The organism is Citrobacter sp. S-77 (genome assembly GCF_963864895.1).
Taxonomy (GTDB): Bacteria; Pseudomonadota; Gammaproteobacteria; order Enterobacterales; family Enterobacteriaceae; genus Citrobacter; species Citrobacter murliniae.
The window spans coordinates 4,953,460-5,068,802 of sequence record NZ_CAWLWU010000002.1; the positions used below are offsets into that span (position 1 = coordinate 4,953,460).

Genomic DNA, 115,343 nt, shown 5'->3' on the forward strand with positions numbered 1-115,343 from the left:
ATGCGTTGTGAAAAGTGCCGGATTCGGCGTAAACGCCTCATCCGGATTACGTTCATTGCTTTAGCCACCGTAAAATAAATGCCGCTATCTGTGGTATATCGTTTATATCTAACAATGGAACATCCACCATGAGTGGAACATCGCTTGCAACCGCGACAACATGTTCATCAATCGTTAATTCTTCCTTGTTGCGACCACAACCTTCACGAAAAAGCATGATCTTCGCGACAGCTTCATGCTTAAAACCCTCGACAAGCACCATATCTAACGTTGAAGCATCCATTCTGCTCACCAGATATGTTAAGTCCAACTTGGGCTCTTCTGGCGTTTCCGTCATCAATGCCCAGCGCTGCTGGCTGGCGACCAGTGTTTGAGCTGCTCCAGCTTTACGCAGTTCATAGCTATCTTTGCCGGGTTTATCGACGTCCATATCGTGGTGTGTATGCTTGATCAATCCAGGGCGAATACCTCTGGCGCACAGTTCCGGTATCAGCTTTTTGAGCAGTGTGGTTTTTCCTGTACCACTCCATGCCGCAATGCCGAGTAATGGGATCATGATTTTGTCTGCCATCTCGCGAGTTCTTCTGGTGTATTCACATTTACGAATGCGTCTCTGTGATCGCTGAAATCGACGGCATGCCCGCCAGCCAGACGCATAAAGACCATTACGCGTCGTTCACCAGACTGAAGGTAGTCCTGTAACAACGGCACTATTTTTCTATTCATCAGCGCAATTGTCGGGTGATCCCGTTCTCCATCGTGCACCCATACGACTGGCGCAGAGCTACGTTGCTCTTTTAAACGTGCGGCCAGGCTGTGGGGAATATATGGCATATCGCAAGGACAGAATAGAAACCAGTCACCAGCTTCCTGCTGAAAAACTGACAGCATTCCGGCCAGCGGGCCAGGAAAATCGGCCAATAAATCGGGGATAACTTTCAAGCCGCTTTGTTGATAAACATCCTGATGGCGATTGGCGTTAACCACGACGGTCTTAACCTGCAAGGCGAGGGTATCCGCCACGTGTCTCCATAACGGCTTACCGTGAAGTTCAAGAAGGCCTTTATCTGTTCCACCCATTCGTCTGGCCTTACCGCCAGCCAGAACAACCCCTGTTATTGCACTATCCAGAATCACTGATATCGCCTCTTTTAATGTGGGATTGACCCTGCTAACGTATTCGTATTAAGACTAAGGAGCACAACCATGAAATGTAAACGTCTGAATGAAGTTATTGAACTCCTCCAGCCGGCCTGGCAGAAAGAACCCGATCTTAACCTGATGCAATTTTTGCAGAAACTGGCAAAAGAGTCAGGTTTTGACGGAGAACTGGCGGATTTAACTGATGATATTCTGATCTACCACCTGAAAATGCGCGACTCTGCGAAAGACGCAGTGATTCCAGGTATTCAAAAAGATTATGAAGAAGATTTTAAAACTGCACTCCTGCGAGCACGTGGCGTAATTAAAGAGTAAAACCTTGTAATCGCCGCCACCGAAAGCGCTGCGAAATGATATCCTGAATCATTCGTAGTATTTTCCGGATGATGGGATGAACGACAACGCTTTTACTTTCCAGACGCTACACCCGGATACCATCATGGATGCACTGTTTGAGCAGGGGATCCGGGTGGATTCCGGGCTGACCCCGCTTAACAGCTATGAAAATCGTGTCTATCAATTCCAGGATGAAGACCGTCGACGTTTTGTCGTAAAGTTTTACCGTCCTGAACGCTGGTCTGTTGATCAAATACTGGAAGAACACCAGTTTGCCCTTGAACTGGTGCGCGATGATGTACCCGTTGCGGCGCCAATTGTGTTTGATGGCCAGACGTTATTGGGTCATCAGGGATTTCACTATGCGATATTCCCCAGTGTGGGTGGCCGCCAGTTTGAAGCCGACAACATCGATCAGATGGAGGCGGTGGGCCGCTATCTGGGACGCCTGCATCAAACTGGACGTAAACGTTCTTTTGCCTTTCGACCGACAATTGGTCTTGAAGAGTATCTGACTGAGCCGCGTAAACTTTTCGAGCATGCGCGGATCATTCCTGCAGGGCAAAAGGCAGCTTTCCTTAAGGCAACGGATGCGCTCATCACGGTGGTTACCGAGCGCTGGCATACCCGTTTTGAAACGCTACGATTGCACGGTGACTGCCATGCCGGGAACATTCTGTGGCGTGATGGCCCGATGTTCGTCGATTTAGATGATGCTCGTAATGGTCCGGCAATGCAGGATCTATGGATGCTCCTTAATGGCGATAAAGCAGAACAACGTATGCAGCTTGAAACCATTATTGAGGCTTATGAAGAGTTTAGTGAGTTTGACATCGCTGAAATCGGACTCATTGAACCTTTACGCGCCATGCGTTTAGTTTATTATCTTGCCTGGCTGATTCGACGTTGGGCTGACCCTGCGTTCCCTAAAAACTTTCCATGGTTAACCGGGGAAGATTACTGGCAACGTCAGACCGCGACCTTTATTGAGCAGGCTAAAATTCTGCAAGACCCCCCCTTACAATTAACGCCAATGTATTAATCGGAGAGACCTGAACATGAAAAAAATATGGCTGGCGCTGGCTGGTATGATCTTAGCTTTTAGCGCATCGGCAGCGCAGTTCCAGGATGGCAAGCAGTACATCACACTGGAAAAGCCTATTGTGGGTGAGCCTCAGGTGTTGGAGTTTTTCTCCTTCTACTGCCCGCATTGCTACCAGTTTGAAGAAGTGCTTCACGTCTCTGATAACGTGAAGAAAAAACTGCCGGAAGGCACCAAAATGACCAAATATCACGTTGAGTTTTTGGGGCCTCTTGGCAAAGACCTGACTCAGGCGTGGGCTGTTGCTTTGGCACTGGGCGTTGAAGATAAAGTTACTGTACCGTTGTTTGAAGGGGTACAGAAAACGCAGACCGTCCAGTCTGTTGCTGATATTCGTAAAGTGTTTGTCGATGCGGGTATTAAAGGTGAAGACTATGATGCTGCATGGAATAGCTTCGTGGTGAAATCACTCGTCGCACAGCAGGAAAAAGCGGCGGCTGATCTGCAACTGCAGGGCGTCCCGGCGATGTTTGTTAATGGTAAGTATCAGGTAAATCCGCAGGGTATGGATACCAGCAGCATGGATATCTTTGTACAGCAGTATGCTGATACCGTGAAATATCTGGTTGGTCAGAAGTAAAAGAAAAAGCCGGTCACTGACCGGCTTTTTTATGTGAGGCTTTAATCGCATCAAGTTGCATGTCTTTCTCACTCCACAGCGTATTCAGCCACAGCTGGAACCGACGTTTAAATCCTTTATCGTTAACGTAATCACCGTGCAGTTCTTCTTTAATTGTCTCCAGATTCACTCTCACGACAATGCGTGTCAGCTTGCCACTCAGCATATCGTAGAAAGGACGATGACTGTTTTCTGGATAACACAGCGTAATGTTGAGCAATTTATCGAACTGAGACCCTAGTACATTTAGCGCCATCGCAATGCCCGCGGCCTTGGGGGGCAATAGATTTTGATATGGCGAGCGGGTTTGCAGGTGTTTCTCTTTCGTGAAGCGCGAACCTTCAACAAAATTCACAATGGTTGTCGGATGGAGGCGAAACTTCTCACAAGAGCGACGCGTTGTTGCCACATCTTTACCGCGTCGTTCCGGATGACGGAGCAAATAGCCGCGCGAATAGCGTTTCATAAACGGCATATCCAGCGCCCAGCATGCCAGTCCAATAAAGGGGACCCAGGCGAGTTGCTGCTTAAGGAAATATTTATTCATGGGGATGTGTTTACGGAACAAAACGCAAAGCACAACGATATCAGCCCAGCTGTAGTGATTGCAGATGAGCAGATACCAGTTTTTCTTGCTAAGACCTTCCAGTCCTTCAACGTCCCACTTCAGTCGCGGATTAAGGTGTAACAGTAACGCCAGACCTTCACACCAGCAGTACATCATGAAATTACAGAAGACGGATACCTTGCGCCAGACGATGGGAAAGGGCAAAAGGAGTTTTACAACCCCGGCAAGGATGATCGGCACAGAACAAAAAATCGTGACCAATATGGTCAATACGATACTCAGCAACAGCGTTATCGCAGCGAGTATTCTCGTCATAATTAAATTATTCAAAAGGTTAGCCATAGATAGTGCGCGAAAGAGGCGCAAGGGGCTGATTTTATCAGAAAACGAACCAAATGACGGGTCTTCGCTGAATAGAAAAAAAGGTAATATCTATCCACATCCAGATATAAGTCTAAAATAAGCTATAAAATTCTGCTGCTCAATATAACGCGATGAAAAATATATAAAATTATTATGCTTTATAAATTATCTTGCTGTATTTAAAGGGCTGAAAATTATTTACTCACAAAGTTATCCACAGCTCACTTTGCGAACAGTCCAGAAGATCTGCAAAAGTTTTTCCACAAATGCGGTGAAAAACTCATGTTTTCATCCTGTCTGTGGCATCCTTTACCCATAATCTGATAAACAGGCACGGACATTATGGTTCAGATCCCAGAAAACCCACTTATCCTCGTAGATGGCTCATCTTACCTGTATCGCGCATACCATGCGTTTCCGCCGCTGACCAACAGCTCGGGAGAGCCTACGGGCGCTATGTACGGTGTCCTCAACATGCTGCGTAGCTTGATTCTGCAATACCAGCCGACGCATGCTGCAGTGGTCTTCGACGCTAAGGGTAAAACCTTCCGTGATGAGTTATTCGAGCATTACAAATCACATCGTCCGCCAATGCCGGACGATCTGCGTGCGCAGATAGAACCTTTACATGCGATGGTCAAAGCGATGGGGCTGCCGTTACTGGCGGTTTCCGGTGTGGAAGCGGACGATGTCATCGGTACGCTGGCGCGAGAAGCAGAGAAAATAGGGCGCCCGGTGCTGATCAGTACCGGTGATAAAGACATGGCTCAACTGGTGACACCAAATATCACGCTTATCAATACTATGACCAATACTATCCTCGGTCCGGATGAGGTAGTGAATAAGTATGGCGTGCCACCTGAGCTGATCATCGATTTCCTGGCGCTGATGGGCGACTCCTCCGATAACATTCCAGGTGTTCCGGGAGTGGGTGAAAAAACAGCTCAGGCATTGCTTCAGGGACTGGGAGGGCTGGATACCCTCTATGCTGAATCAGACAAAATCGCGGGGCTAACCTTCCGTGGTGCAAAAACCATGGCTGGCAAACTCGAGCAGAATAAAGAAGTGGCATACCTTTCTTATAAGTTGGCCACGATTAAAACGGATGTTGAACTTGAATTAACCTGTGAGCAGTTGGAAGTGCGCCAGCCTGCAGCTGACGAACTGCTTGGCCTGTTTAAGCAATATGAGTTCAAACGCTGGGTTGCTGACGTTGAAGCCGGCAAATGGCTGCAGGCGAAAGGAACAAAGCCAGCGGCAAAACCACAGGAAACAATAGCTATCGATGAAACGCCTGAGGAGCCGGCAACAGTTCTCTCATTCGATAACTATGTCACTATTCTGGACGAAGCGACGCTGGAAGAGTGGATTACGAAGCTAAAAAAAGCACCGGTCTTTGCCTTTGATACTGAAACTGACAGCCTGGATAACATCTCTGCGAACCTGGTTGGTCTCTCTTTTGCCATTGAGCCAGGCATAGCTGCATATGTTCCTGTTGCCCATGATTACCTGGATGCTCCCGATCAGATCTCTCGCGACCGTGCGTTGACGCTGCTGAAGCCGCTGCTGGAAGATGAAAAGGCGCATAAGGTTGGGCAAAATCTGAAGTACGATCGTGGCATACTGGCAAACTACGGAATTGAGCTGCGCGGCATCGTCTTTGATACCATGCTCGAATCCTACATTCTCAACAGTGTTGCCGGACGACACGACATGGACAGCCTGTCCGATCGTTGGCTGAAACATAAAACGATCACTTTTGAAGAGATCGCCGGGAAGGGTAAAAACCAACTGACCTTTAACCAGATTGCACTGGAAGAAGCCGGACGTTATGCCGCGGAAGATGCTGATGTTACGTTACAGCTGCACTTGAAAATGTGGCCAGAACTGCAAAAGCATCAAGGGCCGCTAAATGTGTTCGAGAAGATCGATATGCCGCTGGTACCAGTACTGTCCCGCGTAGAACGCAATGGTGTGAAAATTGATCCGGCGGTACTGCACAAACATTCAGAAGAGCTAACACTGCGTTTGACGGAGCTGGAGAAAAAAGCGCATGAGATAGCTGGAGAGGCATTTAACCTCTCTTCTACCAAGCAACTGCAAACCATTCTGTTTGAAAAGCAGGGTATCAAACCGCTGAAGAAAACACCGGGTGGTGCGCCGTCAACGTCGGAAGAAGTGCTGGAAGAGTTAGCGCTGGATTACCCATTGCCGAAGGTGATTCTGGAATATCGTGGGTTGGCAAAATTGAAGTCTACCTATACGGATAAACTTCCTTTGATGATCAATCCTAAAACCGGACGCGTACATACCTCGTACCATCAGGCAGTCACGGCTACTGGTCGCTTATCTTCTACCGACCCTAACCTGCAAAATATTCCGGTTCGTAATGAGGAAGGTCGTCGTATTCGCCAGGCGTTTATTGCACCAGAAGACTACGTTATTGTCTCTGCGGACTACTCGCAGATTGAACTGCGTATTATGGCGCATCTCTCGCGTGACAAAGGCCTGCTCACTGCGTTTGCTGAAGGGAAGGACATTCACCGCGCAACGGCTGCTGAAGTCTTTGGCTTGCCGCTCGATTCTGTGACCAACGAGCAGCGTCGCAGTGCGAAAGCTATCAACTTTGGTCTGATCTATGGGATGAGCGCTTTTGGTCTTGCGCGCCAGTTGAATATTCCGCGTAAAGAAGCGCAGAAATACATGGATCTCTACTTCGAACGTTACCCTGGCGTAATGGAATACATGGAACGCACGCGCGCACAGGCAAAAGAGCAAGGGTATGTTGAAACCCTGGAAGGGCGTCGCCTCTATCTGCCGGATATTAAATCCAGTAATGGTGCTCGCCGCGCCGGTGCTGAACGCGCAGCGATTAATGCCCCGATGCAGGGTACTGCTGCAGATATTATCAAGCGAGCCATGATAGATGTGGACGGATGGCTACAAGCCGAGCAGCCGCGCGTACGCATGATCATGCAGGTACACGATGAACTGGTATTTGAAGTGCATAAAGATGACCTGGAAAGCGTATCGAAAAAGATCCATCAACTGATGGAAAATGGGACGCGGATTGATGTGCCGTTACTGGTGGAAGTGGGTAGTGGTGAAAACTGGGATCAAGCGCACTAAGGGTTCAATGAATAACGCGCTCTTTTCGTAACTAAGCAACATAAGATAGAGTTTTTTGTGATATTCATTAGAATTCCCTATGTCGGGATTGAAAAAAAATTACAAAAAGTACTTTCTGAGCTGCTCAAAAAAGAGTAAAGTTATTCGCGTAGGGTACAGAGGTAAGATGTTCTATCTTTCAGACCTTTTACTTCACGTAATCGGATTTGGCTGAATATTTTAGCCGCCCCAGTCAGTAATGACTGGGGCGTTTTTTATTGTGCTCGTCATACTTCAAGCTGTATATGCGTTGGCTTTCTTGCTCACTCCAGTCCCTCACCGGAGGCGCCTTCAGCTGTTCAAAGTCGTTTCCGACGAATTTTTCCTGGTATCGCCGCCTTTACGCAACTCGAATTATTTAAAGCAATAATAAAGATCTGTAGGCCGGATAAGGCGTGTAACGTCACTATCCGGCATATCAGTGGATTATTCCCCGTCCTGCATCTCTTCAATCGGCGCCAGTTCGCTAAACCAGACATCCAGCTTCTGACGCAGTTTGTCCACGCCCAGCTTCTTCAGCGATGAGAATGCTTCGACCTGTACATCGCCATTAAATGCCAGCACCGCTTCACGTACCATATTCAATTGGGCTTTCCGTGCACCGCTGGCCAGTTTGTCCGCTTTGGTCAGTAATACCAGAACCTGAACGTTGCTCTCTACTGCCCACAGAATCATCTGCTGATCGAGATCTTTTAGTGGATGGCGAATGTCCATCAGGACAACCAAACCTTGCAGGCTCTGACGTTTTTCCAGGTATTCAGCAAGCGCGCGTTGCCATTTGCGCTTCATCTCTTCCGGAACTTCTGCATAACCGTATCCCGGCAAGTCAACCAGACGCTTGCCGTCAACAACTTCAAAAAGGTTGATGAGCTGTGTACGGCCAGGTGTTTTAGAGGTACGCGCCAGACCCTTTTGATTTGTCAGGGTATTTAGCGCGCTGGATTTGCCTGCGTTGGAACGGCCAGCAAAAGCCACTTCGATTCCCGTATCGGAAGGTAAATGGCGAATATCAGGCGCACTCATCACAAAGTGCGTCTGTTGATAATTCAAATTAGTCAAAGCGGTCGTCTCCATCAATCAAGGCTTTGCAGCGATTATACCTGAACACCAGCAAAAGGCTGGCTTTTCGACAAGTGTGTTGTGTAAGTAAAAACCGCGCGCTTTGTGAGACATTGCCGATCGAATCTATGCGATATGACAGAGCAAATAATGATATAACTCAAATAAATCAGATAATTAACCATTATTTATACTCTGAAAAGCTGAAATTACTACCCAGGTTACTTGTACGGTTAAGCCAAAAGGGTAAAGTAGCGTCCATAGCGAGGAAGCTTACAGGATATACGACTCAGGATGAGGGTCAGGAGCGCCAGGAGGCGAAGACACAGGATTGTCAGGAAGACAAACGTCCGGAGACGTTAGTAAAAGGAAATGGAAACAACACGGAATGTTTCAGGCTAAGGGAAAAACAGGGTGTGTTGATAGCCAACATGGATTGTAAAGCCTGTTAAGGGTGAGAGTCAGGAAAAAAGGCGACAGATTACTCTGTCGCCTTTTTTCTTTATTTCTGCTAGATTCCGGCGCAATTATATACTGAATAAAAACAGCCAAAGACGAATCATGATGAAACCAACTTCTACACCACGCGGTAAAGGTCCTGCAAAAGCGCGCCGTAAAACACGCGAAGAGATTAACCAGGAAGCCCGTGACCGTAAACGCCAGAAAAAACACCGTGGTCATGCGGCAGGTAGCCGTGCGACCGGTAGTGACGGCGTATCAGGTGGCGGAAACCAAAGTAAGCACAAAGATCCTCGTATTGGCAGTAAAACCCCCATTGCATTGGGTGTGACCGAAAAGGTCACCAAACAGCACAAACCGAAGAGTGAGAAACCTATGCTTTCACCACAGGCTGAGTTGGATTTACTGGAAACGGATGAGCGCCTGGATGCGCTGCTGGAACGTCTTGAAGCGGGAGAAACCCTGAGTGATGAAGATCAGGCATGGGTTGATGCCAAACTGGATCGCATTGATGAGCTGATGCAAAAGCTGGGCCTCTCCTATGACGACGAAGAGGAAGATGAAGAGGATGAAAAGCAGGAAGATATGATGCGCCTGCTGAAGGGTGGTAACTAACGGTTTTGTACCGTGGGCCTTCCTGTCCTGCTTATAACCCTTCCGGTTATATGTTATCTGGTGTGGTTATTCGTTAAACTACAGCGATTGTCGCGGCGCCAAAAGTGGCTGCGCAGCCGGCTTATCACCCACAATGGGACTAAGCCGGTACGCCGTACTCGCCAGAAACGCCATCGGAAGGAGTGAGCATGTCTGAACAGCTAATAGACTGGGATCTGGCCCTGATCCAGAAATATAACTATTCCGGGCCACGATATACCTCGTACCCGACCGCGCTGGAGTTTTCTGAAGACTACGGTGCAGAGGCGTTTTCGCAGGCCGTTGCGCGCTACCCTGAACGTCCACTCTCTTTATACGTCCATATCCCGTTTTGCCACAAACTGTGCTACTTCTGTGGCTGCAACAAAATTGTGACTCGTCAGCAGCATAAAGCCGATCAATATCTGGATGTGCTGGAACAAGAAATTATTCATCGTGCACCGTTGTTTGCCGGACGACATGTTAGCCAGCTGCACTGGGGCGGTGGCACCCCCACTTATTTGAATAAAGCACAGATCAGTCGTTTGATGACGTTGTTACGTGACAACTTCCACTTTAACGCTGATGCCGAAATCTCGATCGAAGTGGATCCACGTGAAATCGAGCTGGATGTCCTTGATCATTTACGTGCAGAAGGGTTTAACCGCCTGAGCATGGGGGTGCAGGACTTCAACAAAGAAGTTCAGCGTCTGGTGAACCGCGAACAGGACGAGGAGTTCATTTTTGCGCTGCTTAATCATGCGCGTGATATTGGCTTTACCTCGACGAATATCGACCTTATTTACGGGCTGCCAAAACAGACGCCGGAGAGCTTTGCTTTCACTCTGAAGCGTGTGGCAGAGCTGAATCCCGACCGCCTGAGCGTCTTTAACTATGCGCACCTGCCGACGCTTTTTGCCGCCCAGCGCAAGATCAAAGATGTTGATCTGCCCAGCGCGCAACAGAAGCTGGATATTCTGCAGGAAACCATCTCCTCACTGACCGAAACTGGCTATCAGTTCATTGGGATGGATCACTTTGCCCGCCCGGATGATGAGCTGGCAGTTGCGCAGCGTGAAGGCGTTCTGCATCGTAATTTCCAGGGCTACACCACCCAGGGTGATACTGACCTGCTGGGGATGGGTGTTTCTGCCATCAGTATGATTGGCGACTGTTACGCACAGAACCAGAAAGAGCTGAAGCTTTACTATCAGCAGGTAGATGAGCGCGGTGATGCTTTGTGGCGTGGGATCGCGTTAACCCGTGATGACTGCATTCGCCGTGACGTTATTAAGGCGCTTATCTGTAACTTCCGCCTCGATTACGCCGCCGTGGAGCAGCAATGGGGGCTGAACTTTATTGAATATTTTGCCGAAGACCTGAAACTGCTGGCACCGCTGGCGGAAGATGGGCTGGTGGACGTCAATGAGAAGGGGATTCAGGTTACGCCGAAAGGCCGCCTGCTGATCCGTAATATCTGCATGTGCTTTGATGCTTATTTGCGTCAGAAAGCACGGATACAGCAGTTCTCGCGGGTGATTTAGTGATGTTGCCCGGTGGCGCTACCGCTTACCGGGCCTACAAGTCGTGACAACCTGTAAGCTGGATAAGCGTTAGCGCCACCCGGCACGCATTCAGCTAAACAGTCCAACCAGCGCCGCACACAGCACTGCGGCAACCGCAGTTTGTGGCGTATGGCTTTCTACTGAACCGCTCGACAGAAGATTAATGATTGATTCCAGCATGATGACTTCTCCCCGTTTGCCGGGCACGATCATACTTAACTCATCGGAACAGTAAAGTACAAAATAGCAGCAATTTGCGCTCAATTATCAATCTTTACACAGTGACAAATTGTCACTCCATTCCGAGCTCTTTTAATTTACGCGTCAAGGTGTTACGCCCCCATCCTAACAAGCGTGCCGCTTCCTGTTTGTGCCCTTGGGTATGGCGTAGCGCAGTGGTTAACAGCGTACGTTCCATTTCAGGTTGCGCCTCAGACAGTAAGTTTTGATGACCGGAACGTAATGCCCTGTCAGCCCACTGTGCCAGTAAGGTTGCCCAGCTGTCCGGTTGCAAGTGCGAAGGGGCATCTGGAACTGTGGCCTCAAACAGTTCAGCCGGTAAGTCCTGAATTAGCACTTCCTGCCCGGCGGCCATTACGGTTAACCAGCGGCAGGTGTTCTCAAGCTGGCGCACGTTCCCCGGCCAGGCAAGACGTGTGAGCGCTGCTTCGGTTTCGGGGTGTAATTGCTTGGCTTCGACGCCCAGTTCGCGGGCGGCGTCCTGTAGAAAATGACGAGCCAGGCGGGGGATATCTTCCCGACGTTCACGCAGCGGCGGCAAATGGACGCGAATAACGTTCAGACGATGGAATAAGTCCTCACGGAACTTGCCTTCCTGCACACGCAGTTCGAGATTCTGATGTGTCGCCGCGATGATACGTACATCCACCTTCACTGGCGCATAGCCGCCAACGCGGTAAAATTGTCCGTCGGCTAATACACGCAATAACCGCGTTTGTACATCCAGCGGCATATCACCAATTTCGTCGAGGAAAAGTGTGCCACCGTCGGCCTGTTCGAAGCGCCCCTGACGAATGGTATTCGCACCGGTAAACGCCCCTTTTTCATGGCCAAACAGCTCCGATTCGATCAAATCCTTCGGGATAGCCGCCATATTAAGTGCGATAAAAGGCGCTTTGACGCGAGGACTGTGACGGTGCAGGGCGTGGGCGACCAGCTCTTTACCTGTCCCGGATTCACCGTTGATTAATACGCTTATTGAAGAACGGGAAAGCCGCCCAATAATGCGAAATACATCCTGCATCGCGGGGGCTTCACCGATGATATCGGTCGTCGGGCCGTTGATCTGAATATTCCGCGGTTGCTGCTGTTCCTGATAATGGCTGATAGCGCGCTCGACCAGTGCAACAGCCTCGTCGATATCAAAAGGCTTAGGCAGATAATCGAAAGCCCCTTGCTGATAGGCGCTGACGGCGGCATCCAGATCGGAATGTGCCGTCATTATGATGACCGGAAGCATTGGATGGCGCTGTTTGATCTGTTTTAACAGCGTCAGGCCGTCCATACCCGGCATTCGGATATCCGATAACAGCACGTCCGGCGTTTTGCTGGCCAGCGCATCCAGCACTTCTTTACCACTTTCAAATGTCGTGCAGCTAAGTCCTGCCCCTGCGAGCGCACGTTCAAGCACCCAACGGATGGAACTATCGTCATCAACTACCCAGACTATTCCTCGTTGCATAAACGTCACCTTTATTTCCTGATAGGCAGGTAAACCGAGAACTCGGTATGACCCGGCCAACTGGTAAATTCAATTTTGCCGGAATGTTGATCAATCAAATTACGGGCGATGGATAATCCAAGTCCGGTACCACCCTCGCGACCGCTGACCATTGGGTAGAACAGCGTATCCTGCAAGTGAGGGGGAATACCCGGACCGTTATCCTCAACATCAATACGTGCAGCCAGGCGATAACGCATACCGTGTAGCGTGAGCTGGAAAGCGGTGCGGGTTCGCAGAATAATCTCGCCACCTTCTGGCCCTAACGCCTGTAGCGCATTGCGCACGATATTCAACAGAACTTGCTCTATCTGATCTGGATCGTGCAGCAGCTCTGGAAGACTTGGGTCGTAATCACGAATCAGCGTGACGTTTTCCGGTAGTTCCATTGAGACCAGTGCTACCACGCGTTCAGCCACTTTGTGAATACTTTCCGTAACGTGCATACCTGGCTGTTGTGGACCCAGCAAACGGTCAACCAGATTACGCAGGCGATCGGCCTGCTCAATAATGACTTTTGTATATTCTGTCAGCGCCGGGTCCGGGAGTGCTTTACTGAGAAGTTGCGCAGCGCCACGTAGCCCGCCCAGTGGGTTTTTAATTTCGTGCGCCAGTCCGCGTACCAGATCGCGGGCCGCAATTTGTTGAGCATGCTGGAGCTGCTCCTGACTCAGACGGCGCTGGTTATCCATTGGGGCCATCTCCAGCAGGATAAGGCCGTCAGGAAGCCGCTGAGCGGTCACTGAGAGGATATGTGAGTGGCTGTCTATTACCAGCGTCACTTCGTTGTCCGTAAAGCCCTGGCCAGCTTCCAGGCTCTCTCGCATCAGTCCGATGTTCAAAGAGAAATAGCTCAGCAGATCAGGAAGCGGTGTACCAAACAGTTTACGAGAACTTTGGGCGAGCAGCTGCTGTGCCGCGGGGTTGGCGTAATGTACCGCCAGCTCATCATCGACAAGTAAAATGCTGTTGATTAACGAATTGAGGATCTGCCCAGCATCGGGCAGCGTGCCGGTTGCCATTCAGCAGTCTCCTGAAAAAGGTTGCACCAATTTAGTGCATTATAGCTTTTTACTTAGAAAAAGCGCGAAGGATCAGGTTGTTGGTGGAGAAAAAAGCCCATCGTGTGATGGGCTAAAAGTTCCACGGCAACTAAAAAACTCCTGGCGCCTTCCACGTCGCTGCTGCGTTAGCTACCTTCGCTCACCCCACTCACATAGCTATCTATGCTCCTGGGGATTTGCTCAGTTGCCGCTTTGCCGCAACGTGAAATTCGTCGGATTATTAAGATACGGTTAAACGCTGTAGTACAGCTCGAACTCTACCGGGTGCGGCGTCATGCGTACGCGGTCATCTTCTTCGCGACGCAGTGCAATGTACGCGTCAATCGCTTCATTGGTGAATACGCCACCTGCAGTCAGGAACTCGCGGTCAAGATCCAGTTCTTTCAGTGCTTCTTCCAGAGAGCCAGCAACCTGTGGGATCTCTTTCGCTTCTTCTGGCGGCAGGTCATACAGGTTTTTATCCATGGCTTCGCCAGGATGGATTTTGTTCTTGATACCGTCAAGGCCAGCCATCAGCAGCGCGGCGAAGCACAGGTACGGGTTAGCCGCTGGGTCCGGGAAACGCACTTCGATACGACGTGCTTTCGGAGAGGCGACTACCGGAATACGGATAGATGCAGAACGGTTACGGGCAGAGTAAGCCAGCATTACCGGTGCTTCGTAACCCGGGACCAGACGCTTGTAGGAGTTGGTGGTCGGGTTTGCCAGGGCGTTAATTGCTTTCGCGTGTTTGATAACACCACCGATGTAGAACAGCGCCTGCTCAGACAGACCAGCATATTTGTCGCCAGAGAACAGGTTTACGCCGTTCTTGGACAGGGACATGTGGCAGTGCATACCGGAACCGTTATCGCCAAACATTGGTTTTGGCATAAAGGTCGCTGTTTTACCGAAACGGTGTGCAACGTTGTGAACCACATATTTGTAGATCTGAATTTCGTCCGCTTTTTTGGTCATGGTGTTAAAGCGGGTAGCAATTTCGTTCTGACCCGCAGTCGCCACTTCGTGGTGATGCGCTTCAACAACCAGGCCCATTTCTTCCATGATCAGACACATGGTAGAACGGATGTCCTGGGAGGAATCAACCGGAGGAACCGGGAAATAACCGCCTTTCACGCCAGGACGGTGACCTTTGTTACCACCTTCATATTTGGTGGAGGAGTTCCAGGCACCTTCGATGTCATCGATAGCGACGTGGGAACCGGAGATGGATGCGCCGAAACGGATGTCATCAAACAGGAAGAATTCTGGCTCTGGCCCGAACAGAACGGTGTCTGCGATGCCGGTAGCGCGCAGGTATTCTTCAGCACGTTTAGCAATAGAACGCGGGTCGCGGTCATAACCTTGCAGCGTACCTGGTTCCAGGATATCGCAACGGATGATCAGAGTAGACTCTTCAAAGAACGGGTCAATGAGAGCAGTAGAAGCATCTGGCATCAGAACCATGTCTGATTCGTTAATGCCTTTCCAGCCACCGATTGAGGAGCCGTCAAACATTTTGCCTTCTTCAAAGAATTCGGCATTTACCTGATGAGCAGGAATAGTGACGTGCTGTTCTTTACCTTTAGTATCGGTGAAGCGTAAATCAACAAACTTCACTTCGTGTTCATTCAGCATCGTCAAAACGTGTTCAGCGGACATACTTACTCTCCCGGATTGGTCATTGTCGTCGTGGTAACGAAGTCTACAATTCTGCAAAAAATTGGCCGTGTCGCCGTAAAAAATATAAAGCGAAATCTGTGCCAACTTTTAAATTGCCCCTAAAAGGCGTTATCATGCGCACCATCGTGCAAAGGGGCTGCACCATGAATGTTGTATTGCACCATTATAGTGCTTTAATGTGAACATTAAGCACCATATTGGTGCAATGGACATCAAAATACCCCTTTTAACGCTCCGTGAATGTGATCACAAAGAAACTCTGCAATACTTGTTTGCGGAGGATGTTTGTGATCCTGTTTTGTACTGCGATTAATCCGTGTACAATAACGCGCTATTTCTAAAATGCCTGAGGCAAAGTTGTGATCGAAAATTTGCGTAACATCGCCATCATCGCGCACGTAGACCATGGTAAAACCACCCTGGTAGACAAGCTGCTCCAACAATCCGGTACGTTCGATGCACGTGCTGAAACCCAAGAGCGCGTGATGGACTCCAACGATTTGGAGAAAGAGCGTGGGATTACCATCCTCGCTAAAAACACCGCTATCAAATGGAATGACTACCGTATCAACATCGTTGATACCCCTGGGCACGCCGACTTCGGTGGTGAAGTTGAACGTGTAATGTCCATGGTAGACTCCGTACTGCTGGTCGTTGATGCAATGGATGGTCCGATGCCGCAGACGCGCTTCGTGACCAAAAAAGCCTTTGCCCATGGCCTGAAACCAATCGTTGTTATCAACAAAGTTGACCGTCCGGGCGCGCGTCCTGACTGGGTTGTTGATCAGGTATTTGACCTGTTCGTTAACCTTGATGCTACCGACGAACAGCTGGACTTCCCTATCGTTTACGCTTCTGCGCTGAACGGTATCGCGGGTCTGGATCACGAAGATATGGCTGAAGATATGACTCCGCTGTATCAGACCATCATCGATCGTGTACCAGCACCGAACGTTGACCTTGATGGCCCGCTGCAGATGCAGATCTCTCAGCTTGATTACAACAACTATGTTGGTGTTATCGGCATCGGTCGTATCAAACGCGGTAAAGTTAAACCGAACCAGCAGATCACTATCATTGATAGCGAAGGCAAAACTCGTAACGGTAAAGTCGGTAAGGTCCTGACCCATCTGGGTCTGGAACGTATTGAGAGTGACATTGCTGAAGCGGGCGATATCATCGCGATCACCGGTCTGGGCGAGCTGAACATCTCTGACACTATTTGCGACCCGCAAAATGTCGAAGCGCTGCCGGCACTGTCTGTTGATGAGCCGACCGTAACCATGTTCTTCTGCGTAAACACCTCTCCGTTCTGTGGCAAAGAAGGTAAATATGTTACCTCTCGTCAGATCCTTGACCGCCTGAACAAAGAGCTGGTGCACAACGTGGCACTGCGTGTTGAAGAAACCGAAGATGCGGATGCATTCCGTGTATCCGGTCGTGGTGAGCTGCACCTGTCAGTTCTGATCGAGAACATGCGTCGTGAAGGTTTCGAAATGGCGGTTTCCCGTCCGAAAGTTATCTTCCGCGAAATCGACGGCCGTAAACAAGAGCCGTTCGAAAACGTCACGCTGGACGTCGAAGAGCAGCACCAGGGTTCTGTGATGCAGGCTCTGGGTGAGCGTAAAGGCGACCTGAAAAACATGAATCCAGATGGTAAGGGCCGCGTACGTCTTGACTACGTGATCCCAAGCCGTGGTCTGATCGGTTTCCGTTCAGAATTCATGACCATGACTTCCGGTACCGGCTTGCTGTACTCCACCTTCAGCCATTACGACGATGTTCGTGCGGGTGATGTTGGCCAGCGTCAGAACGGCGTACTGATCTCCAACGGTCAGGGTAAAGCAGTTGCGTTCGCACTGTTCAGCCTGCAGGATCGCGGTAAGCTGTTCCTGGGTCACGGTGCTGAAGTTTACGAAGGCCAGATCATCGGTATTCACAGCCGCTCTAACGACCTGACTGTAAACTGCCTGACCGGTAAGAAACTGACCAACATGCGTGCGTCTGGTACTGACGAAGCAACGGTTCTGGTTCCGCCGGTTAAGATGACTCTGGAGCAGGCTCTGGAATTCATCGATGACGACGAGCTGGTAGAAGTTACTCCAACTTCCATCCGTATTCGTAAACGTCACCTGACCGAAAACGATCGTCGCCGTGCAATGCGTGGCGCGAAAGAAGAGTAATTAACGCTCTTTTCGTGACAAGACCCCGCCTACTGGTGGGGTTTTTTTTTGCTTGTTATTCCTGGAATCAGATGAGAGTTACGCTTAATCCCTGCCTGCCGTCTTAACCACTTCCACTTCAGATTCCTGCCATAAGAGAGCTTTGTCACAATTATTTCTAAAGCTCGATGCGTGTGTTTGCTTTCTTTTTCGACGTCAGCGTATGATAAAACCATCTGGTTTAAACCAAATGGATTAAACAATGACGAGTAATCAGTCGACCGTTGAAAATGCGAAAGAGAAGTTAGATCGTTGGTTAAAAGATGGGATCACCACACCGGGCGGAAAACTCCCTTCAGAAAGAGAACTGGGAGAGCTGTTGGGTATCAAGCGTATGACGTTACGTCAGGCGTTATTAAACCTCGAGTCTGAATCCAAAATCTTTCGTAAAGACCGCAAAGGATGGTATGTCACACAGGCTCGTTTTAACTACAGCCCGGAATTATCGGCAAGCTTTCAGCGCGCAGCGCTTGAGCAGGGCAGAGAGCCTTCCTGGGGATTTATCGAGAAAAGCCGGGTATCTCACTATCCTGAAGCTACCGCTCCGCTGGTAGCTGCTACGCCGTCTGATGAACTGTATCGGATAACGGGTTGGGGAGCACTGGAAGGGCATAAGGTTTTCTATCACGAAACGTATATTAATCCGAAGGTTGCTCCGGGTTTTATTGAACAGCTTGAAAGTCAGTCATTTTCTTCAGTGTGGGAAAACGAATATAAAAAAGAAACGGTAATCAAAAAACTGGTTTTTAAACCTGTCAGAATGGCCGGTGATATTAGTAAATTTATTGGCGGCTCTGCTGGAATGCCTGCCATTCTTATTGAAAAACATCGGGCCGACAGCGATGGCAACATCGTGCAAATAGATATTGAGTATTGGCGATTTGAAGCAGTTGATCTCTTCATTAACTTGTAGGTACGTTTATGGTCACTAAAGATAATGCACATAAAATCCTGGCTCGTGTAGATAACCTTCCCCTATATCTACACGCGTATGCTTATCATTTAAATATGCGTCTTGAGCGAATATTACCGAATGATTTATTAGATATTGCTAATGAAAATAATCTGCGCGGCGTGAAAATTCACGTTCTTGATGGTGAGCGTTATTCTCTGGAAAATATGAATGACAATGAGCTGTCAGCATTCGGTGATAAAGCGCGTAAGTTGCAGCTGGATATTCATATTGAAACCAGCTCCTCTGATAAAAAGTCCATTGACCAGGCCGTCTCTATTGCTTTAAAAACAGGTGCCTCTTCCGTAAGGTTTTATCCACGCTACGAAGGTAATCTTCAGGATGTTCTTGCAACAATAACTCAAGATATCAAATATTTGCGTGAAAGATATCAGGATAGCGGACTGACATTTACGTTAGAACAGCATGAAGACTTGAAGAGCCATGAATTAGTGTCATTAATTCAGAACAGCGATATGGAGTCACTCTCTTTACTCTTTGATTTCGCAAATATGATCAATGCGAATGAACATCCGTTAACAGCGCTAGATACGATGTCACCGCACATTACTCAGGTGCATATTAAAGATGCGTTAATCATTAATGAAAAAGCGGGGCTGGGCCACAAAGCCTGTACATCGGGCCAGGGAGATATGCCATTTAAGGCGCTACTGACCAAACTGATCTGTTTAGGTGATGATAAGCCACAGGTAATGGCTTACGGACTGGAAGAGGAAGTTGATTATTATGCTCCAGCGTTTCGTTTTGAAAATGAAGGTGATAATCCATGGATCCCATGGCGCCAAATGAGTGAAACACCGTTGCCTACAGCTGATCTTCTGGAAGAACGTCTAATTAAAGAAAAAAACGATGCTATTCAACAATTAAAATTTGTGCGTAGCGTGCTACAACAAATAAAAAATGAGGCACATGATATTCTAACTAATTAAAAAATCTTCGTTTCTTTTTAGGTTGCTTAAACCATTCCAGGGGAATGGTCATATTGTTATTTTCAAAACAAATGATTTAAATAATCATTTAGGGGATGCTATGCTCACAAAAAAGAAATGGGCACTTTTTAGCCTGTTAACGCTGTGCGGCGGTACAATCTACAAATTACCTTCACTGAAAGATGCGTTCTATATTCCGATGCAAGAATACTTCCATTTGACCAATGGTCAAATTGGTAATGCAATGTCAGTGAACTCATTTGTGACTACCGTGGGTTTTTTCTTATCTATTTATTTTGCAGATAAATTGCCACGTAAATACACCATGTCTTTTTCTCTTATTGCCACAGGATTGCTGGGGGTCTATTTGACCTCTATGCCTGGCTATTGGGGGATCCTCTTTGTCTGGGCGCTGTTTGGCGTCACCTGTGACATGATGAACTGGCCAGTGCTATTAAAATCTGTTAGCCGTCTGGGGAATAGTGAACAACAGGGTCGATTGTTTGGTTTCTTCGAAACGGGCCGCGGTATTGTTGATACGGTTGTCGCATTTTCCGCGCTGGCCGTCTTTACCTGGTTCGGTAGCGGATTGCTGGGATTCAAAGCCGGTATCTGGTTCTACTCTGCCATCGTGATTATCGTGGGGATCATTATCTTCTTTGTGCTGAATGATAAAGAAGATGCGCCTGTGGCAAAAGTGCAGGATGCAGAAGATGCGCCGAAAAATCCCAGCATGACATCGGTATTGAAGGATAAAACCATTTGGCTAATCGCCTTCAACGTCTTCTTTGTGTATGCCGTCTATTGTGGATTAACATTCTTCATCCCGTTCCTGAAAAACATCTATATGCTGCCGGTCGCGCTGGTGGGGGCTTATGGGATTATTAACCAGTACTGTCTGAAAATGGTCGGTGGCCCGATTGGCGGGATGATCTCGGATAAGATCCTGAAATCACCCAGTAAATACTTATGCTATACGTTCATGATCAGCACGGTAGCTCTGGTGTTGCTGATGATTCTGCCGCATGAAAGTATGCCGGTTTATTTAGGCATGGTGTGTACACTGGGCTTCGGTGCGATCGTCTTTACGCAGCGCGCTGTTTTCTTTGCCCCGATTGGTGAAGCCAAAATTGCCGAGAACCAGACGGGCGCTGCAATGGCGCTGGGCAGCTTTATCGGTTACGCCCCGGCGATGTTCTGCTTCAGTCTGTACGGATATATTTTGGATTTAAACCCGGGTCTTATCGGCTACAAAATCGTGTTTGGCATTATGGCGTGCTTTGCCTTCTGCGGTGCGATTGTCTCCGTGATGCTGGTTAAACGGATTAGCCAACGCAAGAAAATGCTGGAAACTGCAGAGGCGTAACAGGCTTCGATATCGAAGAATACGAAAAAGCCGCTGATAATCAGCGGCTTTTTTATCAAACGGATCAGGAGGTCACCTGATCAGCAACAACCAGTTCAATATTCTCTATATCAAGCAATTGCCTGAAGGAGTTTGGCGGTGGAGCATCGGTAAAAAATGCCCGAATTTTACGCATATTACCAATAGAAACAGCAGCCGAGGCGGTAAACTTAGTATGATCGGCAACCAACAGCGTATTACGTGCATGTTTGATCATAGTTTTAGCTACAAGCGCTTCGTTAACATCAAATTCCAGTAGCGTGCCGTCTTCTTCAATGGCACCAATGCTGGTAATCAAATAATCGGCTCTGAATCCTTCAATGAAGTTCACTGCGCCAGGGCCAACAATACCGCCATTATGAGCACGTAATGTTCCGCCAGGTACCATTACCTCAAGATCTTGATTCTTATACAGGATCTGCGCAACACGAAGGCTATTAGTAATGATGCGTAAGTCCCGGCGATTTAACAAAGCCCGCGCGACGGCCTCTACCGTTGTTCCGATGGTAATAAAAACCGTACAACGCTCAGGAAGATAGTCAGCAACCGCCTCCGCGATCGCTTCTTTTTCCTGAGTAAGAGACAACTCCCGCTGTTCAAAGGCGGTATTCATGACGCTGGATACTCGTCCGGCTCCACCATGATGTCGGGTGATCAGGCCCTGTTCGCTCAACTTACGAATATCCCGGCGCACAGTTTGCGTGGAAACATCCAGCAACTGCGCCAGCTCTTCGATATTCATATAGCCGCGTTCTGTAATGTAATGAACAAGCTGATCGTGTCGCGGATTACCGGTGACTTCAATGATGCTCATGAATACTCCTGGACTTCTTCCCCGTAATTGCTGGTTATTTTACGCATAAAGTGACAAAAATGATTCGGTTTGCGCACGATTAGGAATTCCGGCTCGTCCGCCAGCCTGAGTACATTTCATCGCGGCCACCGCACTTGCGAAGCTGATCGCTTGTTCGGTGGGCATTTTCTCTGCAAGAGCAACCGCCATTGCACCGTGGAAAACATCGCCTGCTCCGGTTGTATCTACCACATTGACTGAAAATGCAGCCTGTTGATACATATGTTCATTTTCAATCCATTGCGACCCCTCGCCACCAAGCGTAACGTACACTTTACCATCAGTTCGCCCGGCAGCCAGTTTTAGAGCATGTTGTGTATTATCCTGCCCAGTCATTCGCTTAAGTCCTGGAGCCGAAAAAACCGCGTGGTCGGCAAGTGCCACCAATGGGGTTATATCTTGCGGTGTCATATCTGCATCCAGTAGCGTCTGTACACCAGCTGCACGTGCCAGTGCGAAGGATTTTAATGTCCCTTCATGCCAACGCACATCTGCAAGAACGATGTCATAGCGAGTAAAATCAATCGATTCTAGCCACTTTGCATCTGTATCGAGATCCGGGCTTGGATAGTTCACGATGATGCGTTCGCCGTGTTGATCAACCAATATTGCGGATTGAGATGAACGGGAATTTGGGTACTGACGACAGAATTGTGTATTAACCCCCCAGCCCTGAAGTTCGTTAAGCAAGGTATTCCCACAACTGTCATCACCCACCCGACCGATAAAATCGACGTCAACGCCGAGCCGGGCAATAGCGACGGCCGCTGTTGCTGCCGGGCCGCCACCTGTCTCCAGATATTGATTTGACTGATATTTCCCACCGCCGTCAGGCAGCGTGTTTAACGAGTAAATACGGTCCTGAACGGTAATTCCAACACATGCGATTCTGGTCATATTTGTTTAGTCCTGTGTGATCCTGTCTTCTTTTGTTCATTTTAATGACATAAATGATCAAATTAGTGACGCATGTCTTGTTTTTCGTCATAAATTACAAATATGCTCAAAAACAGACGGAAATGAGTTTTTGTTTGTAATTATTTTGTCAACCTAAGACAGGAGACCGTTCATGATTACCGTTGCATTTTTGGGATTGGGTCAGATGGGCAGCCCAATGGCTAACAATCTGTTGCAAAAGGGACATGCCTTACGCGTGTTCGACGTAAACCAACAGGCCGTTAATGAGTTAGTACAAAAAGGTGCAATTGCTGCCCAAACTCCCGCCGAAGCTGCTAAAGGTGCCGAATTCATTATCACTATGCTGCCAAATGGCGACATCGTTCGGCAAGTGCTACTGGGCAAAGATGGGGTGAGTGAAGGTCTGTCTCATGATGCGCTGGTTATTGATATGTCCACCATTCATCCATTGCAGACTGATGCGTTGATTACTGAAATGCAAGAGAAAGGCATCAGCATGATGGATGCTCCGGTAGGCAGAACGTCCGTTAACGCTATCGACGGTACGCTGCTGATCCTCGCGGGCGGTACACCTGAACAGGTTGAACGCGCGCGTCCAGTTTTGATGTGCATGGGAAATGAGTTGGTAGAAGCCGGGGGGCCTGGTATGGGGATCCGCGTAAAGCTTATCAACAATTACATGAGTATCGCGCTAAATGCCTTGTCAGCGGAAGCAGCAGTGCTTTGCGAATCATTGGGTCTGAGTCTGGATGTAGCAATCAAGGTCATGAGCGGTACGGCCGCAGGTAAGGGGCACTTTACGACAACCTGGCCTGGCAAAGTGCTGAAAGGGGATCTTTCCCCGGCATTTATGGTGGACCTGGCGTTGAAAGATCTACGTATTGCTGTCGATGTCGCCAGCCAGACCGGTGCACCACTCAATATGGGGATTGCTGCTGAAACGTATTACACCAGCGCCAGTGAGAATGGTAGAGGCCGTCAGGACTGGAGCGCTCTGTTATCTCAGGTTCGTCAGCAGGCTGGTCGACCAGATCCACTTTAAATTTTAAACATTCACAGGAGTTACTATGTCTTCCCACAATACCTCATACACGCTGAAAGATATTTCTCGCCCTGGTGGAGGATTTGCCATGCTGGCTGTCGATCAGCGTGAAGCTATGCGCCTGATGTTTGCTGCTTCAGGGCATCCTAAACCAGTTGCTGACAGCGTATTAACTGATTTTAAAGTCGCTGCGACCCAAATTCTGTCTCCTTATGCCTCTGCGGTTCTGGCCGATAAACAATTTTGCCTCGAGCAGATTGTCTCACAGGGCGCAGTAGCGGATTCATGCGGCCTGATTGTGGCGGCTGACCATTTTGTCCCGGGCAATGGTATCCCGGTAGATAGTGTAGAAATCGACAGGGCAATTGACCCTCATAAAGCCCGTGAGATGGGGGCAAAAGCGATGAAGCTGTTGGTGCTATGGCGCGAAGATGAACCAGCGGAAGCACGTCTGGCCATGGTGGAGGAGTTTGTTCAACGATGCCGTAGTGCCGGGCTGGTTAGCATCATTGAGCCGGTCGTCCGTCCCCCACGTCGCGGTTGGGTATTTGACAAGGAAAGTGCCATTGTTGCTGCTGCGGCGGAGCTTGGCTGCACTGATGCCGACCTCTATAAAGCGGAAATGCCATTAGGCGGCAAAGGTGATGAACAGACCCTGCTTGCTGCATGTCAAAAGTTACATGATCAAATGAAAATGCCATGGGTCATTCTCTCCTCGGGCGTTGATGCGGATATCTTTGGCCGCGCAGTTCGCATCGCCATGAAGGGTGGTGCTTCGGGATTCCTGGCAGGGCGTGCTGTATGGGCGTCGGTTGTTGGCGCTCAGGATCCGCAAACTATGCTGCGTGATGTGTCCGTTCCACGTTTACAACGTCTGGCAGAAATTGTGGATGAAGGTATTTCTCAGCGTTAATCACCGATTTTTAACGAATCTGGAGCAGAACCATGGATAAGATTACCCAAGTTCTATTTTCTGATATTGGGACAGTGACGACTCAATATGTTGAGCTGCCGCACCAGGAACTTAAACCGATGGAAGTCCGCATTGCCCCTGTTTTCTACGGAATTTGCGGCTCTGATCTGCATGTACTGAAAGGGGGGCATCCCTTTGCCAAACCCCCGGTTGTGCCAGGACATGAAATAGCGGCACGTGTAACAGAGGTTGGCTGTGAGGTGACGAATGTTAAACCGGGCGACCATGTTGTTGTCGACCCGATTATGGCCTGTATGGAGTGTCGAGCCTGTAAAGCCGGCCGCTTTAATTTGTGTGAACCTCCGCAGGTAGCTGGTTTCCGCGCGCCGGGCTTCGCCCGATCGCAACATATTGTTCCGTCGCGAAACTGTCATGTTGCCCCTGCTTCCCTGCCACTTAAGACGCTTGCTTTTGCTGAACCGGCAGCCTGCGCGCGTCACTGTGTGAGTCGTATGCCGACAGCTTCTCTGGAAAGTGTATTAGTGATTGGTGCCGGAACCATTGGTTTATCCATTGTGCAGGCGCTGCGCATCATGGGGGCAGGAAAAATCACCGTCATCGAACCTGATCCTAACAAACGAGCGCTGTCGTTAAAGCTGGGGGCGGCAGAAGTTTGCGCTCCGGGGGAACTGGATCCGCAGGCTCGTTTTACGGGTGCAATCGATGTTGTTGCTGCGCAAGCCACGCTGAATGATGCCTTTACCCATGTCTATGCCGGGGGAACCGTGGTGTGTATGGGCGTACCAAGCGGTCCACGCGAAATCCCTCTCCCGATGATGCAGCGTTTCGAACGTGATCTACTGAATTCTGGCATGTATATCCCGGAAGACTTTGATGCGGTAATCGAGTGGCTTGCGGATGGGCGGTTTGATACCAGCGAACTGGTGACCGATCTATTCCCGATTGAAGATGCGGCGAAGGCGTTTGAACGTGCGCAGCAAAATGACTCGATAAAAGTCATGCTGCAATTTGCTGAGGCTTGATGGCATAACCCTCTGTCTGGCGCTACTTAATGGTAGCGCCACCCTACAACAATGAAAAAGGATACTGCGATGAGTCACATCACCAGTCCTGCACCTTATTCGATCGGTCGTCCCCAGGACGTGATTGATATTGTTAATAAACATTCAGCAGTAAACACCAGTGTCGGCATCATTTTTATCGCTCTGGGCGGTATTCTTATTGATGCTTATCAGGCGGCGATGGTGGGGTTTGGTAACAAATATATCGCACTGCAATTTGGTATTTCACCGGGCCTTGCGGCAACGGTCAACGCATCTGTTTTAGTTGCAGCCCTGATTGGTGGGTTGTTGGCGAACCGTGTGATTAACCGCTTTGGTCAAAAGCGTGCATTTATCATCGGGATGGGGTTGTGCACGATTGGTGCAGCAGCTGTCGCGATAGCCCCCAATATATGGTGGGTGCTAGTGTGCCGTGTGATTATGGGATTTGGCCTGGGCATTGATTTCCCTCTGGCAACAAACGCAGTTGCGGAACTACGAGGTTCAACCTCCAGGAAGACTGGTTCGTCAGTTAACCTCTGGCAAATGGCCTGGTATGTCTCAACTACAGTTGTCTATCTTGTGCTGCTCCCGCTGCTGCTGTCGGGTATTGCTGAAGAGCAATTGTGGCGCTATGGGATTTTCATTGGCGCTATTTTTGCCGTCATTATCATGATCCTGCGTTACTTCTTTATTGGTGAGTCTGCAATGTGGGCTGCGCGAGTCGGACGTTATGATGAAGCCTGCGGTATTCTGGCAAAACGTTATGGTGTCCATGCTCGCGTTGCTGCCACGTCAAAAAACAATGATATTTCCTCCGAAAAAACAGAAAGTAAGTTTCACGGTGGATATGGCATCTTATTTAATTCACGTTACCGCAAACGTACCATCCTCGGTTGCGTCGTGGCGACAATGCAGGCTTGGCAATATAACGCTGTGGGTGTTTATTTACCGTTGACTCTGGCGGGAATACTGAGTGGAGGATTAACCGGCGCGCTTAGCGGTTCCGCAGTTGTGAATGCGTTATGTGGAATTACCGGGGGATTGATCGGCTCACTTATTCTCCAGCGGCTGGGGACACGTCTTCAGTCAATGTATGGATTCGCTGTCGTGACGGTAGCGTTGCTGGCATTAGGAACGCTGGCAACCACAAATCCATGGCTTTCTTTAGGGTTGTTGGGCGCAATTATTTTCTTCCACTCTGCTGGCCCTGGTGGTCTGGGAATGACCATCGCCACGCTTTCTTATCCGCCAACCATTCGTCCGACCGGTGTAGGATTCGCGCGTGCCATTATGCGTACGGGGGCGATAGCTGGGTTGATCTTCTGGCCTATGTTGTGGGGGGCATTAAAGACAGAAGCATTCTATTGGCTGGCAATTGTTCCTTTCCTCGGCTTTCTGACATGTGTATTGATTAAGTGGGAACCACTTGGTGCAAATGTTGATGCTGAAGATGCTGAGGTGCTGGCTGAGCTGGAGAAATAACAAGCAAGCGCGTCGCATGTGTAGGCGCGCTTTCTCATAAAAATCCTCCGTCTTTAAGTGATTCTGTTGAGCAGATTTCTCGCCGACCCGGAGAGGAAAATTATGGCTGAAAAAGAACATACACCAGGGAAAGAACTATCCGGCAAAGCCATGAGGCGTGTTGTCATGGGGAGTTTTGCTGGAGCGTTGATGGAATGGTACGACTTTTTTATTTTCGGAACGGCGGCAGGACTGGTCTTTGCTCCCCTGTTTTTCCCTGATAGTGATCCTTTTATTGGTTTGATTGCCGCTTTCGCAACCTTTGGCGTGGGCTTTTTATCCCGTCCACTAGGTGGCATTGTTTTTGGTCATTTCGGCGATAAAGTTGGCCGCAAAATAACGCTGATTTGGACATTAGCAATTGTCGGCTCCTCAACGTTTTTAATCGGTTTTATACCAACATACCAGGATATTGGTATCTGGGCGCCGATTATATTGATGATTTTGCGTCTGGTTCAGGGGTTTGGTTTGGGAGGCGAGTATGGTGGAGCGGCGTTGATGACCATTGAATCTGCTCCCGAGGCGAAGCGTGGATTTTTAGGTTCGCTCCCGCAAACGGCGGCCTCAGTCGGAATTATGCTGGCAACGGGCGTATTCGCACTGTGTAACCATTTCCTGACCCAGGAGGAATTTCTTTCCTGGGGATGGCGTATCCCATTTTGGTTATCCTCCATCATGTTAATTGTGGGGATGTTCATACGACTTCATACCGAAGAGACTCTGGATTTTAGACAGCAAAAAAATGCTGTAACGCAGGCCAAATCGACTCCTCCGCTGATTGAACTCTTCCGTAAACACCCGCGCAATATTCTGCTGGCGCTTGGTGCCAGGTTGGCAGAGAGTGTTTCATCGAACATCATCAACGCGTTTGGGATTGTCTATATTTCCAGTCAACTGGCGTTATCAAGGGATATCCCACTCAACGGTATGCTGATCGCTTCAGCGATTGGTATTGTGAGTTGTCCGTTAATTGGCTGGATCTCTGATCGTGTCGGGCAACGGAAAATGTACCTGCTCGGGGCGGGCTTTTGTATTCTGTTTGCGTTCCCCTTCTTCTTGCTGCTGGACACAAAGAACACTCTTATCATCTGGGGCTGCATGATCCTTGGTTATAACCTGGGGCCTACGATGATGTTTGCGGTACAGCCCACGCTGTTTACCCGCATGTTCGGTACCCGGGTTCGTTATACGGGGCTGTCATTTGCCTATCAGTTTTCTGCCATTCTGGGCGGGTTAAGCCCGTTGATTGCCTCCAGTTTGCTGGCTCTGGGTGGCGGTAAGCCGTGGTATGTAGCACTGTTTCTGTTTGTTATCTCAATACTTTCATTTATTTGCGTCTGGCTTATTGAGCCACATTCGGACAACAAAAATGACGCTAACAATAATTAACTTCTTACCTAAATATCAGAGAAAAATTAAATGAATACTGAACTGAGTACCGAACATCAACAAGCATTACAGCGTGCGTTTGATGCCCCCTGGCCAGGGCCTATCGGCCAACCGGTTTTGCTGGAAAATGGCCATCTCCGTCTTCAGGTCTTTCCGCGTGATGGTGCCAGAATTACCTCGCTACAGGCATTTGGCTTTGAAGTCTTGAGGCAATGGGAACCGCAGCGCAGGGCGTTTCAATATGGCTGCTTTCCCATGGTCCCTTGGGCGGGGCGCCTCGGGTATGCAACGCTGAAAGTGGGTGAGAAGCAGTATGATTTACCGGCTAATAAGCCCCCCCATGCTTTGCACGGTATGGCTTGTTATTCATCATGGGAAATTATTGAACATAAGAAAGATAAATTGACGCTGCGTATGCCGTTGGGTGCGCCTTGGCCTTGGCAGGGTGAGGTCTTGCAAACGCTAGCCCTAGAAGACAACGCGCTAATTCTGCGATTAGAAATTCGTTCTATGTCAGAAACCTTTCCGGCATCAGCAGGTTGGCACCCCTGGTTTGTTAAACACCTGGATGCGCAGCATGAAGATGAGGAATTGCGGGTGAGCTTTAATGCCGACTGGCAGGAAGAAGCTGGAAGTAATGAACTACCGACAGGCAACAAGGTCTCTCCGCAGCTTGGTCCATGGGATGACTGCTTTGGTTTTAATGCCGATCTTCATGTCAGATTACAATGGCCAGGAAAGCTGAGCATGGTGATGACATCGGCTGCACAAAGTCTGGTTGTCTTTGATAAACAGCCCGATGCAACCTGTGTCAACCCGCTCACTCAGGCACCGAATGCAATAAATGTGACGCCACAATTTGTCAGCGTCGATCTTCCACTGGTGATTGAGTCTCGCTGGCAATTTAGTCATGAAGACTAAGGTAATTACCGAATAATCCCGACAGGGACTCATAGTCAAACTTCTCCTTTCCCGCTACAGTTATTCATCCACGGCGAGTAAGGAGAAGGGCATGCTCTATATCTTTGATTTGGGTAATGTGATTGTCGATATCGACTTCAATCGCGTGTTAGGTACATGGAGCGATCTGAGTCGTGTACCGCTGGCTTCGTTGAAGCAAAGTTTTACCATGGGAGATGCTTTTCACCAGCATGAACGGGGTGAAATAACGGATGAGGCCTTTGCCGAGGCTCTGTGCCATGACATGGCGCTTCCGTTGAGTTATGAGCAGTTCTCTCATGGCTGGCAGGCTGTTTTCGTCGCATTACGATCTGAAGTGATCGACATTATGCATAAACTGCGTGAGCAAGGGCATCGCGTGGTCGTGCTCTCGAATACCAACCGCTTGCACACGACGTTTTGGCCGGATGAGTATCCTGAAGTTCGTCAGGCTGCTGACCATATTTATCTTTCCCAGGAACTCGGCATGCGTAAACCGGAAGCGCGGATTTACCAGCATGTCCTGCAGTCTGAAGGTTTTTCCGCTGCGGATGCGGTCTTTTTTGATGACAACGCCGATAATATTGAAGGGGCTAACCGGCTAGGGATCACCAGTATCCAGGTCGTCGATAAAACGACCATTCCTGACTATTTCGCGAAGTTGTTATGCTAAAAAATGTACACCAAAAAGCCCGGCATCATACGCGTCCTGTATGGGCCTGGCTTAAGCTATTATGGCATCGCATTGATGAGGACAATATGACGACGCTGGCAGGAAATCTTGCCTACGTTTCATTGCTCTCATTAGTGCCGCTTATCGCCGTTGTTTTTGCTCTTTTCGCCGCATTTCCGATGTTTTCTGACGTCAGCATTCAGCTACGGCATTTTATTTTTGCTAATTTTATCCCGGCGACAGGTGATGTCATTCAGCGTTATATCGAACAGTTTGTCGCAAACTCAAACAAAATGACGGCGGTTGGCGCGTGTGGGCTGATTGTGACGGCGCTATTGCTGATGTATGCCATAGACAGCGCGTTGAATACCATCTGGCGTAGCAAGCGTACACGGCCTAAAGTGTATTCTTTTGCTGTCTACTGGATGATTTTAACGTTGGGTCCGCTGTTGGCAGGGGCCAGCCTGGCAATCAGCTCGTATCTGTTGTCACTTCGCTGGGCCAGCGATCTCAACTCAGTCATTGATGATGTACTGCGCATTTTTCCGTTGGTGCTCTCCTGGCTCTCATTCTGGCTGCTTTACAGCATCGTACCCACGACGCGCGTACCCAATCGCGATGCGGTGATCGGGGCATTTGTCGCCGCCGTTTTGTTCGAAGCCGGGAAAAAAGGATTTGCGCTCTACATCACTATGTTCCCGTCTTATCAGCTTATTTACGGTGTCCTGGCGGTGATCCCCATTTTATTTGTCTGGGTGTACTGGACGTGGTGTATCGTCTTGCTAGGCGCGGAAATAACTGTCACTCTCGGGGAATACCGCAAACTTAAACAAGCCGCAGAACAAGAAGAAGCAGAGCAACCATGATTGCATTAATTCAGCGCGTAACCCGTGCCAGCGTCACCGTGGAGGGCGAGGTGACGGGTGAAATCGGCCCAGGACTTTTGGTCTTATTAGGTGTCGAAAAGGATGATGATGAACAGAAAGCGAACCGCCTGTGTGAACGCGTGCTCGGATATCGAATTTTTAGTGATTCCGAAGGTAAGATGAATCTGAACGTGCAGCAGGCCGGTGGCAGTGTGCTGGTGGTATCACAGTTTACGCTGGCAGCAGATACCGAACGCGGTATGCGCCCCGGATTTTCAAAGGGTGCGGCACCCGATCGGGCAGAGGCGCTGTACGAGTACTTCGTTGAGCGCTGCCGTCAGCAGGAAATGAACACGCAGACCGGACGATTCGCTGCTGATATGCAGGTTTCACTGGTTAATGATGGCCCCGTGACGTTCTGGTTACAGGTATGAACCAGCTTCCGGCGTGGTCGCGGGTAACAAGAGAGAATACAACTATGTATCACCTTCGAGTACCGCAAACAGAAGAAGAACTGGAGCGTTACTACCAGTTCCGCTGGGAGATGCTGCGTAAACCGCTGCACCAGCCAAAAGGCTCAGAACGGGATGCCTGGGATGCCATGGCTCATCACCAGATGGTGGTGGATGAAGAGGGTAATCTAGTTGCTGTAGGCCGTCTGTACATCAATGCGGATAACGAAGCCTCTATACGCTTTATGGCGGTTGATCCGTCAGTACAGGAGAAGGGACTGGGAACGCTAATGGCGATGACCCTCGAGTCTGTGGCGCGTCAGGAAGGCGTTAAGCGCGTAACCTGCAGCGCCCGTGAAGACGCAGTCGAATTTTTCGCCAAGCTGGGATTTGTGAGTCAGGGAGAAATTACCACGCCGCAGACCACGCCAGTGCGCCACTTTTTGATGATTAAACCCATCGCTACGCTGGATGATATTCTCCATCGTGGTGACTGGTGTGGGCAGTTACAGCAAGCCTGGTACGAGCATATTCCGTTGAGTGAGAAGATGGGTGTGCGTATTCAGCAGTATACCGGGCAAAAATTTATTACGACGATGCCCGAGACCGGCAATCAGAATCCTCACCATACCTTGTTCGCGGGAAGCCTGTTTTCACTGGCGACATTAACCGGTTGGGGACTCATCTGGTTGATGTTACGCGAGCGCCATCTGGGCGGGACAATTATCCTCGCCGACGCACATATCCGATACAGCAGGCCTATCACCGGGAAACCCACTGCCATCGCTGATCTGGGCTCACTGAGTGGAGACCTCGACCGTCTGGCGAGAGGCCGCAAGGCGCGAGTTCAGATGCAGGTAGAGCTGTTTGGCGATGATACGGCGGGCGTGGTATTTGAAGGCACGTACATCGTGTTGCCTGCGAAACCCTTCGGACCGCTGGAAGAGGGCGGCAACGAGGAAGAGTAATCAGAAAGGGATTCCTTTTTATTCGATGAACGCGTCTGCCGGAAGATTACAGGGTGCTGCGAGCGCCTTGTGATGCTCGGCTTCGCTGCACCTTTGGCTTCACAAAGAAATAGTTTTTACTACATCATTGAAGGTATCCCACTCTCCAGGCCACGTCACGTATAGCATTGCGTGCCGCATGGCTAATACCTGCAAGCTGAAAAAAACCGTGGATGACACCGAAATAACGCTGGCAGGTGCATTCCACATCTTGCTCCAGGAACCGTTGATACAAGGCTTCACCTTCATCGCGTAGTGGGTCAAATTCAGCAGTAATGATGTGTGTGGGTGGTAATCCGTTGAAATCATCCCTCCACAATGGGCTGGCCTCAGGGTGGAGAGGATCGGTATGCGACAAATACATCTCATAGCCAGACAGCAGCGTGTCGCGAGTAATGATGTAATCCTGCCCATTACGGGTGTAACTCTCAAACCTGGCGGTTGCATCCAGCATTGGGTAAATCAGAATAAGCTTGGCGGGTTGCCAGATATTTTTGGCTTTCAGGCGTAGTGCGGTGACCAGCGCCAGATGCCCGCCCGCGCTATCGCCAGTAAGCGTGATGTTATTGCGGTCTACACCCAGTTTCTCGGCATACTTCCAGATGATATTAGACCCTCTTTCGGCATCATCATGTGCTGCCGGGAAAGGGTGTTCTGGCGCAAGGCGGTACTTCACCGCAATCACCCGGCAGCCGCTGTACCAGGCAAGTTGCCTCAGTTGGTTATCATGTGTCGTAAATCCACCGCTGACAAAGCAACCACCATGATAATAGATGACGCAGGGCAGTAAACCCGAGACGCCGGGCGGCGAAACGACGCGAAATGTCATGGCATCGAGTTCAATATCTTCAACCTGTACGTGGGTTTCTGTTTCCCCGGCGAGCACGGTACTGGCGATGTACCCTGCTCTCCGGTCATCAATACTCTGTGTGCGTGAAGAAGGGCGACCCGCTGCAATAAACTCTTCAACCAGCTGTGCAATTCCATTTTCCAGTGCCATTTTTTTGTCTTTAACCTGTGTGAATATACAGTGTTATAGCCTGGATATTAGCAAAAGAAAATGGAGAATTTTGTCTGGACAGTGATTCTGGAAAGCGGCTCGCAAAAGTAAATTAACCACTCGCAGAGCTCTTCTCTTTAGAATTTACCGGGTATAAATTGCTCGTGTTTTAATCTTGAGTGATATACTGGAGATATATATGAGCGTGATGATTGGACTTGGTATGGGCCGAATTTTACTCGATTTATCAGATGAAGTGATTAAACGACTGGACGATCTCAAAGTGCAGCGCAATCTTCCCCGCGCGGAACTGTTGCGAGAGGCGGTTGAGCAATATCTGGAAAGACAGGAGCAGGCAGAAACCACGATTTCCAGCGCACTTGGCTTATGGCAGGGCTGTGAAGAAGACGGTGTGGAATACCAGCGCAAACTGCGTGAGGAGTGGTAATGGCTAATGGATCGGCACTTTTTGACACCAATATTTTAATCGACTTATTCAGCGGGCGGCGCGAAGCAAAACAAGCGTTAGATGCATGGCCGCCGCAGAATGCGATTAGCCTTATTACCTGGATGGAAGTGATGGTTGGTGCCAAAAAGTACAATCAGGAGCACCGCACGCGCGTTGCGATGAGCGCATTTAATGTTATCGGTGTATCGCAGGAAATTGCCGAGCGAAGTGTTGCTTTGCGCCAGGAGTATGGGATGAAACTTCCGGATGCCATTATTCTGGCGACAGCGCAGGTTCATCGCCTTGAACTGGTCACGCGTAACACCAGGGACTTTGCCGGAATACCGGGCGTGACGACGCCATACGAATGGTAACTTGGGCGACTTACGCCGCCCGGTACAACAGAGAATTTACTCTCCCTCTCCCGGAAACAGGAACGGGTTGATGGAACTGCGGGCAAAACCCTCTTGTTCCATGTGCGCGTCCAGCATCAGTGAGGCGAGGTCGTCGGCAACAGCTTCTACTTTAGGGTCTTTTTCCTGATATAAAATCTTCAGGTAAGTTCCGCAGTCGCCACAGCTTTCAGCTTTAATAGCTGACTGCTCGTTATCCAGTGACCAGTAGTTCAAATCACGGCTTTGCTCGCAGTTGCTGCACTTCACGCGCACGACGTGCCACTCGGTTTCACACAAGTTGCAGTGCAGATAGCGCAGCCCCTGAGTGGTACCAATTTGCACCATACTGGAAACTGGCATCGAACCGCACACTGGGCAGAACTGGCGTTGCTCACCGTATTCTGCACGCGCTTTTCCGGGGATCAGGCTTGCCATTTGTGCCCAGTAGAGTGACAGAGCGGCCCAGATGAACGGCGCTTTATCGCTGCTGACAGACGCAAAATCAGAAGCAAACAGCGCACTGGCCATCAGTTCCAGCTCTTGCTCTGAGGCTTTTTCCAGATTCTCGATCACCGCTAAAGCAGGACCGCTCATTTCCGGTTTCAGCTCAGCAATTAACGATTGCAGCAGCTTTTGCCAGTGCTTATCGCGTGGAAGGACGTGGATATCCAGCGGCGGCTTGCCCTGATCGTTTGCTTCTTTGATGCGTGCGGTCAGGTCTATCTGCAGCGGATGGTCGTACAGCACCACTTCCTGTGCATGGGCGATCAGCGCGGCAAAGCGCAGGTAATCACCCAGCGGGTTGTTTTCAGCCAGCTCGCGCAGACGTTCAGCACGGCGGTTATACAAATTTTTGAGCCTGGGGAATAATAACGGCGGAATCATATCCGCCGTGCGTTTATCGCTCTTCTCCAGCTCATCTTGCGGGATTATGCGAATACTCATTCAGATGACTTTTCCTGTTTCTGGCGGACTTCACGGTACCAGCGTGGGTGATGTTTCTTCGCCCATGAACTGGTGACCCATCCTTCCACCATCGCGGTAATGGTGCCTTTCACCCAAAGGGCGGCGTAAATGTGCACCATGATAACCACAATTAACGCTACTGCGGCAAATGAATGCAGCATTAACGCGAATCGGATCACCGGGATTGAGAAAGCAGGCGCAAAATATGGACGCCAGATGACCACTCCACTCACCAGCAACAGGACCAGGAAGATAATCGCCGCCCAGAATACGCATTTCTGGCCGAAGTTATAACGTCCCGTGTCACCTACTTCCTCGTTGACGACGATCTTACGAATATTCTTCGCCCAAAAGATATCATCCCGATTGATTAGATTGTGGTGCCAGTAACGGAAAAACATGATGATAAACGAGGCAAACATGATCACACCGACAAACGGGTGCAGAATTCGCGCCAGTTGTGGAGTGCCCATAATTTGCATCAGCCAGTTAAAAGACGGGAAGAGAAAGCCCATCCCGCTCACTGCCGCCAGGATGAAACAGAAGGCGGTGATCCAGTGGTTGATGCGTTCCGGCGCCGTGTAGCGCACGATGGTGTCACGTCGTTTCATTTGCGCACCTCGTCTTTTTCTTCATGCAGATTGTCTTCTTCCTCTTCCGCACGGTTCGGACCGACACCGACGTAATGGAAGATACTGGCCGCAAATGTCGCTGCAAAGCCGACGGCTGCGAGGGGTTTCCAGATGCCTTTCCAGAACTTCACGGTGGCGCTGATTTCCGGGTTCTCCGGCAGGCCGTGATACAGATTCGGCTTGTCGGCGTGGTGCAATACATACATTACGTGCGTACCGCCAACACCCGCTGGATCGTACAGACCCGCATTGTCGTAACCACGAGTTTTCAGCTCCGCCACGCGCTCGCCTGCCAGCGTTTTCATCGACTCTTTGGTACCGAAATGAATCGCGCCGGTTGGGCAGGTTTTCACGCAGGCCGGTTCTTGCCCGACCACGACACGGTCAACGCACAGCGTACATTTATAGACGCGGTTATCGTCCGGGTTGAGTCGTGGCACGTCGAACGGGCAGCCCGCGATGCAGTAACCGCAGCCAATACACTGCTCGGACTGGAAGTCGACGATACCGTTGGCATACTGAATGATTGCGCCTTCAGCCGGACATGCCTTCAGGCAGCCCGGATCGGCGCAGTGCATACAGCCATCCTTACGGATAAGCCATTCGAGTTTGTCGTCTTGTTCCACTTCCGAGAAACGCATCACCGTCCAGGATTTGGCGGTTAAATCAGCCGGGTTGTCATATACCCCAACGTTGTTACCCACTTCATCACGGATATCGTTCCATTCCGAACACGCCACCTGACATGCTTTACAGCCGATGCAGGTGGTGACGTCGATAAGCTTTGCCACCTCTTCCTGATGGTCCCGCGCCTGAGGCGCGGGCGTGAAACCGTTAGTGGCGGAACGACGAATGATGTCTTGCGATTGATAAGCCATAGGTCGTCTCCGTTACACCTTTTCCACGTTCACGAGGAAGGACTTAAATTCCGGTGTCTGCGTGTTCGCATCACCGACGAATGGCGTTAACGTATTAGCGATAAAGCCTTTTTTCGCCACGCCTTCGTAGCCCCAGTGAATAGGAATACCGATAGTGTCGATATCCTGACCGTTTGCCTTCAGCGTGCGAATGCGTTTTGTCACCACTGCTTTGGCTTTAATGTAGCCGCGGTTAGAGGAGACTTTGACAGTATCGCCGTGGGATATACCGAGCTTATTCGCCAGCTTCTCACCAATTTCTACAAACTGTTCTGGCTGGGCGATGGCGTTCAGCAGCGCATGTTTGGTCCAGTAGTGGAAGTGCTCGGTCAGGCGATACGTTGTCCCGACGTACGGGAACTTATCTGCTTTCCCCAGTGCTTCTTCGTCGCCTTTAAAGATACGGGCGGCAGGGTTAGAGATAACGTTCGGGTGCAGCGGGTTAGTCCCCAGTGGGGTTTCAAACGGCTCGTAGTGTTCCGGGAATGGGCCTTCTGCCATTTTATCGATAGCAAACAGACGTCCCATACCTTCGGGCTGCATGATAAACGGTCCGACATTGCTGCCAGGTGCGGCGGCGCTGTAGTCCGGAATATCCATCCCGCTCCATTTCGCCCCATCCCATTTCAGGATCTGGCGCTTCGGATCCCACGGGTTACCCTGTGGGTCAGCGGAGGCACGGTTATACAGAATGCGCCGGTTGAGCGGCCATGCCCATGCCCAGCCCAGCGTATTGCCAAGGCCCGACGGGTCGGCGTTATCGCGACGCGCCATCTGGTTGCCTTCCGGCGTCCAGCTTCCGGCGAAAATCCAGCAACCGCTGGAGGTCGTACCGTCATCGCGCAACTGGGCAAACGAGCTAAGCTGTTGTCCTTTCTTGACGATAACCGCGCCGGTAGCCGGATCGGTGATGTCGGCCAACGCTTTACCGTTACTCTCCATCGCCACTTCTTCCGAAGCCGGTTCATGTGGTGTGGAGTAGTTCCAGGTCATACTCAGCACCTGTTCCGGGTTTGCGCCGCCCTGTTCGGCGTACATTTTACGCAGACGCAGGAAGATACCGGCGAGGATTTCACCGTCAGTGGCGGCAATCCCTGGGGCATCCGCACCTTTCCAGTGCCATTGCAGCCAGCGACCAGAGTTAACGATAGAACCGTTTTCTTCCGCGAAGCAGGTGGACGGCAGGCGGAAAACTTCAGTCTGGATTTTCGAGGGATCAACATCGTTTGACTCACCGTGGTTTTGCCAGAAGGTGGACGTTTCGGTGTTGAGCGGATCGATAGTTACCAGGAACTTCAGTTTCGACAGTGAAGCCACGACCTTGTTTTTGTTAGGGAATGAGGCAACCGGGTTGAAGCCCTGGCAGATGTAGCCATTCACTTTGCCCTGGTTCATCATCTCGAAGTACTGCAGAACGTCATACCCTTTGTCCCACTTCGGCAGCCAATCGAAGCCCCAGCTGTTTTCCGCTGTCGCTTTATCGCCAAAGAAGGCCTTCATCATCGAAACGAAGAATTTCGGGTAGTTGCCCCAGTAGTTTACCTGACCTTCCAGCAACGGTTTTGGTGTGTTAGCAGCAAGGTAGGTTTGCAGATCAGTTTGTTTTTCGCTTGGCAGCGTCATATAGCCTGGCAGGCTTTGTGACAGCAAACCTAAGTCAGTCAGCCCCTGGATGTTGGAGTGACCACGCAGGGCGTTAACACCGCCGCCAGCCATACCCATATTGCCAAGCAGCAACTGGATCATCGCCATGGTACGAATGTTCTGCGCACCAACGGAGTGTTGTGTCCAGCCCAGCGCGTACAGGAACGAGGCGGTTTTATCTTTCACGCTGGTTTCAGCGATATATTCGCAGACTTTCAGGAAGTCGGCTTTCGGCGTACCGCAGATGTTTTCTACGACGTCCGGCGTGTAGCGGGAAACGTGCGTTTTCAGCAGGTTCCAGACACAGCGCGGATGTTGCAGGGTGACATCGCGTTTGGCGAAGCCTTTTTCATCCAGCTCGTAGTTCCAACTGGTTTTATCATACTTGCGTTTATCCGCGTCATAGCCGGTGAACAGGCCATCTTCGAAGCCATAATCTTCACGCACAATCAGGCTGGCGTTGGTATAGGCCTCGGTGTATTCGCGGTTAAATTTTTCGTTATTCAGCAGGTACAGCAAAACGCCTGACAGGAATGCAATGTCAGTACCAGAACGAATTGGGGCATAAAAATCAGCCACCGCAGCAGTTCGCGTAAAGCGCGGATCAATCACAATCAGCTTCGCGCCGTTATGAATTTTGGCTTCCATCGCCCAGCGGAATCCGACCGGGTGAGCTTCAGCGGCGTTACCGCCCATCACCACGATAAGGTTGGCATTTTTGATGTCGACCCAGTGGTTGGTCATCGCACCGCGACCAAATGTTGGAGCAAGACTTGCTACCGTTGGTCCGTGTCAGACACGCGCCTGGTTGTCGACCGCGAGCATACCGAGCGCGCGAGAGAATTTTTGCGTTAAGTAGCCGGTTTCATTACTGGAAGCGGAAGCACACAGCATCCCGGTAGAAAGCCAGCGGTTAACGGTAACGCCTTCGGCGTTCTGCGCAACGTAGTTTGCGTCGCGGTCTTCTTTCATCAGTTTAGCGATGCGGTCAAATGCCTCATCCCAACTGATTTGTTGCCATTTATCGGAGCCAGGCGCGCGGTATTCCGGGAATTTGAGGCGGCTTTCGGAATGGATAAAATCCACCAGACCGGCCCCTTTAGGGCAAAGCGCACCACGGTTGACCGGATGGTCCGGATCACCCTCGATATGGAAGATGGATGCTTTGGCGTTTTTTGCTCCGTCACCGAGACTGTACATTAACAGTCCACAGCCAACGGAACAGTAAGTGCAGGTGTTACGGGTTTCGCGGGTGCGCAGCAATTTATATTGCCGTGTTTCCGCTAGCGCTACGCCGGGTGCAAAGCCCAGTGCCGCTGCCGTGGTGCCTGCCATACCGCCAGCGCAGATCTTAAAGAACTGCCTTCTGCTGACCTGCATGGTTCGCTCCTTGTTTCGACATTGTCACGTTCCCTTCGTTTTTTGTAACGCGAACGCGAGGGAAGTGGTTGTTATTTTTCTTTGCGGACGGGACCGCAAAGGTCCAGAATTGGGTGAATTTCCCTCCGTCCAGGAGGGGTTTGTAAAGAATACCACAATGTTGGTATGTGTGTTCCAATATGGTTAAAAGAAAGTGAATAAGATTATTCAAGAAAACAACCAAAATGTGACGACTGTTACGGGATCACGTCAGTTGACCCTCTGGAAACGTGAGGATTTGCAACATCCTCAGCCGGATGAGGTGGCTGAAGAAGTGCCTGTTGCGCTGGTTTACAACGGGATTTCACACGTGGTGATGATGGCATCACCGAAAGATCTTGAGCATTTCGCGCTGGGCTTTTCGCTTTCTGAAGGCATTATTGAGAGCCCGCAGGATATCTTCGGGATGGAAGTGGTTCCTTCCTGTAACGGACTTGAGGTGCAGGTTGAACTCTCCAGCCGCCGTTTTATGGGGTTGAAGGAGCGTCGTCGCGCACTGGCAGGTCGCACTGGCTGCGGCGTTTGCGGCGTGGAACAACTCAATGACATTGGTAAGCCGGTCCAGCCTCTGCCGTTTACGCAGACATTTGATCTGGCGGACCTCGATCGCGCATTAACGCATCTGAATGATTTCCAGCCCGTAGGTCAACGTACTGGCTGCACGCATGCGGCGGCCTGGGTACAGCCGTCGGGGATTCTGGCGGGCGGGCATGAAGATGTTGGCCGCCATGTTGCACTGGATAAATTACTGGGGCGGCGCGCAATCGAAGGGGAAAGTTGGCAGCAGGGGGCGGTATTAGTTTCCAGTCGTGCCAGCTATGAGATGGTGCAGAAGTCAGCGATGTGTGGTGTTGAGATCCTGTTCGCTGTTTCTGCGGCTACGACGCTCGCCGTTGAAGTTGCCGAACGTTGTAACCTGACGCTGGTGGGTTTTTGCAAACCGGGTAGGGCGACAATTTATACGCACCCACAGCGTCTGATTGCTGAATAATATAAATTCAAAAAAATTGAACAAGACTGGCAAATCCTTCCGCTTTTAGTTGTGTGATGTGAAGGCTATTATTTATCACATCAAGGCACGGTGCCTTATTCAAACAACTAAGTTAAAGGGTTCATATCATGAAAAGCATCAAAACTTTTGTCGCAGTTATCGCTCTCGCTACTTCATTCGGTTCTTTCGCTGCTCAATCAGTTACTGCAACCGGTTCTACACTGGACAGCGCTGAAGCAAAAATCGCTGCACAGGCTGAACGTGCAGGTGCCAGCGATTATAAAATTACTCAGGCATACACCGGTAACCGCGTGCATATGACCGCTGAACTGCTGAAATAATATTGCAGACCATTGTTGAAAGAGCGCCTCAGGGCGCTTTTTTCATTTCTGTGGTTACTCTTTTAGTAGCGAGATAAATGCTTCATAGCCAGTTAATTCGATAATGTCTTCGGCTGGATGGCGGTACAGCACGCTGGCCAGATAACTGAAGATTTTTAATTCATGCCGTGCGTCGGCGGCGGCACATGCGATAAGGACATGGCTGACCGGTTCGTTGTTAACCTGCACCGAATGGGTGAGAGTAATAAAAAAACCGCGAAAGCGGCGTTCCTGCTCACTCCAGCAATGGGGGATCGCCAGCCGGTTGACAATCAGATTTTCACCTTCGCTCTCACGAGCGCAGATATGCCGCGCTTCATCATCAGTCATATGTTCTTGCGTCACGAGCTGTGCGCAAATTTTCACAATAATGCTCCGCCAGCTTTCGTCCGGTGTATTCGGATAATGAAAGCTACCCGCAGCTGAAAAAAAACGCTCCGGCTGCTGGCGAATAAAGGCCGTGGCAAGAAAGTTTTTGATCTGCTCTGTTCCTGCCGAGGTAATGATGCTTTTAATAGTGATGACATTTTTTACTGAATCATCAAGTAAATAATGGCTGTTATTGATGATCAGTAACGGTTTTACTTCCTGGAAAATTGCATTCAGTTCGCCAGGCGTACGCGCAATGATTACCCGGCAATTTAATACATCCCGTTCAATGGCTTGCTGGTTAATCGTGGCAATCGCATTTTGGTCAGATAACAACATAATGGGCTGACGCTCATTTTGATGCCGTTCCAGTGCGCAGGCAAAATACAGCCCGGTCAGATCACTATCAAAAAGTGGAGTATTTAACTGCTCACGCAACAGGGCAATAAAACGCAAACTCATATCGAAGGCGGCTGGCCAGACTGCTTTTAGATTGTTCATGCTGCTCTGGCGATGTTCAGGTATCCAGACAGGTGCTGCAACACATCTCAGTAAGTGTCCGGTGATGTTATCAACCAACTGGCTATCGATAATGTTGAGTGAGGTGGTGCCCGGTAACTTTTGTAGCACTGAAATTATAGCGCCGGGGGTTATCGCCGCGGCTTGCTGTTGCTGCATTTCCAGCAACCCACTCAGCGTTCTGAATGCGTTATCTCCCAGGTAGATCCCACTCTGTTCCACGGTATTTTTCAGTGACGTATGCCGACATTCGGGCCAGCAGGCGGTGAGCTGATTGCGCAAGGCATAGACCGCCAGTACCAGGCTGGCGAGGTATTCACCTGATATCAGGGGGAGTTCATCGAGGCCTTCACATGCAACGTTGAGCCGTTCAATATTGTCATGTGTGAGGCCTGGTAGCGGGATCAGGAACATGTCTTTTTTGAACAAGTTCGCCAGCAGAATAATACGTTTTTCTTCCGGCTCATCAATGAAGTGCCCCACGCCCGGACGGCTGGAAATGCTAAATGTGCGCTCATAGCGTTGCTTCAGGCGCGGTAATCTGTCGGCCACCCAGGTCTCGGGTAAGTTTAACGCAGACGCCAGCTGCAGGCGGGTCGTGAAGGTGTTCAGTAATAGAAACGCCAGCAACCGGTCATCATTATCATGTCGTTGCAGAAGCTGGAAGTAGCTACGTCTGTCAACAATATCCAACTGATATCCCGCGCTGCCACCTGGCTGGATACGCGCTTTGCCGCTCAGAGTAAAATTAAGGTAATCAATATCACGCAGGATGGTTCTGCCCGAAACGCCAGTTTGTCGTGCCAGCTCGCTAAGCGGGCTGGCCTGCTGTTCCAGAATGTCCACGATCTTTAACTGGCGGTCGTTCAACATATACATTTCCTCTTTCAGGCTGCTTCTGCGTTGGCCGTATTCATTCACCCCGGTTACGTACTACCTGTACGCTCCTGTGGATTCATTCATTTGCCGCTTTGATGTAACCCGAACGAGTTCGTGTATCGATATCCTGGCGAAAGTGGGTAAACTCTTCGACCTTCTCTGCAGTCAGTGAACACAACAGTTCTCGCACCAGCGTAAACAGGGCGTCATAGTCTGTTGCAGAAATCATGCCGCTGTTGGCGTGCAGATAGCGGGTGGGCAGGCACAATGCCGCGACGGGGCGACCGCCGCCCATCACGTTGTAACGACCGCCGTCCGTTGCGCCGGTTTTCATGGTGCAAAATTGCAACGGGGCACCACTGCTTTCCGCGCTCTCTTTTAACGCGGCGACCAACTTCTGGTTAGGGAAATAGCGTTTATCAAACAGCATCAGGCCTGGCCCATCACCCAGTTTCAGCGGGTATTTGATGCTGTCGATTCCCGGCACGTCGCCCGCGACGGCGGTATCGAGCACGATCACCACGTCAGGTTTAATGTGCTCGGCTGAGGTTTGCGCTCCGCGCAGCCCAACTTCTTCCTCCACGCTGCCGACGCCGTACAGGGTAATTTCAGGGTTATCCACCGTCTGCAACAGCTCCGCCATCAGAGCGCAACCGACGCGATTATCCAGCGCTTTACCCACTATTTTATCTTCACCCCAACGAGCGAAATTCGCCTCCGGGCTGATGAAATCACCGACGGCGATGCCCCGTTTTTCCACCTGCTCACGACTTTTCGCACCAATATCAATGAACATTTCGTCAAAGTTCAGTGGTTGTTGTTTCTGCTTTTCCGTTAAAGCATGGGGTGCTACGGAGCCAATGAGGCCAGGAATTTTACATCCTTCGCGGGTGCGAATGGTTACCCGATGGTTGAGCATCGACTGGTTCCACCAGCCACCAATAGTGGTAAAACGCAGAAAACCGCTAGCGTCGATATGCGTCACCATAAAACCGACTTCATCCATATGGCCGACGATTGCAACTTTCGGTCCCCGATGTCCTTTGCGGGCGACAAAACTACCCAGACCGTCAAAGGTAATTTCATCCACGCAGGACTCTAGCGAATTGATGAGGATGGTGCGCACTTCCTGCTCATCGCCGCTGACGGCACTGGCCTCGCATAACTGCTGAAGTAATTCATTGTTCATGTGCAAGCTCCTGCTGCGCGGCCTTAGCTTTCCGTTTGAGCCACAGTCCTTTAAGGATGATGATTAACGCAATGTTCAGTGCCAGGCCGATTGCCAGCACCAGATAAAACGACCCAACCGGCGACATCAGGCCGATCAGCGGATCAAAGATACCTAATCCCGGCGCCAGCCGTTTGATTCCGAAGGCGATTACCAGCATGCCAGTAATACCGCCAGAGAGCGTATTGGCAGTGATCATCGGTAACGGTGCGGCCAGCGCGTAAGGGATTGCGGGTTCAGTCGCAACCGTTGCGCCTACCACAATCGCACTACTGGCGGCGGCCTTCTCCTGTTGAGTAAACAGTTTAGGCGCCAGATATGTAGCGATACCCGCTGCGACGGGGGGCATCAGTGCCACTACACCGACGATGGCGTACCAGTCGTAGATCTGTTTTTCCAGGAGTGAGAAGCAGAAGAACCATGCAGTTTTGTTGATTGGTCCGCCCATGTCGAATGCCAGCATCGCTCCGACAAGAAAGGCTGCACCCATTTTCATTGATGGGGGAATAGTGTTCAGGAAGTGCAGTAATCCGCTCATGATGTCGGACATCACCGGGCCAATGACATACCAGGTCAATACCCCAAACACCAGCAGAGTCACGAATGGGATCAACATTGAGCCGAGCAGCGGCTGGAGCGCTTTGCCGAGGCGTACTTTGCGAAACCACAGCACGAAATAGCCGACCGCCAGTCCCAGCACCACCGCGCCGAGAAAACCCGCACCAGACTGGGTGCCCAGCAATCCTTTATCGTTCGCCAGATAGCAAACCAGAAATGCCGGAGCGAAAGCGGGTTTATCAGCAATCGACCATGCGATGTATGCGCCCATAATCGGGATCATAAAGGTGAAGCCGAGATAGCCGATAGACTCGACTACCCAGGTAAACGACGGCGCACCTTTCGACATATCGGTATACGGTAAACCGAGCTGCACCAGCATATTGGCGAGCGCAACCAGAATACCGCCGCCAATAACAAACGGCAGCGCGGCGGAAACTCCCGCCATCAGATGACTCATCACACTGCCTTGCTGAACATCCTGTTTACCTAATTTCATGCCGCTATCTGTTGTAAACAGCTGCGAATGTGAAGGAAGTTGCGTGAATATCTGATCGATATTTTTCAGCGCCTGGGAAATAGCGATCTCATACACTTTCTTCCCGGAGAACCGAACCCGATCTTCGGCGCTTAATCCGCGTCCCGTTGCCAGAATCACGTAGTCCGCAGCGGCTATTTCTTCGCTGGTCAGGCGGTTTTCGACGCCGCTTGAGCCTTGAGTTTCGACTTTAATCGTATGGCCAAGTGACTGCGCTTTCTGTTCCAGCGCTTCTGCCACCATGTAGGTGTGGGCGATTCCCGCAGGACAGTTGGTGATCGCCACTAAACGTAAGGATGACTCCATAGCCGCTTCCTTATGAAGTTAAGGTCTGATTTAGCAAGGCAAGAACCTGTTCAGCGTTGCCCTGTTTCAGTTGGTTGATAAAATCCTGATGGATAATTTTTCGGCACAGGGTGCCGATGATTTGGACCTGAGAGTCTTCGCCGGTTTGCGGTACACCGAGGCATATCCAGCAGTTGACGTCCTCACTGTCGCTGGCTTTCCAGTCCACGCTTTCGGATTTACGCGCAAACAGAACGAAGGGCTGCTTCACGCAGGTGCTTTTGCCGTGGGGAACAGCGATACCCGATCCAAATCCGGTGGAATGCAATTTTTCTCGTAGCAGCAGCGTTTGCAGGAACAGGGGGCGATCGGTGATATAGCCGTTCTTAAATGCCATATTTGCGAACTGCTTTAGAATGGAATAAACGCTATTGCCCTGAATATTCAGATCAAGACAGTTTGCGGTGAGGGCTGCCATGGTAAGACTCCATTAAAACCTGTTTGATTTGATTTTAACGGTGGGACGGTGAAGAGATGAGCGGCAATATGTCGGGGAAATGTGACAATACACCGCTGAGTCGGGTACTGTTTTTGCGGGGTGCTACACATAATCATATGGAAAATTAACCTGATGAATTTGTCGTCATCAGGTTAAAGGGGGAATCAATTTATTCCTGCCATTCTCAACAGTGCTGTCACGACCGCCGCGGCAATAATCACCACAATTAGTGGCATCTTACGCCAGGCGAGAAATACGGCGAAGCCAACACCCAGCAGGCGCGCCATACCGGCAAAATGTTCGCCTTCATAAAAGGTGGTTGCCAGTGCGACGGAGAACAGTAATACCGTTGCAGCATCTGAAAGCAGCGCCTGGGAACGCTCGGAGAACGCCAGGCGGCTACCCAGTTTTGCTCCCCCTAAACGCATTAGATACGTTCCCAGAGACAGGATAGCGATACCGACGATAAACAGCGTCATGTTGCCCATTATTTTTTCCTCGTCAGTAGGCCAAACAGTGAGAGCAACACCGGCAGTCCCACCGGGGCAAAAGGTACGGCGGCGAGCGACAGCGCAGCACCGCTACAGGCGCGGACCAGTGTGGTACGGTTTTTAAATGCCGGAACAACTAAGGCCAGCAGAATGGCGGGAAATACGGCGTCCAGACCGATGGTTTCTGGTGCTGGCAATAGCTTGCCAACCATCGCCCCAAGCAGCGTGCCCAATGGCCAGATAATGGCGACGCCCAAACCGCACAGCCAGTAGGCCGCTTTACGCTGCTCCGGTGTTTTTTGCGACAGGCCAAACACCACGCTTTCATCGTTCATGATATGGCAGCCGAGGAAACTGGCGGCACGTGTTCCCACCAGATCGCGCACCGTAACGCCAAACGGGACGTGACGGGCGTTAACCAGCAGCCCGGCTGCCGCTGCGGCCAGCGGGTTACCCCCGCTGGCGACAATGCCGATAAACATAAATTCGGATGCGCCAGCCAGCACAGTAATGGAGAGTACAAACGGTACCCAAAGTGGAAATCCGTAAGCCATTGCCAGTGAGCCGTAAGACATCCCTACCACACCGACCGCCAGACACACTAAAAGTATCGCTTTTATCGTGTCGCCTTTAAGACTGGAAAAATAATGTTTCATACTGTTTTGGCTATATCGAACGAATTTCCATTATAATGAACGTAACAGATTTGCTTTACAAGTCGAACGATTCGTTCGATATAAAAAACATGGAGTCATGTATGACCCAACCCATCAGTATGATTGCGAAAAGCCTGGTGCGCGAACGTCAGCGTACCGGTCTGTCACTGGCAGAGATTGCTCGACGCGCGGGGATTGCAAAATCCACGCTTTCGCAACTGGAAGCGGGCAATGGAAATCCTAGCCTGGAAACGCTGTGGTCGCTGTGTGTGGCGCTGGATATTCCCTTCGCACGGCTGCTGGAGCCTTTGGAGCAAAAAACCCAGGTGATACGTCGCGGCGAAGGGACAAAAGTGGTAGCTGAGCAGGCTCATTATCAGGCGATTTTACTGGCAGCCTGTCCACCGGGTGCAAGAAGGGATATCTATTTGCTGCTGACACAACCGGGAGCAGATCGTATTTCTCACCCGCATCCGCCGGGATCGGTCGAGCACATTATTGTGACGCAGGGCAAGGCGCTGGTGGGACTGACCGAAGCCCCCGAGGAGTTGGCAGAAGGGGACTACATTTGTTACCCCGCTGATCAGGAACATATCTTTAAAGCGCTGGAGCCTGACACGCAGGCAATTCTGGTGGCAGAGCAGAACTGATCTCAAAATGACGTTGTGCCGGATGATGGTGCTTGCACCCTTATCCGGCCTGTGGACTGTATTCGCCGTAGGCCGGTCAAGCGCAAGCACCATCCGATGTACACATCACTCCAGGTAAAACACTTCTTTTAGCTCTGCACTTACCGGGCTGTTGTCCGGATTGGCAGGCATTACGTCACGCATATGCTTCCACCAGCGCTGACAAACGTCGGTACTGGCTACCGCATTCCAGCGCTCTTCGGACTCAATCTCAACGGTGGCGAACAGTAAATTGCGTTCCTGGTCGAGATAAATGGCATAGTGATGTGCGCCGTGGGCTTTCAGTACGGCTTCCAGTTCCGGCCAGATGGGATTATGACGACGCTGATACTCTTCATGTGCATCAGCATTCACCTGCATCACAAAGGCTTTGCGGATCATAACGCCTCCAGATACAGCTCGCGGACTTCGTCGCGGCTGGCGGTGCGCGGATTACATGGTGCACACGGATCGGCCAGTGCTTTGTCCAGCCAGCCTTCGATATCCTCTTTGGTGACGCCAAGCGAACTAAACCCAGCAGGAATACCGACACGTTTGCTTAACGCGCGGATAGCGTTGATGGCTTCCATGCTTGCGGTCTCATCGCTCATCCCTCGGGTATCGACACCCATTGCCTGCGCTACGCGAGCAAAGCGAGCCACGGCGTTCGGGCGGTTAAAGTTTTCGATAACGGGCAGCAGGATGGCGTTGCAAACGCCGTGCGGCAGGTTATGCGTTGCGCCCGGCTGATGTGCCAGCGCATGCACCAGCCCGAGGCCGGCGCTGTTGAACGCCATGCCCGCCAGGTACTGGCCAAACGCCATTTGTTCACGCGCTTCGAGGTTATGACCATCGTCAACCGCTTTTGGCAGCCACAGGTTGATCAGGCGAATGGCTTCCAGCGCGTTGGCGTCGGTCAGTGGATGCGCGCCGATGGAAACATAGGCTTCAATCGCATGAGTCAGGGCGTCCATACCGGTGGCCGCGGTGACAGAGGCCGGAATTTCCAGCATGACGCTGGCGTCATCCACGGCGATATCAGGAATAATGTTCGGATCGATAATGACCTCTTTGACCTTGCGCGCGGAATCGATGATCACCGCATTACTGGTCATTTCTGCCGCTGTGCCTGCGGTGGTGTTAATTGCGACCAGCGGTACGCCCGCATTTTTCACTTTGCCCACCCCGGAATACGCGGTAGACGGACCAGGGTTTGCGGTCAGAATTTTCACCGCTTTGGCGGTATCGATTGGGCTGCCGCCGCCGAAAGCGATAATGTAATCACACTGTGCGTCCTGATACGCCGCAAAGCCTTTCTGCACCAGTTCTTCTGTTGGGTTAGGGAACACCTCGTCGAACAAGTGATACGACATTTTATGCGTATCAAGCGCGGCAAACAGGCTATCCAGCAGGCCCAGCTTGACCAGTTGACCATCGGTAACGATCAGCGCTTTACCCCATTGCTTGTTAGCGACCAGATTAACCATGTCGCCAATTGCCCCTGCGCCGTGAAGACTGATTTTAGGAAGTGCCAACATAAAGCTCATGAATATTCTCCTTAAAAGTAATGTCCTGTAGGCCGGATAAAGCGAACTGCCATCCGGCATTGTGTTATTACCTGATGACGACGCTGGCGCGCCTTATCAGGCCTACGGTGGGAGGTATCAGTACAGCTCTAATGCGCTGGCAAGCGGGGTGACGCCGAAACGTTTGCCGAGAGCAATCAGCTCTTCACGCGTGATGGTTTGCTTCATACCGCCCATCGAATAAATTTTGACTAAAACTTCAGCAGATTTCTCTGCGGTATCTATCAAACCGAACGCTTCGTCGAGTGTAGGGCCGCTGCCGAACACGCCGTGGAACGGCCACAGTACCAGTGAGTGCTTTTGCATTTCCTGCGCGGTGGCCTGCCCGATTTCATCGGTGCCAGGCACCATCCACGGCAGAATGCCGACGCCATCCGGGAACACTACCAGGCACTCGGTGCTGCCTTCCCACAGTTTGCGGGTGATCAGCGCGGTGGTGTTTTCCAGCACGTAGGTCAGGGCAATCAGGTTGGTCGCGTGGCAGTGCATGATCACCCGATCTTTACCGTGGGTGGCTTTAATGCGCTCACAGTGGGAAAGAAAGTGAGCTGGCAGTTCGGAAGTTGGAACGGCTTCGTGGGTCAGCCCCCAAAGAATGTGATAGCCCGCACCGTCGCTGTCGATTTTCACTACGCCCAAATTTGCTGCCGGATCGAGCTGGACGTTGCGGAAGAATTTGCCGGAGCCGGTGACGATAAAAGGCGTGTTCGCCAGCAGCGGCATCGGCTGACTCAGCGCGATATAACGTGGTTCTTTGTGGAAATCGGCGGTAAAGGGCGCAATATCCGCTTCATCCAGGCGCAGCGTCAGGTTGCCTCCGTTGCGCTCATCCCAGCCTTTCAGCCAGGCATCAGAAGTGGCTTTGATCATTCCCTGAACGAACCAGGATGTGGTTATGTTCTGCATGTTTGGTGTTCCTGTCTGTTTTGTTGCCCGATGGCGGATTACGCCTTATCGGGCCTACGATGTATGTCGTTTCCGTAGGCCGGATCAGCGCAGCGCCATCCGGCAATCAGGGTTATTTACGTTTACTCAGAATCTCTTTTTCATAGGCGCGGACACTGTCCAGCCACTGGCTGCCTGCCGGAGCGTCATGACGCTGGCAATACATCTCCCAGACCGCCTGCCACGGCAGAGATTTCTGCTCTTCCAGCAGGGCCAGACGTGCGGTGTAGTCACCACTGGCTTCGAGCTGACGAAGCTGTTCAGTCGGCTCTAACAGCGCACGCAACAGGGCTTTTTTCATATTGCGGGTGCCAATAACCCAAGCTGCGATGCGGTTGATTGAGGCATCGAAGAAGTCGAGACCAATGTGTACACGGTTGAACAGGTTGTGGCGGACGATCTCGCTGGCAATCGCCTGGGTTTCATCATCCAGCAACACCACGTGGTCGCTGTCCCAACGTACCGGACGGCTGACGTGCAGCAGCAGGCGAGGTACGTACAGCATGGCAGCGGAGATCTTGTCGGAAATGACTTCAGTCGGGTGGAAGTGACCCGCATCCAGGCACAGCGCAGTCTGGCGGCTGGTGGCATAGCCCATGTAGAACTCGTTGGAGCCGACGGTGTAGCTTTCTGCGCCGATGCCAAACAGTTTGCTCTCCACGGCATCGATGTGATGCGCCGGATCGAGTTTTTCGCTGATGACATCATCCAGCGCTTCCAGCAGGCGCTGACGCGGAGCCAAACGGTCGACGGTAATGTCTTTCATGCCATCCGGGATCCAGATGTTCATCACCGATGGTGTTCCCAATTGCTCGCCGAAATAGGCCGAAATGCGGCGGCTGGCTTTGCAGTGGTCAATCCAGAACTGACGGATGCTGTCGTCAGCATGTGCCAGCGTGAAGCCGTCGGCACTCAGCGGGTGAGAGAAACAGGATGGGTTGAAGTCCAGGCCTAACTGGTTTGCTTTCGCCCATTCAACCCAGTTTTTAAAGTGTTCGGGTTTGATTTGGTCACGGGCAACTGGCGTATCGGATTCCAGATAGATAGCATGCAGGTTCAGACGTTTTGGACCAGGGATCAGGCTCAGCGCCTGCTCCAGATCGGCGCGTAGTTCGACGGCATTACGCGCTTTGCCCGGATAGTTGCCGGTAGCCTGAATACCGCCCGTGAGCGAACCTTCCGGGTTTTCGAATCCAGCGACATCATCGCCCTGCCAGCAGTGCATAGAGACTGGCAGGCGATCGAGCTGGCGTAATGCCTCTTCGACATCGATACCTACCGCTGCAAAACGTAGTTTTGCCAGTTCCCAGGCTTGTTCAAGTTGAGTGGTCATGCGCAAAGCTCCTTTGTCTGTCGTATTGATTGAAACTGCGCCTGGTAGCGGGCAATTTCACTTTCAGGATTTGGAATGAAGGTCGTCAGGTCATAGTTGGCTATCACTAGCTGGCGGAAATCATCGACGTTGTTCAGCTCGTCCAGCGTCATCAGTTGAACGCCAATATTGCCGAGGGTAGAGGCTTCAATTGGCCCGGACATGACTCGGATACCGCAAGCATCAGCGCAAAGTTGGTTGAGTAACGCGTTCTGGCAGCCGCCACCGACAATATGTAATTGGCTGAATGCCTCACCCCGAAGGTCCGCCAGTTCCTGCAGGACGTCGGCGTACAGCAATGCCAGGCTGTCGAAAATGCAGCGAGCCAGTTCAGCGTCTTGCGTGGGAACGGCCTGGCCTGCTTCGCGGCATGCCGCCTGAATTTCCGCGCACATATCGTCAGGATTGATAAAGCGGTCGTCGTTAGGGTTTATCAGGGAACGGCAGGCCGGTAAGGCTTGCGTTTGGGCGATAAGCGCCGTCAGGTCGGTGATGTTCCGTTCTTTTAACACGCGCTGGAGCAGCCACAGCCCCATGATATTTTTCAGCACGCGGTAGCGTCCTTCCGCGCCGCCTTCGTTAGTGATATTGGCTGCCAGCGCCGTATCGTTGGTATACGGTGTTCTGCTCTCAAACCCCATCAGTGACCAGGTGCCTGAAGAGAGATACGCACTGTTTTGATCGGCCAGCGGTGACGCGATCACCGCACTGGCAGTGTCGTGGCTGGCGACGGCAACCACAGGGATTTGATTTTTCTGCGGGCAAATCCAGTTGCCGATAACGTTCCCCGGATGTGTGGGACGACCGAACCAGGATTTTGCTGCACCGGTCCAGGCCAGCAGAGTGTCATCCCAGTCGTCGGTGTTGATATTGACTAACTGGGTGGTTGTGGCGTTGGTGTATTCCCAATTCAGTTCACCGGTCAGGCGATAGCTGAAGTAATCGGGGATCAGCAAGGCATGGGCCACCTGGGAGACCCGTTCTGGCTGTTGTTCTGTCAGGGCACGGAGCTGATACAAGGTGTTGAAGGGGAGAAACTGAATACCGCTACGGCGATAGATCTCGCTTTTGCCAAGCTGCGCCATGGCATGTGCCATAACGCCCGTTGTGCGGCTGTCGCGATAAGAGACGGGGAGTCCGACACGCTGACCGTTTTTGCCGATCAGAACGTAATCCACGCCCCAGGTATCAATTCCGATGCTGTCTATCCGAATGCCTTCATCGCAGACTTTCTTCAGACCAAGGCGAATGTCGTTTTCCAGGCTGTCGATGTCCCAGGTGTCGAAACCGTCTGTTTTTTGCAGACAGTTAACGAAGCGATGGATTTCACGCAGCGTCAGGGTGCGGTGTTCACTGTCGTAACGCGCCAGCATTACGCGTCCACTGGATGCGCCGAGATCGACAGCGACACAATGGCGAAGAGTCATAGCGAGGTCCTTCTGAGTTTTATTACGCTCAGTCTAAGAACTCCCGGAAAGGTGTACCTTCTTGTTAGTGACAGCCTCAATAAGCGGCTGGCAGCCTGGCAAAGGTGAACGTGATGGTGTTCACAATTCCTGGTAATGGAGGTGATTTTGCCTGGTGTGACCCCTTCCGCAATTCCCGTTTTTTCCCACTATTTCTTGAAGAATTAACTCTGTTTACGCGCTTTGGCGTCAAAAATTTAAGGTGAGGGTGGTAACCCTTAATTACTATTCAGCCATGTTCATTTGATCGGGAAGGATGTCATCATGACCGTACTGCATTGCGTGGATTTTTTTCCGACAGGTAAAGCAACCCTCACGATTGAACCGCGGCTTCCTCAGTCAGCATTCCCTGAGCATCACCATGATTTTCATGAAATTGTGGTGGTTGAGCATGGGACAGGTATCCATGTGTTCAACGGACAGCCCTACACCATCAGCGGCGGAACAGTCTGTTTTGTCCGCGATCATGACAGACACTTATATGAACATACTGACAACCTGTGTCTGACAAATATTCTGTATCGTTCCCCGGATGCGTTTCAGTTTCTGGCCGGACTGAATCAGCTTTTGCCCCAGGAACTGAACGGTCAGTATCCGTCCCACTGGCGGGTAAATCAGGGCGTGTTGCAACAGGTTCGTTTGCTGGTGGGGCAGATGGAAAAACTCGGTGATGAGATGGACACGCCGTCGGCGGCAAATCGCGAGATCCTGTTTATGCAACTGCTGGTGTTGTTACGCAAAAGTAGCCTGATGGAAGTGGCTACAGATAATGATGCGCGGCTTAATCAGCTGATGGCGTGGCTGGAAGATCACTTTGCCGATGAGGTGTGCTGGGAAGCGGTAGCCGAAAAGTTTTCGCTCTCTTTACGCACTATGCACCGCCAGCTTAAACAGCAAACCGGATTGACGCCACAGCGCTATCTTAATCGTCTGCGGCTCATTAAGGCCCGGCATTTATTACGCCACAGCGATGATAGTGTTACGGACATCGCTTATCGCTGTGGTTTTGGCGACAGTAACCACTTTTCGACGCTGTTTCGCCGGGAGTTCGACTGGTCGCCACGCGATATTCGCCAGGGACGTGACCGCACTGCGGGAAGCAGCCTCCAGTAACGCGAATGCTATCAACGTTTTTTGCCGCCAGTTCTCAGATAATCACGTTCCTTAACGCCGGATGACAGTTTCGTCTTATCCGGCTTACAAGGGCGCAGTGTCGGCCTGATAAGCGTATCGCCATCAGGCAACAAAGCATCGAGGTGGTACGGTGACTGAGCGGTTAATTCTTCTAAAGTCAGACTTTTTTGCCAATGCCCGGCAGGCGGTCGCCGTTGCCGATCGCTATCCGCAAAACGTCTTTGCTGAGCACACCCATGAGTTTTGCGAACTGGTTATGGTCTGGCGAGGCAATGGCCTGCATGTTCTCAACGATCGCCCGTACCGCATCACCCGTGGCGATCTTTTTTATATTCGTGCTGAAGATAAACACTCCTACACCTCAGTTAACGACCTCGTTTTGCAGAATATTATCTACTGCCCGGAACGGCTGACGTTGAATCTGGGCTGGGAAAGCGCGATCCCAGGATTTAATGACTCGGCGGGACAGCCGCACTGGCGACTGGGCAGCGCCGGGATGACCCAAGCCCGGCAGGTCATTAGCCAGCTTGAGCATGAGAGCCATCAACGCGACCCGCAGGCTTTTGACCTGGCAGAGCTGTTATTTGGACAACTGGTGATGATCCTGAAACGGCATCGTTATGCCACGGACACGCTTCCGGCAACATCAAGCGAAACGCTGCTGGATAAACTGATCACCGCTCTGGCCGGGAGCCATGAACACGCCTTTGAACTGGACAAATTTTGCGACCGTGAGCAGTGCAGCGAACGTGTTTTGCGCCAGCAGTTTCGTAACCAGACAGGAATGACCATCAACCAGTACCTCCGGCAAGTGCGAATTTGCCATGCTCAGTATCTGCTTCAGCATAGTCGGTTGATGATCAGTGAAATTTCTATGCGCTGTGGCTTTGAGGATAGTAACTATTTTTCGGTGGTGTTCACACGGGAAACCGGGATGACGCCCAGCCAGTGGCGTCATCTCGGTAATCAAAACGATTAGCTTGCCATTCCCATACCGACAATATTGGCCGCGACGATAATCACCACGCAGCCGAGGCTTAGCACGCTGACCGGATGTCGGCCCGCATTGCTCCACTCTTTCATAATCAGGCCTACAATACCGCCGCACAGGACGTAGAAACTCATGTGCAGCATCCAGCTCATGTAGTCATACTGCGCCGGAATTTTGGCATGGCCCCAGGCGTAAAAGAAGAACTGGAGATACCACATCAGCCCGGCGAGCGCCGAAAACAGGATATTGCTGATAATCAGCGGTTTTGCTAACGAGAAGTCGGCTTTTATCGACAAGTTTTTCATTTTTGCCAGACGAATGAAGCAGTAGCCGAGGTTGATTACCGCACCGCCGCCCATGATCACCACGTAGCTTGGCAGGGCAACATACAGCGGATCGATCCCGAGTGCGGCAGCGGCTTCGTGCATCGGTTTTGCCGCATCCATTGCAAAGGACATCCCGGCGGAGAAAAAGCCGCACATCACCGCCAGTATCAGACCTTTTTTCAGGTTGAACTCTTCCGCTTTGATGCCCATCTTGCGCTCTTTTAGCTGCCCGGCGCGGGTGACAATCGCTACGCCGATCAGGGCGACCAGCACACCGAACAGGGTCATACGGCCACCGGGTGTGCCGACGAGCACATCAAATTTACCGGCAATGATAGGCGTCATTAAGGTGCCGACAATCAGCGTAATACCGATGGCGATCCCGATTCCCATCGACATGCCGAGGTAGCGCATGGTCAGACCATAGTTAATGTTACCGATCCCCCACATCGCGCCAAATAAAAATATCGGCAGCAGTGTGGAAGCGCTGAAAGAACGGTAATAGGCCCAGAAGTCCGGTAGCAGGATCGAACTGACGAGCCAGGGAAGGATTAGCCATGAAACAAAACCGCCTATGGACCACATGGTTTCCCAGGTCCAGTGTTGTACCTTTTTAAAAGGGGCGTAGAAACAAGCGGCACTTGCGGCACCAATAAGATGCCAGAATATCCCCATCGTAATTGCGTTACCCATTCTGTTTCCTTTTAAATTATCGATCTGGCTGGATAAAAATCTCCCGTTTTGATGATCGAAAGTCTAAAGAGTGAGCAATGAATTAACCTTCAGCATGCTGCCGCAGGATTGGCAATGCTGGCAAAATTCAGGGGATGATAGGGATGTTGATCACAAATTGATCTTCCGCCCCTCTTTTTTGAGAAGGGCGGAAATGTCGCGGGTTAGCAGATTTTTACTGCCTGAATGCCCAGCAGCCAGGCGAGTTTATCCAGCACGTCGCCATGATGACCAAGGCCAATGCTGCAATGGTGGGCTGGACCGCCCAGGCACCACTGCGTTGTGAATTCGCGAGCCGATAAAGGGAAACGATAGCGGCTGTTGGTGTTGCCGATATCCAGTACTTCGCCCGCCACAGCTTCACCTTCGGCATACTGCAAACGCACGCCGTTTTCGGCATCTTCAACAACCGAAAGAAAGGTTACCGGGCCGGGTTTTACGGTCATCTGGATAGATACACCTTTACCGGGTTTACCATGATAAACCGGCAGCGGTACCAGGTTAACCGGGCCGTCCGCCATCAGCGGATGTGCCGGGCCGTCATGCCCCCACAGTACAACATTGTCATTAAATTCAATTCCATAGGGTTCAGAGAACGAACCTCCGGCTCCCAGGAGCTGCTGGATTTTCATTGCCAGCACGTTTTTGATTTCATATTCTCCTGCCACGGGAATACCGCGGTGGGTGAGCAGCGTGTTACCGAGGATGATTGAGGTGATGATATTTTCGTAAGCATTACCGCTTCGACCTTCGTAGTAATAGGCCAGTGCGCCAAGGGTATTCCGGGCAATAAGTTTATCCATGGCGCAGGCCGTGGTGAGCGCGCGGTCAAGTTCAGCGGGTTCACAGGCTGCTTCCACCTGTAGCACGCGGTTCGTCTCTTGCCGTTTAGCGCAGAGGTCCGTCTCGCTGACCTGCTCGCGATATTCCGCCAGCTCACACATTTCCAGCGGCTTAAAACGTACGCCCAATCTGGCGGATAAATTCGTCATATTGCTGTAAACGTCCACCATACCGTCATAATAGTGTCCGAGTACGCCGACCTGACAGTTTGACAGCATCTGGCGTACGTTCAGGGCCTGTAGCCACTGCGCAGTTTGTTGCCAGACGTACTCATCGCCCTGTAATGCACCCACAATCAGTTGAAAGCGGATATTCGCGCGGTTAAACACGTTTGCCAGTTCGGGCGCGCTACAGGCCTGGCAGTGCGCCAGCCATTCTCCGGTACGCCCGCCCCGATCCGGGATTTGACGGATCGTCGAATAGGGCAGGCCAGGCTCTGGCTGTAAGGCCAGAATAATGACCGGCTTGTTGATGCTTTGCACCAAAGGCAGTACCGTTGCGCTGAGGGCATAGGTGCTGATGTACAGGCAGACAGCATCGACAGGCTGCTGCTGCAACCGCCTGATAAGGGCGTCGGCTTTGTCGACGTTATCGATCAGGCCGCCATTAATTACGGTGGCTTGTTGCGCCGTCAGACGCTCGTCAATTGTTTGCAGATAGCCCTGAAGTCGTGACTCCAGGCCAGTAAACTGGGGCCAGTATGTGTCGAGGCCGATACCGAAAAGGGCGATGTTGACAGACATAGCAATATTTCCTCGTGAGATAATCCAGAGACTATCTCTTGCTTTGTCTCCCGTGTCCTTTATGTCGTTGCCTGTTTTCTCTGCGTGTTGGCAAAATTCGCCTGATTATTCCGCTAATGCTCACATTTTCATCTCATAATAGCCATGTAAAAAGTACGGCATTGATAATCATTTTCAATATCATTTAATTAACTATAATGACTCAACTGCTTACGCGGCGTTAACACTGGCCGCCCGACAATACTGGAGATGATTATGAGTTATACACTGCCATCCCTGCCGTACGCTTATGATGCCCTTGAACCGCACTTTGATAAGCAGACGATGGAAATTCACCATACCAAACACCACCAGGCCTATGTAAACAACGCTAACGCTGCGCTGGAAAGCCTGCCTGAATTCGCCAACCTGTCTGCTGAAGAGCTGATCACCAAACTGGATCAACTGCCTGCGGATAAGAAAACCGTACTGCGTAACAACGCTGGCGGTCACGCTAACCACAGCCTGTTCTGGAAAGGCCTGAAAACCGGTACCACGCTGCAGGGCGATCTGAAAGCCGCTATTGAGCGCGACTTTGGCTCTGTTGATAACTTCAAAGCTGAATTTGAAAAAGCGGCAGCAACCCGTTTCGGTTCTGGCTGGGCGTGGCTGGTTCTGAAAGGTGACAAGCTGGCTGTTGTTTCCACTGCTAACCAGGATTCCCCGCTGATGGGCGAAGCTATCTCTGGTGCTTCTGGCTTCCCGATCGTGGGTCTGGACGTATGGGAACACGCTTACTACCTGAAATTCCAGAACCGTCGCCCGGACTACATCAAAGAGTTCTGGAACGTGGTGAACTGGGACGAAGCTGCAGCGCGTTTTGCGGCGAAAAAATAAGTTTGATGATGCCTGAAACCTGATAGCGTTACGATTATCAGGCCGGAATCTGATGACCTGATACAGCCCTTACAAGTCATGCTTGTGGGGGCTTTTTTGTGATCAAAATCAACATGGGAACATTGAATCATTTAAATTGAAACAATGTTTTATTGTGCGATTAGGATCACTTTTATCTGTCCTCTGAGTGTCTATCTTCTTTCCATCAAGACGGGCGCATCTCATAAGCAAGATGCAATCGCCCATAAAAATGCCCCATTTTTATGTCTACAGGTGATGGAAATGCATATCAAACGTACGATAGAGAAAATCCCAGGCGGTATGATGCTGGTGCCGCTATTTCTGGGCGCGTTATGTCACACCTTTTCACCCGGCGCCGGAAAATACTTCGGCTCATTCACCAACGGTATGATCACTGGCACAGTGCCGATTCTGGCTGTCTGGTTCTTTTGCATGGGGGCGTCGATTAAGCTAAGCGCCACCGGAACCGTACTGCGTAAATCTGGCACGTTAGTAATAACCAAGATTCTGGTGGCATGGGTAGTGGCGGCGATCGCTTCGCGCATTCTTCCAGAACATGGAGTGGAGGTGGGGTTCTTTGCCGGGTTGTCCACGCTGGCGCTGGTGGCTGCAATGGATATGACCAACGGCGGGCTGTATGCCTCGATCATGCAGCAATACGGCACCAAGGAAGAGGCTGGGGCGTTTGTCCTGATGTCACTGGAGTCCGGCCCGCTCATGACCATGGTCATTCTGGGAACTGCGGGGATTGCTTCGTTTGAACCGCATGTGTTTGTCGGTGCGGTGTTGCCGTTCCTGATTGGTTTTGCACTGGGAAATCTGGACCCTGAGCTTCGCGAGTTCTTCAGTAAAGCGGTGCAAACGCTGATACCTTTCTTTGCCTTCGCATTGGGTAACACCATTGATTTGAGCGTGATTGCTCAGACCGGCGTGCTGGGTATACTGCTGGGCGTAGCGGTGATTATCGTCACCGGTATCCCATTGATTATCGCCGATAAACTGATTGGCGGCGGGGATGGTACGGCGGGGATTGCGGCTTCCAGCTCTGCAGGTGCGGCAGTTGCCACGCCGGTGCTGATTGCCGAAATGGTTCCAGCGTTTAAACCAATGGCTCCGGCAGCGACTTCTCTGGTGGCAACCTCGGTGATTGTGACATCAATTCTTGTGCCGATTATCACTTCTATCTGGTCGAAAAGAGCTAAAGCCAGAGCGGCGGAAATTGATATTCGCGGCACGGTGAAGTAAATATTTTTTACCGGATAGCGCTGCGCTTATCCAGCCAATGTAGGCCCGGTAAGCGTTCGCGCTACCGGGCATCAGGTGCAAAACTAAAGGACAAAGACCTCGTCAATTGTCCGACACTCACTCTCGTTCAGTTCCCCACCTGCATTACGTGAAACCCCTGAGCAATAACCATACTTACGTGACACTACAGTTTTAATGGTGGTGACAAAATCCTCGCCAATCGCGTAGATGGACATATACGTGCCAATCTTATCCTGAATGTCGCGTAGCGCCGCCAGGTCGCCCTGCTTAAATGCCTCGCGCGCGCTGACAAACAGTTCCGGCATGACGTTGTTCAACCCTGAGATAATCCCTGCGCCACCTGCCAGCAGGTTAGGAATGTAGTATTCGTCGTAGCCGGAGAGCACAGCAAAATCTTCCCGCACGGCGCGGGTTGTCTGAATCATGCTGCGGGTATGCGACTGGCAGTCCACGGTGTCTTTAATACCGGCGAAGTTCGGGAACTCAGCGGCGAGTGTGGCAACCAGTTCAGGCGTTAAATCACAGCCGGTACGTGCCGGGAAGTTATAGGCAAACCATTTTCCACTGAGCTTCTGTCCTAGCTGGCGGAAGTAGCTCAGCAACTGTTTCGATGTTTGTCCGTAGTAGTAAGGTGGCAGGATCATGACGGCATCATATCCTGAGTGAAACGCTTCTTGCGCCATCAGCAGAACATCATTTTGGCATGTGGATGAGACATTTGCGACCATCTTCAGCGAGCTCATGGCCCGGGCCTCACGGATCAGCAACAGTCTCTCTTCCAGCGTAAAGGAGGCAAATTCCCCAATGCTGCCCATCAGTAAAATAACGTCGATCTTTGCCTCGGTAAGGCGTTTGAGATGCTGACTCAGACCGTTGAGATCGATCTTGCCATCATTGTCCATCGGCGTAATGGACGGACACCAGACGCCAGCAAATTGCGATTGACCAGTCACGTTGTTGACTCCTTAATTGAAATGATGTTTCAAAACCAGTTTACATTGATAGCATGTGTACCTAATTTTCATGTGAACCGTGCTCTCATTTTGAGCGACTGGGGTAAAATAAATATGGTGTAATGGGGGAAATTTATCGGGAGAGGGAACAGATGCGATATCCGGTTGATGTTTTTACAGGCAAGATTCGGGACTACATAGGAAGCCGTCCCAGCGCGATTGCGAAAGTTCAGGTCGATGGCGAGCTGATATTGACTGAACTGGGTCTGGCAGGCGATGAGCAGGCGGAAACGAAAATTCACGGTGGACCGGACCGCGCGCTGTGCCACTATCCGCGTGAACACTATCTGCACTGGAGACAAGAATTCCCCGAACAGTCAGAGTTATTTATTGCCCCCGCCTTTGGTGAGAACCTCTCAACTGAAGGAATGACGGAAGAGAATGTTTATATCGGTGATATCTTCCATTGGGGAGAGGCACTGATTCAGGTCACGCAGCCGCGCTCGCCGTGTTTTAAGCTTAACTACCATTTTGGCATCAGTGATATGGCCAGCCAGATGCAAAACGCAGGCAAAACCGGCTGGCTGTACAGCGTTATCGCGCCAGGGATGGTGTCGGCGGATGCCCCCTTGATTCTGGCTTCACGTGTCAGCGACGTCAGCGTGCAGGAGGCAATTGCTATTGCCTGGCATATGCCGTTCGATGATGAGCAGTACCACCGTTTGCTGTCGGCTGCGGGGTTATCGAAAAGCTGGACCAGAACGATGCAGAAACGCCGTTTAAGCGGCAAAATCGAAGACAATTCGCGGAGATTGTGGGGGAAATAATTCCCCCCAGCAGAAACGTAGACCGGGTAAGGCGAAGTCGCCGCCCGGCACAACAGGTTTAATTACGAGCGTTTATACAGCGGCAGCCAGAGAACCAGACGCAGACCACCCAGCGGGCTGTCTTCTGCCTTCACCCAGCCACGGTGTTGCTGAATGGCGGTTTCAACGATCGCCAGACCCAGACCGGTACCGCCGGATTCGCGGTCACGCGCTTCATCGGTACGATAGAACGGACGGAAAATCTGTTCTCTGTCTTCGGGACTCACCCCCGGGCCATCATCGTCTACGGTGATGGTAATCCCGTCTTTATCCACCGCGAAGCCCACTTCAATCTTGGTGTGCGAGTAACGCAGGGCGTTGCGAACAATGTTCTCCAGCGCACTTTCCAGCGCATTCGGGTTACCGTACAGCGGCCACGGCCCTGGCGGGAAGTTTACCGTTAACGATTTACCCATCTGCTCAGCTTCAAAGGCGGCGTTGTCCAGCACTTCGCCCCACAACTGGTTTGCTTTCACGGTTTCACTGACCAGTGCGTTTTTCTGTTGATTACGCGACATGACCAGTAAATCGTTGATCATGCTGTCCAGTCGGTGTGCTTCCGTTTCAATACGTTCCAGCTCTTTGCTCTCACCGCTACGACGGCGTAGCAGTGCGGTACCCAGTTGCAGGCGCGTCAGCGGCGTTCTCAACTCGTGGGAGATGTCCGACAACAGCCGTTGTTGGCTGGTCATCATCCGTTCCAGAGCGGTCACCATCTGGTTAAAACTGGCGCCTGCTGCAAGAAATTCCTGCGGACCTGCTTCCAGTTCCGGATGCTGACGCAGGTTACCCTGTGCCACTTCATCCGCCGCATTTTTCAGCTTACGTGCCGGTTTCGCCAGGCTCCAGGCAAGCCAGAGCAACAGCGGGGAACTGACCAGCATGGTGACGATCAGCAGTAACAGCGGTCGGTCAAACAGCAGGTTGATAAAGTCTGATTGTGAACTGCTGGCAGGTCGAATGAGATACAGTTGGTAGTTATCTTCGCCATCTCTGACAGAGAAAGGCCCGACCATCTCAACGCGACCGTACTTTTTCTTTTGTGGGTGGTCGGCGTTATCCGCCTGACCAATAAAGTTACGAATGATCTGCATTTCGTTGCGTTCTGCACCGATCACGCGTCCTTCCGTCGTAACAAGCAATAAACGTTGTCCCGGCGGTGCCCACTTGTCTATTGCACGGAACAGGCGACGCCACCACATCAAATCATTGGGTGGATCGTTCGCGAGTTCAGCTTCAACGTGTTGCTCGATCATCAACCCCTGGCGCTGTTCGCTGTCCAGTAGCTCGGTCATCTGGCGTGAGTCGAGCTTGGGTAACATCAGTACCAACATCAACACCAGTGCCAGCGTCAACCAGAAGATGGCAAAGATGCGTGCGGTTAAGCTCCCTATCATGAAGCGGAGACCATCAGGTAGCCGCGACCGCGCAGGGTTTTAAACCACGGGTGTCCGTCTTTACGCTCTGGCAGCTTACGACGCAGGTTAGAGATATGCATATCGATAGCACGGTCGAACGGTGTCAGACGTTTGCCCAGCACTTCCTGGCTTAAATGTTCACGAGAAACCACCTGACCGAGATGCTGTGCCAGCAAATAGAGCAGGGTGAATTCGGTGCCAGTTAACTCCAGGGTTTGTCCATCGAAGCTGGCTTCCTGGCGGCCTGGGTTGAGGCTTAACGCATCCACTTCCAGCGTCGGCGAACCGTTGTCGCTGTTCTGCTGCTGTTCGCTCCAGTGTGAGCGGCGCAGAATAGCGCGGATGCGCGCGACCAGTTCACGGTCGTTAAACGGTTTCGGTAAATAGTCGTCCGCGCCCAGCTCAAGGCCGAGTACGCGATCCAATTCGCTGCCGCGTGCGGTCAGCATGATTACGGGTGTCTGGTGTGTCTGGCGAAGCGCTTTCAACGTATCAATGCCGTTTTTCTTCGGCATCATGACATCGAGCAAAAGTAAATCGATGCTGTCATCCAGAAGCTCAAGTGCCTGCTCCCCGTCATGGGCAACCAGCACATCGAAACCTTCCATTTCGAGCAACTCCTTTAACAGGGATGTCAGCTCTCGGTCATCATCAACTAACAGGATTTTATTCATTGTTTACGTACCTCCGAGGCAGAAATTACGTCATCAGGCGGCGCTAATCTATGACTTTACGTTGTTTTACACCCCCTGACGCATGTTTGCAGCCCGAATCGTAAACTGTCTCTCGTTGAATCGCGACAGAAAAGATTTTGGGAGCAAGTGATGGGCAAAGTTACCGCTGCCGTCATGGCCTCAACGCTGGCACTCAGCACTTTAAGCCATGCAGCTGAAGTCGTCACAGGCGATCACTGGCACCTGGGAGAAAGCGGCTCGCAACGTAATGCGCAGAGCCACATGTTCGACGGTATCAGTTTAACCGAACATCAACGCCAACAGATGCGAGATTTAATGCAGCAGGCAAGACATGAGCAGCCTCCTGTTAATGTTAGCGAAATGGAGACAATGCATCGCCTTGTCACCGCAGAGAAATTTGATGAAAGCGCTGTGCGCGCTCAGGCAGAAAAAATGGCACAAGAGCAGGTTGCCCGCCAGGTTGAAATAGCCAAGGTTCGCAACCAGATGTATCGCCTGTTAACGCCCGAGCAGCAAGCGGTTTTAAATGAGAAACATGAACAACGAATGGAGCAACTGCGCGACATGGCGCAATGGCAAAAAAGCTCATCGTTGAATTTATTGAGTAGTAGCAACTCACGTTCCCAGTAGTAACCCTGTTTTCCTTGCCATAGACACCATCCCTGTCTTCCCCCACATGATGTGGGGGTTTTTTTTGCCCAAAATTTGACACTCTGTTATTGCCTGACTGTTTTACTTCATCCGTTATACTAGCGGCATATCCTGGCAGGAGTGTTTATGAATCAAACCTATGGGCGGCTGGTGAGCCGGGCGGCAATCGCCGCGACAGTGATGGCATCGCTGTTACTTTTGATCAAAATTTTTGCGTGGTGGTACACCGGATCGGTGAGTATTCTGGCTGCTCTGGTGGATTCTCTGGTAGATATCGCCGCGTCGTTGACCAATCTTTTGGTGGTGCGTTATTCATTGCAACCGGCTGATGATGAGCACACTTTCGGACATGGGAAGGCAGAATCGCTGGCGGCGCTGGCACAAAGTATGTTTATTTCAGGCTCGGCGCTGTTTTTGTTTTTGACCGGTATTCAGCATCTGGTCCAGCCGACGCCGATGAAAGATCCGGGCGTAGGGGTGATCGTCACCGTCATTGCGTTAATTTGTACTATCATACTGGTCACGTTTCAGCGCTGGGTTGTGAAACGTACGCAAAGTCAGGCTGTCCGGGCAGATATGCTTCATTATCAGTCTGATGTTATGATGAACGGAGCGATCCTCGTTGCGCTTGGCCTTGCCTGGTATGGCTGGCATCGTGCGGATGCCTTGTTTGCCCTCGGAATTGGCATCTATATTTTATATAGCGCATTACGTATGGGGTATGAGGCGGTGCAATCCTTACTGGATCGCGCTTTACCCGATGGGGAACGTCAGGAAATTATTGATATTGTGACGTCATGGCCGGGAGTCAGCGGCGCTCACGATCTTCGCACGCGGCAGTCAGGGCCGACCCGCTTTATTCAGATTCATTTGGAAATGGAAGATAATCTGCCGCTCGTTCAGGCGCATTTAGTGGCTGAACAGGTTGAGCAGGCAATTTTGCGGCGTTTCCCGGGATCGGATGTGATTATTCACCAGGATCCCTGTTCCGTCGTACCCAGGGAAGGCAAGATGTTTAATTCGTTGTAAAAAGTGTGCCAGGCCAGCATTTTGTGTATAAATTACCACCATTTGGCCTGACCTGAATCAATTCAGCAGGAAGTGATTGTTATACTATCTGCATATTCGTTGGATCGTTTCGATATGCGGAATCGACTTCCGGCAGCAGATTTCATTTTGCATTCCAAAGTTCAGAGGTAGTCATGATTAAGAAAATCGGTGTGTTGACAAGCGGCGGTGATGCGCCGGGCATGAACGCAGCAATCCGTGGTGTTGTACGTGCAGCGTTGTCGGAAGGACTGGAAGTCATGGGGATCCATGATGGCTACCTGGGTTTGTATGAAGACCGTATGGTCCAGCTTGACCGCTACAGCGTATCCGACATGATTAACCGTGGCGGTACTTTCCTCGGTTCTGCTCGCTTCCCTGAATTCCGCGACGAAAATGTGCGTGCAGTGGCTATCGAAAACCTGAAGAAACGTGGCATTGATGCACTGGTTGTTATTGGTGGTGACGGTTCTTACCTGGGTGCAAAACGCCTTACTGAAATGGGTTTCCCGTGCATCGGTCTGCCGGGCACGATCGACAACGATATTAAAGGCACTGACTACACTATCGGCTACTTCACTGCACTGGGTACCGTGGTAGAAGCGATTGACCGCCTGCGTGATACCTCTTCTTCTCACCAGCGTATTTCCATCGTTGAAGTGATGGGCCGTTACTGTGGCGATCTGACCCTGGCGGCAGCAATCGCGGGTGGCTGTGAGTTTGTTGTGGTACCGGAAGTGGAATTCAGCCGTGACGATCTGGTCGCTGAAATCAAAGCTGGGATCGCGAAAGGTAAAAAACACGCCATCGTCGCCATTACTGAGCACATGTGTGACGTTGACGAACTGGCGCATTACATCGAGAAAGAAACAGGCCGTGAAACGCGTTCAACCGTACTGGGCCACATCCAGCGTGGTGGTTCTCCGGTGCCTTACGACCGTATCCTGGCTTCCCGTATGGGCGCGTATGCCATTGAACTGCTGCTGGAAGGTCATGGCGGTCGTTGCGTCGGCATTCAGAACGAACAACTGGTTCACCACGACATCATTGACGCAATTGAAAACATGAAGCGTCCGTTCAAAGGTGACTGGCTGGACTGCGCGAAAAAACTGTACTGATTGTTTTTTCCGCGCCTGATGGCGCTACGCTTATCAGGTCTACAGGTTGCAGAGACTTGTAGGCCGGATAGGGCGTTAGTCGCCATCCGGTACATCCTCTCGCTTTTATTCCCCCAAGTTATAGCAAATCTTTTTTTATTCTTTAATGTTTGGATCGCTTTCTGGCACGCTTTGCTCATCACAACACAACATAAGAGAGCTGGGCGATGAACAAATGGAGCGTGGGGTTAACATTATTGCTGGCATCGACCAGCGTTCTGGCAAAGGATATTCAGTTACTTAACGTATCGTACGATCCAACGCGTGAACTGTACGAACAGTACAACAAAGCATTCAGCGCGCACTGGAAACAAGAAACGGGTGATAATGTCGTGATCCGCCAGTCACACGGTGGCTCCGGCAAACAGGCAACCTCCGTTATTAACGGTATTGAAGCCGATGTGGTAACCCTGGCGCTGGCCTATGATGTTGATGCCATCGCTGAACGTGGTCGTATCGATAAAAACTGGATTAAGCGTTTGCCGGATAACTCTGCGCCTTACACCTCCACCATCGTCTTCCTGGTCCGCAAAGGAAATCCAAAGCAAATTCATGACTGGAACGATCTGGTTAAACCGGGCGTGTCGGTTATTACGCCAAACCCGAAAAGTTCAGGCGGCGCCCGCTGGAACTATCTGGCCGCGTGGGGCTACGCGCTGCACCACAACAACAACGATCAGGCCAAAGCACAGGACTTCGTCAAGGCTCTGTTTAAAAACGTTGAAGTACTGGATTCCGGCGCACGTGGTTCAACCAATACTTTTGTCGAGCGCGGGATCGGTGATGTGCTGATTGCCTGGGAAAATGAGGCGCTGCTGGCGACGAATGAACTGGGTAAAGATAAGTTCGAAATTGTCACTCCGAGCGAATCTATCCTGGCGGAACCGACCGTTTCTGTTGTCGACAAAGTGGTCGAAAAGAAAGATACCAAAGCAGTGGCAGAAGCTTATCTGAAGTATCTCTATTCCCCGCAGGGTCAGGAAATTGCAGCGAAAAACTACTATCGTCCACGCGATCCTGAAATTGCGAAGAAATACGAAAATGCGTTTCCGAAGCTGAAGCTGTTCACCATCGACGAGGAGTTTGGCGGCTGGACAAAGGCGCAGAAAGAACACTTCTCTAACGGCGGCACGTTCGATCAGATTAGTAAACGGTAAGTGCGGATGTCGTTTTCAGGCCCGGTGGCATAATGCGACCGGGCTTTTTTATTTGTCATCATTTTGCGTTACTCTTCCACTTCAATAAGATACAGGGAACGCGCAATGAAAAAAGCAGGCTATTTTTTACTGGTGGTGATCGTTATCGCTGCGACGGCGGGCATTGGCTACTGGAAGTTTACCGCTAATCCGGACGCGTTACGCCAGATTGTGCTTGAGCAATGTCTGCCGAACCAGTTACAACACCAAAATCCTGCACCATGCGCTGAAGTTAAGCCGGATGCCGGATACGTGGTGTTCAAGGACCGTAACGGCCCTCTGCAATATCTGTTGATGCCTGGCTACCGTATTAACGGGATGGAAAGCCCGCTGTTGCTGAAATCGGGCACGCCAAACTTTTTCTGGCTCGCCTGGCAGGCGCGTAGCTTTATGAGTCAGAAATATGGTCAGGAAATTCCCGACAAGGCAGTATCACTGGCGATCAACTCAGTCACTGGTCGCACGCAAAACCACTTTCATATTCATATCTCTTGTCTGCGTCCTGATGTCAGAACGCAACTGGATGACAATCTGGCGAAGATCGGTACTCGCTGGCTGCCTTTACCCGGAGGGCTACGCGGACACCAGTATCTGGCGCGCCGCGTGACGGAAAGCGAGCTGGTACAACGTAGCCCGTTTATGATGCTGGCGGAAGAAGTTCCTGATGCGCGTGAGCACATGGGCAGCTATGCGCTGGCGATGGCACGCCAGAGCGATGACTCCTTTGTCCTGCTGGCGACGCAGCGCGATCTGCTGTCATTGAATCTCGCCTCCGCCGAGGAAATTCAGGATCATCAATGTGATATTCTGAAGTAACCCCACCTAATCTGGCGTTTACTCTCTTTGCCTGTCCCCGTATTCTTGTTGAAAAAAACAACAGGAGACAGGCATGTCGATCTGGCTTACGCACCCTCTGTTTATTCCTTCTCTGGTGGTTGGCATCACCATTCTGCTCTGGGCAACGTCGCTGTTACCGGAGTTTATAACCGCTCTGCTGTTCTTTTCTGTGGCGATGGTGGCCAAAATTGCTCCACCGGATGTGATCTTTGGTGGCTTTGCATCGTCAGCGTTCTGGCTGGTCTTTAGCGGTTTCGTACTGGGTATCGCGATTCGTAAAACGGGACTGGCGGATCGGGCTGCGCGTGCGTTGTCGTCCCGGCTGACCGACTCCTGGCCGTTAATGGTTGCGAGCGTGGTGCTGCTTAGCTATGCGCTGGCGTTTGTAATGCCATCCAATATGGGGCGCATTGCGTTGTTGATGCCGATTGTTGCGGCGATGGCGAAACGTGCCGGAATTGCCGATGGTACCCGCGCCTGGTACGGCCTGGCGTTAGCCGTTGGTTTTGGCACCTTCCAGCTTTCCGCCACGATTCTACCCGCGAACGTACCTAACCTGGTAATGAGTGGTGCAGCGGAAGGCTCTTACGGTATCCATCTGAATTACCTTCCCTATTTGCTGTTACATACGCCTGTGCTGGGTTGGCTGAAAGGCGCGGTACTTATTGTGCTTATTTGCTGGCTGTTCCCCGGCAAGCCTCATGCACCGCGTGATCTGACGCCACCTGAACCGATGAGTGGTGATGAGAAACGTCTGGCCTGGATGTTGACGGTTGTGCTGATTATGTGGGTGAGTGAAAGCTGGCACGGCATTGGTCCAGCCTGGACCGGCCTGACGGCAGCGGTCATTACGCTGTTGCCCCGTGTTGGTTTTATTAATGGGGAGGAGTTTTCCAGTGGCGTAAATATCCGCACCTGTATATATGTGGCAGGTATCCTGGGGCTGGCGATCACTGTGACGCAGACCGGCATTGGTAGTGCGGTGGGCGAGGCACTGTTACAGGTGATGCCGTTGGATGCGAATAAACCGTTTACCAGCTTCCTGGCGTTGACCGGTATCACCACCGCGCTCAATTTTATTATGACGGCTAATGGCGTTCCGGCACTGTATACCACGTTGGCCCAGAGCTTTTCCGATGCGACCGGGTTCCCGCTGTTGTCGGTGATTATGATTCAGGTTCTGGGTTATTCCACCCCGTTGTTGCCGTATCAGGCATCACCGATTGTGGTGGCGATGGCGTTAGGGAAAGTGCCCGCAAGAGCAGGGATGTTGCTGTGTATTACGCTGGCGGTGGCGACGTATCTGGTACTGTTGCCGCTGGATTACGTGTGGTTTAGCGTATTAGGGAAATTATAGTTTCATCGTGGTGTTAATTTTTTGTTTTGTGAGATGATGAATTGTTTTATTTGTGCTGATACCGGTTAATACCGGAGCGCGTACTTGCGCACTGGAAACTCAAGGATTGATTCATGGACAGATTGACCCCCATCCGCTGTTGGCCTGCCATCATCTCGATCGTTATTACGCTGACAATCTGGTTTATTATTCCTTGCCCCCCTGACGTAACTCCTGAGGCGTGGTATCTGTTGGCGCTGTTTATCGGCACGATCGCGGCGATTATTGGCAAGGCCATGCCCATCGGCGCTATCGCAATTGTGGCGATTATGCTGGTGGCTATGACAGGCGTTACCAACCCTGGTAAACCCTCAGCGGCGTTGAACGACGCGCTAAGCGGTTTCTCGAACCAACTGATCTGGCTGATTGGGTTATCCATCATGCTGTCGCAAAGTCTGTTGAAAACGGGGCTGGGTGCGCGTATCGGCTATGGGTTTATTGCCTTGTTCGGCAAAAGAACACTGGGTATCGCCTGGGCATTAACGCTGGCGGAAACGATGATCGCGCCCGTAACGCCGAGCAATACCGCGCGCGGCGGCGGCATTATCCATCCGGTGATGCGGGCGATTGCAGAAAGTCTCGGGTCTCAACCCGGCGACAAGGAAAATGGTTCAACGGGGCGATATCTTGCACTGGTGAACTACAACATTAACCCGATCAGTTCAGCAATGTTTATCACAGCGACTGCACCTAACCCCTTAATTGTTAGCTTTTTGACTAAAGGGTCAGATGGGGTGCTGAATATGACCTGGGGGATGTGGGCTATCGCGGCGCTCCTTCCTGCTGTCGTCTCATTGATCGTGATGCCCATCGTTATCTGGTGGCTCTATCCACCGGCCATTACGCGTACGCCGAATGCGCCGCAGTTTGCCCGGGAAAAGCTGGGCGCGCTTGGCCCGCTATCGCTGGCAGAAAAAATCACCCTCGCAGTTTTCGTTTTGTTGCTTTGCCTGTGGGCGGGTGTTCCTGCGATGCTGATGGGCAACGGCTGGGCTGTTAACCCCACCAGTGCGGCGTTAATTGGCCTATCCATTCTGCTCGTGACGGGGGTATTAAACTGGGACGATATTCTTAAATGCCGCGGTGCATGGGATACGATAGTCTGGTTTGCCGCTCTGGTGATGATGGCGGACTTCCTGAGCAAACTGGGTCTGGTGGGTTGGCTGGCGACGAGCGTGGGCAGTGCAATTGATCATCTCGGTGTCCACTGGAGTATCGCGACACTGCTGCTGATCCTGCTTTACGTCTATTCACACTACTTTTTCGCCAGTACCACCGCGCATATTACGGCCATGTTCGCGGCGTTCTTCGCTGCGGGATTAGGTCTCGGCGCTCCCCCGGCACTGCTTGGACTGATGCTGGGTTTCTCTTCCTCACTGATGATGTCGCTCACGCATTATGGTACGGGTACTGCACCCATCATCTTTGGTTCGGGCTATGTCACGTTGGCGGAGTGGTGGAAAACGGGGCTAGTGATGAGCGTGGTCAACCTGACTATCTGGGGAGTGACCGGAGCCTTTTGGTGGCACTGGCTGGGATACTGGTAAAACGGAATCGCCGGATGTGACGGGAGGAGCATGCCTCCCGTCGCAACGACTTAAGCCTGTTTAGCGGCTTCAGCTGCTTTAACGATCACCGCGAAGGCGTCAGCTTTCAGCGAAGCACCGCCAACCAGCGCACCGTCGATGTCCGGCTGGGCAAACAGTTCTGCTGCGTTAGCTGCGTTTACGGAACCGCCGTACTGGATGATGACTTGTTCAGCGATTTTCGCGTCAGCTTTAGCAATGTGGTCACGGATGAATTTGTGAACAGCCTGAGCCTGTGCCGGAGTTGCAGATTTGCCAGTACCGATAGCCCATACAGGTTCGTAAGCGATAACCACGCCTTCGAATGCCGCAGCACCCTGAGTTTTCAGAACGGCGTCGATCTGACGTGCGCAAACTTCTTCAGTTTTGCCTGCTTCGTTTTCTGCTTCGGTTTCACCAATGCACAGAACCGGGGTCAGACCCTGTTCTTTCAGCACAGCGAATTTTTTAGCGATCAGCTCGTCAGACTCTTTGTGATAAGTACGACGCTCGGAGTGGCCGATAATGATGTACTGCGCGCCGATGTCTTTCAGCATTTCAGCTGAAGTTTCACCAGTGAATGCGCCAGACAGGTTCAGGTCAACGTTCTGCGCGCCTAGGATGATGTGGCTACCGGCAGCAGCGTGTTTTGCCAGGTCGATATACATTTCCGGTGGAGCGATTGCTACTGCACAGCCAGCTACGCCAGCCAGTTCTTTACGCAGGTTAGCAACCAGTTCGTTTACTATATGGCGGCTGCCGTTCAGTTTCCAGTTACCCATCACTAAAGGATGTCGCATTTCATTTCTCCACGCTTTATCAGCGAATTAAGGAATATGGCCGCCCGTCAGGGCAGCATGGTCTGTGAAACAGTATAGAGATTCATCCCTGGAAAGGCTTTGCTTTTTGTCATTTATTCGACTCCTCCAGACTCTCAGATAATGCCAGCTTAATCGGTTCAACAGCGAAGGTCAGCCCCTTTTCGCCGTTATCTGCAACAACATAGCGAATTGCACCCTCAGTTTCTGCGTAGTAATGCTTACCTTTGCCTGCGGTGAGCAATTTTTGCAGCTTTTTCTGGCTTTGTTCTTTGGTCAGTAAAGGGGCTACGGTGCGGATGATGGCGCTCATGTATTCCAGCGCTTTCGCTTTGGCGGCCTTTTGTTCCGGCCCCTGAATCGGCAGCCAGGTTACCTGCATGCTTTTGATTTTCAGCGTACCGCGCTCAAGAGCAGATGACGCATACAGGTTTTCATTGATCTTACTGGCGGCGCGGGTGAGGTTTGCCTTATCACGGCTGCTGTCGATGGCACGGAACTCATTCAATGCAAGTTTTGGATTCTGCGTATTAAAGTTTTCACGAAATTGGCTGATCGACAGATCAAACGTCGGCGCGCCCGCCAGCAGGTAGGGGGCTGTGGTTGCTGTCGAGTGCTCTTCCGCCAGTGCCGTAGTGTTTACGGACAGGGCTGAAAACAATAATAAAAACAGAGTAAATCCTTGCTTCATCAATCGTACCTTTCGTTATGACTGTCCACGATTAAAACGATAACTGTCGGGCTTGTCAAAAGGGTAAACTGTTCTGAAGGCCAATTTTAAAGGAACCTACATGACCATACAGCAGTGGTTATTCTCATTTAAAGGGCGTATCGGACGCCGTGATTTTTGGATTTGGGTCGGCCTCTGGATTGTCGGTATGCTGGTTCTGTTCTCACTGGCGAGTAAAAAATTACTCGATATCCAGACGGCTGCGTTTTGCCTGGTCTGTCTGCTCTGGCCGACGGCGGCAGTGACGGTAAAACGCCTGCATGACCGGGGGCGCTCTGGATTGTGGGCGCTATTGATGATTCTGGCGTGGATGCTGCTGGCCGGAAACTGGGCGATATTGCCAGGCATCTGGCAGTGGGTGGTAGGTCGCTTTATTCCTACGCTGATTCTGGTCGGTATGATTATCGATCTGGGCGCGTTTGTTGGCACTCAGGGTGAAAACAAATTTGGCGTAGATACGCTGGATGTGAAGTATAAAGGGTAAAGCGTAGGCCGGATGAGGCGTTGCCGCCATCCGGCAGATCGCCCGCTGGCGCTACGCTTATCGGACCTACAAAATCAATAAACCCACGGCAATGTCTTACCAGTAGTGCTCGGCAGTCATATGGCCCGGTCGACGACGCAGATGTTTGGTCATCTGCCGGGTCTCTTTCAGTAACTGCTGGGTATCGCGTACCATCTGTGGATTTCCACAAAGCATCACATGGCTGGTGGTGGTATCCATTGCCAGCCCAACTGCTTTTTCCAGCTCGCCGTTTTCAATCAGCGCGGGAACCCGTCCAGTAAGCGAGCCTGTAGCCGTTTCACGGCTGACGACCGTCTGGATACGTAATTTACCTTCGTAGCGGTTTTCCAGCCTCTGCATCAGCGGCAGGTAGCTTAAATCGGCGGCATAACGGGCAGCATGGACCAGCACCAGATTTTTAAAGCGATCAAGATCTTTACCCAACTGCAGAATCGACAAATATGGGCCGATAGCGGTGCCGGTTGCCAGCATCCAGAGCGTGTCACAATCGGGAACTTCATCCAGCACGAAAAATCCTGCGGCTTCGCTTACGACCTGCACTTCATCGCCAGGTTTCAGCGCAGCCAGACGTGGACTGAGTTTACCGTCGGGAACGGTCACCAGATAAAACTCTAAATCAGGATTATCAGGCGCGTTCACATAGGAATAGGCGCGCTGGACGCGCTCACCGTCGATCTCAAGGCCAAGCTTAGTAAACTGACCAGCAGTGAAAGGATGAACTGGAGCTCGCACGGTCAAACTAAACAGGGCATCGGTCCAGTTATGTACCTTCGTGACTTTACCTGTTACCCAATCTGCCATGGTTTTCTCCTGTCTGATTTGCTTGCCTTATCTTCGTTCGCTGAACAAAAAAATTCCAGTCCCGGAGGACTGGAAAGCTCAATCAAACAAATCTGTTACAGGATGTGCGCCTGCACATCAGGATCTTTGCGATCCAGGTAGTGAATGGATTGAATGCGGCGGATCGTGCGCGATTTCCCGCGGATCAGCAGTGTTTCAGTGGTTGCGATATTGCCTTTACGGCTAATCCCTTCCAGCAGGTCGCCTTTGGTGATCCCGGTCGCTGAGAAAATCACATTGTCGCTGCGCGCCATTTCGTCCAGACGCAGCGCTTTGCCTGCTTCAATGCCCATTGCCTGGCAACGAGCCAGTTCCTGTTCGCCAATGCGACGATTCTCTTCGCTGTCGCCCTTGACGTCGTGACGTGCCAGCAGGCGGCCCTGCATGTCGCCATCCAGTGCGCGGATTACGGCAGCGGAAACTACGCCTTCCGGTGCGCCGCCGATACCGTACAGTACGTCGACTTCGCTGTCTGGCATGCAGGTCAGAATTGAGGCGGCGACATCGCCGTCAGGAATGGCAAACACGCGTACGCCCAGCTTCGCCATCTCAGCGATAACTTCATCATGACGAGGCTTTGCAAGGATGGTGACGGTCAGCTCACCAAGTGGTTTACCGAGTGCGGCAGCAATGTTACGCAGGTTAGCTTCCAGCGGCAGATTCAGGTCGATTGATCCTTTCGCACCAGGGCCGACAATTAGCTTTTCCATATACATATCCGGCGCGTTCAGGAAGCAGCCTTTATCACCGACAGCCAGTACTGCCAGGGCATTCGCCTGGCCCATTGCTGTCATGCGCGTGCCTTCGATTGGATCGACAGCTATGTCCACGGCATCGCCGAGACCGGTCCCAACCTTCTCACCGATAAACAACATTGGTGCTTCATCGATTTCGCCCTCACCAATAACAATAGTGCCGTCGATGTTGACCTGGTTGAGCATAATACGCATGGCGTTCACCGCCGCGCCGTCAGCGATGTTTTTATCGCCGCGACCCAGCCATTTATAGCCAGCCAGTGCGGCTGCTTCGGTCACGCGTGAAAATTCAATGGCAAGTTCTCGTCTCATTGCAAACTCGTAGCAGAAAGGAATGGCGCGAAGTGTAGCACAGGGTAAGGGGCTGGATTATTGATGTGTGTGCGTGTGCAGGGTTGAGAAGGTTTTGCCGGATAAGGCGTTAACCCCATCCGGCATTTCAGCATTACTCTTCGTGGTCTTCCCACGCAAGGGCGCGTTTGACCGCTTTTTTCCAGCCGCTGTAACGGAAGTTACGCTCTGTGGTTTCAATACCAGGGCGGAATTCACGTTCAATAACAGCTTTTTCCTGCAACTCATCCAGATTCTGCCAGAAACCTACGGCCAGGCCTGCCAGGTATGCGGCACCCAGTGCGGTAACTTCGCGGACTTCCGGGCGCTCAACGCGAGTGCCGAGAATGTCTGACTGGAACTGCATCAGGAAGTTGTTGGCAACCGCACCGCCATCAACACGCAGTGCGTGCAGACGAATACCGGAGTCGGCCTGCATCGCTTCCAGAACATCACGGGTCTGGTAAGCGATAGACTCGAGCGTTGCGCGGATGATGTGGTTAGAGTTTACGCCACGGGTCAGACCGAAAATCGCGCCACGGGCATACGGGTCCCAGTACGGTGCACCCAGACCAGTGAATGCCGGAACAACGTACACGCCGTTGGTGTCTTTCACTTTGGTGGCAAAATATTCGGAGTCGAAAGCATCGCTGATGAGTTTCATTTCATCACGCAGCCACTGGATGGATGCGCCAGCCATAAACACCGCACCTTCCAGCGCGTAGTTCACTTCTCCGGTTGGGCCACAGGCGATGGTGGTCAGCAGTCCGTTTTCGGACTTAACCGCTTTCTCACCGGTGTTCATCAGCATGAAGCAGCCGGTGCCGTAGGTGTTTTTCGCCATCCCTTCCTTCACGCACAGTTGGCCGAACAGCGCAGCCTGCTGGTCGCCTGCGATACCGGAGATTGGAATACGTGTGCCACCTTTACCACCGATGTTGGTCTGACCGTAGACTTCGGAGGAACGACGAACTTCCGGCAGCATTGCGCGCGGGATGTCCAACGCATCCAGCATCTTGTCGTCCCAGTCCAGGGAGTGGATGTTGAACAGCATGGTACGTGAGGCGTTGGTGTAATCCGTTACGTGTACACGTCCCTGAGTCATTTTCCAGATAAGCCAGGTATCCACTGTACCGAACAGCAGTTCACCGCGACGAGCGCGCTCACGAGAACCTTCTACGTGGTCAAGGATCCACTTTACTTTGGTGCCGGAGAAATACGGGTCAATTACCAGGCCGGTGTTGTTACGGATGTAATCTTCCATCCCGTCGCGCTTGAGTTTCTCGCAAATATCAGCGGTACGACGACACTGCCACACAATGGCGTTATAGATAGGTTTACCGGTCTCACGCTCCCAGACGATAGTGGTTTCACGCTGGTTAGTAATACCAATCGCTGCAATTTCATCGGAACTGATATCGGCTTTCGCCAGCACTTCTACCAGCGTGGAGCTTTGGGTCGCCCAAATTTCCATTGGGTCGTGTTCTACCCAACCTGCTTTCGGGTAGATTTGCTCGAATTCGCGTTGTGAAACGCTAACGATATTTGCATCGTGGTCCATCACGACCGCGCGGGAGCTGGTGGTGCCCTGGTCGAGCGCAACGATATATTTTTTCTCAGTCATAATTTTTTGTCCCGTAGTCACATTACTGCGAAGCTTTTTGTTGAGTGTTGGCCGCAATGTCTTTCTCTTCAATCGCGCAGACATCGCACGGTAAATGGCGACCAATCAGTTTGCGATATGCCCATGCGCCCAAAATCGCGCCGGTAATCGGGCCAAACACCGGTACCAGGAAGTAAGGAATATCGCGACCACCTGTAAAGGCAATCTCACCCCATCCTGCGAGCCCGGCGAATAGTTTCGGCCCAAAGTCACGAGCCGGGTTCATCGCAAAACCGGTCAGTGGACCCATGGAGGCACCAATAACGGCAATCAATAAGCCGATCAGCAGGGGTGCCAGCGGACCACGAGGTACACCGTTACCATCGTCGGTCAGTGCCAGAATCAGCCCCATTAGAATAGCGGTAATGACCATTTCAACCGCGAAGGCCTGCACAAAATTGATATGCGGGTTCGGGTAGGTGGAGAAAGTACCAGCCAGACCCAGGCTCTCGGTACTGCCGCGCACGATATGGTTAGTTTGTTCGAAATCGATGAAAAGATTGTAATAAAGCCCGTAAACCAATGCCGCTGCGCAAAAGGCGCCGGCAATTTGCGAAATAATAAAAGGTACTACTTTGCGTTTGTCAAAACACGCAAACAACCAGAGTGCGATTGTGACTGCTGGGTTCAGGTGTGCACCAGAAACGCCTGCCGTCAGATAGATAGCCATCGCTACCCCCAGACCCCAGATGATACTGATTTCCCACTGACCAAAAGTAGCGCCAGCCACTTTAAGTGCAGCAACACAGCCCACACCGAAGAAAATCAACAACCCGGTACCGAGGAATTCAGCAATGCACTGGCCTTTTAAGGTTGATGTTTGACTCATAATCGGATCCTGAAGAGAGTTTAATGTTTATTGTGTTCGAGAAGGTCACTGACATCCCCGGAGCCGGTAGGCACACTGTTAATTTATCGTTAACGAGCAAAAACGAGAAATATCGAAATTGAAATGTGTGTACTGCATCAACAAAATGAGCGTTATCGCGCCATAACGAGGTATTTGTTATACAAAAAGAGTGTGAGCTGAATCATTTCATTAACCAATATGTTAACACTTTTGAGTTATGCGCTGTCTGTCACCAGGACAAAGATTAAAAGTGTTGCAAACCGCAATCTGCGCGGGATGCTGCTGGACAGGGATGGCGCGGCTTCATACAATCGGAGCTAAGTAGAGTGCGCTCGTTTTTATTAAGGCGTCGCCGGTTATCGGGACGAGGATTTTTATCCATCAACGCCTTGCAATTCAGGAGAGGTATGACGATGTCATTAGAAGTGTTTGAGAAACTGGAAGCAAAAGTACAGCAGGCGATTGATACCATCACGCTGTTGCAGATGGAAATCGAAGAGCTGAAAGAAAAGAATAACTCACTGTCGCAGGAAGTTCAGTCTGCACAGCAGCAGCGTGAAGAGCTGGAGCGTGAGAATAACAGTCTGAAAGAACAGCAGAATGGCTGGCAGGATCGTCTGCATGCTCTGCTCGGCCGTATGGAAGAAGTCTAATTACGCTTTATCTTTCGCGCCGTAGCAGCGTTGGCTGCGCTTAGTTACCCCCAGTCTCGTAGTTTACTACGCTCCTGGGGATACCTTCGTTTGCCGCCTTGCTACAACACGAAATCTCTCGCGTAATCGCCCCTACGTGTAGGCTGGATAAGGCGCAAGCTGCTTCCGGTACTCAGCGATAACGCATAAAAAAGGCACCTTGCGGTGCCTTTTTTGATCACTCGATATCGAGCGGGTCTTCGGAAAGGATTATCCCGGTATTGTCGGCGTACAGATGGTCGCCGGAGAAGAACGTCACGCCACCAAAGTTGACGCGCACATCGCTTTCCCCGGTTCCTTCACCTGCGGCACCCACCGGAATAGCGGCAATCGCCTGAATGCCGATGTCCAGTTCTTCCAGATCGTCCACCTGGCGGACTGAGCCGTAGATGACCAGACCTTCCCACTCATTCTGTACAGCCAGACGAGCCAGTTCGGCATCGACCAGCGCACGACGGACAGAACCGCCGCCATCGACCAGCAGAATTCGACCACGGCCATTTTGTTCGAGCAGATCGTACAGCAACCCGTTGTCCTCGAAACATTTTACCGTGATGATTTGTCCGCCAAACGACGACCGTCCCCCAAAGTTAGAGAACAGCGGTTCCACGACGTTGACATCTTCCTGATAGATGTCACAAAGCTCGGATGTATCGTATTTCATAGGCTTAACGTTCAGTTGCTGCGAGAATTTTTAGTATATCGCGCTATGTGTACTGTTGGCAAAATCATCAATTGTTAATTGATATTTGTCAGTTAAAGGGACCACTGACTTAAGAAAATCCCAACAACAAACAGTAAGTTAGTTAATAGCGCAGCTTTCACGGTGCGTTCCAGCATTGGGCGCATCGCTGTAGGATCCATCTCATGCATCACATATCTTGCCTGTTTGATCAGCAACGGAGCGGCCAGAATAAACAGCCATCCCCACAAACTTTGCAGCGAGAACAGGTTAAACAGTGCCAGGCAAACCAGCGTACCCATCAGCAGGCAGGCATGGTAACGACGGGCATTGACGGCGCCTAAACGTACAACAAGCGTGTTTTTGCCATTTTCTCTGTCGCTGTTGATATCGCGCAGGTTATTGATATTGAGCACGGCGGTTGCCAGCAGACCGCAGGCCGTTGCCGGCAAAATCAACGCGGGAATAAGCGTATGCGCCTGCAGATACCAGCTCCCCATAACGCTGAGCCAGCCGAAGAAGACCAGCACGGAAATATCGCCCAGGCCAATATAGCCGTAAGGACGATTACCTACGGTATAAGTGATAGCTGCGATAATCGACAGGCCGCCGAGTATCAAAAAGCCGACAAAATCAGTCAGCGTGTGGCAGGCCACTGCTACCAGCGCCAGACCGGACAAGCAGATTAAGACCACGGTGATAATCAACGCGCGCTTCATTTCCTGCTGCGTGATGACCCCTTTTTGCATTCCACGTAACGGCCCTATGCGGTCGGGCTTGTCGCTGCCTTTGACAGCATCGCCATAGTCGTTCGCAAGGTTGGACAGAATTTGCAGCAGTCCTGCCGTGATTAATGCCAGCAGAGCAACCAGCGGATCGAAATACCCTTGCCACCATGCTAATGCCGTACCGACGATGATCGCCGCGAAGGCGAGCGGTAAGGTCTTAGGTCGTAAACTTTCCAGCCAGGCTTGTGAGCGGCTAATTTGTTGTTGTTCAGTCATATTTAGCGCCAATAAAAATGGGGCTTTATCAGCCCCATCAACAGTGATGAAAATGCATTGAACGCGATTATAGGATAAAACGGCTCAGATCTTCATCTGCGACCAGCGCATCCAGATGTTTGCTCACATATTCGGCATCAATTGTGATGCTTTGGCCGTTCAAATCGCTCGCATCATAGGAAATATCTTCCATCAGACGCTCGAGAACGGTATGCAGACGACGTGCACCGATGTTTTCGGTGGTTTCGTTGACCTGCCAGGCCGCTTCGGCAATACGTTTAATACCTGATTCAGTGAAGTCGATATTCACGCCTTCGGTCGCCATCAGCGCTTTGTACTGCACGGTGATAGAGGCATTCGGTTCAGTCAGAATACGCTCGAAATCGCTGGTGGTCAGCGCCTGTAGCTCGACGCGGATTGGCAGACGACCCTGCAGTTCTGGGATCAGGTCAGACGGTTTCGCCACCTGGAACGCGCCGGAGGCGATAAACAGTATGTGATCGGTTTTCACCATGCCGTGCTTGGTGGAGACGGTGCAGCCTTCAACCAGCGGCAGCAGGTCGCGCTGTACGCCTTCACGGGACACATCCGGACCAGAAGATTCACCGCGCTTACAGATTTTGTCGATTTCGTCGATAAACACGATCCCGTGTTGTTCAACGGCGTCGATAGCTTCCTGTTTCAGCTCTTCCGGGTTGACCAGTTTCGCCGCTTCTTCTTCAATCAGCAGCTTCATCGCATCTTTAATTTTCAGCTTACGCGGTTTTTGTTTCTGGCCGCCTAAGTTCTGGAACATGGACTGCAACTGGCTGGTCATCTCTTCCATTCCCGGAGGCGCCATGATTTCTACGCCCATCGGTGCAGCAGCGAGATCAATCTCAATCTCTTTATCGTCCAGTTGGCCTTCACGCAGTTTTTTACGGAACGCCTGACGTGCAGCGGAAGGTTCCTGCGGCTGTTCTGACTGTCCCCAGTTATTTTTGGCTGGAGGAATCAGCACATCGAGAATACGTTCTTCCGCCATTTCTTCTGCACGGAAGCGGTTTTTCTCGATAGCCTGAACGCGAACCATTTTAATGGCTGCGTCGGTTAAATCGCGGATGATGGAGTCAACTTCTTTACCAACATAGCCGACTTCGGTGAATTTCGTTGCTTCAACTTTGATGAACGGCGCGTTGGCCAGTTTTGCCAGACGGCGGGCAATTTCGGTTTTACCGACACCGGTTGGACCAATCATCAGAATGTTTTTTGGCGTGACTTCATGGCGCAGCTCTTCGTCGAGCTGCATACGGCGCCAGCGGTTACGCAGGGCAATCGCCACGGAACGCTTGGCGTTATCCTGGCCGATAATGTGTTTGTTCAGTTCGCTGACAATTTCGCGTGGGGTCATTTCAGACATGGGGGATCCTTACGCTTTGGAGTTCAATTCTTCGATGGTATGGAAGTGGTTGGTATAAATGCAGATATCCCCTGCAATATCCAACGCTTTCTCAGCAATCTCGCGTGCGCCAAGCTCGGTGTTTTCCAGCAGAGCGCGTGCTGCAGCCTGGGCGTAGGGACCGCCGGAGCCGATGGCAATCAGATCGTTTTCTGGCTGGATGACATCGCCATTACCCGTGATGATGAGCGATGCAGTTTCATCTGCAACGGCCAACAATGCTTCGAGTTTGCGCAGCATACGATCGGTTCGCCAGTCTTTCGCCAGTTCAACGGCAGCTTTCACCAGATGACCCTGATGCATTTCCAGTTTGCGTTCAAACAATTCAAACAGCGTGAATGCATCCGCAGTGCCGCCCGCAAAGCCCGCAATGACTTTGTCGTTGTACAGACGGCGGACTTTTTTCACGTTGCCTTTCATTACGGTGTTACCCAGTGTGGCCTGACCATCACCGGCGATTACCACATGGCCGTTACGGCGTACGCTTACTATTGTTGTCACGAGCAGACCCCTTGGTTACAAATGCAGAATACAGGCCCCGCACAGTGTACGGGGCGTAATGCAAGTATAGATGGGGGGGATTTTGGGGGTTTCAACCCCCGGTAGCGAGTCGAATGCAGTTTGTGTGGCCAGCCACTTTCAGACGACTGATAGTGTTGTCGGCATTTTCTTTGCCTTTGAGCGGGCCAATGACCACGCGATTCCAGCCGTTGTTGGTGGTTATGCGGGAATTGAAGCCCTCAAAGGCCAACTGTGCACGCACAGTTTCTGCCTGCTCAGCCCCTTTAAATGATCCACACTGAACCATCCAGCGACGTTCATCTTTTTTCTCTGCCGTCTGTTTTGGCGCTTCTGTTTCATGCGTAATCGGCGCGGCTGGTTGCGTTTTCGGCTGAGCAGCTGTGGTATGCGCTGGCGTCTGCAACAGATCCTGGTACGGCTGTTGGGCCGCCGGTTTTGGCTGCGTTTGACGCGGCTGTTGTACCGGCGCAGCTTGTACCGTACGCGTTTGTTGCTGTTGCTGGTAAGGTTGTTCCGTTACCCGCGTACGCGGCTGCTGAGCCTGTTGCTGTGCGTTGGTCCACTGCTGTTGCTGCACCTGACGCTGGCGCTGCAGTGTTTGCTGGCGTTGTTCAGGCGTTTGTTCGTTCCACGGTACCTCATTGAGCTGCGTGGGCTGCTGACGCATATCAGCCTGCATTTGCGCCAGGAGCTGACGCTGCTCATTGGTAAGCTGATCGGCGTTAAGCACTTCACCGCCAGCAGAAGGTTCGGTTGGCGCACGCACGCCCGGCTGGCGGCTTTCCAGCTCTTTGATGTATCGCCAGCGTTCTTCCGGTTTCGGTGGGATCCCATTACCGGTGACTTTCTGGCTTTGCAGCGTTTCGGACTCTTCTTTCTTGTGATGCGTAATGAAGTACAGACCACCGATAAAGGTCACAAGTACGGCTGCCGCAATAGCGACCATCGCGGGGGATACCGCTGACGTATTGCGTTGCTTTTTCCGTGAAGTGCTCTTTTTGCGCCGCGAAGGTGCCGGTTGGCCGCGACGTACATAATCTCGTTGTGCCACTATCGTTTCGCTGTATTTATTCGTTCGTCAGCCCGCCATGTTACTTAAGCGGCGGGCCTTTGACCAGACAGGGGAGTCCGAAAGCACTTTACTTTAAGTCAATGCCCGCGTAGAGCCCCGAATAATAAGCTCACAGTCCAGTAAACGTGAGCCACTACTGACGTTATGCCCTTGTAATTGATCGAGCAGTAACAGCATAGCTTCACGTCCGATATCGAAACGCGGCTGTGCAACGGTTGTCAGGGGTGGATCACAAAATTCTGTGAGTGAAATGTTATCAAAGCCAATAATGGATAAATCGTCAGGTACTTTTAAGCCCTGACGTTTGGCATATGAGAGTGCGCCCAGCGCCATGACATCGCTGTGACAGAAAACAGCGGTAGGCGGCTGTGGTAGCTCAAGCAGCTGTTTCAGTGCGTTTGCACCTGCTTCATAGGTAAAATTACCGCGCGCGATAAAATGTGGATCGACCGTAATCCCGCTGCGGCGCAACGCCTGAACGTAACCTTGCAGGCGGTAGTGACACAGTGGCATATCCTCTGGCCCGGCGATACAGCCAATACGCTGATGACCCAGTTCAAGCAGATAGTTCATCGCATTAAACGCAGCGGTGAGGTTATCAATATGAACGGTGGGGAGCTCCAGCTCTGGCGCGAATTCGTTGGACATCACCATCGGTGGCAAATTGCGTTGCTCTTCCACGCTGGCATCAAACGGCAGACGTGAGCTAAGCAGTACCATGCCATCGATCTGCTTGGTGATAATGAGGTTAAGAAAAGTCTTTTCCTCCTGGTTCTGGTGCGCGCAATCACCGATCAGCACCAGGTAACCCTGCTCTGCGGCGGTGACCTCAATGCCCCGGATAATTTCACTAAAGAACGGGTCGCAAATATCCGGAACAATCACCAGAATGGTACGTGATTCATTGCGCTTAACGTTGCGCCCCATCGATTGGGGGAGATATCCCACTTCCAGCGCGGCCTGCTCAACCCGGCTACGGGTGGACTGAGAGACTTTGTCCGGGTTCATTAATGCACGGGAGACGGTTGCCGTGGAGACTTTCGCCTTCAGGGCAACATCTTTCATCGTAGCGGCAGCGACCTGCTTATTCGGTTTCACTCTTTCTCCTCGCCAGAGAGCTGCTGGCGCAGACCTGTCCCTGGGTAACCTTCATTTGAAATATTTTTATCAGATAGTGAATAGAAGCAGTTACAGAATTTTCATAAAAAGTGTGATGGATATTTAATTTTACGATCCGCCTCGCATCATGAGGGGGCTATCCCTCAATGGGATCGACATCCAACACCCATTTGACCTTGCGTGCATCAGGCAGCGTATTGATTAACGCCAGTGTCCCGCTAACGATATGTTGCAGTCGAATGCGTGACGGATGTTGCAACAAAATTTGCCAGCGATAACGGCCGCCACGCTTGGGTGCCAGTGCAGGAACCGGGCCGAGCACCCAGAGTTTGTCGTCGGCCAGCGGACTGGCCTGAATCAGATTGCGCAGTTGCTGCAGGAACATCGGTGCATGCTGATTGTTATGGTCTTCTGCCCGTACGATCACATGGCTGGTCCACGGTGGAAGCTGCAGCGTTTGGCGTTCGGCCAGTGCCTGTTCGGCAAAGGCGTCATAACCTTTATACAGCAAGGTTTGCAGCAGTGGATGTTCAGGGTGGTGCGTTTGCAGCACCACTTCACCCTGTTTACCGGCACGGCCTGCACGCCCGGATACCTGTGTGTAAAGCTGGGCGAAGCGCTCTGCTGAACGAAAATCTGCCGAGAATAGCGCCCCGTCCACATCCAGTAATGCCACCAGTGTGACGTCCGGGAAGTGGTGACCTTTTGCCAGCATTTGTGTGCCGATAAGAATTCGTGCGCCGCCGCGATGCACTTCTGCCAGATGCTGCTCCAGCGCCCCTTTACGGCTGGTGGTATCGCGGTCAATACGCGAAATCGGTACACCTGGGAAGAAGGGGGCTAAAGCCTGTTCAAGCTGTTCGGTGCCGAGTCCGACCGGTACCATATGCGTAGAACCGCAGGAAGGACACTGACGCGGTATGGGACGCTGACTGTCACAGTGGTGGCAGCGCAAATGATGCTGCGCCTGATGCAGCGTGTAGTAGTGATCGCAGCGCGGGCATTCGGCAATCCAGCCGCAGTCGTGGCATAGCAGTGCAGGGGCAAATCCCCGGCGATTAAGAAAGAGAATTACCTGATTATCCGCCTGCAGATGCTGACGCATGCGGGTGATAAGCGCAGGAGCCAGTCCGGCCTGTACCTGCTGACCTTTTAGATCCAGTACGTGCTGAATGGCAGGACGCGCATTTCCGGCGCGGCGCGTCAGGCGCAGCATACGGTATTTTTTTTGCCGCACGTTGCACAGCGTTTCCAGCGCCGGAGTGGCCGACCCGAGAATAATAGGGATCTGCTCGCTGTGGGCGCGGTAAACCGCCAGATCGCGGGCGTGATAGCGCCAGCCTTCCTGCTGTTTATAGGAGCTGTCATGCTCTTCGTCGATGACAATTACGCCGAGATTTTTAAACGGTGTAAACAGTGATGAACGCGTACCGATGACAATCGCCGCTTCACCATTTTTCGCTTTCAGCCAGGCAGAAAGACGTTCGCTGTCATTCAGACCGGAGTGCAATACTTCTACCGGAGCATTGAAGCGTTCGCGAAAGCGGGCAATGGTTTGTGGTGTCAGACCAATCTCCGGCACCATCACCAGCGCCTGTTTGCCCTGGGCGAGGATATTTTCCAGTACGCTCAGATAGACTTCTGTTTTGCCAGAACCCGTCACGCCTGCTAGTAGCCAGGCGCTAAAATAGTCTGATTCGCTGTGAATCGCTCCAACGGCAGTGGCCTGTTCGGTATTTAGCCGTAACCGCTCACCGGAAACGGCGTAGTGCGTGCGCCAGTCACTGAAACCTGGCGTTTCGCTCGCCAGGTCGCAGAGACCTTTTTTACGCAGTGCTTGTAATGCGGCGTCATTAAATTCGAGTTCAGCCACCTGGTCACGCCAGATTTTTCCCTGGCGTAGCGCTGCCAGCGCCTGCTGTTGTTTGGGGGAGCGCTTCAGGCTGTTTAAATCAATAACTTGACCTTCTTCGGTGGCAAACCAGTACCACATTGGCGCGTTAGTGGCAGGTCTGCCCTGGCGTAGCAGAATAGGCAAAGCATGAAACAGCACGTCGCCAATAGGGTGGTGGTAATAATCAGCAGCCCACAGCAGTAAACGCCAGACGGAGGAGGAATAGACCGGTTCGCTGTCCAGTACCTCAATCACGGCTTTTAATTCATTCAGCGGCAGTTCGCTTTGCTCGCTTACCGACAGGACAATGCCGACACGCTCCTGCTGCTTGCCAAAGGGCACACGTACGCGACACCCGGCTTTGGCGTTCATGCCTTCCGGCAAGAGGTAGTCAAAGGTGCGGGGTAGCGGGACGGGTAAGGCAACGTGCGCAACGGGCATTTAATCATCCTGACTTGAATTCTGGCGGGTTAGTATACACATTAGTGAGAAGCGGAATGCGGATCAGTTTGCATGAGCAGGTTAATTTCTGTATGATTCGCCGCCTTTGATACAAATTTGTATCACTGACCTATACTATTAACATCGCGTGGTGTCTGGCGTTAGGGCTGGAAGAGCGACGCGGCCTTAAACCGAGGTTTCCCCATGAAAAAAGATATTCACCCGAAATACGAAGAAATTACTGCAAACTGCTCTTGCGGTAACGTCATGAAAATCCGCTCTACCGTCGGTCACGATCTGAACCTGGACGTGTGCGGTCAGTGCCACCCGTTCTATACTGGCAAGCAGCGTGATGTTGCTACCGGTGGCCGTGTTGATCGCTTCAACAAGCGTTTCAGCATCCCGGGCAGCAAATAAGTTTTTCTGCTGTCAAAAAAAAGCGCCTTACGGCGCTTTTTTTGTACCCGGCGTTTAGTATTCCCACGTTTCCGGGTCGATCCCCAGTTCACGCATAATTACCTTCGCCTCTTCAGGAATTTCATCACTGCGTTCTTTACGCAGATCATCATCGTTGGGTAACGGTTGCCCGGTAAAGGCATGCAGAAACGCTTCACACAGCAGTTCGCTGTTGGTGGCGTGGCGCAGGTTGTTCACCTGACGACGCGTGCGTTCATCGGTAAGGATTTTTAACACCTTCAGAGGAATGGAAACCGTAATTTTTTTGACTTGCTCACTCTTCTTACCGTGCTCAGCGTATGGGCTGATATATTCGCCGCTCCATTCAGCCATGAGATACCTAATCCTCTTTGTCATTTATATTGAGGCCGGAAACTGAGCCCGAGCCATAATTTCATTGCGCGTAGTTTATCGTAGTGGCGAGGCCCTGACACGAAGTTAGCCATCGCAGATGTGCGCTAATGCATATAATTTTAACGGCTATTTCCAGTTTGCTCAATCTATACGCAAAGAAGTTTAGATGTCCAGATGTATTGACGGCTATTGTAACAATGATTACTCTGGTGCCTGACTTTTCACCGGCTCAGCCAGGAACTCCTCAATATGACGCGTAAACAGGCCACCATCGCAGTGCGTAGCGGATTAAATGACGACGAGCAGTACGGTTGCGTTGTCCCGCCGATTCACCTTTCCAGTACCTATAACTTCACCGGTTTTAATGAGCCGCGAGCCCATGACTATTCACGTCGCGGCAACCCGACGCGTGATGTCGTCCAGCGCGCGCTGGCTGAGCTGGAAGGAGGGGCTGGTGCAGTGCTGACCAATACTGGCATGTCGGCGATCCATCTGGTGACTACGGTGTTCCTGAAGCCTGGTGATTTACTGGTGGCGCCACACGACTGTTACGGCGGCAGCTATCGTCTGTTTGACAGTCTGGCGAAGCGCGGTTGTTATCGCGTCCTGTTTGTCGATCAGGGTAATGAGCAGGCGCTCAAGGCGGCACTGGCGGAAAAACCGCAGTTAGTGCTGGTGGAAAGCCCGAGTAATCCCCTGTTACGCGTGGTCGATATTGCGAAAATCTGCCAGCTGGCGCGTGAAGCTGGCGCGGTGAGTGTTGTGGATAACACTTTTTTAAGCCCTGCACTGCAAAATCCACTGGCATTGGGCGCCGATCTGGTGTTGCATTCATGCACGAAATATTTAAACGGTCACTCTGATGTGGTGGCTGGCGTAGTGATTGCGAAAGATCCTGAAACGGTCACTGAGCTGGCATGGTGGGCGAATAATATTGGCGTAACCGGCGGCGCATTTGATAGCTATCTGCTGTTGCGTGGCCTGCGTACTTTGTCACCGCGTATGGAGGTGGCACAACGTAATGCTCAGGCGATTGTGGACTATTTGCAAACCCAGCCGCTGGTGAAAAAACTGTATCACCCGTCACTGCCGGATAATCAGGGGCATGAGATTGCCGCGCGCCAACAAAAAGGTTTTGGCGCGATGTTGAGTTTTGAACTGGATGGTGATGAGCAAACGCTGCGTCGCTTCCTGGGCGGGTTGTCGTTGTTTACGCTGGCGGAATCATTAGGGGGAGTTGAAAGTCTGATCTCCCACGCCGCAACCATGACACATGCGGGTATGGCACCAGAAGCGCGTGCTGCTGCCGGAATTTCTGAAACGCTGCTGCGTATCTCCACCGGTATTGAAGATGGCGAAGATTTAATTGCCGACCTGGAAAATGGCTTCCGGGCTGCAAACAAGGGGTAAACATGAGTGTGATTGCGCAGGCAGGGGCGAAGGGTCGTCAACTGCACAAATTTGGTGGTAGTAGTCTGGCAGACGTGAAATGTTATTTGCGTGTCGCAGGTATTATGGCGGAGTACTCGCAGCCTGACGATATGATGGTTGTTTCAGCTGCAGGCAGCACCACTAACCAGTTGATTAGCTGGCTGAAGTTAAGCCAGACCGATCGTCTTTCTGCGCATCAGGTTCAGCAGGCGTTACGCCGCTATCAGAGCGAACTTATTAGCGGCTTATTGCCGCCAGACGTGGCCGATGGGTTGATCGGCGCGTTTATCAACGATCTGGAGCGCCTGGCCGGTTTGCTCGACAGTGGCGTGAACGATGCGGTCTACGCCGAAGTCGTAGGGCATGGCGAAGTGTGGTCGGCACGCCTGATGTCTGCCGTGCTTAATCAGCAGGGGCTGGAGTCGACCTGGCTGGATGCGCGTGAGTTTTTGCGTGCTGAGCGCGGCGCTCAACCGCAGGTGGATGAAGGTCTCTCTTACCCATTATTACAACAACTGCTGGCTCAGCATCCGGGCAAGCGCCTGGTAGTGACCGGTTTTATCAGTCGTAGCAATGCGGGCGAAACGGTATTGCTGGGGCGTAACGGCTCTGACTACTCTGCGACGCAAGTCGGTGCGCTGGCGGGTGTTTCCCGGGTGACCATCTGGAGCGATGTCGCCGGGGTATACAGTGCGGACCCACGAAAAGTGAAGGATGCCTGTCTGTTGCCATTGCTGCGTCTGGACGAAGCCAGCGAACTGGCTCGTCTGGCCGCTCCGGTTCTGCATGCCCGGACTTTACAGCCGGTTTCTGGCAGCGATATCGACCTTCAGTTGCGCTGCAGCTATACGCCGGATCAGGGATCTACGCGCATTGAACGCGTGCTGGCTTCCGGTACCGGAGCGCGTATTGTGACCAGCCATGACGATGTCTGCCTGATTGAATTCCTGGTTCCAGGCGGTCAGGACTTTAAGCTGGCGTATAAAGAGATCGATCAGATTTTAAAACGCACACAGGTGCGTCCGCTGGCGGTTGGCGTGCATCCCGATCGCCAACTCCTGCAATTTTGCTACACCTCAGAAGTCGCTGACGGCGCACTGAAAATTCTTGATGAGGCCGGTTTACCTGGCGAGCTGCGTTTACGTCAGGGGCTGGCGCTGGTGGCGATGGTTGGGGCTGGCGTGACACGCAATCCGCTGCACTGCCACCGTTTCTGGCAGCAACTGAAAGGTCAGCCGGTAGAGTTTACTTGGCAGTCGGAAGAGGGCATCAGTCTGGTTGCCGTACTGCGTACCGGTCCGACTGAAAGCCTGATTCAGGGACTGCACCAGTCTATCTTCCGCGCAGAAAAACGTATTGGTCTGGTGTTGTTCGGGAAGGGGAATATTGGTTCTCGCTGGCTGGAACTGTTCGCCCGTGAACAAAGCACGCTTTCTGCACGTACCGGTTTTGAGTTTGTGCTGGCAGGCGTGGTGGATAGCCGCCGTAGCCTGCTGAACTATGAAGGGCTGGATGCCAGCCGCGCATTAGCCTTCTTCGATGACGAAGCAGTGGAACAGGATGAAGAGTCGCTGTTCCTGTGGATGCGCGCCCACCCGTATGATGATTTAGTTGTGCTGGACGTGACCGCCAGCGAACAGCTGGCGGATCAGTATCTGGATTTCGCCAGCCACGGTTTTCACGTTATCAGCGCCAATAAACTGGCAGGCGCGAGCACCAGTAACAAGTATCGCCAAATCCACGATGCCTTCGAAAAAACGGGCCGCCATTGGTTGTATAACGCCACCGTTGGCGCCGGGTTGCCGATCAACCATACCGTGCGCGATCTGATTGATAGCGGTGATACCATTCTGTCGATCAGTGGGATCTTCTCCGGTACGCTGTCGTGGCTGTTCCTGCAATTTGACGGATCTGTCCCGTTTACCGATCTGGTGGATCAGGCGTGGCAGCAGGGGTTGACTGAACCGGACCCGCGAGTGGACCTTTCGGGCAAAGATGTGATGCGCAAGCTGGTGATTCTGGCGCGCGAAGCCGGTTACGATATCGAACCGGATCAGGTTCGTGTGGAGTCCCTGGTACCAGCGCACTGTGAAGAAGGCTCAATTGATCATTTCTTTGAAAATGGCGATGAGCTGAACGAGCAGATGGTACAGCGTCTGGAAGCCGCCCGTGAAATGGGGCTGGTGCTACGCTACGTGGCGCGTTTTGATGCTAACGGCAAAGCACGCGTCGGTGTTGAAGCGGTGCGACCAGAACATCCGCTGGCGGCGCTACTGCCGTGCGATAACGTGTTCGCCATTGAAAGTCGCTGGTATCGCGATAACCCGCTGGTGATTCGCGGACCGGGGGCGGGTCGAGATGTGACTGCTGGCGCTATTCAGTCGGATATCAATCGCCTGGCGCAACTGCTGTAGTTTTGTTGCCGGATGACGCTGAGTTTATCCGGCCAGTGTGATTGTTAGGCCGGATAAAGATGTTAACGCATCTTATCCGGCGGGCAGCTTCGCTATTCGTGAGCTGAAAAGACCTCTTTTGCAGCGAAAAGGCCATTCAGCGCGGCTGGAAAACCTGCATATACAGCCATCTGCATTATCACCTCAATGATCTCTTCCTGCGTTAATCCAACATGCAGAGCAGCGGCAATGTGTACTTTCAACTGTGGCGTCGCGTTGCCAAGAGCGGTTAATGCGGCGACGGTCGCAATTTCCCGACTGCGTAAATCGAGTCCCGGTCGGGAATAGATATCACCGAAAGGAAATTCGAGCAGATAGCGGGCGAAATCTGGCGCAATATCTTTCAGGCTTTCCAGCACTGCGTCGCCGCTTTTGCCATCCACCTGTTGCAGCATTTTTTGTCCGGTAATATAGCGTTCTGAAAACATGGTTTATCCCTCGTTTGTCTGGTGTATGACGTGAGGATAGGTTGTGGGCGTTTCTATAGATAATACCGTTTTCGTGATACCTTTTCGGTATGACAACCCAACCGCTTAATTCTCTGGATATCCGCCTGCTACGCTATTTCGTCGTGGTAGCGGAAGAGAACAACATGAGCCGTGCGGCACAGCGCCTGTTTATGTCGCAGCCTCCGCTCAGTCGCCATATTCGCCAGCTTGAAGTTCGCCTGGGGGTGACGCTTTTTACCCGTCATAGCCGTGGACTCTCGCTGACGGAAGATGGGTTGCGTGTACTGGAGATGGTTCGCCCGCTGCTGACGCTACAGGACACAACCTATCTTGCGTTGAGCCAACTGGCGAAAGCGGATGGGCAAGCGCTACGACTGGGGTTAAGCACAGCGTTTGAGCAAGGTATATTTGCATCGTTTGAGTCGCATTTGGTTGAGCGTGTCGAGACGCTGCACATTGTACGTCACGCGTCGACCGAACTGGTGCGGCAGGTACGCCGGGGTAAACTGGATGCTGCGCTGGTGGCATTACCGCTGGAAACGGCGGGGGTTACGGTGACGGATTTACCCTGGCATGAGCCGCTGATTGCCGCGTTGCCAGCCTCCTGGCCAGAAGCGGCTGAGAAATCGCTGTCACTGAGGACGCTCAATCACAGGCCGCTGTTCTGGTTTAAGAGAGAGCGTAATCCGGCCTTTTTCGACTATACCCACCAGATATTCAGACGCGCAGGTTATTCTCCTGCCTGTATTGAAGAACCTCTTGAACATGATGTTTTATTAGCCCGAATTGCGCATGGCGATGGCCTGAGTATTCTCCCCGCCTCTTTTGCGGCTATTCAGCGTCAGGGCGTGACTTTTTGCCCGCTGAATGGCTGTGATTTGCGTATCAACACTGGTCTGGTGATATCACCAGGGCAGGAAGATCGCCTGAAATGGCTCCCGGCGTTGATAAAATCTCTTCTGCCAGCAAACCAGAATGAATTTATTTCACCTTCGCTGAGTATTCCTCACCTTCCACAATGATTTTTCAGTTGACGTCACTGCGCTTTTCCGTCATTTTTACATCTAGACGTCTAAACGTATAGCAGTTCACAACACAACATATAACGACAAAAGATTGATGAGGTAAGGTATGAGCTTTTTTCACGCCAACCAGCGGGAAGCCCTGAATCAGAGCCTGGCAGAAGTGCAGGGTCAGATTAACGTTTCGTTCGAGTTTTTCCCGCCGCGCACCAGTGAAATGGAGCAAACCCTGTGGAACTCCATCGATCGTCTGAGCAGTCTGAAACCTAAGTTTGTTTCCGTCACCTATGGTGCAAACTCGGGTGAGCGTGACCGCACGCACAGCATTATTAAGGGAATTAAGGATCGCACGGGCCTCGAAGCGGCTCCGCACCTGACCTGTATTGATGCTACCCGTGATGAGTTGCGCACTATTGCTCAGGATTACTGGAACAACGGTATTCGTCATATTGTTGCTCTGCGCGGTGATTTGCCGGCAGGTGGTGGTAAGCCGGATATGTACGCTTCTGATCTGGTGACCTTGCTGAAAGATGTCGCAGATTTTGATATCTCAGTTGCGGCTTATCCGGAAGTGCATCCTGAAGCGAAAAGCGCACAGGCTGATTTGCTCAACCTGAAGCGTAAGGTCGATGCCGGAGCGAACCGCGCGATCACCCAATTTTTCTTTGATGTGGAAAGCTATCTGCGTTTTCGCGATCGCTGTGTGTCTGCGGGGATCGATGTGGAGATTATCCCGGGCATTCTGCCGGTTTCTAACTTTAAGCAGGCGAAAAAATTTGCTGACATGACTAACGTTCGCATTCCGGCGTGGATGTCGACAATGTTTGATGGCCTGGATGACGATGCCGAGACCCGTAAGCTGGTGGGGGCGAATATCGCCATGGATATGGTGAAGATTTTAAGTCGTGAAGGGGTGAAAGATTTCCACTTCTATACCCTCAATCGTGCGGAAATGAGCTACGCTATTTGCCACACGCTGGGTGTAAGACCGAATTAAACAGATGCCCCAGCCCTCTACGGAGGGCTTTTTATTGATCATTTTGATCTACATCTCTGTAACTTAAAATATAAAAGGAATTAGCTATCGAATCTGTGGGTTATTTCGACTATATCTTATCTCTGGTGGTGTATATCGTAGTCAGAACACTGTAAAGGGAGCATATAGATGAGCATGTCCGACGATAACCATAACGCATCAACTGCCGGTAAGTGTCCTTTTCATCAAGGCGGTCACGACCAGAGCGCGGGAGCAGGAACGAGCAACCGCGACTGGTGGCCTAATCAACTCCGTGTAGATCTGCTGAACCAACATTCCAACCGTTCGAACCCACTGGGTGAGGACTTTAACTACCGCAAAGAATTTAGCAAACTCGACTATTCTGCCCTGAAAGGGGATCTCAGAGCCCTCCTGTCCGAATCTCAACCGTGGTGGCCCGCTGACTGGGGCACTTATGCCGGTTTATTTATCCGCATGGCATGGCACGGCGCAGGTACCTATCGCTCTATTGATGGACGCGGTGGAGCGGGTCGTGGACAGCAGCGTTTTGCACCACTGAACTCCTGGCCGGACAACGTGAGTCTTGATAAGGCACGCCGTCTGCTGTGGCCAGTTAAGCAGAAATATGGTCAGAAAATTTCCTGGGCTGATCTGTTTATCCTTGCGGGTAACGTAGCGCTGGAAAACTCAGGTTTCCGTACCTTCGGTTTTGGTGCTGGTCGTGAAGACGTCTGGGAACCGGATCTTGACGTAAACTGGGGTGATGAGAAAGCCTGGCTGACTCACCGCCACCCTGAAGAGCTGGCAAAAGCGCCATTGGGCGCGACCGAGATGGGGCTTATCTATGTAAACCCGGAAGGTCCGGATCACAGCGGTGAGCCGCTTTCTGCAGCTGCAGCTATTCGTGCGACATTCGGCAACATGGGGATGAACGACGAAGAAACCGTAGCGCTAATCGGTGGTGGCCATACGTTAGGTAAAACTCACGGTGCAGCACCTGCGTCACATGTCGGGGCCGACCCAGAGTCAGCACCGATTGAAGCACAGGGTTTAGGCTGGGCCAGCAGCTATGGTAGCGGTGCGGGCGCAGATGCTATCACGTCTGGTCTAGAAGTGGTTTGGACGCAAACACCAACCCAGTGGAGCAACTATTTCTTCGAGAACCTGTTCAAATACGAATGGGTACAAACTCGCAGCCCGGCCGGTGCCATCCAGTTTGAAGCGGTTGATGCGCCAGAAATCATTCCTGATCCGTTTGATCCGTCGAAAAAACGTAAGCCGACGATGCTGGTCACCGACCTGACGCTGCGTTTTGATCCTGAGTTCGAGAAAATCTCTCGTCGTTTCCTTAACGATCCGCAGGCGTTCAACGAAGCTTTTGCCCGTGCGTGGTTTAAACTGACGCACCGTGATATGGGGCCGAAAGCGCGTTACATTGGACCGGAAGTACCACAAGAGGATCTGATTTGGCAGGATCCGCTGCCGCATGCGTTCTTCAACCCAAGCGAAGAAGATATTCTTAACCTGAAGGCGACCATCGCGGCTTCCGGACTTTCCGTAGGCGAGCTGGTATCGGTGGCGTGGGCTTCGGCTTCTACATTCCGTGGTGGTGACAAACGTGGCGGTGCTAACGGTGCTCGCCTGGCGCTGAATCCACAACGTGGTTGGGATGTGAATGCCACTGCTGCACGTGTTCTGCCTGTGCTGGAAGGTATCTATAAATCTGCCCATACAGCCTCGTTGGCCGATATTATCGTGCTGGCCGGTGTTGTCGGTGTGGAGAAGGCAGCAAGTGCAGCGGGCGTCAGTATCACTGTACCTTTTGTTCCAGGCCGCGTGGATGCGCGTCAGGATCAAACCGATATTGAGATGTTTGAATTGCTGAAGCCGATTGCCGATGGCTTCCGTAACTATCGTTCCCGTCCTGACGTATCAACCACCGAATCGCTGCTGATTGATAAAGCGCAGCAGTTGACGTTAACCGCACCGGAAATGACCGTGCTGGTGGGTGGTATGCGTGTGCTGGGAACCAACTTTGATGGTAGCCAGCATGGCGTCTTTACCGATCGTCCTGGAGTGCTCAGCAATGATTTCTTCGTCAATCTGCTGGATATGCGCAACGAATGGAAAGCGGTGGATGAGTCGCTAGAACTGTTTGAAGGGCGCGACCGCCTGAACGGTGATGTGAAATACACCGCTACCCGCGCCGATCTGGTATTCGGTTCTAACTCGGTACTGCGTGCACTGGCAGAAGTTTATGCTTGCAGCGATGCCCACGAGAAGTTCGTGAAGGACTTTGTCGCGGCATGGGTGAAAGTGATGAATCTGGACCGTTTTGATCTGCTGTAATCTCAACGTCTAACACTTCAGCGGCTGCTTCCCGGCAGTCGCTGAAGTTTTTTTTGAGGCGTATATACCGGTCATACTTCAAGTTGCCGGTGTGTTGGCTACACTCAGAAACCCCAGTCACATAGTTATCTATGCCCCTGGGGATTTCTTCCTTTGCCGCCTTCCTGCAACTCGAATTATTTAGGGTATAGTACATAAAGGAAACGTCACTCTACGGGATTTATCATGTCTGCCTCAGGAAAGAGCAACCCACTGGCTGTCAGTGGTCTTCTCGTTCTCACTCTTATCTGGAGTTATAGCTGGATCTTCATGAAGCAAGTCACGAGCTATATTGGCGCGTTCGACTTTACATCTCTTCGCTGTATTTTCGGCACCCTCGTCTTATTTCTTGTTTTGCTCTTGCGTGGTCGTGGATTAAGACCGACGCCGTTTAAATTTACCCTGGCGATAGCGTTGTTACAGACCTGTGGCATGATCGGACTGGCGCAATGGGCGCTGGTCAGCGGCGGGGCGGGAAAGGTCGCCATCCTCACTTATACCATGCCATTCTGGGTGGTGATCCTGGCGGCGTTGTTTCTGGGGGAGCGGTTTCGACGTATGCAATATGCGGCAATCGGCATTGCCGCTGTTGGACTGGTGCTGGTGATGCAACCGTGGCAGCTTGATTTCACCTCGATGAAAAGTGCGTTGCTGGCGATCCTTTCCGGTGTGAGCTGGGGGGCGAGCGCAATTGTCGCCAAGCGAATGTACGCTCGTCATCCCAGGATTGATTTGCTCTCACTCACGGCGTGGCAAATGCTGTATGCCGCGCTGGTCATGAGCGTCGTTGCCTGGTGGGTGCCCCAACCGGAAGTTAACTGGCAACCTATTGTCTTTTGGGCACTGGCCTATAGCGCCATTCTGGCCACTGCGCTGGCCTGGAGCCTGTGGTTATTTGTGCTGAAAAATCTTCCTGCGAGCATTGCCAGTTTAAGTACGCTGGCGGTGCCAGTATGCGGTGTGCTGTTTTCCTGGTGGTTGCTTGGTGAAAATCCAGGACCGATTGAAGGCGGCGGCATTGTGCTGATTGTACTGGCGTTAGCGCTTGTGAGCCGGAAAACGCAGGCGGATGGAAAATGAAGAGACAGGAAGGGCATTCAAAAAGACTCCCGGCGTGAGCCGGGAGTCTTGGTCAGATTTTATTCCCATTCCTGCAGATAACGCTGACCGTACTGGTCTGCCACCAGCAGGGCGGCATAAACCTGATCGGGTGTCGCACCGCCAGGCATGTTGTGAATTGTTTCGCCCTCGGCACAGGCTGCTTGTGCCACTATGCGCATTTTGGCTGGAATATCCTGTTTGATGTCCAGCTGCGCCAGCGTAATCGGCAGACCAACGGAATGACACAATGCGGCGACGGTTTCAATTTCTTCTACCGGTGCGTTTTCCAGTACCAGTTGCGTTAGCGTGCCGAAAGCCACTTTCTCTCCGTGGTAGTAGTGATGTGCATCCGGGATTGCCGTCAGGCCGTTATGGATTGCGTGCGCGGCAGCCAGACCACCGCTTTCAAAACCGACGCCGCTCAGATAGGTGTTGGCTTCTACGACGCGTTCCAGTGCCGGGGTAACCACATGCTGCTCGGCGGCAAGCATGGCTTTTTCGCCTTCTTCAATCAGCGTGTTGTAGCACAGTTCAGCCAGCGCCAGCGCAGCCTGAGTACACTGACCACCCGCCATCGTGGTGGCGCCACTGCGTGAACAGGCGCGTGCTTCAAACCAGGTCGCCAGCGCATCACCAATACCCGCAGCTAACAGACGCGCCGGTGCGTCCGCCACAATTTTGGTGTCAACAATAACCCTGTCCGGATTGTTGGGCAGCAGCAGATAGCGATCGAATTCGCCAGCATCGGTATAAATCACGGACAGCGCGCTGCATGGCGCATCGGTTGAAGCAATGGTTGGCACAATGGCGACGGGCACGTCCATAAAGTGAGCCAGCGCTTTCGCGGTATCCAGCGTTTTACCACCGCCAATACCGAGAACCGCGCCACACTTCGCTTGTTCAGCCACACCGCGCAGGCGGTCGATTTCGTTTTGTGAACATTCACCGCCAAATGGCACGATTTCCAGTGATAAACCGGCATCATGGAAGCTTTTTTCTACAGCGGGTTGTGCAAAACCTAAGACAAACTTGTCCCCAACGACCAGCCAGCGTTCTGCCAGTGGTTTGAGATAGCTGCCAAGACGGGTAATAACATCTGCCCCCTGGATGTACTTACCAGGTGATTGAATTATGCGATCCATACTTTAATCCTCTTCACAGGTTGATGTGACCAAATGCGTTGTTCCAGTCCTGCTCAAACTTCTCTATTGCTGACTCTACCGCAGGGGTGTTGAGCATTTGTTGCGCTACATCTAATGGCAGGGTGATTGCCTCACATCCTGCCAGTAAGCAATCCAGTGCCTGACGTGGCGTTTTAAAACTGGCTGCCAGCACCATGCTGTTTGGTGCATGCAGCTCCAGCAATGTTTGCAACTCCTGTACAGTGCGGATACCGTCGCCGCCCTGAGCGTCAATACGGTTAACATACGGTGCGACATATTTTGCCCCGGCCAGCGCTGCCAGCAGTCCCTGCGCCGCGCTGTATACGGCAGTGCCGAGTGTTGTAATGCCTTCTTTTTTCAATTGTTTGATAGCTGCGAGACCTTCGGAAGTGACCGGAATTTTCACCACGATGCCCGGTACCGCGTTGCTCAGGCGTTTGGCTTCTTTCACCATACCATCCGCATCCCGACTCATCGTCTGGGCAAACAGAACGCCATTTTCGCCAATGGCCTTTTGCAGGCGTGGCAGTACGTCCCAGATGGGCTCTTTACCTGCCGCCACAATGCTCGGGTTGGTGGTCACACCTGCGATAGGGAAGATGCGGGCCAGACGTTCAACTTCCGCCACGTTGGCGGTATCCAGATACAGTTCCATATAAATACCCTCTTAAAGTTCAAGCTCGTGTTGCAGCAGGCTGGCAATAGCATCGGCAGATGCCGCGTTAACCAGTGCGTTGCGGAATTCTTCATGCATAATGCGGCGCGCCAGGCGTGAGAAAATACGCATATGCTGGTCACCGGCGGCGTGTTTGTTGAGCGTAAGCATGATGATGAATTGTGCATCTTCATCACCCCAGCGTACAGGTGCAGTCAGGCGCGCCACGCTAATCGTGGATTGTTCAATATGTTCAGACTTGCTGTGCGGAATGGCGAAGCTAAAGCCCAATCCAGTGGAGAAGACCGCTTCACGTGCCCACAGATCGGCTTCCAGCTTGCGCGGGTAGCGACAACGATTTGCCAGCAGCAGGTTGTCAGTCATTCCTTTGATCACTTCCTCTTTGTTGCGCCAGTCGCTATCCAGAGTAATACATTGCGCCGTAACCAGCGGGGCATCCTGTTGAGACATGCGGAACTGGGCCAGCAAGTGCTCCACTTCCAGCGAGGTGCGACAGGCCATCGCCTGATTCAGTAACTGGCGGCAGGCGCGGCTGTCCAGTTGCGCCATCCGTGCTTTGGCGGCAGGAATGGATGGTGCGCTCATGCTGATTTCATCTAATCCCAGGCCAATCAGTAGCGGCAACACCGATCCTTTTGCGCCAAGTTCACCGCACAGGCCAATCCACTTACCCTGACGATGTACCGCCTGTACCGCGAAATCCAGAGCGCGCAGGAAAGCTGGATTCAGGCTATTGTAGTGGCGCGTAACCTTGGCGTTGTCGCGATCGACCGCCAGCAGGTACTGGGTCAGGTCGTTGCTACCAATACTAAAGAAATCAATTTCTTCGCAACACTGATCGATGATAAACATTATTGATGGTACTTCCAGCATGATGCCGAGCTGAATCTTCTCATCAAACGGGATATGTTCATTACGCAACTGTTGTTTGGCTTCTGCCAGCTTCTCTTTGACCCACAGGATCTCTTCCATTGAGGAGATCATTGGGATCATGATTTTCAGGCTGCCGTGTGCAGAGGCTCGAAGTATCGCCCGGAGCTGCGTAGTAAACAGCGAAGCGTACTCTTCATAAATACGGACTGCGCGATAGCCGAGGAACGGGTTCGCTTCGGCTGGAATATTCAGGTAGTCAACGGGTTTATCACCACCGATGTCCATGGTCCGCACAATAATGCTGCGTCCTTGTGCGGACTCCAGTGCCTGGCAAAAAATGTTGTACAGCTCATTTTCACCGGGAGCGCTGGTGCGGTCCATATACAACATTTCTGTACGGAACAAGCCAACGGCTTCTGCACCGTTGCCAAAAGCCGCCTGTGCTTCCACGGAATGAGCAATGTTGGCTGCAACCTCCATACGTATACCATCTGCAGTACGAGCTTCCTGAGTCAGCCAGATACGCTGTTGTTTGCGCAAGGCCTCCTGTACGCGGGCTTCCTGTTGGTAGTAGCGGGCAACGGGTTCAGTCGGTGCGACGACGATCGCGCCTGCGTTGCCGTCGATGTAGGCGGTTTGTTGTTGCCACGGCGTTAAGGCTTCAATATCCACGCCCACTAGCGTGGGAATGTTGAATGAGCGTGCAAGAATAACCGTATGGGAAGTCGTGCCACCGCTTTTTAGCAATAAGCCCTTAAGGAATGTTTTATCCAGTTCGAGGAACTGGCTGGGTGTGAGTTCATCAGCCATACAGATTGCTGGCTGGGTGAGTTTGCCCGGTGCCGGGAAGCGCTGTTCGCCATAAACTTGTTGCAGAAGTTGGAAGCAGACGTCGCGTACGTCCAGTGCGCGTTCTTGTAAATAACTGCTGCTGGAGCGGGTGAACTCATCACAGAAATGGTTGGCGCTTTCGACAATCGCCTGGGCGCAGCTTAAACCACGAGAAATGCCTGTCAGCAAATGTTGACGCAGGGAGGTGTCACTGGCCAGTGAGCGGTGAGCCTCCAGAATTGCACTGGTTGCACCATCGCTGTCGAGCAGGCGGAACTCAATATTCTTCATCAACAGCGTCAGGCCATTATCGAGCATGGATTGCTCGGCTTCCACATCGTTGGCAGTTGGGAGTTCGCCGAGCGCGTTAAGATCCAGTGAAGAGAGAAGTGTCAGCATGCCGCCTGCACTGCCGCTGCAGACTGCCCTGGCTCGAAAAAGCTGAGGATTAAGATTCGTTAGTGACGTCGGAAGCAGTTCCAGTTCACTGTTTTTGACCTCTTCCATCGGGGCATCACAGTGAGGGAATTCATCATGTAACCACTGACTCAATCTCTGGTGAGCAGTCTCCTCATCGGCACCGGAGATCAGCAGTTGACAGTTGTCACCTGCCAGAGTGTCGGTGCCAATTAGCGCCAGCGCGCTTTTGGCGTTGCCCTTTCGGTCAGTGCGAAGATTATGCCACTCAATGCGTGAGATAAAGCTGTTGCACAGCGTTTCAATGTGGCTTGCCGGACGGGCATGTACGCCATTGGGTAGCTCACAAGTAAATTCCACAATCAGGGCCATAGCCTCTCTCCCATAACGATTTCTGACTACAGAATAAAAGGGCAATGCCCAGGCCTGCCATGTGACAAATCTGTCAAAAACTGGACAAATGTAATGTAAGTTTCAAAGTGGGATATACCTCACAAGTCTTAATCCATTTAATAATTCCTGGTATTCCGCAAGTTATGAGGCGGATCGCATTTTTGTACTGATATTACAAAAATCCAGTAAATGGCCTTTTTATCCACTGTCTGCGCTGCATCGGATTGCCTATTGTTTCCGCAACAACATTATGGACATGGGCCTCAAAAAGCCCGGGAGCGACTTATGAAAGAGTTGGTGCAGATCCTGAAAAACACCCGTCAGCACCTGATGACAGGTGTTTCGCATATGATCCCCTTCGTCGTAGCGGGCGGTATTTTACTGGCGGTCTCCGTCATGCTGTATGGCAAAGGAGCGGTACCGGATGCTGTGACCGATCCCAATCTCAAGAAGCTATTCGATATTGGTGTCGCCGGGCTGACCTTAATGGTGCCTTTTCTTGCGGCGTATATCGGGTATTCGATCGCCGAGCGCTCTGCGCTGGCACCTTGTGCGATTGGTGCCTGGGTGGGCAACAGCTTTGGCGCTGGATTCTTTGGCGCGCTGATTGCCGGGGTCATCGGCGGTATTGTTGTTCACTATCTGAAGAAGATTCCGGTGCATAAGGTGTTGCGCTCGGTAATGCCCATCTTTGTTATTCCTATTGTCGGCACCTTTATTACTGCGGGCATCATGATGTGGGGACTGGGTGAACCGGTCGGTGCGTTAACCGCCAATTTGACGCAATGGTTGCAGGGAATGCAGCAGGGCAGTGTCGTGATGTTAGCGGTCATTATGGGTCTGATGCTGGCTTTTGATATGGGTGGCCCGATTAACAAGGTTGCTTATGCGTTCATGCTGATTTGCGTAGCGCAGGGTGTTTATACCGTGGTAGCGATAGCGGCTGTGGGGATCTGTGTACCGCCGCTGGGATTAGGGCTAGCGACGCTAATGAGCCGTAAAAATTTCTCTTCTGAAGAACGCGAAGCGGGTAAAGCCGCATTAGTGATGGGGTGTGTTGGTGTTACGGAAGGGGCGATTCCTTTTGCTGCTGCTGACCCACTGCGCGTAATTCCATCCATTATGGTCGGTTCGACTTGTGGTGCAGTAACGGCCGCGTTGTTTGGCGCACAGTGTTATGCCGGTTGGGGGGGCTTAATCGTTCTGCCCGTTGTGGAAGGAAAACTAGGTTATATCGCGGCGGTCGTGGTTGGGGCAGTGGTGACGGCGGTCTGCGTTAACGTGCTGAAAAGTCTGGCAAGGAAGAAAGTGTCTCTGGTTGACGAGAATGAAGACGATCTGGATTTGGATTTTGAAACGAATTAAGTGAGGAATGAGCTATGACTAAAATTATCGCAGTAACAGCATGTCCTTCTGGTGTTGCACACACCTATATGGCAGCCGAAGCGCTGGAAAACGCAGCGAAGGCCAGGGGCTGGGAGATAAAAGTTGAGACACAGGGTTCGATTGGTCTGGAAAACGAACTGACCGCAGCGGATGTGGCAGATGCCGATATGGTGATTCTGACCAAAGATATCGGTATCAAGTTTGAGGAGCGCTTTGCGGGGAAAACCATCGTTCGTGTCAACATTAGCGATGCGGTAAAACGTGCCGATGCCATCATGAACAAGATTGGCGCGCATTTGGCGCAAACCGCGTAACTTTATATGCCAGGGAGCCTGCCTCATGACGAATCGTATTCAACGCCTCAAAGCCGCTCTGTTTAAAAACCATCGTGAGATTTCGCTCGAGCGTGCGCAGCTGTATACCGCTAGCCATCAGCAGACAGAAGGGGAGCCGGTTATTCTGCGTCGGGCTAAAGCAACCGCATATATCCTTGAGCATGTTGAAATATCGATTCGTGATGAGGAGCTGATTGCCGGGAACCGTACCGTGAAGCCGCGAGCAGGTATTATGTCGCCGGAAATGGACCCGTACTGGTTGCTTAAGGAGCTGGATCAGTTCCCGACACGTCCGCAGGATCGTTTTGACATCAGCGAAGAAGATAAGCGTCTCTATCGCGAGGTGTTGTTTCCCTACTGGGAAAAACGCTCGATGAAAGATTTCATCAACGGCCAGATGACCGATGAGGTGAAGGCGGCAGTCAGTACACAGATTTTTAGCATTAACCAAACGGATAAAGGACAGGGGCATATCATTATTGATTATCCGCACCTGTTGAAACACGGGTTGGGTGAACTGGTATCGCAGATGCGTACACATAGTCGACTGAATCCGGATAACCATTTTTATCAGGCGGCGCTGTTGTTACTTGAGGCCTCGCAAAACCACATTCAACGTTATGCCACACTGGCAGAGAAAATGGCGGAAAGCTGTCCGGATGCGCATCGTCGTCAGGAACTGCTCGCTATTGCTGCTAACTCTCGTCATAACATGCAACATAAGCCACAAACTTTCTGGCAGGCGTGCCAGTTGTTCTGGTACATGAACATCATTCTGCAGTATGAATCCAATGCCAGCTCGCTCTCGCTGGGACGTTTTGATCAGTATATGCTGCCGTTTTACCAGGTTTCCCTGACCCAGGGAGACGATCCAGCCTTCTTAAAAGAGCTGCTCGAATCGCTGTGGGTGAAATGCAATGACATCGTGCTGCTGCGTTCCACCAGTAGCGCGCGCTACTTCGCCGGATTCCCGACGGGGTATACCGCATTGCTTGGTGGGTTGACGGAGAGCGGGCGCAGTGCGGTAAACGTGCTCTCTTTCCTCTGCCTTGATGCCTACCAGAGTGTGCAACTACCACAGCCAAATCTCGGTGTACGCACCAATGCGTTAATTGATACGCCATTCCTGATGAAAACGGCGGAAACCATCCGCCTGGGCACCGGTATTCCTCAAGTCTTTAACGACGAAGTGGTGGTGCCTGCTTTCCTGAACCGGGGCGTATCGCTGGAAGATGCGCGAGATTACGCGGTGGTGGGCTGTGTGGAGCTGTCGATCCCGGGTAGAACCTACGGTCTGCACGATATTGCCATGTTTAATTTGCTGAAAGTGATGGAAATCAGCCTGTATGAGAATGAGGGTAACCACGAGTTGACGTTCGGAGGTCTGCTGTCACACATTCGAGCCAAAATCAGCCACTACATTACCCTGATGGTGGAGGGGAGTAATATTTGCGACATCGGTCATCGTGACTGGGCTCCGGTACCGTTGCTCTCCTCGTTTATTAACGATTGTCTGGTGAAGGGCTGCGATATCACCGATGGTGGAGCGCGTTACAATTTCTCCGGCGTACAAGGGATCGGTATTGCCAACCTGAGTGACTCTCTGCATGCCCTTAATGGGCTGGTATTCGAACAGCAGCGCTTAAGTTTTGACGAGCTGTTGTCGGTATTGAAGCGTAATTTCGCTACGACGGAGGGCGAGAAAATTCGCGCCAGACTGATTAACCGATTTGAGAAATACGGTAACGATATTGATGATGTGGATAACATCAGTGCCGAACTGCTGCGTCATTATTGTAAAGAGGTGGAAAAATACCAGAATCCGCGCGGTGGGCAATTTACACCCGGTTCATATACTGTATCTGCACACGTACCGCTGGGATCGGTCGTTGGGGCGACGCCGGACGGTCGTTATGCCGGGGAGCAGCTGGCTGATGGCGGCTTATCGCCGATGCTCGGTCAGGATATGCAGGGGCCGACAGCGGTGCTGAAGTCAGTTAGTAAGCTGGACAACACCCTGCTGTCGAACGGCACGTTATTGAACGTGAAGTTCACACCGGCCACGCTGGAAGGTGAGGCTGGTTTGCGCAAGCTGGCGGATTTCTTGCGGGCGTTTACCCAGCTTAAACTACAGCATATCCAGTTTAACGTGGTGAATGCCGATACGTTGCGGGAAGCCCAGCAGCGTCCGCAGGACTTCGCCGGACTAGTGGTTCGCGTGGCTGGATACAGCGCTTTCTTTGTCGAATTATCGAAGGAGATTCAGGATGACATTATTCGCCGGACCGCACATCAACTGTGAGGTTGTGGAGATATCCGGCGAGGAGGTTGCACGCATTTTCAATATTCAGCGTTACTCGCTGAATGACGGGCAGGGGATCCGCACTGTAGTCTTTTTTAAAGGCTGCCCGCACACCTGCCCGTGGTGTGCTAATCCTGAATCTATTTCCCCGCGTATTGAAACAGTACGGCGGGAGAGTAAATGTCTGCACTGCGCGCCGTGTCTGCGAGATGTCGATGAATGCCCTTCCGGCGCGTTTGAGCACATTGGTCGTGATATCTCCCTTGATGCGCTGGAACGTGAGGTAATGAAAGATGATATTTTCTTTCAAACCTCTGGTGGCGGGGTGACGCTTTCTGGTGGCGAAGTACTGATGCAGGCCGCTTTCGCCATCCGGTTTTTACAGCGTCTGCGACGCAACGGTGTGCAGTGCGCGATTGAAACGGCGGGGGATGCTCCCGCCAGTCGTCTGCTCCCGCTGGCAAAGTTATGCGATGAGGTGCTTTTCGATCTTAAAATTATGGATGAAAGCCAGGCTCGCGAGGTGGTGAATATGAATCTGCCGCGCGTACTAAAGAATTTACAGCTATTAGTTGGTGAGGGGGTCAATGTGATCCCTCGTCTGCCGCTGATTCCGGGCTTTACGCTCAGCGTGGAGAACATGCAGCGTGCGCTGACCTTATTGTCATCATTAGATATAAAGCAAGTACATCTGCTACCGTTTCATCAGTATGGTGAGCCGAAATATCGCCTTCTTGGGCAGCAGTGGTCGATGAAGGATGTGCCCGCCCCGTCAGCACAAGAGGTGGCGACGTTGCGTAAGATGGCAGAAGACGCCGGATTTCAGGTAACCGTAGGAGGTTGATATGGCAGTCGCATCTGTTCGATATCTGGTTGCAGTGACCGCTTGCGTCAGCGGCGTCGCACATACCTATATGGCTGCCGAGCGGCTGGAAAAACTCTTTCAGCAGGACAAGTGGAACATCAAGATTGAAACTCAGGGGGCGCTGGGAACGGAGAATCGTTTGACGGAAGACGATATTAGTCGCGCCGATGTGGTGTTGCTGATTACCGATATTGAGCTGGCAGGTGCTGAGCGATTTACGCAAAGTCGTTACGTCCAGTCGGGAATTAGCGCTTTTTTGCGGGAACCTCAACGGGTGATGAGTGCCGTACGTAAAGTACTGTCGGCACCACAACATACTCATCTTATTCTGGACTAACTTTCTTGTCCGTCAACTGGCTGTGATATTGCCGACGATACTCTGAAGGTGAACGCTCGGTATTTTTTCGAAACAGGCGACAGAAGTAATTGCTGTCAACAAATCCACAGGTGTGGGCCACTTCTTTGACTTTCAGATCGTAACCCTTTAGTAGCGTCTTTGCGTGCTCCAGCCGCGTATGGTTCAGGTATTCGTTAAAGCCAATGGTCCCTGTTTTTTGAAACAGGTGCGAAAGGTAATTTGGAGAGATGTAGAACGCCTGGGCCACGGATTCCCGGGTGAGCGGAGAGGCGTAATGTTCGTCAATATAGTCACGAATAGCTTCAAAAAGCGCCTGGCTGCGTGACGCCGTCTGGATCTGGCTTCCCAGCAGGTCGCGACAATGGCTGAGCAGACTGGAGACGATCAGTCTGGCCGTTTGCTGCTCCTGAGGCTGCATCTGCATTTCATTGAGTGTATGTAACAGGAAAGAACCGATACGTGGCCCGCGTCGTGCGACGTGTTGCTTTGTGAGGTTTTGATACTGCTTACCATCCCACTGCACGACACTGAAACCCAGTTGCTGTTTGCCGAATAAGATGCTCAGCGTCGTTACCGGTGTTTGCCATTGTGGGAAGTTCCAGCCCCCTGCCGGGATATACAGAACATCATAAGGCGTTAACGTAGTGGATGCGCCTGCAACACTGCTATCGGTGAATTCGCCCTCCAGCACAATCTCCAGTCGCGGAAAATCAACCTGATATGCCAGCTCTGGCATTGAACCATTAGTACTGGGGAAATACACCTTGCACAGTGGTGTCGGGCCGTTAATCAGGCGGGAGAGAAGATGGCTGATGTCGTGATACATGTTAATCCCTTGCAGATCGCAGACAGGGAAACAGTAGCGTCGAAAGCGGGGAGTCTCAAGTGATAAATTACCGGATGGCGCTGCGCTTTCCGGCCTACGGGACTGAGTGGATCGTAGGCCGGATAAGGCATTCTATTACTGATTCCCGATTTGATCCCCATACGGCAGGGTATCGTAATCAATCAGGGCGTTTTTCTTGTACGGATTACCAATCCAGCGGGTTGTTTCTTTAAACTGCGGGTTGGTAATAGCACGGGTCGGATCGAATCCATCGTAAGTGAAGCCAGCTAAATCAGACCAGGTATGGATAAGCTCAGAGCTGCTGTATTTTCGATTCACATCCTGGGAGAAATCTCGTGGATGCGCGGCCTGCCATTTTTCAGAGGTCCACAGCAGGAACGGAACCGTATACATATGGCGAGTTGGGTTGTCTTCATTTCGACCCTGCGTTTTATGCGGCGGTGTGTCATATACCTCTTCTCCGTGGTCAGAGAAATAGAGCAGGAAGCCGTTCGGATCGGTCGCTTTGTAATCTTTGATCAGGCTAGCAATGATGTGGTCGTTATAAACATTGGCATTGTCATAATCGTTATATGACTCCAGTTCATCGCTGCTCAGACCCGGAGGAACGTTGTCGATATTATTATCGAACTTGCCCTGACCTTCCGGATAACGGAATTTGTACTTAATGTGCGTACCCAGCAGATGAACGATGATGAACTTTTTCGGTGCCGGGTCAGCCATGACTTCTTTAAATGGAGCCAGCACGTTGCTGTCGTATTCGCGCGCACTTTGGGTACGCTGCTGATTCATATAAAACTGCTTGTCCGTCTGCTTAGAAAATACGGTCAGCATGGTATTACGCGCAGTCATTGTTTGCTGATTGGTGATCCAGAAGGTTTTATACCCCGCCTGTTTCATCATATTCATCAGTGACGGCTGCGTCAGATACAAATCCGGATTCTTCTCGTTAGCGAAGGTCAGCGCCTGCTGCAGGATTTCAATCGTGTACGGACGTGAGGTCACGACATTATTGAACACGGTTAAATTAGGATCAGATTTGTGCAATGCGTCCAGCTCAGGCGTGGTTTCACGTGGATAACCGTACAAACTCATGCGTCCACGCTGAGTTGATTCACCAATCACCAGTACCAGCGTGCGCGGGGCATCACCTGAGTTATCTTTAAAGTTAGCCAGTGGCGGCAGCGCATTGTTCTCATTCAGCAGGCTATTCAATGAGGTCAGTTGCTGACGATACTGATAGTAGCCTGAGATAAACTGCCACGGCGCGGCTGGCTCCATACGTGAAGCAAGGCCATCCAGCGTTTTCTCAAAAGGTTTGTGTTTAATAAACGTATTAACGGCCATCGGATGCAGAATCAGACCGTATAACAGCGCAAACGACACCAGATAACGCCAGGGTGACGGAATATAGACCGGGCGCAGGCGGGTCCACAGCAGAATAGCAACTGCCGTGTAGGCCAATGCGATAAGGACAATCTTCAGGCTGAAGTATTGGCTCAGGTATTCGCTGGCTTCGTTTGCGTTGGTCTCAAACATCACGTACAGAACGCTCTGCGAGAACTCCTGTCCGTAAATAACGTAATAGCTCAGCGCAGCCAGTGAAGCAGCCCACAGCACCACGCCAATAACGGCGGCGATAATGCGAATACGGTTTGGAAATAAGAATACTGGGATCAACCACAGTGAGCTGAACAGTAAAGAGTCGCGTAATCCGGTAGACCCGCTGTAACCACTGAAATAAATAACGGCCTGTAGTAAGGTGGAAAAAAACCAAAAATAGAGGAGCGCCCAACCCAGGGCTTTCCAGCTAAACAAAGGTTTAGGCTGGAGTTGTAAGGATTGCATAGTGTGAGCCTGTCTTTAATCGTGTCGCCAAGAGTAGCGGCTAAATATTAAGAGGAACTGAAGCTTCGCGACGTAAATATCGCGTTTTGTTGATGATTTATTCATGAAATGAATGAATCAGGCTGGAAATATATTTGAAATGAAGTGGTTATGACAAGCGTTTTCGAGGCCACCCCCGCGCAATAGCACGAGGGTGACGGGGGATTAACTTAACCTGTATTACGCATACCGGCAGCAACACCTGCGATAGTGACCATCAGCGCTTGTTCAACGCGTGGATCCGGTGCTTTACCTTGTTCTTCCGCCTGGCGCGAACGATGTAAAAGCTCTGCCTGTAGAACGTTTAGCGGATCAGTATAAATATTTCTTAACTGAATAGACTCGGCAATCCACGGCAGGTCGGCCATCAGATGTGAGTCATTGGCAATCGCCAGCACCACATTGATGTCAGCTTCCAGACGGTGACGCAGTTCTTCGCCCAGCGGCCAGAGCTCTTTTTTGACCAAACGCTGATCGTAGTACTCTGCCAGCCACAGGTCAGCTTTCGAGAACACCATTTCCAGCATGCCAAGACGCGTGGAGAAGAAAGGCCAGTCGCGGCACATTGCTTCAAGCTCGCTTTGTTTTCCATCTTCAACCACTTTTTGCAGCGCGGTACCTGCACCCAACCATGCCGGAAGCATCAGGCGGTTCTGGGTCCAGGCAAAAATCCACGGAATGGCTCGCAGAGACTCTACCCCGCCAGTTGGGCGGCGTTTTGCCGGACGTGAGCCGAGCGGTAATTTACCCAGCTCTTGCTCCGGGGTTGCAGAGCGGAAGTACGGAACAAAGTCTTTGTTTTCGCGAACATAACCACGGTACAGTTCGCAGGAGATATCTGAAAGCTCGTCCATAATATGACACCAGGCATCTTTCGGCTCTGGCGGTGGCAACAAGTTGGCTTCCAGAATTGCGCCCGTGTACAAAGACAGACTGCTGATGGTGACTTCCGGTAGACCGTATTTGAAGCGGATCATCTCACCTTGCTCAGTCACACGCAGTCCGCCTTTCAGGCTGCCAGGCGGCTGGGAGAGTAACGCGGCATGGGCTGGTGCGCCACCCCGTCCAATTGAACCGCCACGGCCGTGGAACAACGTCAGCTCAATGCCGGCTTTTTCGCAGGTTTTGATCAGCGCATCCTGTGCCTGATATTGCGCCCAGGAGGCCGCCATCACGCCTGCGTCTTTTGCCGAGTCAGAGTAGCCGATCATGACCATCTGTTTGCCCTGAATCAGACCGCGATACCAGTCGATATTTAACAGCTGAGTCATAACATCGTCAGCATTGTTCAGGTCGTCCAGCGTTTCAAACAGCGGCGCTACCGGCATGGTAAAACCAATGCCAGCTTCTTTCAGCAGCAGGTGAACGGCCAGCACATCTGACGGCGTTTTCGCCATCGAGATAACGTAGGCGGCAATAGAGCCATAAGGTGCTTCGGCAATCACTCGACAGGTGTCGAGCACTTCACGGGTTTCGTTACTCGGTTCCCAGCTGCGTGGCAGAAGTGGACGTTTGGAATTCAGTTCGCGGATCAGGAAGGCCTGTTTGTCTGCTTCTGACCAGCTTTCGTAGTCGCCAATTCCCAGATAACGGGTCAGTTCGCCCAGCGCTTCGGTATGACGGGTGCTTTCCTGACGAATATCGATACGCACCAGCGGTACGCCAAAACATTTCACCCGGCGGAGGGTATCGAGCAGTTCGCCATTGGCGATGATACCCATACCGCAAGCTTGCAGAGACTGGTAACACGCGTACAACGGTTCCCATAGCTGCTCGTTTTGCGTCAACAAGCCTGCAGGTTTTGGCAATTTTTCGCCTTTCAGACGCGCTTCCAGCCAGGCCTGGGTCGTCATCAGGCGTGAACGCAGCATTTTCATCAGGTGGCGGTAAGGTTCTGCCGCCCCTTCTTCACCCACCAGCGCTAAGAGCTCCGGAGTGGCATCGACCATCGATAGCTCAGAAACCAGAAACTGGATGTCTTTCAGGAACAGGTCGGTCGCTTTCCAGCGGCTGAGCAACAGTACATGACGGGTGATATCCGCCGTCACGTTCGGGTTGCCGTCACGGTCACCCCCCATCCAGGAGGTGAATCGGACCGGGACAAAATCGACGGGCAGCTTATAGTTCAGATGCTCTTCCAACTGTTCGTTCAGTTCACGCAGATAGTTCGGCACACCTTCCCACAGGCTGTTTTCAACCACGGCGAAGCCCCATTTGGCTTCATCAACCGGGCTGGGACGTATTTTACGGATTTCATCCGTATGCCAGGACTGGGCGATTAACTGGCGCAGGCGGCGCATCAGTTGGTGGCGTTCGTAATCGACGATGTCTTTGTTATCCAGTTGTTTGAGGCAGGCATTGACCTCACCCATTTTATGGATCAGCGTGCGACGGGTAATTTCGGTCGGGTGTGCGGTCAGTACCAGCTCCAGAGACAACGCCTCTACTGCTTTTTTGATGGTGGCTTCATCAAGGTTGGGCTGGGCTTTCAGTTTACGCAGGGTGCGAGCAATCACTTCCGGGTTGCTGGCAGCTTCGCCTTTTGGCGAAATGCTGTGGTATTGCTCGGCGGTGTTGGCCAGGTTCAGGAACTGGCTAAACGCGCGGGCAACTGGCAGTAGCTCGTCATTAGACAGGTTCTGTAGCGTGGTGAGCAACTCCTGGCGATTAGCTTCATTGCCAGCGCGAGATGATTTGGACAACTTACGGATTGTTTCTACGCGATCAAGAATGTTCTCTCCCAGCGCATCCTTGATGGTTTCTCCCAGCACTTTGCCGAGCATACTGACATTACTACGCAACGCGGAATATTGTTCGTTCATATGACCCCAGACACCCCATCTTTAATTTGATTGCCCTGTAGCTTTCACGCACAGCGGTATTGGCTGCGTTTGCTCACCCTGGTCACTATGCTCCCTGGGATGTGCCTGCTTGCCGTCTTGCTGCGCTGCGAAATCTTTCAGGCTCAACTTTATTCACTTTTATAAAGCCACGTAAAACCCCTGACGTCAATTGCTGCGAAATCGGTTCAGCAAACGAATAAATGGCGGGAATTTACGAAAGTTAATTCACAACCTGCCAGATAAGAAATGCTTATGGGAATATACAAAACTGAGCACAAAACGATCACGGCTGGCATGCACGCGATTGTTGGCCCGGAAAGCGTTACGCCACCGGGCAATATAAATTAATGCCAGCAGAAGTGATGAACAACCTGGGTTATCAATTCGCGAGTTGGTTTAATAAAGCGTGTTTCCAGATACTCATCTGGTTGGTGCGCCTGATTAATTGAACCCGGTCCGAGTACCAACGTTGGGCATAACGTCTGGATAAACGGCGCTTCAGTGCAGTAGTTCACCACTTCCGTTTGCGCGCCCAGCAGTTTTTCAACCACTTCCACCAATTGATGATCTGGCGGACATTCGTAGCCAGGGATGGGTGGATGCAGTTCGGATACCGTCAGACGACCCGGCCAGCGTTCACTGACCGGAGCCAGTGCATCGTTTAGTAACCCATTGAGGTCGTTGAGCGTCATGCCCGGGAGCGGACGAATATCCATGTGCAGTTCGCAGCATGCACAAATGCGGTTGGCGGCATCGCCCCCGTGGATATGGCCGAGATTGAGCGTGGGGTACGGAACCGTAAACGCCTCATAGTGATAACGTTCTTTCAGGTCATCGCGCAGCTTCATGATGTGGCCAATCGCGTCATGCATCAGCTCGATAGCGTTAATGCCACGCGCCGGATCGCTGGAGTGACCAGACTGCCCCAAAATACGTATCGCATTAGAAATATGACCTTTGTGCGCACGAACCGGTTGCAGGGAGGTCGGTTCGCCAATGATTGCACAGTCCGGGCGTAACGAGGTGGTTTCAGCGAAATAGCGTGCCCCCGCCATGCTGGTTTCTTCATCGGCGGTCGCCAAAATGTAGAGCGGCTTTTTCAGTTTCGCGACATCCACATCGCGCAGCGCATCGAGGATAAAGGCGAAGAAGCCTTTCATATCCGCCGTGCCCAGGCCATAGAGCTTATTGTCGTGTTCGGTCAGGGTGAATGGATCACGCGTCCATCGTCCGTCATCAAACGGTACGGTATCGGTATGGCCCGCAAGCAACAGACCACCTGCACCTTGTCCGATACTTGCCAGCATATTGAATTTATTGCGCGTACCGGGAACAGGCTGGACTTCAACACTGAAGCCTAATTCTTTGAACCAGTCCGCCAGCATAGTGATTAAACCTGCATTACTTTGATCGAGCGCTTCTTCCGTGGCGCTAATCGACGGTGTGGCAATCAGAGCGCGGTAAATCTCGATAAATGGCGGTAAATTGTTTTTCATTGTTGACACACCTCGGGTCATGATAGTATCAATATTCATGCATTATTTGTGAATAAAAATACACTAACGTTAAGCGTAATAAAACCCACCAAGTGTAAGGTGAGGTGATAAAGGCTTATACCTGGCAACCGAATATAAGAAGGTGAACAGCCCCGATGTTGAATACGCTGATTGTGGGCGCCAGTGGCTATGCTGGCGCAGAGCTTGTGACCTATGTAAATCGCCATCCTGATATGACCATAACCGCTTTGACTGTCTCAGCGCAAAGCAATGATGCAGGAAAATTAATCTCTGATTTACATCCGCAGTTAAAGGGCATTGTTGATTTACCATTGCAGCCAATGTCGGATATTAGCGAGTTTAGCGCAGGGGTTGACATTGTGTTCCTCGCAACAGCGCATGAAGTGAGCCATG

The 115,343-nt window shown here is 51.7% G+C and carries 108 protein-coding genes (1 of these 108 running past the window's edge); 55 read left to right on the forward strand and 53 right to left on the reverse strand.

Annotated elements, in window-relative coordinates; genetic code table 11:
• Positions 1–52: 52 nt before the first annotated feature.
• Both mobB and mobA read right to left on the reverse strand, forming a co-directional pair.
• Positions 53–556, reverse strand: a complete 504-nt coding sequence (gene mobB, locus AACS05_RS24130) for a molybdopterin-guanine dinucleotide biosynthesis protein MobB (protein ID WP_045449857.1) — start codon at positions 554–556, stop codon at positions 53–55.
• Entirely contained in the window at positions 553–1,137 is a 585-nt protein-coding gene (mobA, locus tag AACS05_RS24135) for a molybdenum cofactor guanylyltransferase MobA (RefSeq protein WP_045449178.1), read from the reverse strand. The genes mobB and mobA overlap by 4 nt, the downstream gene beginning before the upstream one ends.
• Before the next feature lie 69 nt (positions 1,138–1,206).
• On the opposite strand from mobA, the gene AACS05_RS24140 reads away from it, so the two are divergent.
• The 3 genes from AACS05_RS24140 to dsbA all read left to right on the forward strand — a co-directional run bounded on the left by AACS05_RS24140 (position 1,207) and on the right by dsbA (position 3,179).
• A complete protein-coding gene (locus tag AACS05_RS24140; protein ID WP_042325406.1) occupies positions 1,207–1,476 on the forward strand; it encodes a YihD family protein in 270 nt (89 codons plus the stop codon).
• Positions 1,477–1,552: 76 nt separating this feature from the next.
• A complete protein-coding gene (locus AACS05_RS24145) occupies positions 1,553–2,539 on the forward strand; it encodes a serine/threonine protein kinase (protein WP_045449181.1) in 987 nt (328 codons plus the stop codon).
• 16 nt (positions 2,540–2,555) lie between these two features.
• Positions 2,556–3,179: a thiol:disulfide interchange protein DsbA gene (dsbA, locus tag AACS05_RS24150; RefSeq protein ID WP_045449183.1), complete on the forward strand. Its 624-nt coding sequence runs from the start codon at positions 2,556–2,558 to the stop codon at positions 3,177–3,179.
• Positions 3,180–3,192: 13 nt separating this feature from the next.
• On the opposite strand, the gene AACS05_RS24155 is transcribed toward dsbA, so the two are convergent.
• Entirely contained in the window at positions 3,193–4,056 is an 864-nt protein-coding gene (locus tag AACS05_RS24155; RefSeq protein ID WP_223307033.1) for an acyltransferase, read from the reverse strand.
• On the opposite strand from AACS05_RS24155, the gene AACS05_RS24160 reads away from it, so the two are divergent.
• From AACS05_RS24160 to AACS05_RS25045, 3 genes are all read left to right on the forward strand, one after another.
• Positions 3,941–4,249, forward strand: a complete 309-nt coding sequence (locus tag AACS05_RS24160; RefSeq protein WP_223307034.1) for a hypothetical protein — start codon at positions 3,941–3,943, stop codon at positions 4,247–4,249. The two genes, AACS05_RS24155 and AACS05_RS24160, sit on opposite strands and share 116 nt — an antisense overlap.
• A gap of 242 nt (positions 4,250–4,491) precedes the next feature.
• Positions 4,492–7,278, forward strand: a complete 2,787-nt coding sequence (gene polA / locus AACS05_RS24165; protein WP_045449188.1) for a DNA polymerase I — start codon at positions 4,492–4,494, stop codon at positions 7,276–7,278.
• 166 nt (positions 7,279–7,444) lie between these two features.
• Positions 7,445–7,492: a spot 42 RNA, inhibition of DNA synthesis gene (locus AACS05_RS25045; protein ID WP_071892919.1), complete on the forward strand. Its 48-nt coding sequence runs from the start codon at positions 7,445–7,447 to the stop codon at positions 7,490–7,492.
• 251 nt (positions 7,493–7,743) lie between these two features.
• Here AACS05_RS25045 and yihA read toward each other — a convergent pair whose 3' ends face one another.
• Complete coding sequence (gene yihA, locus AACS05_RS24170; protein ID WP_045449859.1) at positions 7,744–8,376, reverse strand: ribosome biogenesis GTP-binding protein YihA/YsxC; 633 nt, start codon at positions 8,374–8,376, stop codon at positions 7,744–7,746.
• Positions 8,377–8,579: 203 nt separating this feature from the next.
• Here yihA and AACS05_RS24175 point away from each other — a divergent pair, with 203 nt between their 5' ends.
• From AACS05_RS24175 to hemN, 3 genes are all read left to right on the forward strand, one after another.
• Positions 8,580–8,828 (forward strand): hypothetical protein, encoded by a 249-nt coding sequence (locus tag AACS05_RS24175; protein ID WP_045449860.1) that lies wholly within the window; start codon positions 8,580–8,582, stop codon positions 8,826–8,828.
• A 112-nt stretch (positions 8,829–8,940) separates the two neighbouring features.
• Positions 8,941–9,450: a Der GTPase-activating protein YihI gene (yihI, locus tag AACS05_RS24180; RefSeq protein ID WP_255351285.1), complete on the forward strand. Its 510-nt coding sequence runs from the start codon at positions 8,941–8,943 to the stop codon at positions 9,448–9,450.
• 188 nt (positions 9,451–9,638) lie between these two features.
• On the forward strand, positions 9,639–11,012 hold the full coding sequence (gene hemN, locus AACS05_RS24185) for an oxygen-independent coproporphyrinogen III oxidase (protein WP_045449192.1): 1,374 nt from the start codon (positions 9,639–9,641) through the stop codon (positions 11,010–11,012).
• A gap of 90 nt (positions 11,013–11,102) precedes the next feature.
• On the opposite strand, the gene AACS05_RS24190 is transcribed toward hemN, so the two are convergent.
• The 4 genes from AACS05_RS24190 to glnA form a co-directional block, all read right to left on the reverse strand.
• Entirely contained in the window at positions 11,103–11,213 is a 111-nt protein-coding gene (locus AACS05_RS24190; protein ID WP_096758886.1) for a YshB family small membrane protein, read from the reverse strand.
• A gap of 112 nt (positions 11,214–11,325) precedes the next feature.
• On the reverse strand, positions 11,326–12,735 hold the full coding sequence (gene glnG, locus AACS05_RS24195) for a nitrogen regulation protein NR(I) (protein ID WP_045449862.1): 1,410 nt from the start codon (positions 12,733–12,735) through the stop codon (positions 11,326–11,328).
• An 11-nt stretch (positions 12,736–12,746) separates the two neighbouring features.
• Entirely contained in the window at positions 12,747–13,796 is a 1,050-nt protein-coding gene (gene glnL, locus AACS05_RS24200; protein ID WP_045449194.1) for a nitrogen regulation protein NR(II), read from the reverse strand.
• 273 nt (positions 13,797–14,069) lie between these two features.
• The gene (gene glnA / locus AACS05_RS24205) at positions 14,070–15,479 is read right to left on the reverse strand and encodes a glutamate--ammonia ligase (protein ID WP_045449196.1); all 1,410 of its coding nucleotides are present in this window, start codon (positions 15,477–15,479) and stop codon (positions 14,070–14,072) included.
• A gap of 380 nt (positions 15,480–15,859) precedes the next feature.
• Here glnA and typA point away from each other — a divergent pair, with 380 nt between their 5' ends.
• The 4 genes from typA to AACS05_RS24225 all read left to right on the forward strand — a co-directional run bounded on the left by typA (position 15,860) and on the right by AACS05_RS24225 (position 20,990).
• Positions 15,860–17,683 (forward strand): ribosome-dependent GTPase TypA, encoded by a 1,824-nt coding sequence (gene typA / locus AACS05_RS24210; protein ID WP_045449198.1) that lies wholly within the window; start codon positions 15,860–15,862, stop codon positions 17,681–17,683.
• Between the two features lie 241 nt (positions 17,684–17,924).
• Positions 17,925–18,635 carry a GntR family transcriptional regulator gene (locus tag AACS05_RS24215; RefSeq protein WP_045449200.1) on the forward strand — a complete coding sequence of 237 codons (711 nt, stop codon included), beginning with the start codon at positions 17,925–17,927 and terminating at the stop codon, positions 18,633–18,635.
• Between the two features lie 8 nt (positions 18,636–18,643).
• Positions 18,644–19,624 (forward strand): sugar phosphate isomerase/epimerase family protein, encoded by a 981-nt coding sequence (locus AACS05_RS24220; protein ID WP_045449202.1) that lies wholly within the window; start codon positions 18,644–18,646, stop codon positions 19,622–19,624.
• A gap of 100 nt (positions 19,625–19,724) precedes the next feature.
• Positions 19,725–20,990 (forward strand): MFS transporter, encoded by a 1,266-nt coding sequence (locus AACS05_RS24225; protein ID WP_045449204.1) that lies wholly within the window; start codon positions 19,725–19,727, stop codon positions 20,988–20,990.
• 64 nt (positions 20,991–21,054) lie between these two features.
• Here the strand turns inward: AACS05_RS24225 and AACS05_RS24230 are convergent, their stop codons facing one another.
• Together AACS05_RS24230 and AACS05_RS24235 are read right to left on the reverse strand one after the other, a co-directional pair.
• Positions 21,055–21,843: a DeoR/GlpR family DNA-binding transcription regulator gene (locus tag AACS05_RS24230; RefSeq protein WP_045449205.1), complete on the reverse strand. Its 789-nt coding sequence runs from the start codon at positions 21,841–21,843 to the stop codon at positions 21,055–21,057.
• A gap of 39 nt (positions 21,844–21,882) precedes the next feature.
• Complete coding sequence (locus AACS05_RS24235) at positions 21,883–22,779, reverse strand: sugar kinase (RefSeq protein ID WP_045449207.1); 897 nt, start codon at positions 22,777–22,779, stop codon at positions 21,883–21,885.
• A 172-nt stretch (positions 22,780–22,951) separates the two neighbouring features.
• Here AACS05_RS24235 and yihU point away from each other — a divergent pair, with 172 nt between their 5' ends.
• The 10 genes from yihU to fabY all read left to right on the forward strand — a co-directional run bounded on the left by yihU (position 22,952) and on the right by fabY (position 32,627).
• Positions 22,952–23,842, forward strand: a complete 891-nt coding sequence (gene yihU / locus AACS05_RS24240; RefSeq protein ID WP_045449209.1) for a sulfolactaldehyde 3-reductase — start codon at positions 22,952–22,954, stop codon at positions 23,840–23,842.
• A gap of 25 nt (positions 23,843–23,867) precedes the next feature.
• Positions 23,868–24,755, forward strand: coding sequence for an aldolase (locus tag AACS05_RS24245; RefSeq protein ID WP_045449211.1), 888 nt, complete (start codon positions 23,868–23,870; stop codon positions 24,753–24,755).
• A gap of 32 nt (positions 24,756–24,787) precedes the next feature.
• Positions 24,788–25,798, forward strand: a complete 1,011-nt coding sequence (locus tag AACS05_RS24250; protein ID WP_045449212.1) for a zinc-dependent alcohol dehydrogenase — start codon at positions 24,788–24,790, stop codon at positions 25,796–25,798.
• A 69-nt stretch (positions 25,799–25,867) separates the two neighbouring features.
• A complete protein-coding gene (locus AACS05_RS24255) occupies positions 25,868–27,301 on the forward strand; it encodes an MFS transporter (RefSeq protein ID WP_045449214.1) in 1,434 nt (477 codons plus the stop codon).
• Between the two features lie 102 nt (positions 27,302–27,403).
• On the forward strand, positions 27,404–28,729 hold the full coding sequence (locus tag AACS05_RS24260) for an MFS transporter (RefSeq protein ID WP_045449219.1): 1,326 nt from the start codon (positions 27,404–27,406) through the stop codon (positions 28,727–28,729).
• 30 nt (positions 28,730–28,759) lie between these two features.
• A complete protein-coding gene (locus tag AACS05_RS24265; protein WP_045449221.1) occupies positions 28,760–29,650 on the forward strand; it encodes an aldose epimerase family protein in 891 nt (296 codons plus the stop codon).
• 91 nt (positions 29,651–29,741) lie between these two features.
• A complete protein-coding gene (gene yihX, locus AACS05_RS24270; protein ID WP_045449223.1) occupies positions 29,742–30,341 on the forward strand; it encodes a glucose-1-phosphatase in 600 nt (199 codons plus the stop codon).
• Positions 30,335–31,207, forward strand: a complete 873-nt coding sequence (locus tag AACS05_RS24275) for a virulence factor BrkB family protein (protein ID WP_045449224.1) — start codon at positions 30,335–30,337, stop codon at positions 31,205–31,207. The genes yihX and AACS05_RS24275 overlap by 7 nt, the downstream gene beginning before the upstream one ends.
• Positions 31,204–31,641 carry a D-aminoacyl-tRNA deacylase gene (dtd, locus tag AACS05_RS24280; RefSeq protein ID WP_045449226.1) on the forward strand — a complete coding sequence of 146 codons (438 nt, stop codon included), beginning with the start codon at positions 31,204–31,206 and terminating at the stop codon, positions 31,639–31,641. Before AACS05_RS24275 ends, dtd begins: the two co-directional genes overlap by 4 nt.
• 44 nt (positions 31,642–31,685) lie before the next feature.
• A complete protein-coding gene (gene fabY / locus AACS05_RS24285; protein WP_045449228.1) occupies positions 31,686–32,627 on the forward strand; it encodes a fatty acid biosynthesis protein FabY in 942 nt (313 codons plus the stop codon).
• Positions 32,628–32,751: 124 nt separating this feature from the next.
• On the opposite strand, the gene AACS05_RS24290 is transcribed toward fabY, so the two are convergent.
• On the reverse strand, positions 32,752–33,666 hold the full coding sequence (locus AACS05_RS24290) for an alpha/beta hydrolase (RefSeq protein WP_045449229.1): 915 nt from the start codon (positions 33,664–33,666) through the stop codon (positions 32,752–32,754).
• Positions 33,667–33,865: 199 nt separating this feature from the next.
• Here AACS05_RS24290 and AACS05_RS24295 point away from each other — a divergent pair, with 199 nt between their 5' ends.
• The gene (locus AACS05_RS24295; protein ID WP_045449231.1) at positions 33,866–34,114 is read left to right on the forward strand and encodes a ribbon-helix-helix domain-containing protein; all 249 of its coding nucleotides are present in this window, start codon (positions 33,866–33,868) and stop codon (positions 34,112–34,114) included.
• Complete coding sequence (locus tag AACS05_RS24300) at positions 34,114–34,488, forward strand: type II toxin-antitoxin system VapC family toxin (protein ID WP_045449233.1); 375 nt, start codon at positions 34,114–34,116, stop codon at positions 34,486–34,488. The genes AACS05_RS24295 and AACS05_RS24300 overlap by 1 nt, the downstream gene beginning before the upstream one ends.
• 36 nt (positions 34,489–34,524) lie before the next feature.
• Here AACS05_RS24300 and fdhE read toward each other — a convergent pair whose 3' ends face one another.
• Genes fdhE through fdnG form a run of 4 tightly spaced genes read right to left on the reverse strand, consistent with a single transcriptional unit; the run spans position 34,525 to position 40,048 of the window.
• The gene (gene fdhE / locus AACS05_RS24305) at positions 34,525–35,454 is read right to left on the reverse strand and encodes a formate dehydrogenase accessory protein FdhE (RefSeq protein WP_045449235.1); all 930 of its coding nucleotides are present in this window, start codon (positions 35,452–35,454) and stop codon (positions 34,525–34,527) included.
• A complete protein-coding gene (gene fdoI, locus AACS05_RS24310) occupies positions 35,451–36,086 on the reverse strand; it encodes a formate dehydrogenase cytochrome b556 subunit (protein ID WP_045449236.1) in 636 nt (211 codons plus the stop codon). Before fdoI ends, fdhE begins: the two co-directional genes overlap by 4 nt.
• On the reverse strand, positions 36,083–36,985 hold the full coding sequence (fdoH, locus tag AACS05_RS24315; RefSeq protein ID WP_045449238.1) for a formate dehydrogenase O subunit beta: 903 nt from the start codon (positions 36,983–36,985) through the stop codon (positions 36,083–36,085). The genes fdoI and fdoH overlap by 4 nt, the downstream gene beginning before the upstream one ends.
• 12 nt (positions 36,986–36,997) lie before the next feature.
• A complete protein-coding gene (gene fdnG / locus AACS05_RS24320) occupies positions 36,998–40,048 on the reverse strand; it encodes a formate dehydrogenase-N subunit alpha (protein WP_144243092.1) in 3,051 nt (1,016 codons plus the stop codon).
• Between the two features lie 193 nt (positions 40,049–40,241).
• On the opposite strand from fdnG, the gene fdhD reads away from it, so the two are divergent.
• Together fdhD and AACS05_RS24330 are read left to right on the forward strand one after the other, a co-directional pair.
• Entirely contained in the window at positions 40,242–41,078 is an 837-nt protein-coding gene (gene fdhD, locus AACS05_RS24325; protein ID WP_045449242.1) for a formate dehydrogenase accessory sulfurtransferase FdhD, read from the forward strand.
• A 128-nt stretch (positions 41,079–41,206) separates the two neighbouring features.
• Complete coding sequence (locus AACS05_RS24330) at positions 41,207–41,419, forward strand: YdgH/BhsA/McbA-like domain containing protein (protein ID WP_045449244.1); 213 nt, start codon at positions 41,207–41,209, stop codon at positions 41,417–41,419.
• Between the two features lie 54 nt (positions 41,420–41,473).
• Here the strand turns inward: AACS05_RS24330 and AACS05_RS24335 are convergent, their stop codons facing one another.
• The 6 genes from AACS05_RS24335 to AACS05_RS24360 form a co-directional block, all read right to left on the reverse strand.
• On the reverse strand, positions 41,474–43,219 hold the full coding sequence (locus AACS05_RS24335; protein WP_045449245.1) for a putative frv operon regulatory protein: 1,746 nt from the start codon (positions 43,217–43,219) through the stop codon (positions 41,474–41,476).
• Between the two features lie 82 nt (positions 43,220–43,301).
• On the reverse strand, positions 43,302–44,414 hold the full coding sequence (locus AACS05_RS24340; protein ID WP_045449247.1) for an aminopeptidase: 1,113 nt from the start codon (positions 44,412–44,414) through the stop codon (positions 43,302–43,304).
• Positions 44,404–45,855: a PTS fructose-like transporter subunit IIBC gene (locus AACS05_RS24345; protein ID WP_045449249.1), complete on the reverse strand. Its 1,452-nt coding sequence runs from the start codon at positions 45,853–45,855 to the stop codon at positions 44,404–44,406. Before AACS05_RS24345 ends, AACS05_RS24340 begins: the two co-directional genes overlap by 11 nt.
• A gap of 10 nt (positions 45,856–45,865) precedes the next feature.
• The gene (locus tag AACS05_RS24350) at positions 45,866–46,312 is read right to left on the reverse strand and encodes a PTS fructose transporter subunit IIA (RefSeq protein ID WP_045449250.1); all 447 of its coding nucleotides are present in this window, start codon (positions 46,310–46,312) and stop codon (positions 45,866–45,868) included.
• A 185-nt stretch (positions 46,313–46,497) separates the two neighbouring features.
• Positions 46,498–46,821 (reverse strand): AzlD domain-containing protein, encoded by a 324-nt coding sequence (locus AACS05_RS24355; RefSeq protein WP_045449252.1) that lies wholly within the window; start codon positions 46,819–46,821, stop codon positions 46,498–46,500.
• Positions 46,821–47,480: an AzlC family ABC transporter permease gene (locus AACS05_RS24360; RefSeq protein WP_045449254.1), complete on the reverse strand. Its 660-nt coding sequence runs from the start codon at positions 47,478–47,480 to the stop codon at positions 46,821–46,823. The genes AACS05_RS24355 and AACS05_RS24360 overlap by 1 nt, the downstream gene beginning before the upstream one ends.
• A 101-nt stretch (positions 47,481–47,581) precedes the next feature.
• Here AACS05_RS24360 and AACS05_RS24365 point away from each other — a divergent pair, with 101 nt between their 5' ends.
• A complete protein-coding gene (locus AACS05_RS24365) occupies positions 47,582–48,130 on the forward strand; it encodes a helix-turn-helix domain-containing protein (protein ID WP_045449256.1) in 549 nt (182 codons plus the stop codon).
• Between the two features lie 105 nt (positions 48,131–48,235).
• Here AACS05_RS24365 and rhaM read toward each other — a convergent pair whose 3' ends face one another.
• The 5 genes from rhaM to rhaB form a co-directional block, all read right to left on the reverse strand.
• Entirely contained in the window at positions 48,236–48,550 is a 315-nt protein-coding gene (gene rhaM, locus AACS05_RS24370) for an L-rhamnose mutarotase (RefSeq protein WP_045449257.1), read from the reverse strand.
• Positions 48,547–49,695, reverse strand: a complete 1,149-nt coding sequence (gene fucO / locus AACS05_RS24375) for a lactaldehyde reductase (protein ID WP_045449259.1) — start codon at positions 49,693–49,695, stop codon at positions 48,547–48,549. Before fucO ends, rhaM begins: the two co-directional genes overlap by 4 nt.
• Positions 49,696–49,812: 117 nt before the next feature.
• Positions 49,813–50,640 carry a rhamnulose-1-phosphate aldolase gene (gene rhaD, locus AACS05_RS24380; protein ID WP_045449266.1) on the reverse strand — a complete coding sequence of 276 codons (828 nt, stop codon included), beginning with the start codon at positions 50,638–50,640 and terminating at the stop codon, positions 49,813–49,815.
• A 112-nt stretch (positions 50,641–50,752) separates the two neighbouring features.
• On the reverse strand, positions 50,753–52,012 hold the full coding sequence (gene rhaA, locus AACS05_RS24385; protein ID WP_045449268.1) for an L-rhamnose isomerase: 1,260 nt from the start codon (positions 52,010–52,012) through the stop codon (positions 50,753–50,755).
• A complete protein-coding gene (rhaB, locus tag AACS05_RS24390; RefSeq protein WP_045449269.1) occupies positions 52,009–53,478 on the reverse strand; it encodes a rhamnulokinase in 1,470 nt (489 codons plus the stop codon). The genes rhaA and rhaB overlap by 4 nt, the downstream gene beginning before the upstream one ends.
• 303 nt (positions 53,479–53,781) lie before the next feature.
• Between rhaB and rhaS the strand changes: the two genes are divergently transcribed.
• The gene (gene rhaS / locus AACS05_RS24395; protein WP_045449270.1) at positions 53,782–54,630 is read left to right on the forward strand and encodes an HTH-type transcriptional activator RhaS; all 849 of its coding nucleotides are present in this window, start codon (positions 53,782–53,784) and stop codon (positions 54,628–54,630) included.
• Positions 54,631–54,781: 151 nt separating this feature from the next.
• Complete coding sequence (gene rhaR / locus AACS05_RS24400; protein ID WP_045449271.1) at positions 54,782–55,630, forward strand: HTH-type transcriptional activator RhaR; 849 nt, start codon at positions 54,782–54,784, stop codon at positions 55,628–55,630.
• On the opposite strand, the gene rhaT is transcribed toward rhaR, so the two are convergent.
• A complete protein-coding gene (gene rhaT / locus AACS05_RS24405) occupies positions 55,627–56,661 on the reverse strand; it encodes an L-rhamnose/proton symporter RhaT (RefSeq protein ID WP_045449272.1) in 1,035 nt (344 codons plus the stop codon). The two genes, rhaR and rhaT, sit on opposite strands and share 4 nt — an antisense overlap.
• Positions 56,662–56,864: 203 nt before the next feature.
• Positions 56,865–58,286, reverse strand: a complete 1,422-nt coding sequence (locus tag AACS05_RS24410; RefSeq protein ID WP_045449273.1) for an L-fucose/L-arabinose isomerase family protein — start codon at positions 58,284–58,286, stop codon at positions 56,865–56,867.
• Between the two features lie 255 nt (positions 58,287–58,541).
• Between AACS05_RS24410 and sodA the strand changes: the two genes are divergently transcribed.
• Positions 58,542–59,162: a superoxide dismutase [Mn] gene (gene sodA, locus AACS05_RS24415; RefSeq protein WP_045449275.1), complete on the forward strand. Its 621-nt coding sequence runs from the start codon at positions 58,542–58,544 to the stop codon at positions 59,160–59,162.
• A 282-nt stretch (positions 59,163–59,444) separates the two neighbouring features.
• The gene (kdgT, locus tag AACS05_RS24420; RefSeq protein ID WP_045449276.1) at positions 59,445–60,428 is read left to right on the forward strand and encodes a 2-keto-3-deoxygluconate transporter; all 984 of its coding nucleotides are present in this window, start codon (positions 59,445–59,447) and stop codon (positions 60,426–60,428) included.
• A gap of 83 nt (positions 60,429–60,511) precedes the next feature.
• On the opposite strand, the gene AACS05_RS24425 is transcribed toward kdgT, so the two are convergent.
• Positions 60,512–61,402 carry a dihydrodipicolinate synthase family protein gene (locus tag AACS05_RS24425; protein WP_045449278.1) on the reverse strand — a complete coding sequence of 297 codons (891 nt, stop codon included), beginning with the start codon at positions 61,400–61,402 and terminating at the stop codon, positions 60,512–60,514.
• A 152-nt stretch (positions 61,403–61,554) separates the two neighbouring features.
• Between AACS05_RS24425 and yiiM the strand changes: the two genes are divergently transcribed.
• A complete protein-coding gene (gene yiiM / locus AACS05_RS24430; protein ID WP_045449280.1) occupies positions 61,555–62,229 on the forward strand; it encodes a 6-hydroxyaminopurine reductase in 675 nt (224 codons plus the stop codon).
• 62 nt (positions 62,230–62,291) lie between these two features.
• Here yiiM and cpxA read toward each other — a convergent pair whose 3' ends face one another.
• Both cpxA and cpxR read right to left on the reverse strand, forming a co-directional pair.
• Positions 62,292–63,665 (reverse strand): envelope stress sensor histidine kinase CpxA, encoded by a 1,374-nt coding sequence (gene cpxA, locus AACS05_RS24435; protein WP_045449282.1) that lies wholly within the window; start codon positions 63,663–63,665, stop codon positions 62,292–62,294.
• On the reverse strand, positions 63,662–64,360 hold the full coding sequence (cpxR, locus tag AACS05_RS24440; RefSeq protein WP_005121756.1) for an envelope stress response regulator transcription factor CpxR: 699 nt from the start codon (positions 64,358–64,360) through the stop codon (positions 63,662–63,664). The genes cpxA and cpxR overlap by 4 nt, the downstream gene beginning before the upstream one ends.
• Before the next feature lie 150 nt (positions 64,361–64,510).
• On the opposite strand from cpxR, the gene cpxP reads away from it, so the two are divergent.
• The 7 genes from cpxP to AACS05_RS24475 all read left to right on the forward strand — a co-directional run bounded on the left by cpxP (position 64,511) and on the right by AACS05_RS24475 (position 72,212).
• On the forward strand, positions 64,511–65,011 hold the full coding sequence (cpxP, locus tag AACS05_RS24445) for a cell-envelope stress modulator CpxP (RefSeq protein WP_045449284.1): 501 nt from the start codon (positions 64,511–64,513) through the stop codon (positions 65,009–65,011).
• Between the two features lie 147 nt (positions 65,012–65,158).
• Positions 65,159–66,061 (forward strand): CDF family cation-efflux transporter FieF, encoded by a 903-nt coding sequence (fieF, locus tag AACS05_RS24450; RefSeq protein WP_045449286.1) that lies wholly within the window; start codon positions 65,159–65,161, stop codon positions 66,059–66,061.
• Between the two features lie 173 nt (positions 66,062–66,234).
• Positions 66,235–67,197, forward strand: a complete 963-nt coding sequence (pfkA, locus tag AACS05_RS24455; RefSeq protein ID WP_045449287.1) for a 6-phosphofructokinase — start codon at positions 66,235–66,237, stop codon at positions 67,195–67,197.
• A gap of 206 nt (positions 67,198–67,403) precedes the next feature.
• On the forward strand, positions 67,404–68,393 hold the full coding sequence (gene sbp / locus AACS05_RS24460) for a sulfate/thiosulfate ABC transporter substrate-binding protein Sbp (protein WP_045449289.1): 990 nt from the start codon (positions 67,404–67,406) through the stop codon (positions 68,391–68,393).
• A 105-nt stretch (positions 68,394–68,498) separates the two neighbouring features.
• Positions 68,499–69,248 (forward strand): CDP-diacylglycerol diphosphatase, encoded by a 750-nt coding sequence (locus tag AACS05_RS24465; protein ID WP_045449291.1) that lies wholly within the window; start codon positions 68,499–68,501, stop codon positions 69,246–69,248.
• Positions 69,249–69,321: 73 nt separating this feature from the next.
• The gene (locus tag AACS05_RS24470) at positions 69,322–70,626 is read left to right on the forward strand and encodes an SLC13 family permease (RefSeq protein WP_045449292.1); all 1,305 of its coding nucleotides are present in this window, start codon (positions 69,322–69,324) and stop codon (positions 70,624–70,626) included.
• A 113-nt stretch (positions 70,627–70,739) separates the two neighbouring features.
• The gene (locus tag AACS05_RS24475) at positions 70,740–72,212 is read left to right on the forward strand and encodes a DASS family sodium-coupled anion symporter (RefSeq protein WP_045449295.1); all 1,473 of its coding nucleotides are present in this window, start codon (positions 70,740–70,742) and stop codon (positions 72,210–72,212) included.
• 50 nt (positions 72,213–72,262) lie between these two features.
• On the opposite strand, the gene tpiA is transcribed toward AACS05_RS24475, so the two are convergent.
• Together tpiA and AACS05_RS24485 are read right to left on the reverse strand one after the other, a co-directional pair.
• Positions 72,263–73,030, reverse strand: a complete 768-nt coding sequence (gene tpiA, locus AACS05_RS24480; protein ID WP_045449297.1) for a triose-phosphate isomerase — start codon at positions 73,028–73,030, stop codon at positions 72,263–72,265.
• Positions 73,031–73,139: 109 nt separating this feature from the next.
• Positions 73,140–73,739 carry a YiiQ family protein gene (locus tag AACS05_RS24485; RefSeq protein WP_045449300.1) on the reverse strand — a complete coding sequence of 200 codons (600 nt, stop codon included), beginning with the start codon at positions 73,737–73,739 and terminating at the stop codon, positions 73,140–73,142.
• Positions 73,740–73,839: 100 nt separating this feature from the next.
• Between AACS05_RS24485 and AACS05_RS24490 the strand changes: the two genes are divergently transcribed.
• Positions 73,840–74,262, forward strand: coding sequence for a DUF805 domain-containing protein (locus tag AACS05_RS24490; protein ID WP_045449302.1), 423 nt, complete (start codon positions 73,840–73,842; stop codon positions 74,260–74,262).
• A 96-nt stretch (positions 74,263–74,358) separates the two neighbouring features.
• On the opposite strand, the gene fpr is transcribed toward AACS05_RS24490, so the two are convergent.
• The 4 genes from fpr to AACS05_RS24510 all read right to left on the reverse strand — a co-directional run bounded on the left by fpr (position 74,359) and on the right by AACS05_RS24510 (position 78,721).
• Entirely contained in the window at positions 74,359–75,105 is a 747-nt protein-coding gene (fpr, locus tag AACS05_RS24495) for a ferredoxin--NADP(+) reductase (protein ID WP_045449303.1), read from the reverse strand.
• A 95-nt stretch (positions 75,106–75,200) separates the two neighbouring features.
• Positions 75,201–76,211, reverse strand: a complete 1,011-nt coding sequence (gene glpX / locus AACS05_RS24500; protein WP_045449305.1) for a class II fructose-bisphosphatase — start codon at positions 76,209–76,211, stop codon at positions 75,201–75,203.
• Positions 76,212–76,344: 133 nt separating this feature from the next.
• Complete coding sequence (glpK, locus tag AACS05_RS24505; RefSeq protein ID WP_045449312.1) at positions 76,345–77,853, reverse strand: glycerol kinase GlpK; 1,509 nt, start codon at positions 77,851–77,853, stop codon at positions 76,345–76,347.
• A 22-nt stretch (positions 77,854–77,875) separates the two neighbouring features.
• Positions 77,876–78,721 (reverse strand): MIP/aquaporin family protein, encoded by an 846-nt coding sequence (locus AACS05_RS24510; RefSeq protein ID WP_045449313.1) that lies wholly within the window; start codon positions 78,719–78,721, stop codon positions 77,876–77,878.
• A 428-nt stretch (positions 78,722–79,149) separates the two neighbouring features.
• On the opposite strand from AACS05_RS24510, the gene zapB reads away from it, so the two are divergent.
• Positions 79,150–79,395, forward strand: coding sequence for a septal ring assembly protein ZapB (gene zapB / locus AACS05_RS24515; RefSeq protein WP_005121725.1), 246 nt, complete (start codon positions 79,150–79,152; stop codon positions 79,393–79,395).
• A 217-nt stretch (positions 79,396–79,612) separates the two neighbouring features.
• Here zapB and rraA read toward each other — a convergent pair whose 3' ends face one another.
• The 7 genes from rraA to priA all read right to left on the reverse strand — a co-directional run bounded on the left by rraA (position 79,613) and on the right by priA (position 87,606).
• On the reverse strand, positions 79,613–80,098 hold the full coding sequence (rraA, locus tag AACS05_RS24520; protein ID WP_045449315.1) for a ribonuclease E activity regulator RraA: 486 nt from the start codon (positions 80,096–80,098) through the stop codon (positions 79,613–79,615).
• Between the two features lie 92 nt (positions 80,099–80,190).
• Positions 80,191–81,120: a 1,4-dihydroxy-2-naphthoate polyprenyltransferase gene (gene menA / locus AACS05_RS24525; RefSeq protein WP_045449316.1), complete on the reverse strand. Its 930-nt coding sequence runs from the start codon at positions 81,118–81,120 to the stop codon at positions 80,191–80,193.
• Between the two features lie 67 nt (positions 81,121–81,187).
• A complete protein-coding gene (gene hslU / locus AACS05_RS24530) occupies positions 81,188–82,519 on the reverse strand; it encodes an HslU--HslV peptidase ATPase subunit (protein ID WP_045449318.1) in 1,332 nt (443 codons plus the stop codon).
• A 9-nt stretch (positions 82,520–82,528) separates the two neighbouring features.
• Positions 82,529–83,059 (reverse strand): ATP-dependent protease subunit HslV, encoded by a 531-nt coding sequence (hslV, locus tag AACS05_RS24535; protein WP_003028805.1) that lies wholly within the window; start codon positions 83,057–83,059, stop codon positions 82,529–82,531.
• A gap of 91 nt (positions 83,060–83,150) precedes the next feature.
• Entirely contained in the window at positions 83,151–84,131 is a 981-nt protein-coding gene (ftsN, locus tag AACS05_RS24540; protein WP_071829066.1) for a cell division protein FtsN, read from the reverse strand.
• A gap of 93 nt (positions 84,132–84,224) precedes the next feature.
• Complete coding sequence (gene cytR / locus AACS05_RS24545) at positions 84,225–85,250, reverse strand: DNA-binding transcriptional regulator CytR (protein WP_045449321.1); 1,026 nt, start codon at positions 85,248–85,250, stop codon at positions 84,225–84,227.
• A gap of 157 nt (positions 85,251–85,407) precedes the next feature.
• Complete coding sequence (gene priA / locus AACS05_RS24550) at positions 85,408–87,606, reverse strand: primosomal protein N' (protein WP_045449323.1); 2,199 nt, start codon at positions 87,604–87,606, stop codon at positions 85,408–85,410.
• A gap of 204 nt (positions 87,607–87,810) precedes the next feature.
• Here priA and rpmE point away from each other — a divergent pair, with 204 nt between their 5' ends.
• A complete protein-coding gene (rpmE, locus tag AACS05_RS24555) occupies positions 87,811–88,023 on the forward strand; it encodes a 50S ribosomal protein L31 (RefSeq protein ID WP_008787040.1) in 213 nt (70 codons plus the stop codon).
• Between the two features lie 54 nt (positions 88,024–88,077).
• Here rpmE and metJ read toward each other — a convergent pair whose 3' ends face one another.
• Positions 88,078–88,395: a met regulon transcriptional regulator MetJ gene (gene metJ / locus AACS05_RS24560; protein ID WP_003862042.1), complete on the reverse strand. Its 318-nt coding sequence runs from the start codon at positions 88,393–88,395 to the stop codon at positions 88,078–88,080.
• Between the two features lie 270 nt (positions 88,396–88,665).
• Here metJ and metB point away from each other — a divergent pair, with 270 nt between their 5' ends.
• Both metB and metL read left to right on the forward strand, forming a co-directional pair.
• Positions 88,666–89,826 carry a cystathionine gamma-synthase gene (gene metB / locus AACS05_RS24565; protein WP_045449327.1) on the forward strand — a complete coding sequence of 387 codons (1,161 nt, stop codon included), beginning with the start codon at positions 88,666–88,668 and terminating at the stop codon, positions 89,824–89,826.
• Between the two features lie 2 nt (positions 89,827–89,828).
• Positions 89,829–92,261 carry a bifunctional aspartate kinase/homoserine dehydrogenase II gene (metL, locus tag AACS05_RS24570; RefSeq protein ID WP_045449329.1) on the forward strand — a complete coding sequence of 811 codons (2,433 nt, stop codon included), beginning with the start codon at positions 89,829–89,831 and terminating at the stop codon, positions 92,259–92,261.
• Between the two features lie 92 nt (positions 92,262–92,353).
• Here metL and AACS05_RS24575 read toward each other — a convergent pair whose 3' ends face one another.
• Positions 92,354–92,728 (reverse strand): carboxymuconolactone decarboxylase family protein, encoded by a 375-nt coding sequence (locus AACS05_RS24575; protein ID WP_045449331.1) that lies wholly within the window; start codon positions 92,726–92,728, stop codon positions 92,354–92,356.
• 89 nt (positions 92,729–92,817) lie between these two features.
• Between AACS05_RS24575 and AACS05_RS24580 the strand changes: the two genes are divergently transcribed.
• The 4 genes from AACS05_RS24580 (at position 92,818) to AACS05_RS24595 (ending at position 98,236) form a co-directional block, all read left to right on the forward strand.
• Positions 92,818–93,771 carry a LysR family transcriptional regulator gene (locus AACS05_RS24580; RefSeq protein ID WP_045449333.1) on the forward strand — a complete coding sequence of 318 codons (954 nt, stop codon included), beginning with the start codon at positions 92,818–92,820 and terminating at the stop codon, positions 93,769–93,771.
• A gap of 109 nt (positions 93,772–93,880) precedes the next feature.
• Positions 93,881–94,768, forward strand: a complete 888-nt coding sequence (metF, locus tag AACS05_RS24585) for a methylenetetrahydrofolate reductase (protein WP_045449335.1) — start codon at positions 93,881–93,883, stop codon at positions 94,766–94,768.
• Positions 94,769–94,936: 168 nt separating this feature from the next.
• Positions 94,937–97,117, forward strand: coding sequence for a catalase/peroxidase HPI (gene katG / locus AACS05_RS24590; protein WP_045449337.1), 2,181 nt, complete (start codon positions 94,937–94,939; stop codon positions 97,115–97,117).
• Between the two features lie 225 nt (positions 97,118–97,342).
• Positions 97,343–98,236: a DMT family transporter gene (locus tag AACS05_RS24595; protein WP_045449339.1), complete on the forward strand. Its 894-nt coding sequence runs from the start codon at positions 97,343–97,345 to the stop codon at positions 98,234–98,236.
• A 59-nt stretch (positions 98,237–98,295) separates the two neighbouring features.
• Here AACS05_RS24595 and gldA read toward each other — a convergent pair whose 3' ends face one another.
• From gldA to ptsP, 3 genes are read right to left on the reverse strand one after another with little or no spacing between them, the layout of a single operon-like run.
• The gene (gldA, locus tag AACS05_RS24600; protein ID WP_045449341.1) at positions 98,296–99,399 is read right to left on the reverse strand and encodes a bifunctional L-1,2-propanediol dehydrogenase/glycerol dehydrogenase; all 1,104 of its coding nucleotides are present in this window, start codon (positions 99,397–99,399) and stop codon (positions 98,296–98,298) included.
• Between the two features lie 13 nt (positions 99,400–99,412).
• Complete coding sequence (gene fsa / locus AACS05_RS24605; RefSeq protein ID WP_045449343.1) at positions 99,413–100,075, reverse strand: fructose-6-phosphate aldolase; 663 nt, start codon at positions 100,073–100,075, stop codon at positions 99,413–99,415.
• A gap of 12 nt (positions 100,076–100,087) precedes the next feature.
• A complete protein-coding gene (gene ptsP, locus AACS05_RS24610; RefSeq protein WP_045449344.1) occupies positions 100,088–102,589 on the reverse strand; it encodes a phosphoenolpyruvate--protein phosphotransferase in 2,502 nt (833 codons plus the stop codon).
• A 306-nt stretch (positions 102,590–102,895) separates the two neighbouring features.
• On the opposite strand from ptsP, the gene AACS05_RS24615 reads away from it, so the two are divergent.
• Genes AACS05_RS24615 through AACS05_RS24635 form a run of 5 tightly spaced genes read left to right on the forward strand, consistent with a single transcriptional unit; the run spans position 102,896 to position 107,835 of the window.
• Positions 102,896–103,975: a PTS fructose transporter subunit EIIC gene (locus AACS05_RS24615; RefSeq protein ID WP_045449347.1), complete on the forward strand. Its 1,080-nt coding sequence runs from the start codon at positions 102,896–102,898 to the stop codon at positions 103,973–103,975.
• Between the two features lie 14 nt (positions 103,976–103,989).
• Entirely contained in the window at positions 103,990–104,310 is a 321-nt protein-coding gene (locus tag AACS05_RS24620; RefSeq protein ID WP_045449349.1) for a PTS fructose-like transporter subunit IIB, read from the forward strand.
• A 25-nt stretch (positions 104,311–104,335) separates the two neighbouring features.
• Positions 104,336–106,633 (forward strand): formate C-acetyltransferase, encoded by a 2,298-nt coding sequence (locus AACS05_RS24625; protein ID WP_045449351.1) that lies wholly within the window; start codon positions 104,336–104,338, stop codon positions 106,631–106,633.
• Positions 106,599–107,477, forward strand: a complete 879-nt coding sequence (locus AACS05_RS24630; RefSeq protein ID WP_045449352.1) for a [formate-C-acetyltransferase]-activating enzyme — start codon at positions 106,599–106,601, stop codon at positions 107,475–107,477. Before AACS05_RS24625 ends, AACS05_RS24630 begins: the two co-directional genes overlap by 35 nt.
• A gap of 1 nt (position 107,478) precedes the next feature.
• Complete coding sequence (locus AACS05_RS24635) at positions 107,479–107,835, forward strand: PTS fructose-like transporter subunit IIB (RefSeq protein WP_045449354.1); 357 nt, start codon at positions 107,479–107,481, stop codon at positions 107,833–107,835.
• Here AACS05_RS24635 and AACS05_RS24640 read toward each other — a convergent pair.
• The 4 genes from AACS05_RS24640 to argE all read right to left on the reverse strand — a co-directional run bounded on the left by AACS05_RS24640 (position 107,822) and on the right by argE (position 114,929).
• Positions 107,822–108,682: an AraC family transcriptional regulator gene (locus tag AACS05_RS24640; protein WP_045449357.1), complete on the reverse strand. Its 861-nt coding sequence runs from the start codon at positions 108,680–108,682 to the stop codon at positions 107,822–107,824. The two genes, AACS05_RS24635 and AACS05_RS24640, sit on opposite strands and share 14 nt — an antisense overlap.
• Before the next feature lie 135 nt (positions 108,683–108,817).
• On the reverse strand, positions 108,818–110,551 hold the full coding sequence (locus AACS05_RS24645) for a phosphoethanolamine transferase CptA (RefSeq protein WP_045449359.1): 1,734 nt from the start codon (positions 110,549–110,551) through the stop codon (positions 108,818–108,820).
• A 209-nt stretch (positions 110,552–110,760) separates the two neighbouring features.
• Positions 110,761–113,412 carry a phosphoenolpyruvate carboxylase gene (gene ppc, locus AACS05_RS24650; protein ID WP_045449361.1) on the reverse strand — a complete coding sequence of 884 codons (2,652 nt, stop codon included), beginning with the start codon at positions 113,410–113,412 and terminating at the stop codon, positions 110,761–110,763.
• Between the two features lie 365 nt (positions 113,413–113,777).
• Positions 113,778–114,929 (reverse strand): acetylornithine deacetylase, encoded by a 1,152-nt coding sequence (gene argE, locus AACS05_RS24655; RefSeq protein WP_045449364.1) that lies wholly within the window; start codon positions 114,927–114,929, stop codon positions 113,778–113,780.
• 155 nt (positions 114,930–115,084) lie between these two features.
• On the opposite strand from argE, the gene argC reads away from it, so the two are divergent.
• Positions 115,085–115,343 carry the 5' end (the start) of an N-acetyl-gamma-glutamyl-phosphate reductase gene (gene argC, locus AACS05_RS24660; protein ID WP_045449369.1) on the forward strand. Its footprint extends 746 nt past the window's final position, so the window shows 259 of its 1,005 coding nt (coding positions 1–259); the start codon lies at positions 115,085–115,087; the stop codon falls past the right edge of the window.

Bases quoted from the DNA above. Each gene is read 5' to 3' on its own strand.
- mobB (WP_045449857.1), bottom strand. From the start codon at position 556: ATGATCCCATTACTCGGCATTGCGGCATGGAGTGGTACAGGAAAAACC.
- AACS05_RS24140 (WP_042325406.1), top strand. From the start codon at position 1,207: ATGAAATGTAAACGTCTGAATGAAGTTATTGAACTCCTCCAGCCGGCC.
- AACS05_RS24145 (WP_045449181.1), top strand. From the start codon at position 1,553: ATGAACGACAACGCTTTTACTTTCCAGACGCTACACCCGGATACCATC.
- dsbA (WP_045449183.1), top strand. From the start codon at position 2,556: ATGAAAAAAATATGGCTGGCGCTGGCTGGTATGATCTTAGCTTTTAGC.
- AACS05_RS24160 (WP_223307034.1), top strand. From the start codon at position 3,941: ATGAAATTACAGAAGACGGATACCTTGCGCCAGACGATGGGAAAGGGC.
- polA (WP_045449188.1), top strand. From the start codon at position 4,492: ATGGTTCAGATCCCAGAAAACCCACTTATCCTCGTAGATGGCTCATCT.
- yihI (WP_255351285.1), top strand. From the start codon at position 8,941: ATGAAACCAACTTCTACACCACGCGGTAAAGGTCCTGCAAAAGCGCGC.
- hemN (WP_045449192.1), top strand. From the start codon at position 9,639: ATGTCTGAACAGCTAATAGACTGGGATCTGGCCCTGATCCAGAAATAT.
- AACS05_RS24190 (WP_096758886.1), bottom strand. From the start codon at position 11,213: ATGCTGGAATCAATCATTAATCTTCTGTCGAGCGGTTCAGTAGAAAGC.
- glnG (WP_045449862.1), bottom strand. From the start codon at position 12,735: ATGCAACGAGGAATAGTCTGGGTAGTTGATGACGATAGTTCCATCCGT.
- glnL (WP_045449194.1), bottom strand. From the start codon at position 13,796: ATGGCAACCGGCACGCTGCCCGATGCTGGGCAGATCCTCAATTCGTTA.
- glnA (WP_045449196.1), bottom strand. From the start codon at position 15,479: ATGTCCGCTGAACACGTTTTGACGATGCTGAATGAACACGAAGTGAAG.
- AACS05_RS24215 (WP_045449200.1), top strand. From the start codon at position 17,925: ATGACGAGTAATCAGTCGACCGTTGAAAATGCGAAAGAGAAGTTAGAT.
- AACS05_RS24220 (WP_045449202.1), top strand. From the start codon at position 18,644: ATGGTCACTAAAGATAATGCACATAAAATCCTGGCTCGTGTAGATAAC.
- AACS05_RS24225 (WP_045449204.1), top strand. From the start codon at position 19,725: ATGCTCACAAAAAAGAAATGGGCACTTTTTAGCCTGTTAACGCTGTGC.
- AACS05_RS24230 (WP_045449205.1), bottom strand. From the start codon at position 21,843: ATGAGCATCATTGAAGTCACCGGTAATCCGCGACACGATCAGCTTGTT.
- AACS05_RS24235 (WP_045449207.1), bottom strand. From the start codon at position 22,779: ATGACCAGAATCGCATGTGTTGGAATTACCGTTCAGGACCGTATTTAC.
- yihU (WP_045449209.1), top strand. From the start codon at position 22,952: ATGATTACCGTTGCATTTTTGGGATTGGGTCAGATGGGCAGCCCAATG.
- AACS05_RS24245 (WP_045449211.1), top strand. From the start codon at position 23,868: ATGTCTTCCCACAATACCTCATACACGCTGAAAGATATTTCTCGCCCT.
- AACS05_RS24250 (WP_045449212.1), top strand. From the start codon at position 24,788: ATGGATAAGATTACCCAAGTTCTATTTTCTGATATTGGGACAGTGACG.
- AACS05_RS24255 (WP_045449214.1), top strand. From the start codon at position 25,868: ATGAGTCACATCACCAGTCCTGCACCTTATTCGATCGGTCGTCCCCAG.
- AACS05_RS24260 (WP_045449219.1), top strand. From the start codon at position 27,404: ATGGCTGAAAAAGAACATACACCAGGGAAAGAACTATCCGGCAAAGCC.
- AACS05_RS24265 (WP_045449221.1), top strand. From the start codon at position 28,760: ATGAATACTGAACTGAGTACCGAACATCAACAAGCATTACAGCGTGCG.
- yihX (WP_045449223.1), top strand. From the start codon at position 29,742: ATGCTCTATATCTTTGATTTGGGTAATGTGATTGTCGATATCGACTTC.
- AACS05_RS24275 (WP_045449224.1), top strand. From the start codon at position 30,335: ATGCTAAAAAATGTACACCAAAAAGCCCGGCATCATACGCGTCCTGTA.
- dtd (WP_045449226.1), top strand. From the start codon at position 31,204: ATGATTGCATTAATTCAGCGCGTAACCCGTGCCAGCGTCACCGTGGAG.
- fabY (WP_045449228.1), top strand. From the start codon at position 31,686: ATGTATCACCTTCGAGTACCGCAAACAGAAGAAGAACTGGAGCGTTAC.
- AACS05_RS24290 (WP_045449229.1), bottom strand. From the start codon at position 33,666: ATGGCACTGGAAAATGGAATTGCACAGCTGGTTGAAGAGTTTATTGCA.
- AACS05_RS24295 (WP_045449231.1), top strand. From the start codon at position 33,866: ATGAGCGTGATGATTGGACTTGGTATGGGCCGAATTTTACTCGATTTA.
- AACS05_RS24300 (WP_045449233.1), top strand. From the start codon at position 34,114: ATGGCTAATGGATCGGCACTTTTTGACACCAATATTTTAATCGACTTA.
- fdhE (WP_045449235.1), bottom strand. From the start codon at position 35,454: ATGAGTATTCGCATAATCCCGCAAGATGAGCTGGAGAAGAGCGATAAA.
- fdoI (WP_045449236.1), bottom strand. From the start codon at position 36,086: ATGAAACGACGTGACACCATCGTGCGCTACACGGCGCCGGAACGCATC.
- fdoH (WP_045449238.1), bottom strand. From the start codon at position 36,985: ATGGCTTATCAATCGCAAGACATCATTCGTCGTTCCGCCACTAACGGT.
- AACS05_RS24330 (WP_045449244.1), top strand. From the start codon at position 41,207: ATGAAAAGCATCAAAACTTTTGTCGCAGTTATCGCTCTCGCTACTTCA.
- AACS05_RS24335 (WP_045449245.1), bottom strand. From the start codon at position 43,219: ATGTTGAACGACCGCCAGTTAAAGATCGTGGACATTCTGGAACAGCAG.
- AACS05_RS24340 (WP_045449247.1), bottom strand. From the start codon at position 44,414: ATGAACAATGAATTACTTCAGCAGTTATGCGAGGCCAGTGCCGTCAGC.
- AACS05_RS24345 (WP_045449249.1), bottom strand. From the start codon at position 45,855: ATGGAGTCATCCTTACGTTTAGTGGCGATCACCAACTGTCCTGCGGGA.
- AACS05_RS24350 (WP_045449250.1), bottom strand. From the start codon at position 46,312: ATGGCAGCCCTCACCGCAAACTGTCTTGATCTGAATATTCAGGGCAAT.
- AACS05_RS24355 (WP_045449252.1), bottom strand. From the start codon at position 46,821: ATGGGCAACATGACGCTGTTTATCGTCGGTATCGCTATCCTGTCTCTG.
- AACS05_RS24360 (WP_045449254.1), bottom strand. From the start codon at position 47,480: ATGAAACATTATTTTTCCAGTCTTAAAGGCGACACGATAAAAGCGATA.
- AACS05_RS24365 (WP_045449256.1), top strand. From the start codon at position 47,582: ATGACCCAACCCATCAGTATGATTGCGAAAAGCCTGGTGCGCGAACGT.
- rhaM (WP_045449257.1), bottom strand. From the start codon at position 48,550: ATGATCCGCAAAGCCTTTGTGATGCAGGTGAATGCTGATGCACATGAA.
- fucO (WP_045449259.1), bottom strand. From the start codon at position 49,695: ATGAGCTTTATGTTGGCACTTCCTAAAATCAGTCTTCACGGCGCAGGG.
- rhaD (WP_045449266.1), bottom strand. From the start codon at position 50,640: ATGCAGAACATAACCACATCCTGGTTCGTTCAGGGAATGATCAAAGCC.
- rhaA (WP_045449268.1), bottom strand. From the start codon at position 52,012: ATGACCACTCAACTTGAACAAGCCTGGGAACTGGCAAAACTACGTTTT.
- rhaB (WP_045449269.1), bottom strand. From the start codon at position 53,478: ATGACTCTTCGCCATTGTGTCGCTGTCGATCTCGGCGCATCCAGTGGA.
- rhaS (WP_045449270.1), top strand. From the start codon at position 53,782: ATGACCGTACTGCATTGCGTGGATTTTTTTCCGACAGGTAAAGCAACC.
- rhaT (WP_045449272.1), bottom strand. From the start codon at position 56,661: ATGGGTAACGCAATTACGATGGGGATATTCTGGCATCTTATTGGTGCC.
- AACS05_RS24410 (WP_045449273.1), bottom strand. From the start codon at position 58,286: ATGTCTGTCAACATCGCCCTTTTCGGTATCGGCCTCGACACATACTGG.
- sodA (WP_045449275.1), top strand. From the start codon at position 58,542: ATGAGTTATACACTGCCATCCCTGCCGTACGCTTATGATGCCCTTGAA.
- kdgT (WP_045449276.1), top strand. From the start codon at position 59,445: ATGCATATCAAACGTACGATAGAGAAAATCCCAGGCGGTATGATGCTG.
- yiiM (WP_045449280.1), top strand. From the start codon at position 61,555: ATGCGATATCCGGTTGATGTTTTTACAGGCAAGATTCGGGACTACATA.
- cpxA (WP_045449282.1), bottom strand. From the start codon at position 63,665: ATGATAGGGAGCTTAACCGCACGCATCTTTGCCATCTTCTGGTTGACG.
- cpxR (WP_005121756.1), bottom strand. From the start codon at position 64,360: ATGAATAAAATCCTGTTAGTTGATGATGACCGAGAGCTGACATCCCTG.
- cpxP (WP_045449284.1), top strand. From the start codon at position 64,511: ATGGGCAAAGTTACCGCTGCCGTCATGGCCTCAACGCTGGCACTCAGC.
- fieF (WP_045449286.1), top strand. From the start codon at position 65,159: ATGAATCAAACCTATGGGCGGCTGGTGAGCCGGGCGGCAATCGCCGCG.
- pfkA (WP_045449287.1), top strand. From the start codon at position 66,235: ATGATTAAGAAAATCGGTGTGTTGACAAGCGGCGGTGATGCGCCGGGC.
- sbp (WP_045449289.1), top strand. From the start codon at position 67,404: ATGAACAAATGGAGCGTGGGGTTAACATTATTGCTGGCATCGACCAGC.
- AACS05_RS24465 (WP_045449291.1), top strand. From the start codon at position 68,499: ATGAAAAAAGCAGGCTATTTTTTACTGGTGGTGATCGTTATCGCTGCG.
- AACS05_RS24470 (WP_045449292.1), top strand. From the start codon at position 69,322: ATGTCGATCTGGCTTACGCACCCTCTGTTTATTCCTTCTCTGGTGGTT.
- AACS05_RS24475 (WP_045449295.1), top strand. From the start codon at position 70,740: ATGGACAGATTGACCCCCATCCGCTGTTGGCCTGCCATCATCTCGATC.
- tpiA (WP_045449297.1), bottom strand. From the start codon at position 73,030: ATGCGACATCCTTTAGTGATGGGTAACTGGAAACTGAACGGCAGCCGC.
- AACS05_RS24485 (WP_045449300.1), bottom strand. From the start codon at position 73,739: ATGAAGCAAGGATTTACTCTGTTTTTATTATTGTTTTCAGCCCTGTCC.
- AACS05_RS24490 (WP_045449302.1), top strand. From the start codon at position 73,840: ATGACCATACAGCAGTGGTTATTCTCATTTAAAGGGCGTATCGGACGC.
- fpr (WP_045449303.1), bottom strand. From the start codon at position 75,105: ATGGCAGATTGGGTAACAGGTAAAGTCACGAAGGTACATAACTGGACC.
- glpX (WP_045449305.1), bottom strand. From the start codon at position 76,211: ATGAGACGAGAACTTGCCATTGAATTTTCACGCGTGACCGAAGCAGCC.
- glpK (WP_045449312.1), bottom strand. From the start codon at position 77,853: ATGACTGAGAAAAAATATATCGTTGCGCTCGACCAGGGCACCACCAGC.
- AACS05_RS24510 (WP_045449313.1), bottom strand. From the start codon at position 78,721: ATGAGTCAAACATCAACCTTAAAAGGCCAGTGCATTGCTGAATTCCTC.
- zapB (WP_005121725.1), top strand. From the start codon at position 79,150: ATGACGATGTCATTAGAAGTGTTTGAGAAACTGGAAGCAAAAGTACAG.
- rraA (WP_045449315.1), bottom strand. From the start codon at position 80,098: ATGAAATACGATACATCCGAGCTTTGTGACATCTATCAGGAAGATGTC.
- menA (WP_045449316.1), bottom strand. From the start codon at position 81,120: ATGACTGAACAACAACAAATTAGCCGCTCACAAGCCTGGCTGGAAAGT.
- hslU (WP_045449318.1), bottom strand. From the start codon at position 82,519: ATGTCTGAAATGACCCCACGCGAAATTGTCAGCGAACTGAACAAACAC.
- priA (WP_045449323.1), bottom strand. From the start codon at position 87,606: ATGCCCGTTGCGCACGTTGCCTTACCCGTCCCGCTACCCCGCACCTTT.
- rpmE (WP_008787040.1), top strand. From the start codon at position 87,811: ATGAAAAAAGATATTCACCCGAAATACGAAGAAATTACTGCAAACTGC.
- metJ (WP_003862042.1), bottom strand. From the start codon at position 88,395: ATGGCTGAATGGAGCGGCGAATATATCAGCCCATACGCTGAGCACGGT.
- metB (WP_045449327.1), top strand. From the start codon at position 88,666: ATGACGCGTAAACAGGCCACCATCGCAGTGCGTAGCGGATTAAATGAC.
- metL (WP_045449329.1), top strand. From the start codon at position 89,829: ATGAGTGTGATTGCGCAGGCAGGGGCGAAGGGTCGTCAACTGCACAAA.
- AACS05_RS24575 (WP_045449331.1), bottom strand. From the start codon at position 92,728: ATGTTTTCAGAACGCTATATTACCGGACAAAAAATGCTGCAACAGGTG.
- AACS05_RS24580 (WP_045449333.1), top strand. From the start codon at position 92,818: ATGACAACCCAACCGCTTAATTCTCTGGATATCCGCCTGCTACGCTAT.
- metF (WP_045449335.1), top strand. From the start codon at position 93,881: ATGAGCTTTTTTCACGCCAACCAGCGGGAAGCCCTGAATCAGAGCCTG.
- katG (WP_045449337.1), top strand. From the start codon at position 94,937: ATGAGCATGTCCGACGATAACCATAACGCATCAACTGCCGGTAAGTGT.
- AACS05_RS24595 (WP_045449339.1), top strand. From the start codon at position 97,343: ATGTCTGCCTCAGGAAAGAGCAACCCACTGGCTGTCAGTGGTCTTCTC.
- gldA (WP_045449341.1), bottom strand. From the start codon at position 99,399: ATGGATCGCATAATTCAATCACCTGGTAAGTACATCCAGGGGGCAGAT.
- fsa (WP_045449343.1), bottom strand. From the start codon at position 100,075: ATGGAACTGTATCTGGATACCGCCAACGTGGCGGAAGTTGAACGTCTG.
- ptsP (WP_045449344.1), bottom strand. From the start codon at position 102,589: ATGGCCCTGATTGTGGAATTTACTTGTGAGCTACCCAATGGCGTACAT.
- AACS05_RS24615 (WP_045449347.1), top strand. From the start codon at position 102,896: ATGAAAGAGTTGGTGCAGATCCTGAAAAACACCCGTCAGCACCTGATG.
- AACS05_RS24620 (WP_045449349.1), top strand. From the start codon at position 103,990: ATGACTAAAATTATCGCAGTAACAGCATGTCCTTCTGGTGTTGCACAC.
- AACS05_RS24625 (WP_045449351.1), top strand. From the start codon at position 104,336: ATGACGAATCGTATTCAACGCCTCAAAGCCGCTCTGTTTAAAAACCAT.
- AACS05_RS24630 (WP_045449352.1), top strand. From the start codon at position 106,599: ATGACATTATTCGCCGGACCGCACATCAACTGTGAGGTTGTGGAGATA.
- AACS05_RS24635 (WP_045449354.1), top strand. From the start codon at position 107,479: ATGGCAGTCGCATCTGTTCGATATCTGGTTGCAGTGACCGCTTGCGTC.
- AACS05_RS24640 (WP_045449357.1), bottom strand. From the start codon at position 108,682: ATGTATCACGACATCAGCCATCTTCTCTCCCGCCTGATTAACGGCCCG.
- AACS05_RS24645 (WP_045449359.1), bottom strand. From the start codon at position 110,551: ATGCAATCCTTACAACTCCAGCCTAAACCTTTGTTTAGCTGGAAAGCC.
- ppc (WP_045449361.1), bottom strand. From the start codon at position 113,412: ATGAACGAACAATATTCCGCGTTGCGTAGTAATGTCAGTATGCTCGGC.
- argE (WP_045449364.1), bottom strand. From the start codon at position 114,929: ATGAAAAACAATTTACCGCCATTTATCGAGATTTACCGCGCTCTGATT.